Raw genomic sequence first — 115,343 nt, 5'->3', positions numbered from 1 at the left:
GGAAGAGGGGAAATCGTACGAGAGCTTTAAGTACCGGGCAAAAATCATCAGTGTATCGTACCAGATTGAGAAAAAAGGGGATTCGGAGCGTATCCGGCTGGCCGACGACTGGAAAATCATAAACGACTTCGATATAGCTGCCGCGTCCCCTTCTCTCCCACAACCGCTGGCTTTATCCAGTCTGGAGTATGATCCATACCGGGGTTGTTTCTGGCTATTAACATCCATGGAAGCAAACGGCCAATTGGATGCCTATCTCTGGACGATCTCCCCAGCCGATTTATACGCGGGTAAACCGTTTACGATAATACGCAATGCACAAGGTCAGCCGGTCCATACACCTGGCCATAAAGCCGAAGATCTGACGCCACTGGACAAAAACCGGCTCCTGCTCATCAGCGACGACGACCGCTCTCGCACGACCATCGGTACGCAGACTCGAAATGCCAATCAGGCCGCGTATTCAATAGTTACGGTTAACTAAGCTGATTACACTAAGACAAAGCTCCCCGAAAACGTGAAGCTTTCGGGGAGCTTTTGTGCTGGTCGGCGATTGCATCGCGGACCAGCAACGCCTACAACGTTTACTGAATCGAACTAAAGAATGAATACGTGCCGGTGATAAAGGGTATGATACCCGTTGCATGAGTTGCACCTGACATGGTGATCAGGTCTACATTGGTTGCCCCTCGTTTCTGCATGGCATCGTAGGCATTCTTTGAGTTCAGGTAAAAGACGATTTCGTCGGCATCGCCATGATACAGTTGAGTGCGGGTCCGAGGTTTCCAGTCGTGAATATCGTTATCCTGCACTGCTGCCAGAAACGCTTTATCGGTACCATCATTGACAGCCTGTTTAAAGCTATCCGTAAACGCCTGATTCAGGCTAACATTGATAGAGGCATTCTTTCCCTGGGCGGCCACCTGCGTTGCATACGGTTCTTTAAAGTAATAGCCCATCGGTCGGTTCAGACCATAAATTCGGTCGTAGGTAAGCAGCACCCAGATGTAGAGTCGATTTATACTGGCATCACCACCCGTTTTCTGGTTCAGAATATTGCTCATAAACGCAGGTTTATCATAAGCACCTGCGCCACAACTCGACGCAACCAGGTTGAATTCATTCCCGGATTCTTCCTCAATTTTCTTCTGCAAGGCCATCGTTGCATAGCCTCCCTCCGAATAGCCTGCCACAAACAGTCTATTATCCCATTTAACAGGCTGGCTCGCCAGAAACTCACGAGCGGCCCGAAGCATATCAAGGGAAGCGGTTGCCAGTCCATTGCGATGTTCATACGTATGGGGAAGATCTTTTGAAGCTCCATAGCCAATGTAATCAGGGGCAGCTATGATGTAGCCCTGGGAGGCAAAAACTGACCCGAATGAGTAGGCTTCGCTGCTGGAGCCGAAATTTGAAGGAGCGTCAGATTCGCTGGTAATTGTCCCATGCTGCATACTTAGCAAAGGCACAGCCGTCGTTGTCGTCGGAATTAATAAAGCCCCTGAGGCTTTTACAGACTTACCATCCGTATTCGTGGTTGTGTATTCGAGCCGGTAGGCTTTAATACCATAGCGGATAAATGCCTGCAACAACACGTTTACCCCCGTGAACCGACCCTTAAGTTGATCAGCAGAATACTCGCCAATCAGGGTGCTGCGGACTAACGTTTGCGGCTGTTTGGGTGTTACGGGGTTGTTACTATCTGCCGTATTACAGGCCGTTGGGGCGAAAAGTAGTACGCTCCCTAAAAAAAGAGCTAAAAATGTTTTGCTAAATAACATGGAGTAAAAGCCTATTGAGAGGGTACTTATTCAACGTTTTTTTGGCTGTTTTCGTTTACTGGAAGCCCGCAAACTATTTCTACCAAATACCTTATTATCAACCAATTAAAAGTTACACCTGCCTACATTTTCCGTATCTCCATAAAATATATCCATATTAGCAAATACCAGCCCTGGCCTCACCCGTCACGTTTTTTGACAGTTTTGTAGAATCCGTTCCACAACTATATGCATCTTGCTTCCCGGTTACTCTATCAAACTACTTCGTTAAATATGGTTTTATAAATAATTTTTACTATGTCTAATTTAAATCAATTCACTAATAATCAGAAACTTACCAATTAATATACTTACAGACTTCAATTTTCGGCTTAAACTGGTATAGCGTTTGGACATCTATAGGCAATACCAATATTCACAACGCTATGAATTCACACATGAAATCTGTTGCCACTAAAGCCCTTGCGATTCCACTAGCAGTCTCCCTGCTGGCCGGAAACGTTGCCTGTGCCCAGCAGAAAAAACTAAACAAGACGCAAAAGGGCGCTATAGTAGGAGCCAGTGGCGGTGCCGTTATCGGCGGTATGATTGGCAAGAGTAAAGGAAAAACAGCTATGGGAGCCATTTTGGGCGCAACCGTTGGTGGCGCAGCCGGTGCTGTTATTGGCCGACGGATGGATAAGCGGGCCGAAGAAATACAACGTCAGATGCCCGACGCTCAGGTAGATCGGGTAGGTGAAGGTATCAAGGTTTCACTTGGTTCTGATATTTTATTCGATGTCGATTCCTATGCTTTAAAGTCGGCGACAAAACAACAGCTTATTCAGTTCGCTCAAACGCTTAATAAGGAAGAAGAAACGGATATTTTAGTGGAAGGACATGCCGATGCTACTGGCTCGGCAGAACATAACCTTGCGTTATCGAAACAACGGGCCGATGCTGTCGCTAATTTCCTGGAGACTCAGGGAGTGAAAACATCACGTGTTGACGAGAAAGGTTATGGGGAATCACAACCCGTTGCCGATAATGCAACCGCAGCAGGGCGTCAGAAAAACCGTCGCGTCGATATTGCCATTTTTGCCAACAAAAAAATGCAGCGTGACGCCAAAAACGGTAAGCTTGGCGACTAAAAATTATCAGATGGTTAGGAAGTACTCCTAACCATCTGCCTTTTAAACTTAACATTTTAGCCGATGGATACGCCCAGGAGAGGAGATAAAGTGAGTTGGAACTACGGGAAAGGGAAAGCCGAAGGAACTATTGTAGAGGTTCATACAGATGATGTCAAACGCAAGGTTCAGGGAGCTACCGTCAAGCGAAAAGGATCGGCCGACGAACCGGCTTTAGTCATCAAACAGGACCGTAAGCGAATTATTAAATCGGCTAGTGAAGTAACTAAACAATAAAACGGGTTATGGTAGCAACGCTCGATGAACAGGAAAAGAAAGAGATTCGGCAGTCGTTTGATACGTTGGTCAATATGTCGCCCTCAGAATTAAAAAAATGGCTAAAAACCGAAGAATCCCGGTCAGTTGGTCAAACAAAAGAGGGTAACAAAGAGTCTATAGGACATCAGTCGGGCGGCCAGATCATCGCTATTTTAGATAAGAATATCAATGAACTGACGGAAGCCGATTATGAGCATATGCAGAAGGTGATTGGTTATGTGAAGCGACATAGTGCTCAGCGCCCCGAACACATAGCCGGTTCCAACTGGGCTTATTCTCTGAAAAACTGGGGGCATGACCCCGAAAAGTAAACGCTGCTTATCGGACAGCTCAACTTTCTGATTTACTCAACAAGAAACGTTACGAAAACTATTTTTCTGATCAGTCCAACCTACACAACGTTATGAATGTGAAAGTAACCCGGGGTGAAATCCTCGATCAGCTTAATCGACTTCTAACCCTCAACCATGATGCTGAAAAAGGCTATCAGGAAGCGGCCGAACATGTCGACGATCAAGAGTTAAGATCATTACTCCTTGCTCAATCGCGCCAGCGGGCTGAATTTGCCCTCGAACTAGACCGCGAAATACGAACACTGGGCGGTGAGCCTGACGACAGCACAAGCCTGGCTGCCGATTTGCACCGCGCCTGGATCAATATTAAATCAGCATTTGCCACCAATGATGATAAAGCCGTTGTACAGGAATGCCACCGGGGTGACCAGGAAGCCCTAAACAATTATAATTCTGTACTTCAGGAAACTGACTTAGTAGCCAGTACTCGGGAGTTGCTGCTTCGCCAGAAACAGAGTATCGAATCGGCCAATTCTACAATGGCCCGTCTGGCCTTGGTAGTGTAGTGAATGGTGGGATTGGAAAGCCTGCTCCCTTTGGGGGTAGGCTTTTTTGTGTCTATATACCACTCAAACAATCCCCTTTCGCATACAGTTAAGCAATAAAACCATTATTCTCTACGCAAAAACGTTATGAGTAAACCCGCTAATGCAAACTCAAAAACCCCTTCTTTAACCTCAAAACCGGGTAAAGCGTATCCCCTAGGAGCCACTTACGATGGCGAAGGCGTCAACTTTGCCTTATTTAGTGAGAACGCGACCGCCGTGTCACTCTGTCTGTACGATCCGGCCAACCCCAGTGAGGAAACGGCTCGCATTCCAATTTTTGAACGAACAGATCTGGTTTGGCATATTTATCTGGAGGGCCTAAAGCCAGGACAGTTATATGGATTTCGGGTCGATGGTCCCTATGACCCGGCTTCGGGACATTATTTCAACCCGGCCAAACTGCTACTCGACCCCTACGCACGTGCTATTCATGCACCCGTCAATCACGATGATTCCTGGCTAGGGTATGATTATGGCGAGTTAGCTACTGATCCTATCGGCGTTGACGCCCATCAAACTACGTTTATCCGAAGCGAAAAAGATAGTGGTCCATCGATGCCCAAAAGCATTGTCATTGACCCAGCATTTGACTGGCAGGATGACACAGCGCCTGCTATCCCGCTTCATCGGTCTGTGCTTTATGAAGTACATGTAAAGGGATTCACCCATTCGCACCCAACTCTGCCCGAATCCATCCGGGGAACTTATGCCGGACTCGGCTCACCCGAAAGTATCGACTACCTTACCAAATTGGGCATTACAGCAGTCGAATTGTTGCCGGTACACCAGTTTACTGACGAAAGTTATTGGGGGTATAACAGCATCGGCTTTTTCGCACCGCAAAATACTTATTCATCGTCGGGTATGATGGGGCAGCAGGTCGCCGAGTTTAAGCAGATGGTTAAAAACCTGCACAAAGCGGGTATTGAAGTCATACTGGACGTGGTATACAACCACACCGCCGAAGGCAATCAGCTAGGTCCCACCCTGTCGTTTAAAGGTATCGACAATCGGGTTTACTATCATCAGGTTGGCGAAAACCCCGAGTATTACATGGATTATACCGGCACAGGCAACACCTTCAACCTGAGCCACCCTCGGGTGTTACAACTCGTGATGGACAGCCTGCGTTATTGGGTCACCGACATGCACGTCGACGGGTTCCGATTCGATTTAGCCTCAGCCCTGATCCGTACCGACGAAGAGTTTGGTAGTGTGTCGGCTTTTCTGGATACGGTAGCTCAGGACCCGATTCTAGCTCAGGTGAAACTCATTGCCGAACCCTGGGATATTCATTCATATCATGTGGGTGGCTTTCCGGTACGCTGGTCGGAGTGGAACGGCAAATTCCGCGATACGCTCCGGGCGTTCTGGAAAGCCGATCCGGGCAAAGCTGCTGAAACGGCTACCCGGCTCCTTGGAAGTCCAGATTTGTATGCCAACGATGGCCGCTCCCCTGCCAATAGCATCAACCTGATCACCGCTCACGATGGATTTACGCTCAACGATCTGGTGAGTTACAATGATAAACATAACGAAGCGAATGGCGAGGAAAACCGTGACGGCTCGAACGATAATTTGAGTTGGAACTGTGGCGCCGAAGGTCCAACCGACGATCCAGCCATCAACGAACTCCGGGAACGCCAAAAACGCAATTTCCTGACGACGATGTTACTAAGTCAGGGTACTCCCATGATTGTAATGGGCGATGAATGCGGACGCACGCAACAGGGCAACAATAATGGTTACAATCAGGACAGTGCTATTAGCTGGATGGATTGGCACTGGAATGAGAAGCAACAGGCTCTTTATGAGTTTACAAGCCAACTGACAGCCCTGCGTCAGGCCACTCCATTGCTGAGCAGACGTCGTTTTTTCGGTACCGAACAGGTGGCTTATATACGGCCCGACGGCCTGGAAATGACGGGCGATGATTTCAACAACCCGAATACCCACTGTATAGCCTTATTTATCGATGGCCTTCGGGTAACCGAACAAACCGAAGATGGGCAGGACATTGGCGACGAACAACTGCTTTGGATCCTGAATGCTTATTGGGAGGATATTCCGTTCAAACTTCCGAAAATAGATCGAAAACGTGCATTGTGGGAAGTCCTTGTCGATACCACTGCCGGTCAGATTCACCCAAACGGCGAACCAGTTAAAGGCGGTAATACCATAACCGTGGGCGCCCGCTCATCTATGCTACTGAGGTTAGCATAAAAAAGGAGAAAAGGGAAGAAAGGGAGCATAGGTTTAACCGTTTACTCCCTTTCTTCCCTTTTCTTCCCTTTTCTCCCCTTCCTCCTTTTTTCCTTCCTCAATTATACACCTTCTTATTTTCGCCCATGTCGGGGGGAGTACCGGTAACCAGGGCGGCCGCCTGCTGGAATAACCGAACCATCTGGCTATCGCTGGCGCTCCAGTATTCAGCCATATCGATATGTACCTTTAACAAAATGAGGTTCGGGTCATCTTTTCCCTTTGGAAACCAGGCCTTAGCCTGTGGATTCCAAAGTTCATCGACTTTGGCCCGGTCGTCCAGTTCTTCGGCATGACCCGATACCGACACATAATCGGCGTCACCAACATCGGCAAATGACAGGTTCACCCGACTTTGGTTATGATCGGTCTGATCTACTTTTGGGGAGGTTCGATTTGTAAAAAACCAGATAGTCCCTTCCTCATCGACCTGTAAGGCAGCCATTGGCCGACTCACCAGATTACCTTCCTGATCGACGGTCGTCATCATGGCGATCCGAATGTCCTCGATCATGTCGCGAACTTTCTCTAACTGCTTGTTGATTTGTGGTTTTGTTTCCATAACGTTAAAGAAAAGTCGTTAATCGATAGCCATCAGTCGATAATGCCAGTTGACCTTATCTTTGACTGCTGACTATCGACTAACGACTAGAGTCTATTGAGTTAATTAATTATAAAGTGTTTGACGCAGGTCGATACCGTAAAACAAGGATTCTGGTGTAGCGGCTGGATGTTGAGCTTCCAGATCGGTTTGATACCCCATATCTATAATGTTAACACAGCAACAGATCGTTTGCTGGCATACTGTATAAATCTGATTGGCCCGTTCTGTATTGATCTGGCTAACTTCCTGCGCGCATTTTTCGCAGACTTCAATGCATGCTTTTGCCAGAAGGCGAGCATTCTCAGAGCCCCGCACATACATGATGGCCAGATTTCGGCACATATCGGCACAATCAAGATTAAGGAATATACTCCGATACCAATTCTCAATATCGTCGGCATTAGAGCATTCGGTCGCAAACTGATTGCAGAGAGTTGCGCAGCTAATTAGTGAGTCGTAAATGGTCTTTTTCCAGATCATAGCCTGTGTTATGGGATTTAGTTGAGTAAATAATCAGGCATATAGCTGATCGTTTTTCATGGGCCATTCCTGACTAGAACGCTCAAGGCGAGCCCACCTACGGGCTTCATCAACGCTGACCATAACAATATGATGCTGATCTAGCTGCCCTTGCTCCTGTAGTTGATTAGCAATCTCAATCGCTTTTGCCCGAGTCTTGGGGCTTAGTGACCGCATAGCCGCCGGAAAGTGAGTAATGGACCACATAGTTTTAGTTAGTAGGTTATCTATCAAATAGCTTTTATTGTGCCATATATATCAGCAGTTAAACATATCTAAATCGACGCCAAGGTATAGATTTGATTATCAGCAACTTAATACCTTTTTCCTGCTTTAATTTCTTAAAAAAAACTCTGTAAATGCTAGGTTAACCAAAAACTTAACTGGGGAAGTGTGTATATTTTTACTCAGTCGATTCCACAAAAAAGCCAGCTCTCTGTAGAAAGCTGGCTATAAAGTAATTATCGGAATTGAGCAATACCGATTTATGTATTATCTCGGGAAATACAGTCGAAATGTTGTGCCCTTCCCTTCCTGACTCTCCACTTCGATCGATCCTTTATGACTATTGATAATATTCTGAGTAGCTGTTAGTCCCAGCCCCATTCCACCCGACTTTCCGGTAAAGAATGGATCGAACAATCGCTGTCGAACCGATTCACTGATACCCTCTCCATTATCGTTTACCTCTACGTAAACCCGATTATTGTCGGCACACCCCGTTCGAACTGTCAATATGCCTTTACCTTCTTCCATAGCCTCTACCGCATTGACCAGAATATTCAGCAGGGCGGTTTTGACCTGATCGCGGTCAAGTAGCGCACTGCAGTCATCGGTCGAGAAAGTGGTTTCGAGCCGCATTCGTTTGAGCTTGATCCGGTCACTGATGAGCTGGATAGTTTCCCGAACAACGGGGTTGAAATCCTGCTTTTTCCGGTCCAGATCGCGTGGTTTCGACGAATTGAGCATTTCAGTGATCAACTGCCCAATCCGGTCTACGTTGCGCTCGATAATATCGGTAAACATTGTAATGAACTCACTGTCTGTATCCAGCTCATCTTTGAGTTGCTCCAGCGCCAGGCTCAGGTTTGTCAGCGGATTTCTAACTTCGTGAGCAATACTTCGGGCTATTTTGCCGGTCATGCTCAGCTTTTCAGCCAGAATCAGATCCTGTTGGGCTCGTTTCTGATCAGTGATATCCCGTACAATTCCCTGATACCACTCGGGATGCCCAATAACATCCTCAACCGCCCAAACCGAAATTTGACAGATTCGTTTGCGGCCATTTCGATGAATCAACGTTGTCTCGAAATCTTTGATCTGCCCATGTTCGCGTACGTTAAAGCGTAAGTTGCGAAGTTGATTCAGATCGGCAAAAAGGCGGGCAGGGTTTAAATGGCGAAGCTCATCGCGGCTATAGCCCAACAATCGTTCAACCGATGAATTGGCATCCTGAAAACGCATTTCGTCATTAGCCACAAAAATAGCGTCGATTGATCGCTCAAACAGCGTGCGGTACTTATTCTCTTTCTGAGCTAGTTCGGCCAGCACACTAGCCTGCCGAAGTGCATACCGAATACTACGTCCTAATAACTGGGCATCGATGCGTCCTTTTACCAGATAATCGGCCGCCCCCAGTTCCAGCGCCGACTGATCGACGGTCAGATCGTCCTGGCCGGTCAGTAGAATCATGGGAGCCCGGCACCCCATCTGAAACGCTTCCTGAATCAGGTCGATACCTGTGTAATGCCCCAACCGATAGTCGACAAGATATACATCGTGCTGGTTCCTGTCGATAGCTGCCAGAGCACGATCATAACTATCCACCCACTCAAGTTTGATGGATGCATTTTCTTTGACCGAAACTAAAGCTTTGGTAAGCAGGTAATCATCCTCGTCATCTTCGATTAGAAGAACCCGAATGATTTCTTTTTTTTCATTAACATTGAGTGCAATTGGCGCAGGTATCATAAACAGGAAATTGTTAGCTGCAAACAATTGGTGGCGGATATACTAATGTACTCCACCAACTGTTTATGGCAATTTAACGGTATCCATCCAATACGTTTTCAAAGCCCCTACCATTTCAACTAATCGATTAAAATTGAACGGCTTTGTCACAAACGAATTCACCCCTAAATTATACGTTTTCAACACATCTTCATCGGCGGTAGACGTTGTCATAACCACAACGGGCAGCCGACGAAGTTTCGGGTCATCTTTTATTTCGCTTAGGGCCTGAAATCCATTTTTTCGGGGCATATTCAGATCCAGAATAAGCAAGTTTGGCCATGGAGCATTCATTTCGTTATAACGTCCTTCCCGGCGTAAATACTCCATCAGCTCTTCTCCATCTTCAACAAACTGGATATTGTGCGCATATCCACTCTGTCGAAGAGCTTTATCCATAAACAAGCGGTCATCTGTATCGTCGTCGGCAATCAGAATCGTTGTGGAAGTAGGTTTCCGATGCATACAAGTCATGTAAAGTTACGGCTATCAATACGGGTCGTTTGGAATGTATAGTTAAAACGACCAGCAGTCACTCTGTTATTTCCAGAAAATGACCTTTCCTTCAAAATTACTCAAAATCATCAATTTTTTTAGCTAGCTAAGTCTATTAAATCGAATATACTTATTTTACTTATCGCTAAATCTGGTAAAAAATCTACTGCATTTTATTTCATAACTCTTCGCCGGTCTATTCTTATTGCGGAATTATAAGAATGATTGACGAACTCTACAAATTGGGGAGAGAATTCCCCATCTATTCTGCCTGAGTAATTATACCAGCTATTCATACTATTGGGTATAAACGTATCAGACTGAGTGCAATAGCATTATTTGGAGCAGCCATAGCTTTTCTGGCACGAATTTGCTGCTTCAGGTAGGACAGAATGGGTAGTATCAACCCCTATTCTTAACTCAATAATCGTTATGAAAAAGTCAGTAAAACTCCTACTTGCCACTGCCGCTCTGACGGTCAGTGCGATCATGCTCAACTCGACGAGTGTATCTGCACAAGGTATTACGCGGGTTGGTCTGAAGGGCGGTTTAAATGCCAGTTCACTATTTTACGACAGTCAGGGTGTCAGCGATAAAAATGAGCGTATCGGCTTCCATGTCGGTGTATTCGCACAGGCACCAATTGGTGAATTTTTTGCGATCCAGCCAGAGTTGCTGTATATGACCAAAGGGGCTTCGGCTACCTATAATGTCCTTGGTTTTACGGGTAAAAACACATTCAAACTGAACTATGCCGAATTGCCCGTGCTGGCGACATTCAAATTAGGACAGGCTGTTGAATTACAGGCAGGACCCTATGTATCGTATCTGCTGAACTCTAATATCAACTCAAACGGTGATTTTGGCTCTGGGTCAGGCGCTATCAACCGCGACAATTTTAATAAAGTCGATTACGGTATTGCGGGCGGCCTCAACCTGTACTTTGGCAAAGCTTTCATTGGCGCCCGTTATGAGCAGGGGCTTCAGCAAATTGCCAACACTGGTGCTGCCAAAACCGTATTAGGCAATGCCAAAAACGGCGTGGGTTTACTTTCGATTGGGTTTAGCGTAAATTAGTTTTGTTGAGTGATTGAGCGGTTGTGTGATTGAGTGAATGTTGGCTTACGTCAATGATTCACTCAATCACACAACCGCTCAATCACTCAATATATGGTATCTTGCCGCGTTTTTACTATTTACTATCGGACATGATACAGATTCGGCAAGTAACGTCTTACCTCGAATCCTTTGCCCCCCTGGCTTATCAGGAATCATATGACAACGCAGGCCTTATTGTAGGCGATCCTACTACCGAAATTACTGGCGTTCTGGTAACTCTGGATGCCACGGAGGCTGTTGTCGATGAAGCCATTGCCAAAGGTTGTAATCTGATTGTTGCTCATCATCCTATTGTATTTAAAGGGATTAAGAAACTCAATGGTAAAACGTATGTCGAGCGAACGGTTATAAAAGCCATCAAAAACGACATTGCCATTTACGCAGCCCATACGAATCTGGATAATGTGGCAGGTGGGGTAAATTTCAAAATCGCCGAGAAACTTCAACTGCAAAACGTTCGGATTCTAGCTCCCAAAACGCAGATACTTAGTAAACTGGTAACGTTTGTACCCGTATCGGATACCCAGCGAGTGTTGGAAGCGCTCTATGCCGCCGGGGCGGGTCAAATTGGTGACTATAAAAATTGTAGTTTTCGAGCTGAAGGAACCGGCACCTATCAGCCTGGTGAAGGCGCTACTCCCGCCATTGGCGAAGTGGGTGAATACCACGAAGAAACCGAAAATCGAATCGAGGTCCTTATACCCACCCATCAGCAGGGACAGGTATTAGCCGCCCTTCGCCAAGCACATCCGTACGAAGAAGTCGCCTACTATCTTACTAGTTTAGACAATCAGAATCAGGAAGTCGGTTCTGGGGCGGTGGGCGAGTTGCCCGAACCATTGTTGGGCGAATTATGGCTTTCGTATTTAAAGGAGCATATGCAGCTCAACCTCATCCGGTACACTCCCCTGCCCGACCGACCCATCCGACGAATCGCGGTTTGTGGGGGCGTAGGCAGCTTTTTACTGCCCGATGCGATACGTGCCGGAGCCGATATTTTTGTAACGGCCGATTATAAGTATCATGAGTTTTTCGACGCCGATAACCGCATTGGTATCTGCGATATTAGCCATTATGAAAGCGAGGTTTTCACGAAAGAATTGATTAGCGGGCATTTGGCAAAAAAATTCACTACTTTTGCGGTAATTTTATCTGAAACGGACACCAATCCGGTTAGATACTTCATATAGCACTAACTACTTTCCGAATGGAACTGACGATTGCGCAAAAATTAGACGCTCTCCTTAAACTACAATCTCTTGATTCTCAATTAGATGAACTGATTAAAATTCGGGGAGGGCTTCCCGAAGAGGTTCGTGACCTGGAAGATGACATCGCTGGCTTTGAAACCCGTATTGGCAAGTTTCAGGGAGAGATCAAGACATTGGAAGAAGATATTGAGCGCAATCGCGTTGCAAAGAAAGATGCCGAAAAGCTGATCACCAAGTATAAAGATCAGCAAATGAACGTCCGAAACAACCGCGAATTCGACGCCATTTCAAAAGAAATCGAACTCCAGTCGCTGGAAATCGAATTAGTTGAAAAACGTGCCAATGAAGCTCAGTTTCGGGTGCGTGGCAAAGAAGAGGAAATCAAAACAACTCAGGCAGCCCTCGATGAGCGCCGGGAAGATTTGAAAGCCAAAAAGCAGGAACTGGACCAGATCACCTCCGAAAGCCAGGAGGAAGAAAAGGAAATCATCAAGCAACGCGAATTGCAGGCAACCACGATTGAGCCCCGTCTGCTGAACTCGTATAATAAAATTCGTGGCAATGCCCTGAATGGTCTGGCCGTGGTGGTTGTGAAACGGGGAGCCTGTGGTGGCTGCTTTAACGTAGTTCCACCCCAGCGGCAGGCCGACATCAAAGACAAAAAGAAAATTATTGTCTGCGAACACTGTGGTCGTATTCTGGCCGATGTCGAAGGCGTTCCCGAACCAGCCCCTGTTGGCCGTGGCCGGTAATCGTCTGCCTAAAAACACTGGGTATCAATCCGGCGTATTGGCTTATTTTATATCAGAAGCACCGGGTTTAGGCCCGGTGTTTTTGTTTTTATTTATCGGCCTGCCCACCCTTCTTGCCGCCCAGGATTTCACCTGGACACCCGGCCTGCAGCGGTCATACGCTGATCTACAAAAGTTAAAAGTTCAGGCGGCTCAACAAACCCTGACCCGAGAATCGCCCCATAATGGCATCCGCATCTTTCTGGACGATTATGCTGATATGATTCAGCTCGTCACCACCGACGATGACAAGGCATTCGCTCGGCTGAGCTTTCGGGAAGATGACCGGCTCGATGCATTAAACGACCTGGATAAAAACTCCCCCTGGCAGCGGGTAGCACTGGCCGAAGTGCGGCTGCACTGGGCATTTATTAAACTCAAATTTGGCAAGGAACTCAGTGCCAGTTGGGATGTGATCAAAGCCTATAAGCTCCTGTTCGAAAACCAGAAGTTGTTCCCCGACTTTTTGCCTACCTACAAATCGTTGGGCACGTTACATATTATGGTTGGCTCCGTACCAGACAATTATACCTGGGTGGCCCGTTTGCTGGGACTACGAGGTACGATCAAACAAGGTCAGCAGGAATTGGTACGGGCGCAGCAAGACCCTCTTTTTCGACTGGAGACACGCCTAATCGATCTGATGGTGCGGGCCTATGTTTTGAAATTTACGGATATCGACAGCCAGACATTACAGCAGTTAGTAGCCGAGAATGCCGATAATCTGCTGCTACACTTCTTCGGGGCTACTATTGAGCAAAAGGCAGGGCATAGTGAACAGGCTCTCTCCTATTTAACCAAACGACCTACCGGTTCAGTCTATCAACCTTTGCCAATCATCGAAAATATCCTCGGCGATATTTACTTACAAAAAGGCGAATATGCTTTAGCATCCGCTCATTTTCAGCGGTTTTTGAACAACTACAAAGGGCAAAACTTCCTGAAAGACTCGTATTATAAGTTGTTTCTGTGCCACTGGCTGGCAAACGAACCTGACTCCGAAAGCCGACCTTTACTCCAAAAAGTAGTAAGTACAGGGCGCACTACGGTTGAGTCGGACAAAGCCGCTCAGAAGTTTGCAGAAGCTTATTTAAAAAAAGGGGCTTCGGCGAATCAGAAGGTGTTGATGCGGGCCCGACTGGCTTCCGATGGCGGGTTTACCGATAGTGCGTTGGCCTATCTTCGTCCGTATACTGAAGCCCAATTTCTTGTTACAGCCGAAAAAGCTGAATATAATTATCGGATGGGTCGTATCTATCAGCGTCGAAATGACCCCAATTCGGCGATTCCGTATCTTAACCGAGCGTTAAGTATCAGCGAGCCTGAGGGCTTATCATTTGGGGCTACGTCGGCTTTACAACTAGGCTATATTTATCAGCAAAAGGCCGATCAGGCCCGAGCGCGTTTTTTCTTTCAAAAAGCGCTAAGCTTTAAGCATCATGAGTATAAAAACAGTATCGATAACAAGGCAAGAGCGGGTTTAAATCAGTTATAAATGCTAGATATAATAGAATCTATTCAACAAAAAATGGGCTTCCACAAATATTTATGGATAATTCTCAAATAGAAAATGACCATTTTCTATTTGAGCGTCATATGGTTGCTTAAACATTATCGATTATGTGTTCCCCGCTTCTTTCGGAATGGGTACACTCTAGCTGTTTACCACCAATATGAAACAACTGTGTACGATTGCCTTATCTTTTTTTGCCGTTAGTTCGTTCGGTCAGATTGCCGAAAACTTCGATAAACCAAATCTTTCGTCGGGTTCATTAGCCTGCTGGTCCACAGAGAACTTACAAGCCATTTCTTGCGTCAGAGCTTCTAAACCAACGGCATCAACCCCTTTATCAAGTGACCCCAGGCTATCGCTAAATACGACCACACCAATTACGGGCTCAGGAAGCATCCATATTGAAGATTCTGCTGTGCCCATACCAGGATGTTCAGTAACTAATGAACAACATCTGTATAGTGTGGCAAACGGGCAGGATGGGAACATGGTTTCGTTCGATCTTCGTATCAATAGTCTGGTCGTACCTAATCCGGCAAATCTCCTGACTGTTTTTATTCTTTGTGGGAATTTTTCTCAGATAATGACCTACTCACTGGCAAATGTAGGAAGCACGTTTTCTCTCTCGGCACTCATTGCGGGTAGCAACGGGGGGGGCGTTATAACCATAATAGCGAGTATTGGGGCCGACGATGGACAGATACCGACTTCGTCCTATTCTATAGATATCGACAATTTTACGACCAACGCGGCTCCAGATCCAGCCAATAGCTGTTATCAGGCATTGCCAGTCAGGCTTATTAGTTTCACGGCTCAGCAGGCCGGGCAACAGATTAAACTGGCCTGGGCAACAGCTACCGAACAAAATAGCAAAGGTTTCGAAATTCAGCGTGGTGCCGATGCCCGTCAGTGGCAACCTGTTGGTTTTGTTAACAGTGAAAAGCCCAGCAGCAACACCTCTATCAAGTACAGTTGGTATGATGAAGTACCCCTGACTGGTATCAATTATTATCGACTCCGGCAGACGGATTTGGATGGCAGTTCGCAATACAGCAAAATCCAGGCTGTTGCCTTCAGTGCGGAAGGGCCAATCCTCATTGTACCCAATCCAACCACTGAACGTGTGATGATCCGAAATGTAACCGCTGAAACGTTCTCAACAATTCGTGTGCTGGATTCTAACGGGCGCGTTCTGTACACTAGCGCCAGTCTGCCAACTGATGGCATCGATGTCAAGCAGTTATTGCCAGGCGTTTATTATGTACATATAGTCACAACGTATGGCCAAACCCAGATTCAGAAATTGGTCAAACAGTAATATTGCACTGCTAAAACAGCGAAAGCCTGAATGTTATATTCAGGCTTTCGCTGTTTTAGGATCAAACGATGGCAGTTCTCTACTCCAGAGCCGCTACACCGGGCAGGGTTTTACCTTCCATGTATTCAAGTAAGGCACCACCACCTGTGGACACATAACTAACCCGATCGCCATAACCCGCCTGGTTAATAGCCGATGCCGAATCGCCACCACCAATCAGGGAGAAGGCCCCGTTCTCTTCGGTCGCTTTAACTACGGCTTCCGCAATAGCGTTGGTTCCTTTGGCAAAATTTTCAAATTCAAAAACACCCATTGGGCCATTCCAGAGAATCGTTTTTGACGCTGACACCACCTTTTTGAACAAGTCAATCGTTTCCGGACCAATGTCAAGTCCTTCCCAGCCATCGGGAATCTGGCCTGTAGCCACTACCTGCCGATTGGCATCATTTGAAAAGCTATCGGCACACAGGTTATCGAGCGGCATATATAATTTTACACCTTTGGCTTCGGCTTTTTTCAGCAATTCGAGCGCCAGTTCCTGCTTGTCAGCTTCGAGCAGCGATTTCCCGATTTGACCACCCTGTGCTTTGGTAAAGGTGTACGTCATACCCCCACCAATGATGAGGTTATCGACCTTATCCAGCAGTTTCTCAATGATCAGGATTTTGTCCGAGATCTTAGCCCCGCCCATGATGGCTGTAAAGGGCCGTTCGGCATTTCCGAGTACTTTTTTGGCGTTATCCAACTCAGCCTGCATCACATAACCGGCTACACGATCGGTAAAGAATTGCCCCATCACAGCCGTACTAGCATGGGCCCGGTGAGCCGTTCCGAAGGCGTCATTTACCCAAACATCGCCCAGTTTGGCAAGTTTCTCAGCAAAAGCAGCATCCCCTTTTTCTTCTTCCTTGTAGAAACGCAGATTTTCGAGCAGGAGAATCTCACCGGGTTGCAGGCTGGCAGCCAGATCAGTAGCCGACTGACCGATGCAATCATCGGCAAACTTCACCTCGCGACCAAACGCTTTGTTCAGCGCAGGTAGTATGTGTTTTAGGGAGTATTTCTCTTCTGGCCCACCCTTCGGCCGACCCAGGTGCGACATCAGAATGGCAGAGCCACCATCGTTTACAATTTTCATCACCGTCGGGATCGTCGCTTTGATGCGTGTATCGTCGGTAACATTAAAATCTTTGTCGAGGGGCACATTGAAGTCAACCCGAACCAGGGCTTTCTTCCCGGCAAAATTGTAGGAATCTACGGTTTTCATGCGACTGCGTATGGTCGTTGGTTTGCGGGGCCAAACTTAGCAGTTTTTCAGCAGACGCGAACAGGAAGTTTGTTCTTATGTTTGGAAGATTGGAAGAGAGCTTACACAAAAATGGCCTAATCAATACTTACCCTCACTCCCACCGCCACCGAAATCCCCACCGCCAAAACGAAGATCATTTCTGGGATTATGTTGCGCTGTGCCTGCTGCCTGTACAGCCGCTGCGGTCGCTGCGTTTAGGAAAAACTCATCGGGCGAATCATCATCCGGCGCGTCGGTAAAGCCATAGTTAGGGGTACTCAAATAACGAATAAAGCCAACAGCAATACCGATCAAAAGCAACCCACCGATGGTCAGTGCAACATTGAGTGGCACCAATGCTGTATACTCATGCAGGGTCATGACAGCGGCAATCAACCCAAGTACGCCTAGAATAATCAACATTCGGTTCCGCTTCACTAAGCCCTGTCCCACATAAATGCCTGGAATCAGAAATGTCAATAGCCAAAATAACCACGCCAGCGCGATTTGAGGGGCTTCAGGCGACCGGATATCAAGCGGGCTAGCTTTAAGCAGCAATCCATTCAGCTCCCGGACAACGAAGTAGTTTCCACTGGCAACTAGCATAATGAGCGAAATCCACTGTGCCAGATTCAGCGGATCTGTATAGTAAACCTCCTTTGGGTTTCGTAAAATGACCTGTCGAACAGCCAGATAGATCAGTAATGAAACGATCATCAGCACAAAGGGCAATGCATCTTTACCCCAGCTGTAGTTGAGCAACCCGTCAAAAATGCCCGTATAAAATGTCCCGAGTGTAAACAGCGCCATCAGCGTATCGCCATAGTACCCCAGAATGAGCAGTAACAAGGGCAATGTCAGAAAACAATGCTCAGCCGTCGATAGCCCATTGGGAAGTAGTTGATTAAAGCCAAATGCCAGAAAACCCGCCGTAGTTACCACAAACGCATTGTCGATGCCATTCCGATACAGCAACTTCCGATTAATGAGCAGTTGACCTATTACGCCGATACCAATTCCTGAGATGATATTGAAAATGGCGTAGGTCGTCGATACGGAAAAGATTGAAAACATACTAGCCGGAAGCAGGTAACCAGCCAGAATAGCTACCGTTGTAAACAAAAACAGCCCGATTTCGAGAAAGCCGTTTGTTTGGCGAAATTCAACCGGATAAGCTTTCCGAATCGCTTCTATCTGACTCTCCGACAGCAGTTGCTTCCGGTACCATCGTTCGGCTTGCTCGAGAATCTCCCGGTTATAAATCCACTGTTCGTTATAGGCCTTGATCATTTCGAATTGCGTTTAGGTAACTGGCTCATCAGATAATAAACTAAGGCAATACCCGTCAGAATAAAATACCAGTAGTAGGCTTCATCGTCCAGATTTAAATAATGGAAAAATAAATAGGTAGCGCCAATGTAGCCATAGACCACACTCATCAACAGAAACAGGAACGACTGCTCCCGTCGGGCAAACCGGTCAAGTACCACACAGGCCACAGCCAGCCCAATGGCAAATACAATTCGTAATTCGTCAAAGTTGAACAAGCCACCCAGCAAAGCCACCATCAGTAGGTTACCGGCCATGGTTAGATAGGTGTAGGTAAAATGGGCTTTTACCTTACGTTGTTGCAGGAGTAGCGCTGCTGTAATCAACACCAGCGACAGGCCGATAGCCCAAAAGACGGTAGGCCGATCAAAAAAGTTGGTTTTAAAATAAAGCTCAAGTGGCCGAACCGTAACGCCCACCCACGAAATCAGCGCGGTCAGGGCCATACCGAGAACACCCCGATGATCGAACCGATAGGCTATCGGTAAAAACAATAAAGCAGGCAGGAGCGTCACCAGCCCATAACGCTCTCCGAAAACGTTGTAGGCATATTGAGCATATCCTTCGAGCGTCAGAAACAGCAAACACGCCAGAATCAAGGCATAATCGCCAAACGTAGATCGACTTTTGGTTTCGCTGAGCGTCCAGTCGGGTCGGTATCGCCACGCAAAGAAAAAGCTTCCAACGCAGGCGGCTGCAATGGCTGCCAGCAATGCTCCGTGTCCAATCTGATCGAAGTTATCATACACCAGCAATCCCAGGCCCGAACTTAACAGCAGAATACCAATGTATAGCATGGACCGAAGTTCCCAGTGTACAGAAAATGGCTTTTTCTGTTCGATATCGGCAATTTTCGTCTGTTGGTCCGACGACAAAATACCTTGTTTATTCAGCTCAGTAAGAATGTCGGCTGGGGACATAAATGGTTATTTTTTTGTTGTAATTATAGCCTGTATGGCTACTTGACAGCATGGTTGGACGACAAAAAGTTTTGCTCACCCCTCGGTATTACCTCGACAATTTCCAGTATGTACTGGACTTTGTCAAACGGCTCTATGGTGGTTTATTAAACGAAGCTGAATGGGATTTTGTGCGTCGGTTCGAGGCTCTCAGCCTGGATGCGCAGTGTCTGTATGTACGATTCAGCAATCGCAAAGGACTCTTTTTTCGCGTTAACAAACTACACTATGCCGAAATAACTGACCTACCGGCAGCGGCCAATGAACTGCTCAACGCAGGTTTTATAGACCAATTGTCGACCAGTCAAACTCATCTGGGCGAAGACGCACTAAGCGTTTTTACCAAACCGGAACTTCTGGAGCTTTTGCCGCTCGAACCGGAAGAAATCAAGCCGTTAGCCAAAGAAAAAAAGGAAGGTGTAGTCCGGTATGCCCTGCAGGAACTGGATTTTGGCGAAATTGTTACGAGCCTGACAACCCATGAGGTGGTTGTCAAGATGAATTTCGAAGCTGAAGGGATGATGATCAAATACCTCTTTTTCGGCAATCGAAGTGGCAGCATGACCGAGTTTGTCGTGCGCGATCTGGGCATGGTCAACTTTGAGCGATATGACGAAAGTAAACTAACGGCCCGCTTCCGAACCCGTAAAGAAGTGGAAGACAAACTGCTTATTTCGCTCACTAACGAAGAGTTTTATGACCTGAAAGAATCCGAAACACCCCCCGACGATATTTACAACTGGTTCCTGAACTGGAACGAAACCCGGCCTGAACTGACAGAAATTGCCATACCAGGCTATCAGAAACTAGTGTGCCGGGTAGGTGCTTATCTGGAACGGCAAAAATTACCGGAACAGGCGCTGTCGGTTTATGAACTTTCCGACCGTGTTCCAGCCCGCGAACGGCGCGTCCGACTGCTATTCCGAAACGGCTCTGTAGAAGAAGCCCTGGCCCTTTGCGACGAAATTGCGCTGAATCCGTTAAACGCCGAAGAACGGTATTTTGCCAATGATTTTCGAGACAAAATCCTGAGTGCTGGCGAGAAAAAACGGCCGCGCAAAGCCACAACCCGTTTCCTGCTCGATGCTGAGAGTGTCAATATTCCGGTCGCTTACCGGCATCATGTCGAAGCAGGCGTCATGAATTATTATCTGGAGCAGGAATTCGATGCTGCCTTTACTGAAAATTACCCCTGGCGCGGACTGTTCGGGCTGGTGTTCTGGGACATCATTTACGATGCAAATGTGTCGGCCATTCATCACCCACTCCAACGGGCTCCGTCCGATTTTTACCTACCCGACTTTTACCTGAAACGAGAAGATTTATTAAAAAAACGTCTCGCCGAACTAACGACTCAAGACGATTGGCGACGACATACAGGCCGGATGTTCAACGCGAAATATGGTATTACCAACGTGCTGGTCGATTGGTCAGACGAACTGTTGACACTAGTCCAGCGCATCATCGATCTATTGTCAGTTGACCAACTCCGGCTCATTCTGCTTGAAATGGCCCGTAATGTTCGCGAGCATACGCGCGGCTTCCCCGATTTGCTGATCTGGAATGAACAGGGTACGTACGAATTTGTCGAGGTCAAATCCCCAACTGACCATCTAGGTCCCCAACAGCTTCACTGGCTGGAATTTTTCCAAACCATTGGTGTCAATGGAAAAGTAGTGCGTGTGATCTGGGAAGTGTAAATAATAAAAGCAATTTTATAGATTTGTCACCTGTACAATTGCTTTTGTTAGTTTACCGATGAAGCTTATCCCGCTCGTTTTCATAGTCTTTTTATTTGCTCTACCTCAATGCATTGCCCAAATAGATACTGTCTATTCTGACAGCAAAAAAATAGCCTGCCTCGTTCGCGAAGTAACGACAAATACAGTACGATTCTATTACCCCAACGAAGAGGTATTGACGAGTATCCTTAAAAAGACTGTACAGAAAATAGTTTATATGTCTGGAGAAATTCAGGCATTTTCTGTGCCTATTACCTACAACACTGTAGTTAGTCCCGACGATTGGGAAAAGGTTCTGATTTGCAGAGTGAAGTCAACTACGTACAACTACATTATAAATTTCTAAAGTCCATCAATAAACCCGCTTTAAAAGAAAGACATATAACTCACGTTCGAAATCTATACGTTGATCAACTGTCCACTCCTCACTGAAATCCAACAATTGTGAATTTAACTATACGTCTATGTGCATGGGTGCTGGCGGCTCTGTTCAGCTATTCTGTAACAGCGCAGGCACAGGTTACAATCAACGCTGTTACGCCTAATTTGCTTTGTGCAGGTTCACTACTTACTGTTTCGTATACTAACACCGGCAGTGGACAGGCAACGCTTTCTGTGTATTTGTATGATACAAACACAACTGACTCTCTCTATTTAGCGCAAACGGTCAACTATGGCGGAACCAGTTCAATAAACGCCTATATTCCTACAAATCAACCTACTGGCGTGTACAAGGTTGGTATTAAACGAGTCACCTCTCAAGAAACATCCATCAGTTCAAAAAGCAGTAGTTTCACCATTAATGCTATTCCTTCCTCTCCCACTGTTTCCAATGTGAGTTACTGCCAATATACCTCGCCTGGTTCTTTATCGGCCTCAGGAACGAACCTGAAATGGTATACCGTACAAGTTGGTGGAACTTCGAGTTCAGTGGCTCCAACTCCATCGACATTCACACCCGGCAATACTACATACTATGTTAGTCAGAGTATCAACGGTTGCGAAAGTCCACGTACAGGTTTAAATGTAACAATTAGCGCTATGCCATCGGCTCCTGTAGTTGTTAGTCCATTACTGTACTGTCAGGGTGTCCCTTCATCTCCACTTGTTGCCATTGCCAGCATTGGAGGTACTTTAAATTGGTATGGTACTAATGCTGCTGGTGGAATACCTTCATCTGCTTCTCTATTTCCACAAACATCAATTGCAGGTATCACTAATTACTATGTCAGCCAAACTGTTACTGGTTGTGAAGGCCCTCGAGCAGCTATCTCGGTCACGGTTAAACCTATTCCCAGTTCCCCAGTGACTAACTCAGTCACGTACTGCCAGGGGAGTTCAGCCAGCATGTTAACAGCCACCAAAAGCCCAGGAGGTAATCTCTTATGGTATACGTCTCAAACGGGAGGAACTGGAAGCTCAACTGCTTTCACTCCCCAAACTACCACGCCGGGCACCTTCACCTTTTATGTCAGTCAGACGATAAATGGTTGTGAGAGTCCACGAGCCTCTTTGAACGTAACGGTCAATCCTGTACCATCTGTCACGATTACTCCAGAAGATCCAGTATTAAGCCCAACTCAGACTAGCCTTACGCTAACGGCGGCAGCTTCTGCGTCGGCCTTAATCTGGTCTACCAGCGAAACAACTACCAGCATTTTAGTCAGTACAGCCGGAACCTATTCTGTAACGGCCACAGCTAGTAATGGATGTATGGCGATGGCTAGTATCAATGTTATCCAGATAGCTGTCGGTGAGATTTATACCCTAAAGACTGGAGACTGGAACGACCCCACTGTATGGTCCTCCAATCAAATTCCTGGTCATACCAATACCGTACGCATACGACATTCGATAAACTTACCAACAAACACTCAAATTCAGGTTGGCAGCCTCAATTATACGTCAGGAGGACAATTGGTCATGCAGAATAATATCGGTTTACAAATAGGGCTTTGAACCGCCTGAATTTATCTGATCCCATAAATCAAACCCGCCCAACGCGTAGAAAGATTGGGAATCGAACCTCTCGTTCATCCTCTCCCCATATCCCTTTCAACTGCTTCCCTAAATCGGTGACCGGGTCCGTTTCATTTTCGTGGATATATTGCCGAACAGCCGACCATGTTCGTAGATAATTCAGAAAGCGCTCCAGCGACCAGACACGGCTGGCCGTAAACCGTTCGCGTTTGGCATCCGCAAAAGGGAACGGCAGGCTCTTATAGGCATGGTCGATATGTTTACGCTGCGGGTCCCAGTAAGGGCCAATCCTGTTCCGATAGAAATCAACCAGAATCGGGTCCAACTCAGCGCCAAGCTGTACGAGTCCATAACCCCATTCGGCGATGGCGGCACCGGGTTTGGCCACTCGCCGTACTTCCTGATGAAATGCATCAATGTCGAACCAATGAATCGCCTGGGCAACGGTAATCAAGTCGAAGGTGTGGTCGGCAAATGGCGTGTGTTCAGCCGTTGAAAGCTGATAATGAATGTTCGATTTCTGAACCGCTTCGGCTAGTTGTTTTTCGCTGATGTCAGTGGCTTCTACCTGTGTAAACAGGTCTGCCAACGCTCCGGCTACCTGCCCATTACCAGTAGCGCAATCCCAGGCTACATAGCGCTCATCGACATACGTTAGTATAAACTCGTACAAGTCAGCGGGGTAATCGATACGGTATTGGGCGTACAGGTCGGCGTGGCCGGAGAAACGATCGAGCGGTTGCATAGATTTTATTTTGGCAAATATTAAACGTTTTGCCAGAATAATGATCTAAGAATTAGTTTATAGGAAAAACCGTAGCCAAAATTGGGTTATCAGCCGAAACCATCTATTTTTGCGCGACTGACCTTGTAACGTATTATATTCGTTTTTTCCATTTATCGCTTACCGATTCTTATGAAAAAATTCTTTGGCCTTCTTATCGCTTCGGCTTCGCTGGCCGTAGCCTCTTTCGACGCTAACGCTCAGGCACCAGCCGACATTCCGGCAGATATGAATGCCCTGATGACCAAATACACCTGTATTGCCTGCCACCGTCCTAATCAAAAACTGGTCGGTCCAGCCTATGCCGATGTAGCAAAGAAAAACTACTCGAACGAAGAGATTGTAAAGCTGATTTATACTCCTGTCCCATCACACTGGCCGGGTTATCCCCCAATGGCTCCGATGACGCAGGTTCCGAAAGAAGATGCCATGAAACTGGCGGTCTGGATCAACTCACTCGATGGTGGCTCTAAAGCGACTACAAAGAAAACGACAACCAAGAAGACAACGAAAAAGTCTTAAGTGGACTCATCGCCGAAGTCTGTCTTTATAAAAAAAGCGCTCCTAGTTCATTGGAGCGCTTTTTTATTGCGTCGTGAAGACGTACGACCCTGTTATTCTTTTGACACCATCTTTGTCTCCGTCGATCGGTCAACAATATTCTGGATGGGAACATCCATCATGGCGATGTTGGTACGAAAGGGCGACTCAATGGAAAGTGATTGAGCAAAATGCTCCTCTTGTTTACTTAGCTCTACAATGTAATTACCTTGTGGTAATTCTGACAAATCGAAACGTCGACGGTAAAGTGGAGTTTTTTCAAATTCGTCGTAGAAAATTCGCCCCTTATCATTTTTGATAACTACCCGAACAGAACCTCCTGTCCGATTATTGTAAACAACCTTAATAGCCGATGGATACGACGACACAGGATAAATAGCAGCCTCCAAATGAGGGGAATTGACCAGTTTAGCTCCTCCATCAAACGTCTGCGCCTGAAGCGACAGGGCAGAAAACAAACAAACACTCAGCACAGCAAGTGAAAACCGATACGGAAATAAGCGGAAATCTTTCATAGTAGTAATGATTAAAATGTGGATATAGTAATTTGTAAGTGTGCCTGACTAATTGAGTAGCCATCCCTGAACCTTACATACCATTTAGTCGGTACAAAGCCGGGTACAGGTAACACGGAGTAAAATTTTATTGATAAACTTTGAGTGGATTACCCATTATAAAAACAAAGCGCACCAGCTTTACCCAGTGCGCTTCTCTGATGTATAATAGGAATTGTCACTCCAAACTCGCCAGGAGCTGAGTCAATATAAAAATGGTAAATTACAATACAACTTGCACTCGTTGCCAGCCGAGCGCAATCAACTAATAAAAATATTATGACGCATCAGGCCAAACTCAAAGAGGAAATCGCTTTAGCGTGTAAACTTACGGATCAACAACAGGTTCGGCGGATGAACGAACTACACCAAACTTTATTCCCGAAAATCGTGAAGGTAGTCGAACGTAAAACCAGTTATATACTTGTCTTTCAACAAGCCGATGATCATTTACTATCCAAACTGATTGAGTTTATCCAATTTGAACGCCTTTGCTGTCCCTGGCTGAAGTTTACGCTAACATTCCCTCCTGCCCAAGGCTTAATTTCGCTCCAAATGGGCAATTCAGCCGAAACGAAGGAAATGGTAAAACTAGTAATGGAATTGGACAAGCTACACCTGTAAACTCCGTTGGCGCACAGCTTCATAGAGGACCACACCGGTTGCTACCGAAACATTCAGTGACCCAACCGATCCCAGAAGCGGAATTTTCACATGGTTATCGGCCATTCGAAGAAGCTCAGGCGAAATCCCATCCTCTTCCGAACCCATAACAATGGCAATCGGTCCAGTTAGGTCAGTATTGCGCTCATACAGGTCACGGCTGGATTTTTCGGTACACGCTACTACCGTAATGCCAGACTCCTGAAGGTATTTTATCGTTTCGGTCAGCTCAGGTTCCCGGCATACCGAAATATGGTTCAAAGCGCCTGACGATGTTTTCATAGCGTCGGAATTGATCGCAGCGGCCCCGCGTCCGGGGATCACGATACATTGCACCCCCGTACATTCAGCCGTCCGGGCAATAGCTCCGAAATTTCGCACATCGGTAATCCGGTCTAACAGTAAAATGAACGGCTGCTCTCCTCGTTCGTACACATCCGCGATTACATTTGATAGCTTAACGTACTGAACCTGAGCCACCAGGCAAATCACTCCCTGATGATTTTTGCGGGTCAGGCGATCCAGTTTCTCGACCGGTACACGCTGGATGGTCACCCGATTCTGGAACGCCAGATTCTGGATGTCGGGGTTGCTGAGCCCCTTTTCCATATATAGTTTGTCGATCTGCTGATCAGAGCGGAGTGTTTCGATAACCGATTGAATACCAAACACCATTTCGTCGGGTTGTGGACGAAATTGAGGACGAGGGCGAAAGTTACGCTTAAATTGCTGGGGCATTTATTTGTCATTAATAGTCATTTATAGTCATTGCTAGTCATTAGGCAATCATTGAGAATTTTACAACCAATGACTATCTAATGACTAGCAATGACCATTAATGACGAACTATTAATCGCGGATGGTGCCGGTTCGCCACGCTTCCACTATGGGGTACCAGATTGGCTGATACTCAATGTAGCGCACCAGTTCGTAATGATCTTCTACAAACTGGTTCGGTTTCTTGGTAAAGGTAAAATTCACCTCCGAAACATTGGCCCGGCGATTATAAACCCATACTTCGCGCTCCCGGTTCCGTTGTACCCGATCGGGAGGGCCCAGCACGATGTAAATCATGCCTTTATCGGTCTTCCATCCCTCTTTATAGGTTGTAAACAGGCGATTGGCTTCTTCAACACGATCGAAATAGGCTTTCAAGGTCCGTTTGGCAACCTCTTCATTCCCGGCCATCAGGCTTAGCCAGTATTTATCGAATGCTTTTTTGGTATCCTGCGCCTGATTTAGCTCGCTGATTTCGGTACTTGTACTCATATACAACACCGGTTTGATCAGTTTTTCGGGACGAGTCAGTTTAGGAAAGCGCTTATCGGCAACCACCAGCCCTATACCTGCGGCATCCGTCGTATCTTCTACGAAATAGTACAACCCTTCATGCGGAAGAACAAACGGCTGGTTGGTCGTAATCGTTAAGGTCGAATCGATGGTCAATGATTTTGCAGTCGGTTTAGCCGATGTATTCATGGGCGAGGAAGCCGCATCAAAATCATGCCGGTATCGAATCCCATAAAGTGGCTTATTGGTTCCGCTTACATCCCGAAGAATAATAGTATCGCCCACATTGGCAAAATTGCGCAACTGCGGTTGATTGCCTATTTTATTGAACAACGTAACCCGATCGCTTAATTTAGTACCGGTGAACCGTAACGACAGATCATTACGGGCTTTAGTACCATTCATTGTTTCGGTGACCTCCGTCAGCAACACCGCATTAGCCACTCCCTTGGGTCTTTTTACGTCAAAGGTTAGGGTCAGATGGTCGGTACCGCTGCCTACATTCTGCGTCGACAAAGGAACGGTTGAATAGCCCAGCCTGTCACGGTTATTGTAGTCGGGGTACATAACGTAGGCGATCTGAAAATGCTCAATAAAATCGCTGGGTTTCAGAACGGCTTCACCCGCTGGCGTTTTGGCCGTCAGGTCCATATACACACGAACGGTCGACGAATCCATGACCAGAAACTTACCTTTAATGGAGGTAACTACCCACTCCCCGCCTTTCATCGACATAGTGGGACCTGTACCGATAGCCGGGCCATCGGCAACCTTCACCGGAGCCGGGGTTTGAGCTGTTGCCGGACGCGAATCGGCAGGCAGAGCCGTTCCATCCGTACGTTGTGGATCGCCAAGGCGAACCGTTGGTCGGCTGGGTTGATTCCGTTGTGCTTCGGTGCGTGCATCGTAAGCTGCATTGATACGTGCCTGCTCCTTTTTTTTGTTGCTGGCGCAGCCGGACAACAGAGCAAGTAAAAGTAAAAAAGACAGAATTCGCATAAACAAACGTATATGTCAGACGAGTAAGTCAGACGAATTTTGGCAATGTTTTAATCCGCAAATGCGTTCCAGATGTGTAGCTGGCACTATAAGTTTATTGATAACGAAAAAACAGGGTTGTTCGACTTATATACTGCTTCATTTTTCTTTCGGTTTACAAAAGAGTAATTTTGTCGATTCAATTGCAATAGCCGCTGGGTTACTGGTTCGTACCTGCGTCTCCCCAACTCTTATGTACAAAACTACAGAAATAACCTCCGCCGAAATAGCATCCGACAATCCCGTCCATCAGCGCCTGCTGTTTCCTTATGTCGAAGCAGCTCAGATGGTCAGCGGCAATGTACTCGAAATCGGTTGCGGTTGGGGCCGGGGACTCGAATTATTAACCAAAGCGGCCGATCACTATACGGGCATCGATAAGAATCAGGACTTAATCAACGCCCTGCAAGCCGAATACCCCCAGTCGACATTTATTTCAGCAAACATACCTCCCTTACGCACCCTTGCTGACAATACGTTTGATTTTATTGTAACGTTTCAGGTAATTGAACATATCGAGAATGACGATTTGTTTGTGAAAGAAGCCTACCGGGTGCTAAAACCGGGTGGTAAACTACTGCTCACAACAGTCAACAAAAGTTTTTCGCTTACCCGAAACCCCTGGCACGTCCGGGAATACTATGCCGACAGTCTGAAAGCTTTAATCACCAACTATTTCCCAAAGATTGAGACGAAGGGAATACATGGCAATGACAAAGTGATGACGTATTATGAGCAAAATAAAGAATCGGTCAAAAAGCTTACCCGCTTCGATATTTTCAATCTGCAATACCGACTCCCCCGCCGACTGCTGCAAGTGCCCTACGACCTGATGAATCGTCTGAACCGAAACCGTCTTCTCCAGGCCGACGGGTTAGCCGCTCAAATCAACTACACCGATTACCTGGTCAGTAACGACCCGGCTGGAAGCCTCGATTTCTTTTACATCGCAACGAAGTGACGGGTTTAATCCCGCCACCCTTCCGGCTTGAAAGGGGTTTGATTATCCGTCAACATACAGGGAGCTAAAGGGGGGCGATCGGCATTGGGCCAAAGCCTGACTTTGGCCTTATCGCGCTCTTTCAAATACGGCGGTGATGGCTCAGGATTAGGCTGACGACCGTTAATTGCGTAGAATAGGCCATCGCCAGTCGGCGTATACGCTCCTGGGCGTCGGGTAGTATCGAAGGGCGCGGTAGCCCCATAAGCCAGAGCTCCCTGCGTATCTTTCTTATCCAGCCAGTAATGCACGAGCGAAACCGCCGAAGCTGAGAAATAGCCAATCGCTCCTGTCTGTGGATGCCCAACCTGACGCACATTGCCAACCAGGGCCGTTGGGGGCGTATCGGCCAGTCCACCCGTATGTTGGGTCTGATCCTGAAAGCGTTTGTAATACTGATACGCATCAGAGGTCAATGAAAACTGGCGAATATCGACCAGACCCGGAGCATAATCATAAAAAGGCACCTGGGCCACCCGCTGTTGGCTGATCAGGGCACCGTTACTGTATTTATCATCGAGCACAACGATGTCATAGCCATAGATGATTTGCCAGCAGGGTGTTCGGCAGCCGTAATCGTACACCCAATCTACATTCGGCACTTCGGGCGCTTCCTCACCGGCTTTACCAGATCGAGGGCTAAAACAGTCTTCATACAACTCGGTGCCCGTTACAAAATAGTCTCGATCTTTATAAACGCCTGGTAACACGTTATACATGGCATAAACCCCCTGCCGACAGCTATGACACCAGTTTTGCCGCTCCCACAGCTTCCATTCCCAACGATAATAGTTGTGTTCATTGGCGGGGTCCTGCGTGTCGATATACATGTCATGGGCTGCTGTATATCCCTTTAACTGCTCTGCCGATAAACTGGCCGGATTAAATGCCACATGCACATTGGCAATGGACGGAACTGCCGCCATCACCTGTTGAGTAGATGCATACTGGCTACCATCAGCAAGGGCAAATCGGAGTTGGTAGGCATGGCCAAGCTGTCCCTTGAAATCGCTGGGAAGCTGATAGCTGCCATCTAGCGTTTCATGACATTCGATGGTTTGAGCTGAATCGACGACCACCGAAACCGTGGCATCGGTCACCGGAACGGTGCTGTATTGACCGGTCAATCGATCGGCCTGGGCTCGTTTAAGTTTGATGACCTGCGGTTCGGCCCGGTTGGTTATCGTTCCTTCTACAATCAGAATGGACTTGGTACCATATTGGGTTAGTTCTTCCGGGTAAATACAGGCGAAGGGCAAAACCAGGGCCATTCCATAAGCCAGTAAACATCGAATCGTTGAGCGCATAGGTGGATATAAATCAATCCTAAAACCACGCTCAACGATTATTCTACTTTCGCAATCAGTCCAATATGTTCACCCTTTCATAATATCTTAGGATTTTCGCCTGGAACCGTGCTACGGTTTATGTAATCGCATCAGGTAATCGTGGCACGATTCCAGGCGAAAATCCTAAGATCTACCAAACGCCTTGTCGATCAAAAAGGCAGTTTACCCAAATCGACGTTGCCGCCCGTAATGATAATCCCGATTTTTTGCCCGGAAAACTGATCTTTATGCTTTAGAACAGCAGCTAATGGCACGGCGCTCGATGGCTCGATCACAATTTTCATTCGTTCCCAAACCAGGCGCATGGCGGCAATGATTTCAGTGTCCGAAACCGTCAGAATATCGGCTACGTTGGCCCGGATTATCGCCAATGTACGCTCACTTAAGGTGGTCATCAGCCCATCGGCAATGGTATTGATATACGGAGCTTTTTCTACCTGTCCACTTTTGAACGACAAGACGGCATCGGCTGCACCTTCGGGCTCTCCGGCCATCACGCGCGTACCCGGCGACAGAAAATGAGTCGTTAAGGCTGTGCCACTCAGAAGCCCTCCCCCACCTACAGGCGCCAGAATAGTATCAAACGGTCCAATCCGGCGTCCCGAATCAATGCTGTATTTTTCCATACCAGCATCTTCTATCAGTTCTTTGGTAGCCGTGGCCTGTCCGGCAATGACCCGATCATCATCGAAGGGATGTACCAATACGGCTCCTGTTCGCTCCATTACCTCACGTACACCTGCTTCGCGGGCGTCGAGCGTAGGTTCGCATTCAATCACTTCGGCCCCATAGCCCAGCACAGCCTCTTTCTTAACTTTGGGAGCCGTTCGGGGCATGACGATATAGGCTGGCAGCCCAACCTGTCGGGCTGCAAATGCAACAGCCTGGGCGTGGTTGCCCGATGAGTGCGTCGTAATCGCTTTGCCTTCTTTGTGCTGAACCACCTGCAATATGGCATTCAGCCCGCCACGTGCTTTAAAAGCGCCTATCTTCTGAAAGTTCTCACACTTAAAAAACAGGCTGGCTCCTGCCTGCTCGTCAATGGTTTGGTTGGTCAGGACAGCCGTCCGATGGATATAAGGGCGAATGCGATCGTGAGCCTCACGAATTGTATCGTATGAAATCATGGGAAATAGCAACTGCTAAAACGCCCAAATTACGAAGAAATTCGGATTACGGTTGTGCCATTGCTCCCGCGTCAACCCACCGTAAACCGAGTACATAAACTAATCAGCCCAATAGGTGTATTGCACCTCGCCTACTCCATTTTTTTCTTTCATTTTACTAGGTAATCCCTCCGAGTTATAGGTGTACGTATATTCTGACACAGCCGGTCCGTTGGTAATTTTTATCACATTGTTTCGACTGAAACGTCGTATCTCGCCAATATCTGGGGCTACTTTACCAAAGTACGGGTTTATTTTATCATCGTATTCATATAACGTTATAGTGGTCATCGTACCCGTTGTAGATGTTACTCGTACAATATTATCACCTGCATACGTGTACGTATCTACCCGATTGGGATTTCCGTATATAGTAAGCGAAATCAAATGACCATTCTGATCGAGTTGGTAGTTGGCCGATCGCAATGTATTGAGCGTTATCCCATTTTTAACATGGGTCGTGTTGACCGTGAATTCATTGGCATTGTACGTAAACTGAGTCACTTCTCCTTCTGACTCGTCCGTCATCTGATAATAATACGTAAGTTGTGTGGGTCGATTCTGTCCGTCGTATACAAACACACCTCTGGTATTCATCGACGTAACAAACGAACCAACCTGACCATCCGACGTATAGTTGTACGTGGTACTAAAGGGAAAACCACCATAGTTGATGTTATTTGTGGTTCTCAACCGGCTCTGAGGCTTCGAATCAGGCCCTGTAGGAGTCAGCGGATTGATCTCAACGCATGACCAACACCCTATCCCAATGAATAGAAAAAGAACCTGGAGATAGCTACATGATTTCATAATTCACCGTCTTTACTACAATTTTCGTCCTTAAATATATACAAATTATCTATTCTATAGAGTGCAACATGTAAATAAGATAGTAAACAAAGTAAGTAATTTATACAGATTATAAATCAGTTATATTTAGAGCAGATGTTTGCGAAAGCTCTACAAACATATTTATACTTATTACTTTATTAACCTACTGACTAATAATATTTTAACTAAATTTACATTTAAGCTATAGGCTATATTTTATTCTGATCAAACCGTATTCATTATAAAAACTATAGTCAATCTTTCCCTAAAAAATTAGTATAAATACTCAAATACCGCTGAGTAAATGGCATAATACTTGATGTTTCTAAAATAGGAAAACTAATATATGTTATTTATTACCCAATGGCATTGAACCTGTTTAAACTTTTCGTTTTGTAGAAAATGTAAGGCTATTTTTTTGTCATTCCGACGAAAGAGGAATCTCAAAGTCGCTCATTAGTCAAGCTTAAGATTCCTCCTTCGTCGGAATGACAAAAAATCGATCCAATTATACCGTAAATAAGAAGGTTTAAACAGGTTTATTAGTAGGTTATTAAGTAACAAAGCAAAATTTCCACCGTAACTAGTTAAGTATTCAGCATGTGGTTGTTTAGGGCAGTTGCCGTTCAACGTCACAATCCTAACCCTGTTGATTACCTATTTCAAACTATAACTTGTACTTTTTAAAAATGAATGCATTTCCGGCCCAACCGGTGATTGACAGGCAACCCCTGCCTGACCCCTCCCTGCAATGCCTAGAAACATTGTATACCCAATTTTACCGAAAAGTCTACCAGCGCTGTCTATCAATGACAAAAAATGCCCAGCAGGCAGAGGATTTTACCCATGATATTTTTCTAAAGGCTCATGCCAATCTGAGTTCCTTTCAGCATCGATCGACCTACTCTACCTGGCTTTGGTCCATCACACACAATTATTGTGCTGATCAATTTAGAGCCACCCGTCGCAAGGCACACATTTCGCTCACCGATGGGGTAGAGCAGCATCTCGCTGACTTGTCTGACAATAATCGGGAGACTGACCAGGCCACTTTTATTCAGCAATCTATTCAGGCAATGAGTGATCAGGACCAGTTGCTGATACACATGCGGTATGAAGAGGGCGTTGATCTAATAACGATTGCGCAACACCTAAACTTAAGTTTAAGTGCTGTTAAGATGCGCCTGTTGCGAATTCGACGAAAAATCTATCTCGCCTATCAATCAGCGGAGTTATAAATTTATGTTTATATTTTTATAGAATGTGACTTTTATAGCTCCCGTTCGTCTTATCACCGAAAAAATTAGGAGTTTTTTTAAGAGAACATCAATCTGAATTTTTACTACGCTTTATCTCACTTAAGCCGAAAAGCCTCTTATACAGAGGCTTTTCGGCTTAAATGGTATTATTCTTTCGGCCGAACACGTGCGTATTGGCTACCAATTCCGCTAGTTATTCCCTTCGCCCCCTTTCTTATCGTCGTTGCTGATCCGTTTTTTCTGGCGTTGGCTACCAGACATTTTCCCGAATTCATATTTCAGGTTCAGTCGCCAGCCACGCCGATACATAGCCACATCCTGCGTTTGTACAAAGTTCGGTCCTACGAAATCATTCCGCCAACTGATGGTTTCGCTGAACGGGTTATCATACCCAAAGCCAATCGTACCTTTTTTCTTCAGGACTTCTTTTTGCACCACTACATTGTAGAACCCGAAACCGCCGTATGATCCCTGAAGGTTTACCCGTGCCGAATTGTAAAATCCGAAGAATTGTGCCTTGACTCCCTTGCCAAAATCAACAGACGAGTTCAGATTGATCCGATACATCCAGTCTTCATTGCGCGTTTTCAGTTCAGCGCTTTCCAGTACATTGTAGAATACGTTGAGCGATCCATTCACCGACCATTGCTTGGTAATTTTCGTATTCGCGCTCAGGTTAAACCCATAAGCCGAGTTTTGAGCAACGTTTTGAAAAATCTGCTTTAAAACACCCTGATTATCAACGGTATTGATACTCTCAATAGCATTGTTGGTCTGCCGCAGAAAAGCCGACAGATTGAAGCTCGTCTGCTTAATGGAAATGCTATAGTTAGCCTCAACAGAATGTGTCAATTCAGGCTTGAGGTATGGATTCCCCCCGTACAGATTTTTCGAGTCTGACTGATTGACATAAGGATTCAGATAATAAAACTGCGGCCGCTGAATCCGTTGCGAATAATTGAACCGAATCTGCTGCTCTTTTTTCAACGAGCGCGACAGGCTGACGCTTGGGATGAAATTGCCGTATGTGCTGGAGAACGGAGAAGTACCGTTCAGAAAATTGGCCTGAATAAACGTATGCTCGTAACGGGCACCAATGTTTATACCCCAGTTCTTCTTGGGTGTGCGGCTGTATACTGCATAGGCCGCAGCCACCTGTTGGGCATAATCGAATACATTGGCCAGAGAAGGCTGATCCGAAAAGTTGGTCGATCCGTCAACGGCATTGGCTATACGATAGTCGCTGAGGATCTGCCGAAAAATGGTTTTGGTTCCGAGTTCGAGCTTACTGATGCTGTCCAGCGGGTTCGTAAAATCGAGCTGAATGGTCCCCTCTTTATTATTATTGATGTTGTAGCTTTTTTCGCGGTAATAAATGGTTCGCTCCCGGTTCAGTAGATTCGACCAGTAGTCGCTGTCTTCGCCTTCAAACGAGTACATCATCAGGAAATTGAGCTCCTTTTTGGGCTTTTTAAACAACCGGGTATAATCCAGATTCAGGGTGGCACCCGCCCAGTCGTAGGTGCGGCTCATGTCCCGGTGAAAATACTGACTGATAGCGCCCCGGATACTTTCTTCAAAGTTTATATCGAACCCGTTGGTATTATCCCCATTGTAGTAATTGATACCTGCCCCCATTCGGTTGAGTGAATCTATATCCCAGTCAGCATTGAAATTGGCATACACGTTTCTACCATTACCATTTATCCACTGGGTCTGGTTCTGATTCGTTGTTACGCCTTCGGTGGTGAACGAGCGTAACAGTTGCATATATCGCTTGTTTTTCCAGTCGCTGTACCCGCCATTGGCCGATAGACTGAGATTCTTCATCCGGTGGTTGATAGTGGCATTCTGCCAATTGTTCCACTGACTGAAATTGGGGCTGATAGAGCCATTGGTGCCCTGTAAGCTGTTTTTCTTGGTAATGATGTTAATGATACCGGCTGTCCCTTCGGCATCGTACTTGGCTGAAGGAGACGTAATTACTTCGACCTGCTTGATAATATCGGCCGGAATCTGTTTTAGTGCATCCGATATACTGCGGGCTACGATACTCGACGGTTTGTTGTTGATCAGGACTTTGATGTTGGAGCTACCCCGTAGTTGTACGTTCCCTTCAATATCAACAGCTATCGACGGAATTTTCTTCAGTACGTCGGTCGCATCGCCCCCTTTTATACTGATGTCTTTTTCAGCATTGTATACCATCCGATCCGATTTTTCCTCGAACAGGTTCTTCTGTTCAGTCACCGTCACTTCGGCCAGTTTCTGAACCGCCTGACTCAGTTTGATGACACCTACTTCCATATCCTGACCACCTACCACCTTCAGCTTTTGAATGGTTTTGGGGCTGTAGCCGACAAATGAGACCTGAAGACCATATTCACCAGGCGACGCCTTGGTAAACACAAACTTTCCGTTGGCGTCGGCCGTAACGCCTTCCACGATTTTTCCCTCTTTCAACAAAGCGACCGTAGCAAATTCAACGGGCTTATTCGCCGTTGAATCGAGCAGCGAACCCGAAATTTTCGTTTGTTGAGCCAATATGATTCCTGCACTCGACGCAAGCGCGAGTAGCGTAAGTAAAAAAGCTTTCATAGGATTTACCGGGTAATGTCGGTAGCTGTTGTGTAAGGAGTGTTGAGAGGATTACGTTGTATTAAAGTCACATTAAAGACGATTGACGAGGCAAAACGTTGCAGTTGTTATTATATTTTTTCTAAAACAGAAAAGCCGCCAGCTACCTGGCGGCCTGAAAAAAGTGCCAAAACGACTAAACCAATTGGATGTCCATACGTTTGATCAGTCCCTCGTCGAACTGATAAACATGCTGTATCTGTTGATCGATGAGCGTTTGTCCGGCAGGATCACTGACAACCTGATGCACATCGACAATAACTCGCCCTTCGTCATCGGTAGTACAGCGAAGTGGCTCCACATGCGGGTCAATTTCGTTCCATTGCTGCGTCCAGTAGGCGCGGACTGCTTCATGGCCAATAACTCGCCCACCTTTCCATCCATTGGGCCAATCGACGTCGGGGTGCATAGTAGCCAGCGCAGCATCGATGGCGCGCGCGTTAAAAGCTGCATAGGCAGCAACCAGAACCACGCGATGGTCAAAATCAGCCATATAAGAAGCGTTTAGTTTACTTGGTAAAGGTCGTAAGCCGCCCTACAAATGCCTGTCGGTACGTGTTGAGATTTTCTCGGAAATAGTATAGATCTCCTTCATGTACCAGCAGCCAGATGAAGGACCTCTGCACTAACTGGTAATCAAAACACCTATATTTACTCGTGATCCACAGAAGAATAAGAATCCCATGAAGACTATTCCGATCCGACAAATTGTTGAATCTCAACCTGATAAACGTAATGCAGGTCAGTTTAAAATTCGAAATCTGACGGAAGTGCATGCTGGAACAAACTTAGTCCATGCCCTTCATAAACACGATTTTTACTTTATTCTGGCGATCGAAGACGGTCAGGGCCTTCATGAGATTGACTTTGTTCCCTATGCCGTTCACCCGTATGCTATATTCATACTTCGGCCCGGCCAAGTTCATCAGCTACAGCTAACAGCCGATTCCAGGGGATATTTAGTGGAATTTGATCCATCATTCTATCAACCCAGGAACGCGATTGCGGAACAGCGCTGGCACAAAGCTACCAGCAAAAACTATTGTCCTCTCGAAGAAGCCCGGTTTAATAAGTTGCTTACCTACCTGGCCAATTGTTTCGAGGAATACACCACCAAGATGGATGGTCATAGGGAGGCTATCAAAGCCAATATCGATCTGTTCTTTATCGAATTTGTGCGCCAAAGCCGTAATCCGAATCAGGTCTCTACTCCAGCAACTACCTACACCCAGGAACGGTTTGAAGAACTGCTCCGCCTATTAGAAGCTAATATTACTCAGGTTAAGAGCGTTGGGCAATATGCAACACTACTTAATCTCTCGGTCTATCAGTTAAATGCCATCACCAAGGCATCGGTTGGCAAAACCACCGCCGATCTGATTAACGAGCAAATTATTCTGGAGGCCAAGCGCTATTTACTGGCGACCTCCAATCAAATTAAGGACATCGCCTGGCATTTGGGCTACGAGGACACCTCCTACTTCATTCGGTTCTTCAGGAATCATACCGGCCTTACCCCGGAAGCTTTTCGTAAAAACTTTACATAACTCCTATTTTACTTCAGAATCGTCCTACCTGCTCCTTTACCGCTCAGTCTACTTTTGTGAACATAAACATACGGTCAAAAACGTAAAGAAGATGAATGCAAAAGCCAGAGTAGTAGCCGCCCTGAAAGTCTGGGTCGTCATTTACCCATCCATAACCCTGTTTCTAGCGCTTTTTGGTGAGGGGCTATCGAAGTTCCCGCTCTACCAACGAACCTTTCTTCTCACCATCTCCCTGGTTCCCTGGATGATGTTTGTAGGCGTCCCATTTGTTGACTTTCTCATCCGCCAGTTTTCTCCGAAGCCAGATGCCCACTAAGCCCAAACGGTTCATTTACAAGAGCCCCAATAACAAAATCAATCAGTCAACTGACATTCCATTCAGTTTAGAGTATGAAGACCAACTATGATGTGATCATTGTGGGCGGCAGCTATAGCGGCCTGGCAGCCGGTCTGGCGTTGGGAAGGGCCCTGAGAAACGTGCTGATTATCGATAATGGACAGCCTTGTAACCGGCAAACGCCACATTCCCACAATTTTCTAACCCAGGACGGCAGTCCCCCAACGGAAATTTCCAGCCTGGCCCGACATCAGGTTGCGGCCTATAAATCGGTTACCTTCCTGGAAGCTACCGTAACGACCGCTCAACAGACCGACAGTGGCTTCCAGGTACAGCTCCAAACCGGTGAGCACTATACTGCCCGAAAACTCGTATTGGCAACGGGGATCCGGGACCTCATGCCGGATATAGATGGGTTTGCCGAATGCTGGGGTATTAGTGTCCTGCATTGTCCATATTGCCATGGCTATGAAGTGCGCCAGCAAAAAACAGGCATCCTGGCCAATGGTGAAACGGGATTTGAGTTGGCCACACTAATTTCAAACTGGACCTCTGCGTTAACCCTCTATACAAACGGTCAGGCCACGTTTTCCAGCCACCAGCTAAGAAAGCTGCAAACGCATCAGATTAACCTGGTTGAAGCTAAAATCCAGCGGCTGGAACACCAACGGGGCTATATCGAGCGTATCGTTTTCAGCGATGGATCAAAAGAAGAGGTTACAGCTTTGTATACCCGACTCCCCTTTGCTCAATCCTCATCGATTCCAGCTTCGTTAGGTATTGAGATGACGAACGATGGATACATTAAAGTTGATACGATCCAACGAACGTCGATTCCGGGTCTATATGCCTGTGGGGATACTACGACCCGGCTGCGAACCGTCGCCAATGCTATCTCTATGGGCACCACCACCGGGATGATGATCAACAAAGAGTTAATCGAGGAAGATTTTTAGCGTAGAAAATAGTAACCTCCGTCTAACAAACTACCCTTTCTCTTGCTAAGCGTTATCCTATCGACCAAAGGGCTTTTGCCTAGTCCTGCCAGAGGAAAATGACGCGCAGTTCGAGAAAACCTAGCCTGATGACCAAATTTCCCTGGTCATCAGGCACAAACCACCGCCTAATTCAGCCTGAAAGTCAATCGATTATCGGACATAATTTAACAAAAGTACTATTCAACTAACGTGTTGTCCTACCTGGCAGGTTTCTACCTGACCTACCTTTGTACAACGAAATAAACATTATCTGAAAAGTCCCTAAACAACCCCAACTTATCCTGTCAAGCAATGAAAAATAAAGCAAAACCTTCCCGTTTGGAAGGCAGGACGAACCTTGTCTTCTCTGGCCCAAAACCCAGCGCCATCAATACCATTTTAACGGTTCGTTTTTTTATCACCGCCGGGGTTTCTGCCCTGATCGGGTTAACGGTGTACAACCCGTTGTCAAACAGCACTGGTTACTGGAATCTAGGAGCAGACTACTGATATCCAATCCTGGTCGGAATGGGTTCTGAACTATTTTTAGCCCTTGCCGACTGTGTCGCTGTCCTCCTGCTTTATCCTTATTTGAGAGTATCTGTTGAACAACTAGCGTTAAGTTATTTCTGTTTACGTATAGTTTATACCGTTAGTTTAGGATTAGGCATCGCGTGTGTTGTTTTTCTCCTTTCTCTTGGTCACTCCTATTTAATGGCCGGGCCAGCAGAGAACAACCTTTTTGACGTCATTTCCACCAGGACAAACGCATTGGCGGCCTGGTCATTTATTCCAGAACCTACATCCATGATCCACCCAGACATTTTGCGTTAAGTAGACCATCTGGCGGGCTCACCCCCTGACAACTAAGATTATATAGGTACCACAAGGTGTATAACCAACGGTAATCTAATTCATGTTGACTCGCATTTTCAACGCTTACTGTCACTAACCAATACCTGTTTCTTCAAATTCAATTAAACCAATAAAACAAAAATTGTCATGCTTTCAAACACCAAATCAATTACCACAGTCGTCGCTGTTGCCTTATTTATGGCCGCTTCCTTGTCTTCCTTCGCTCAGACCAGCCGGTTCAGTATTACGTTCAATTCATTGACGACTAACTTTAATTACGGCAGGCTGAATAAGGATCTACAACCCTATAAGAAAAATTTTACTGGTTTGCAGCTCGGCACGTCCTATCAAATCGGAATCAGTCCGATGGTTTCCCTGGTTCCAGAACTAAATTTAGCGATGAAGGGCGGAGTCCTCACCGAGAACAATCCTCTAACGATCCATCAATCAACTGTTCGTCTTTATTCGGTCGAGTTGCCTTTTCTGGCTCGGTTGCATGTTCATCGGTTTTACCTCAACGCTGGTCCTTATGGTTCCTATCTAGTAGGAGGACGCCTGAAACAGGAAGGCACCGACGGAACGCCTTCCTCAACAACAAAGATGACTTTCGGCAACGCTCCGGGCGATTTTACGCATTGGGATGTTGGCTGGCTAGCTGGAGTTGGGTATAACTTCAACCTCAAACGAACCAACTTGATGCTGGATGCCCGCTATGGCTATGGCTTCATTAACCTCTCCAATAGTGTAGAGCGCTATAATCGAATGCTCAACATCAGTCTGGTCGTATCCAAACCATCCAGGAATAAGACCCAAAATTAGGCGTAAGGGTCAGTTTATGTCTATTCGGATAAGGGTTTACCTGATCATCTGCAAGTACTAAAGCAAATTGGGAATGCAGTCTGTCATTTTATTCAATTCTTTCTCACTAATTTTTTACAATCGAATGAAACTAGTAATTGTCGGAGCTTCCGGCACCATGGGAAGCTATTTATCCAACGTTTTTGACAAAGACCATGACGTTATCCGGGTTGACCACCGTAAAGGCGACTTTCAGGTTGATATTACCTCAACGGAGTCCATTAAGAACATGTATCAAAAAATAGGCGCTTTCGATGCGCTGATCTGTACAGCCGGTCCAACTTATGTCGGCCCCTGGAGAACGTTAACGGATGAGCAGTTTCGGCAAGGAGTGGAAGGCAAGATGATGGGACAAATCAACCTGGTACTGATTGGTCAGCATTTTATCAATCCCAGGGGTTCTTTCACCCTGATTACGGGGGAGTTGACGCAACACCCTCAGAAGAACTTTGCGAATGCTTCTGCGGCCAATGCAGCGGTGGAAGGCTTCGTCCGGGCAGCCGCTATTGAGCTGGAAAACGGGGTCCGAATTAATGCCGTGAGCCCCTCCGTAATCGAAAATTCACCCCACTATTTTCCGTATTTCCCAGGTGAGATGCCCACAACGATGAAGCAGTTAGCATATGCATTCACCAAGAGTGTATTGGGAAGTAGTACTGGTCAAGTGATTAGACCCTGAATGCCCTGATTAATCTGATTTACGATCCAATCAATTGACCAGGGCAACAGCTTCCCATGTAGTTCGTATGCCCTGGTCGATTAGCGCTTAGGCCCAAACTGATTTATTTCTAAATAAACCCGGCTCATTGATTTCAGGTATTATATATGAACTTGTTCACTACCAGCGTTATGAAATCAGCCAAAACCGCTTTCGGTAGTAAGTAATCCCGCCTATATGCATGTCCAGCGTTTACGTAAAATAATCCTATTTACTGTTACCTACGTTCTTCTGAGCCTTCATCTGGTCGATGCTCAGGCTGTCCGGCAACCAAGTCCGATTGCCATTCATGATAATCTGGTCTATTTACAGGTACGTGTAAATGGCCGTGGCCCCTTCAACTTTATGTTCAATTCGGGATTGTCGGGGCTGGGACGTATTGATCAGCGTCTGGCGAAAGAATTGAATCTCAACATTGTCGGTTTTCAGGAACGCCGGGAAGGCACACAGATCAAGCGCGAGTTTCTGGTAGCGATTGACAAACTTAATGTGGGTCAGGTCACTCATGCCAATCTAAAACTAACCGTTAGCAATTTTAACGAGGTTCCTCATCAGCTCCCTATCGATGGCGTTATCGGCCGTGATTTTTTCAATCATTATCTCGTTACAATCGATGGCCCGCACCGTCAGTTGATTGTATCGCCGGATACCTTAGCGAGTAAGAGTAAAGGGGTAGTTCGGTATACCAATCCGTTTATGGTACTCGGAAAGCTGGGACCCAGAGACGTGCTGTTCAATCTGGATATAGGGTCTACGCTCCCGCTCCTATTTCCGAAGGCAATCCTGATGGGTATTCACTATACCGATACAACCAATCAGCGAACGGTTACCCAGGCCAACACAACGTTTACACTACAGGAAGCTGTAGTTCATGATGAACTCATACTGGGCGGAATCTTACTGAAGGATCAGACAATCTATTACTCCGACAAAGCGCATCAGATCAATGTGGGTGTCGACTTTTTAAAAGACCATACGTTTTCATTCGATCAGCGCAAAAAGTTGATTCGTCTTGAATAGCGAGTCTGCAAAGATTCATTTCCGAACTGAATCTGATTTCGTAAGCTGTTCTTTACGAGTAGCAGGTAAGGCTACTGGCTGCATATACGCATGTCTGATCGCTGGAAATTGCTGTTGAATTGATGCATGCACCCGCACTATAGCTTCATTAATATCGTCGGTTGTAAGTTCCGACTGGAAAGCTACGCCCTGCACCAATGTAATTTCTTCGGGGCCCAGGTAAATAGTAGCAATTTTTACGACTTTCTGTACAGCCGTATCGGCTTCAGTCAACGCAATCAGCTGTCGGTTCGTATCGGCATCGACTCCTTCGCCCAGCAATAGACTCTTGCTCTCGCGGGCCAGTACACCAGCTACCATTACCAATAGTAGGCCAATCAGGATCGATGCTGTTCCATCCAGATACGGATTTTGAAAGGTATGCCCCAAAAACACCCCCAAAAATGCGATTATCAGGCCCAGCACATCGGATACATCTTCGAACAACACCGTAAACGTAGCTGAATCCTTGCTGTCTTTTACGGCCGCCCAAAATGGTTGCGAACCACGTTGCGCATTAAATGCCCGTAAGGCCGTTATCATTGAAAAACCATCCAGCGCAAAGGCCACGCCCAACACAATATAGTTCCAAAATGGGTCACGAATGAGTTCAGGATGTTGCAAATGGGTAACCCCCTCATAGAGCGAAACGCCCCCACCAACCGCGAAAATGAGTAGGGCCACGACATACGACCAGAAGTATTGCTCCCGGCCATAGCCAAACGGACGTTTCTGATCGGGTGGACGCTGACTTCGATTGAGTCCCAGCAGCAACAGCAACTCATTGAACGTATCGACCAGGGAGTGAATACCTTCCGAAATCATGGCCGAGCTACCCGTTACGCCAGCCGCTACAAATTTGGTTGCGGCAATACCCAGATTAGCCGCCAGTGCGGTATAGAGTGGGGTTTTCGATGAAGCCATGCGATTAAAACTACTGTTTCAAACGGATGTTCAACAGTACTCGCCTTATTATTCCCACCTTACGGAAAAGATCAGCAAAAAGACCCTGTCGCAACCAAATCGAATTCGGTCGTTACAGGGCCAGTTAGTGAATAGTGAGTGATAATACTTAGCCTAGTAAATGCCAAAGTTCTCTGACGCAAATGCCAATCAAAGTAGCAGCGATAACCAGAGCAGGCAATAAAGAGATATGTATGGAATCCTGTTTCATAACCAGAGTCGTTAAACATGTATAGTCTAGACGCTGAAAACGAAAGAAGTCACGTTGCAAACGAGTAATTCTACCTGACTACTCGAATAAATAAATTATACGGACAGTCTAGTTAACCACTGACGAATTTCTAACGACAAATTCATGAAACAGGAATGCTCCTGCGTTCGCATCATTTAGGCTTTTCTTCTTTTGCCTGAAGACTCCCCCGCACAATGGGCTCGGGCTTGGATTTGGGGGTTGTATAGCGGACTAAGGTAGCCGTGGGATACGATGATCGGGGTGGCCGCCGGATAACCAATTGATACGACCGAGTGCCAATCACCAGATTAGAGTAAGCCATCTCGCCCGATTCCTGCATCAGGCTCCAGTTGGCAATAGGCTCTTTGCTTAGCAAGGTTTCGTCTTCATCCGATAAACTGGCAAACACCGTGTCGGGCACGAAGTGCTTACCGGAAACACTTTCAATCACAGAAACAATCGAAGGCGGTGCTGTAGCTGTCGATTTGTTTTGTGCACTAGCCGATGGCATCTCCAGTAGCCACAGACCTATTATTCCATATATTACGTTAACTAGCTGTGTCATACGTATTGCTGTTGTTGTTCTTTATTAAAACTAAACTGGGAGCAGTTGGTTAATTGGCCCACCACTATCGCTCTGAAATACAGATAGATGCGATATAAATTTACCACGCAGACCCTTTTAAGTAAACATTACCACACAGGATTTGATACTTATACACAGATTGGTTCGTCTAATGCTGGTTCGCCAGTTTTAGTATGTCTCATCTGTTTGTATACTCACTCTTTGGGCTTCTGAGTTGTCTGACCTTTCCTGTAAAGGCGCAGGTTATCGATCCCGATCCTACCCAATGGATTTCGTACGCCCAGACATACTATAAAATTCCAATTGCCGAACAAGGCATTTATCGCATCACAACTTCGGAATTAACCAAAGCGGGTGTACCTGTAAATCAGATCGATCCGGTTACCCTACAGCTTTTCCACCGGGGTATTGAGCAGGCTATTTTCGTGGAAGGGGAAACCGACCATCGGCTAGACGACACCGACTATATAGAGTTCTATGGACAGAAAAACGACGGCCAGCCAGATTCACTTTTGTATCGCCCCTACACGGCTCAACCGCATCGCTATTACAGTTTATTCAACGACACGACTGCTTACTTTCTGACCTGGCGACTTGATGGTAAGCCCGGTAAGCGGATGACAACGCAGGCCGATACCACCGCTGCTGGGCTGATACCAGAAACGTATCACTGGGCGGAAGAACTACGACTGTTCACCTCTGATTATCCCGGTTGGGCGGCCGGACTACCCGGAAAAACGGAGACTAGTTATTACGAAGCCGGAGAAGGGTACACGGGACCTATACAATCGAAAAATCAGCCTTACCCTAATCTATTCCAACTCATTGCTCCTGCCCAATTGGGGCCCAACCCGCAGGTTGACGTTCTGCTCGTTGGCCGGGAAGTATCAAACCACCGTGTCGATTGCCTGATCGGTTCAGCAAACGATCATCTGCAACGCCAGGATAGTGTACGTTTTGTGGGCTATTCGAATGCGAAACTACGGTTTGACCTGGATTGGCAGGCCATTAGTTCCGATGGTCGGGTAATAGTTTCGACCGTTTCAAGTAATGAATCCACGGCTACTGATGCGTATTCGGTATCGTACATCCGGCTCAGGTATCCACAGCAGCTAACGGCTAATGCACAATCGGTTAAGGTGTTTCAGCTCAATCCAAATTCCAGTGGGCGATCTTTACTGACTATCACCGACCTTCTGCCGAATGCAGACTTCTGGGATATTACCGACTCAAATTCACCTATTCGTTTAGAGGCGGTGAGACTTTCGCCAACCTCAGTCCGACTGATTATTTCGGGTACTGTTATTAGCCGAAGCCTGTTGAGCAGCGTCGATCGAAAACCAATACCTGGCCTACATCGGGTCAACTTTACTAACTGGTCTACGCGAAAGCCCTCTTTTCTGATTGTCAGCCACGAATCGCTGATGAAACTGGCTGTCAGTACGGCTGGAGATACCACATCGAATGCTGTTCGGGCCTATGCATCCTACCGAGCCTCAGAAGCGGGTGGCGGCTTCGACACGCTGATGGTCACTATGCACCAACTCTTCGATCAGTACAGCTACGGAGAGAGACACCCATTGGCTATTCGGCGTTTTATCCGGCAGTTTCTCAATCAGACTGACACCAGACCTTATCTACTGTTGATCGGCCGGGGTCGTAGTACGCCCGGCATTCGGCATGATCCACAACAAGCCAACCTCGACCTGGTTATGACGGCAGGTTATCCTGGCTCCGATAATTGGTTTAGTGCTGGGTTGCTGGCGAATGAACCGGATGTACCGGCCTTGCCCACCGGCCGAATCAATGCGTCGACTCCTCAGGAAGTGATGAACTACCTGGCGAAAGTAAAGGAATACGAATACCCTTCTGGTGAGCAGCTCTGGCGCAAAAATTTGCTGCATCTGAGTGGTGGCCTATCGCCAAATGAACTAAGTCTGTTCCGTGAGCTTGTCGATATCTATCGTATACAGGCGACTGCGCCCTCGCTGGGCGCTCATGTGACAACGGTTTCTAAAACAGCCAATCAGCCCGTTGAACTACCTGGCCTGGCTAAAACCATAAATGAAGGCGTTGGGCTGATAACTTTTTTTGGCCATTCGGGACTGGATGTCACTGACCTGGACATTGGCTTTTGCTCGAACGAAGCCCTTGGCTATCGCAACAAAGGCAAGTATCCGCTCCTACTTGTCAACGGTTGTGCCATCGGCAACTTTTTCTTTGGCCGACCAACGCTGGCAACGGACTGGGTTCTTACCCCCAACCGGGGTGCTATTGCGGCTATCGCCCACAGTCACCTTGGCACGGTCGATAGGCTCCACCAGTATTCGTCAACGTTGTATAGTCTCCTGACGGACAGTATACAATCGGGAAAATCCATTGGCCTGCTCCAACAGGAAACCATTCGCCGGATATTGGCCAAAACACCCGATGAGCAGGCACTGGCTACCTGTCAGCAAATGGTTTTGCAGGGCGATCCAGCCATTCGCTTGTTTCCGTTTCAAACACCCGACTATAGCCTAAAAGCCAGCACGTTAACCATACAAGCTACCACGAATCAGCCGCTTACCTTATGGAGCGATTCCGTTAAAATACAGATGATTGTTGAAAACAGTGGGTTATATCGACCAGGATTCCTTCCTATCCAAGTCAGTAGACTGGCCAATAGGCGGGAAATAGGCACTTACCATCTGACCATTCCAACAGCGATTGCTTATCGGGATACACTAACAGTGACCATTCCGAATGAGCAGACGGCCGAAGGTGAAAATCTCTTTGATGTAACCATCAATCCGACGGGTTTGCCAGCCACACAACAGGAAAGCGACCACACCAATAATCAGGCTAGTATTGAACTTACACTGCTTAGCCCAAAGCCCGTATTGATTTATCCACCCCAAGACGCTTTACTTACAACACTCACAGTCCGGCTAACGGCTCAATATCTTGACAACGGCCCACATCATTTCGAACTGGAACTGGACAGCACCGCTCGTTTCGATAGTCCTTTCCGCACCGCCCAACGACTGACAGCTACCCAATTCGTCAGCTATCTTATCAACCTCCCCAACCGACCAAATGTAACGTATTTCTGGCGGATACGATTGGCAGATCAATCGACGACACCCTCCGACTCAGCAAACTGGTCCGTTGGTTCGTTTACTTATGCGCCAACCAGTATTCCGACAGGTTTACCAGAAGGACAGATTCAGGCAACAGCGCGTATACCCGACGACATTCAACAGGGTGACACCGTTTCAATTCCTATCCAGCTAACGAATCTGAGTCCGTATCCATTTGCTGATTCGTTGGTAGTGCTACAAACCATTTATGCAACCGCTCTATCGAATCCTAAATCCTTGCGATGGCGTGTAAAACCGCCTACAGCGACCGATACCATTCGATTTTCGCTCAACATCCCGACCGAGCACTTACCAGGCAGAAACCGGGTACGGGTAACGGTAAATCCGCATCTGCAGCCCGAATATTCATTCCTGAACAATACACTCGATTTTCAACTGATTGTCCAGCCCGATGTATTGGGGCCACTTCTTGAAGTAGCCTTCGACGGAGCCCGCATTGCTGATGGTGCGGTCGTGTCGGCTCAACCCATACTGGATATTCTGCTGGCAGATGACAATCGCTCTCTCATTCGACAGGATACCTCTGGGATGGATATATACCTGCAAAAAGCCGGAAAGAATGCCACTTTTGACCGCCTTAGCTGGCGAAAAGCCATTGGTCAGTCGTTCCAAAAAGACAATGTTTTTCGGCTACGGTATCCATTACCGAAGCTGGCAGAAGGGGTGTATCATCTTACCGTCACAGCCCGCGATATGGTGGGAAATTCGGCAGTACCTTATCAGGTCAGCTTCAAAGTCGTATCGAAAAAGTCACTGAATCAATTCTCGGTATCGCCCAACCCATTCCAAAATCAGGCAGTATTCAATTTTGAACTACAAGGTGAACAGGCTCCTGGTATGCTCACGCTTACTATCACCGAACTAAATGGGCGCCTTGTTCGGTCGCTTTCTCCCCCTGCCCGCATCGGCCTGAATCAACTGGTCTGGGATGGTCGGGATATGACCGGAAAGCAACTTCCAGCCGGTGTTTATATGTATCAGCTTACTGTGCTGGATGCTACCGGCGAAGCCTGGCCAATACCTGACAAAGAGCAAACGCGTTTGAGAGGTCGAATTTTGCTCATGCGCTAATGTATAAATCAGCACCAGACCAGCGTATTTACCAAACCAGCCGTAACTTGCCGGCCTTAACTGGATTACGAGCCATAGCGGCTTCCCTGGTGTTTTTCCACCATCATAACCCAGCTTCAGCCAACACCTTCGCCTATCGACTGATCGATCAGGGATATACGGGCGTCACATTATTTTTTGTACTCAGTGGCTTTCTGATCTACCACCGCTATGCCGATAGCTATTTTTCTGGCAAAAACTGGTCATGGCATAGTTATTTATGGAATCGCTTCGCCCGAATTTTCCCACTTTACAGTCTGGTATTGTTACTGACCATTGGCGTATATAGGCTCAAAGAACATCTTATAAGCTGGCAACTTATAGCCTTAAATTTCAGCCTATTAAAAGGCTTTTTCGATACGTATAAATTTACGGGAATTGCCCAAAGCTGGAGCCTGACGGTTGAACTTTGCTTTTACTTATCAGCACCCCTACTATTTATTGCGCTGAAACGACTGGGACCTAGTTGGCTTACATTAAGTCTGGTCAGTATCGGATTGATTCTCTGGCAAACGCTGGGAAAATGGACATTCCTGAGCGCACCAGCGTCTGGGCTGTTTGGCAGCCTTCCATTTGTGATGTTTTATACCTTCTTTGGCCGTGGATTTGAGTTTATCGTAGGAATGTGGCTGGCTCAGCGATGGCACCAGAATCGATTACCGCAAATCCGCTATGCTCTATTTTGGAGTGTATTCATCATAGCCTGCTGTATGCTCTGGCAAGCTTTCCTCCCTACCTGTACCAAACAGGCCGACAGTGTGTTCTGGAGTGAAGTTCTCGTTTATAATTATTTCCTTCCAATCGGTGTCAGTCTATTTTTCACAGGCTTGCTAATTCAACCATCCGTCGTTCAAAAACTCCTTTCCCATCCATTCATTCAGCTGTTAGGCCGAAGTTCGTACGCATTCTTCCTGATTCACAATGGAGTTATAGCTAATAGCCTTCAAAAATTCGGCATCACTAATGTCTGGCTACTCTTCCTGCTGCTTATCGGAATTAGTTGTGGACTGTATAGGTTTGTGGAAAAGCCGCTAGCTAGGTTATTAAAGAGCGAAAGCGTGAATGAGTGATTGAGCGAATCATCCGGCAGGTTTTCGCACAATCACTCATTCGCTCAATCACTCAATTAATTAGTCCCAGCATTCCATAATCAGCAGATCACCGGTTTTGGCTTCGATGCGGACAAAGCCGTCCTGGGCGGCTTCGTTGCTGCTGCTGGTGAAGTAACCGAGTTTGAGCGTCGCATCCTGTAAGTTGTATTTTAACCCTTCTGAAGTAAACCCGGCTACCGTTCCGACCGGAATGAGCGAGATAATGGTTCCAGCTTCATACCATTTTTCGAACCGTCCGACAAGGGGAAAAATTTTAGAATAGTCATCGAGCATCGTTATCCGAATCTGCTCTTTGTACCGAACAATACTCGTCATGTTGACTAAGCTATGATCGGCCCGACGACCCGTTGCCCAGATGATATTCACGGCCGGGTAGCCGCGTTCAATCAGAAACTCAATGCCTTTGTCGAGATCCGTTTTATTTTGATCGGGGGTATGAACAATTTCCAAAGGATACTGCTGCGCCATGATTGCTTCCAGATCTAGCTCACGGTCAAAGTCGCCCAGTAAAACGTCAACCTTGATACCTAGTTCAAACACGCGCCAGATAGCCCGGTCGAGCACGACTACCGTTGGGCTCCATTCTAAAAGCTGACCAATCAGTTCAGGCTGGCAGGCTTCGCCATTGGCAATCAATAGAGCAGGCTCCTGTTTTTCGCGAACGATATGATGTGATGACAATATAGATTGACGTTTAATGTTTCAAGTTTAATGTTTGAGGCTAGTCAATACATTCCTTAACATCAAACTTGAAACTTTAAACTTTAAACTACAAACCACTTATCCTGTTTAATTTTACAGACCGTAAACAGTTCTGATGTTGCAACGCGTTTTTAATTTCCTGACCTTGCCCCGTTTGATGGGGTTATTTATCCTTTTGTTTTGTCTGGTAGGGCTTCAAAACTACCTGCTTGGGTACGGCAATTATAACAATTACCTGATGTTTGCCCGACCGTTCGACAATTTGCTCAAAGACAAGAGCATCTACGGCCTGCATCCGCATCTCTACTTCGACAACTACAAATACAGCCCGACGTTTGCCTGGCTGATGGGGCCATTTTATTATTTGCCCGATCTGCTCGGCATTATCCTCTGGAATCTGCTCAATACGGTTGTGCTGCTGGCCGGGGTTTGGTTTTATTTAGCGGACGAAAAAGATCCAGATCGGCAGCGTCGTTCGGCTCTGCTGATTATTCTTCTCGAAGCGCTAATTACCGCCCAGAACCTACAAAGCAACAACCTGATTGTCGGAGCCATTTTACTGGGTCTCTATCACTTACGGAACGAACGCGTTTGGCAGGCTGCCTTTTTCTTTGTGCTGTGCGGATTCATCAAGTTTTACGGCGCTGCGGCTGCGGGTTTCTTCCTGTTCTATCCAAAAAAACCGCAGTTCATCCTGGCCATGATCGGCTGGACACTCCTGTTTGCCATTGCTCCTGCAACAATGATTCCGTTGGATCACCTTATCGCCGAATATCGGGAATGGTTTAGTGTGATTGTTGTCAGTAAGTTGGGGCTACAGGTATCGGTCATGGGCATCGCTGAAGCTTGGTTTGGGATGGCAAAAACGGACGGCAACTACCGCATTATCGAACTGATTGGTGCTACGCTGTTTCTCCTGCCCTTCCTGCGGTTCGGCCTCTGGTCGGATCGGTTGTTTCAGCGCCGAATGGTGGCCTACTTTCTGCTGTTTATGATTGTGTTCAACAAAATGGCCGAGTCGCCCACCTACGTCATGGCCGTAACGGGTGTGGCCCTTTGGTGGGTAACGCTTGACGAGCCTACTCAACTGGACAAAATCCTGCTGGCGCTGGTGATTGTGTTCACCTCGCTTTCGCCAACGGATATTTTCCCACAGGTGATCCAAAAGCAGTTTTTTCAGCCCTACAACATCAAAGCTGTACCTTGTCTACTGATATGGGCACGGATTCAGTACCAGATCTGGACGCAACCCAACTCAACTCATCAATCGTTACAAACTGCCTAGGATTTTCTCAATATCGGCCGGACTATCGACGCTGGGCGTTTGATACGTTGTCGCTACCAATTTGATTCGGTAACCGGCTTCCAGCCACCGTAGCTGTTCCAGCGATTCGGCCTGTTCGAGGGGTGAGGGTGGTAGTTGGGTCAGCCTGGCCAATACATCCGCCCGATACGCATACAGGCCAACATGTCGGTGATAGTTGTGATGCAAATGCCACTGATCAGGTTCAATACCCCACAGGTATGGAATGGGCGATCGACTGAAGTAGAGGACTTCGTTCTGCGCATTAACGACAATTTTTGCTTCTTTGGGGTCATGGAGTATAGCGGCTGAATCGACCGTCGCCATTTGGGTAGCCAACTCAACCGTTCCATCCAGAATAGCCGCCAATTCGTCAATCTGTGCCGGGTCGATAAACGGCTCATCCCCTTGAATATTGATGATATAATCCGTTGCACTTGACTCAATCCCTTCGGCAACCAACCGATCGTAGGCTTCCCAGCAACGGTCGGTTCCGCTGGGGTGGTCGGTTCGGGTCATGACAGCTTCTTCACCCAACCGACGAACCGCTTCAGCAATCCGTTCATCGTCCGTTGCTACGACTACTTTCGAGAGCGATGTTGCTTTACTGGCCTGTTCCAGCACGCGCTGAATCATGGATTTTCCACCAATATCGGCCAGTGGTTTGCCAGGAAACCGTGTAGAAGCGTACCGGGCGGGGATAATACCGATAATCATATTTTTAGAATTTGTTACACAGAGAAACACGGAGACTCACAGAGAAATAATCATTTAAAACTCTGTGAATCTCCGTGTTTCTTTGTGCATCTCTGTGTTATAATTATTTAGGTTCTGGGCCATTCGGCCCTACCATCCAATAAGTCGACTCGATAGCTTGTCGTTGCTGGTAATACGCATCATAAACAGGCTTGTAGCGAAGTCGCTCGTCCATCACGGTTTCAAATTGACCTAATAAACCCAGCAATAATTCGCTGCTTTCGCGAACGGCAAACTGGCCACTTTGGCAACCCGTGACATAGTCGGTAAGTCCGTTTCGGATGACATAGTCCATAAACAATGGATTAGCGTCCCGGCGAATCATGACCCGCACACCTACCACTTCAGCGACCGACAGATCGAGCACATCATCGAAGAAAAAAGCAACTTCCGAAGGCTTGAGCTGATGTTGCTCCAGCAAGTGATTCAAGATGTCGATCTTATGCTTGGCCTGGGCATAGTACGCATGAAAATGCTCACGCTTCACGAGGGTTTCGGCCAGGTCATTCGTAACGCCTGTGATGACGGCGGCAATGGGCTGTTGCTGGTTGTGTTGCAGCCAAAGCCCGAATCGGAGCAGGTTAGTCCCCATCGAATCGACTTCGCTGAACGAACTACTACCCGATGCAGTCTTTATCCCGTTGTTGAATACACCATCCCAGTCGAACACAATGGCCTTTACCGACTGAAGCTTCTCGGCGATCTGACCAGGCGGTGTAACAAACTTTCCACCAAGGGCGGTAAACGTATTTTCAATGGTCATTCGATTGTCATTATTGTCAGTAGCAGTCATTCATTGCTTGTAATTCAGGTAACAATGCATGACTACCAATGACAACGAATGACTACTAAATGACTTTCTAGGCCAGTTCTGGCAAGGTGTTTCGGTATTTTACTTCAACGGCGTGGAGTTCGAGCAGGGGCTTCAGGAACTCTTCCAGATAACGAATGTCCAGCTGACTAGCCGCATCACAAAGGGCTTCGGATGGACAGGTGTGCGTTTCCACAAACAAGCCGTCGACACCCGCAGCGACACCCGCGCGAGCCAGTACGGGCAGGTACTCACGAGCACCGCCTTTGGCATCGGCCGATGGAATACCGTACTTCCGAATGGCGTGAGTTACGTCGAATACGACAGGATAATTAGTACGCGCCATGTGGTAGAAACTACGTGGATCGACCACCAGATCATTGTAGCCAAAGGTGTAACCGCGCTCGGTCAGGATGATCTGATCGTTGCCCGAATCTTCAACTTTTTTGACCGGGTGCTTCATGTTCTCCGGTGCCAGAAACTGCCCGTGCTTGATGTTGACAACCCGTCCGGTTTTGGCAGCGGCCGTCACCAGCATAGTTTGCATACAGAGGTAGGCGGGAATCTGAATCACATCGACTACTTCGGCAACCGGAGCGCACTGGTCAGGGTAATGTACGTCGGTCAGGAGTGGGAAACCGAATTGCTCCTTTACCTTCGCCAGCACCTGAATGCCTTTTTCCAGACCAGGGCCGTTGTAATAGTTCAGACTGGAGCGGTTGTCCTTCTGGAAGGATGATTTATAAATAATTTTGATACCGACACGCTCCTGAATTTCGCGGAGTTGCTCGGCTACGGTCATCATGATTTTTTCGTCTTCGATAACACAGGGGCCACTGATAAGGAATAAATCATCAGTTCCGCACTCGATATCGCCAACGCGAACGATTTTTTGTGACATTTCTCTGTCGTTTTAAGTAAACTGGCTCGTATCCTTCTTCAGAAAGGAATTCAGCAAAATAAATCCGGTACCTACCATGACCGATACATCAGCCATATTGAAGATGCCGGTTTGAAAGGGCCCCAAACGCATATGTAAAAAATCCGTTACGGAACCATAAGCCGCCCGGTCGATCAGGTTGCCAATGCCACCTCCAATAATAAAGCAGGCTCCCAGGACAAATAACCGGGAAACTTTCTTTGATAAAAGCAGATAAGCTAACCCACCCAGAAGTGCCAATATGGGTAGTACCAGTAGCAATGTGTTTTTGACCAGCGGAGGCCAGGCATCACCTAAGCTCAAAAACGCACCCGAATTCTCAACTTTGGTCAGGGTTACATGGCGGTTCAGCAACGGAATGCTTTCGCCATAATTGACCTTGCCACGTACGATGGTTTTCGATACCTGATCGCAGCCGATATTTATCGAAACCGTAAGGACAATGAGGAAGATTCTGATTGCGTTTTTCATGGGTAGCGAACAACCTGAACACGTTTAATTACAACCGGCGGAACAAATCTTTCAACAGATCGATGGTAATGACTTCCTGCCAATTGTCGCCAATAGCGTGCAGCCACATATGAGGCAGATTGTACGACACATGGGCCATCTTCGTAATGGTTTCATCGTCCCAGTCTTTCGACAATCCCTGTGGTAGGTCGATCTGGTGGTATTCTACCATCTGTTTAAACTCGGCCACGCCTTCTGGATAATAGTCTTCCAGGTGATTCATGATCAGGCAGTTGGCATAACAATGGCGAGTTCCCAGAATTTTCGACAGGCCATAGCTTAACGCATGGCAAACACCCACTTCCGAATAGGTCAGGCTTAAACCTCCCATCAGCGAAGCCACCATCAACTTATCGTCGTTTTCGGGTGTCTGACCAGAATTTTCGCCCAGATACACCTCCCGGCAAAGTTTCATGGCCTGCTCGGCGTAGGCATGCGAATACGCGTTATTCATCCGACCGTTCTCCGACTCCACGCAGTGGATGTAGGTATCCATACCGGTGTAAAACCACCAGTTGCGTGGCACAGTGGCGATCAGTTCGGGATCAAGAACAGCCTGATTAAACACCGTCCATTCGCATTTGAGACCAAGTTTCTTTACAGGGCCAGTCAGTACGGCTGTCATCGACACTTCAGCACCTGTACCGGAAATGGTTGGTACACCAACATGGTAAATACCCGGCTTTTTGATCAGGTTCAGTCCCTGGTACAGCGTAGACGAACCTTCATTGGTGAGCATCAGCGACAGGGCTTTGGCAATGTCCATGATGCTACCGCCCCCAATACCCACCACCCCCGAAGGAAGACCCTTTTTTGCTAGAATTTCATCCCGAAGCTGATCGATCTGATCAGTTGTTGGCTCATGCTCTTCAACACTGATGTAATATGTCAGGTCTTCGGGATGAGCTGGCACTCGTTCCTCCAGCGGCTTGCCTTTGAAATACTTATCGACCAGAAAAACGAAATACTGTTCGTTTTCGGCCCGGTGAGGAGCCAGGATGTCATCGAGCTGGGAAAAGCTTCCCCGACCAAAAACGGTCTTTTCGATGCCTTTGAAATTTTTATGCGTGGTTTGTGTCTGTGCAGTTACCATGTGTTATCAGAACGGGCAGTTATTCAGCCCGTTGGACAAGAGGGTACAAAACGTTTTTTATACCAATAATTTCGTCGATATCATCCCAAAAAATATGATATGCCGAATACGAAAAATGTTGCCGTTGTTCAGGAGTCGCTTTAGCCAAAACTGACGACCACGCAAATGGCCACGCAATGGATCGACCATATTCAAGGTCCAGATGTACCCGAGTATCATCCACCCAAACATTCGTAATTACCGGCAGGTCAGCAATAGGAACTGCTTCAGCTACTCTGTTTGGTTTTGTAGTTGACAGCAAGGCGGTTGGTTGTGCAATAGTTGCCATAAGCTTCCTGAATTAAAGCCATTGAGAGACTAACGTCGCTTCAATATCGTTCAGTTCGCGCTGTTTAAATCCTTTTGAGTCAGCAAGCTCAATTGTACCATCGGCAAAAATCCAATATTTACAGAGCTTACGCCCACCATCACCTATATGAATATGGAAAGGTTCATTTATCAGATCGAACATAACAAAGAAGAAGCGAAGACCAGCGTTAATAAATAACGTGGGCATTACGCTTCTACCAGGGTCGCTTTCCGAACAGCAGTTTCGATCGCGGTAGCCAGTTTATCTACTTCTTCTGCCGTCCAGGAAGCCCGAATGCCGAACGAAATCAACCGGCCGATCACAGCCTGCGCACGCGGAATATCGAGGTTTTTATAGTCCTGTGGCGCTCCGAACTTCTCAACCGCCAATGCCGATGCTGTCCGCATTTCCTTGATATGATCCCACTGGTTGATGAAGTGATACATGTTGACAAACCAGTAGTTGAACCCGCCGACACCCGCTGCGTTCAACTCGGCAACCGTACGCTGAGCCGACTGGGTATCTTCCAGGAACAGGTTGAGGAAAGTGGCCGAGTCACCATCGGCATCAGGAATTTGAGCAAACGATACCCCCGGTACAGTCGCCAGAAGCTCCATCAGCCGCTTTTTGTGAACGTTATTTTTCTGGATAATTTCGGGAACCCGGCGAGTTTGCACCAGTCCTACTGCCGCATGTAGCTCGCTGATCCGGTAGTTGAAGCCCAGGATTGGGTGCTGTTCCATACCGCGATTGGAGCCAATGTGGTCGTGACCATGGTCGGAGTAGGAATCAGCGTGTTTGTAAGCGGTTTCATCGTTGGTGACCATGATCCCCCCTTCACCCGCCGTTGCGATTTTGAAGAAGTCGAACGAATAGGCACCGGTTTTGCCCCATAGCCCCGTCGAAACACCTTTGAAGGAAGCCCCCATTGCCTGACCGGCATCTTCAACCAGTACCAGATTGTGCTCGTTGATAACGGCCATGATCGCATCCATATCGGCCATTTGACCACACATATGTACCAGGCAAACGGCTTTGGTATTGGGCGTAATGGCTTTCCGAATTCCTTCAGCACTTAAGCAAAGTGTTTCGTCGATGTCGGCAAAAACAGGTAAGGCACCAATCATCAGAACCGCTTCGACCGTAGCGATGTAGGTAAATGGCGGTACAATCACCTCATCACCAGCACCGATACCGGCCGCAGCCAGCGCACACAATACAGCTGTTGAGCCGCTCGATACCGCATGGGCATATTTCGCCCCTACCACGTTGGCTACTTCAGCCTCAAATTCGCGGGCTTTATAGATATTGTTCCGCTGCGCTTCGTGATTATACCGAAACAGGATACCGGTCTCGAGCACATCGTTGATTTCCTTGCGCTCAGCCGCTCCAAAAAATTCCATTCCTGGCATGACGTAAACTATTTTTTTACAAAAGTACGGTTTTCTACCGAGTAGTCATTAGGTGGTCATTTGATTGTCATTAATGGTCAATAATTGATATTCCAGGGTGAGTAATAAACGAAAAATGACAAATAATGACCACCTAATGACAATCAATACGGTATTCGCTTATCCAACGCTACCCACTCCCGAAATACCTGCTCGGCTTCGTCGCGCAGCAACTGCTGCATGGGAATATGGCGCTCTTCGTGTTTTTTTTCCAGTTCCTTGTAAATAAATGAATCATCGAAACCGGCATTAGCAGCATCGGCGTGCATAGCCGCATAAACAATCCGGCTAGGTCGGGCCCAGTAAATGGCCCCTAAGCACATAGGACATGGTTCACACGAAGCGTAGAGCGTACACCCATCCAGTTGGAAAGTTCCCAGATGATGGCAGGCATCGCGGATTGCTACTACTTCGGCATGGGCCGTCGGATCGTTGGTTGAGGTAACCCGGTTGCAGCCTTTCCCAACAATTTTGCCATTTTGAACAATCACACAGCCAAAAGGCCCGCCCTGATTACTGTTCATACCTTCGCGGGCCAGTTGGATAGCCTCGCGCAAAAAGAGTTCGTCCTGATTCATCATAGAATTTATTGTCAAGAGTTGTCAGACGTAGTCAAGGATGGTCAGGTATGGTCAAGTGTTGTATAAGCTTTCATTCGTTGACAACACTTGACCATACCTGACCATCCTTGACTACGTCTGACAATTTTAAAGGGCTGCAAGATATTTGGTAACCGCTAACTGAGCGGCATTATTTTTACGGAATGTGTCGGGAGCCAGCGTATCCCGCAACGATTCGTACAGGTACATTACTTCCCACAAACTGCTCAATAGCGTCATTCGGTCAGGCATCGAAACAGTCTTACGCAATCGGGTTAGTTCGTCGGTGCCAAACGTTGTTTCGGCCCGGCGAACACCCCTTGGCAAACTCGCATTGTTCAGATGAAGCATGGGCCCGATGACCGCATTACGCACAAAAGCCAGGAAATCTATAGCCTCAAAGAATTCACCACGACCTACTTTCAGGGCGGCATAATGCGCCCAGATCCAGAAACGATCTTCGACCCACTGAAAATCGAACGGAGGGTACTGAGCTGTAGTTTGCTGGATAATTGAGGTCAGGATGCCGTCTCGCTCCCAGAGAATCGTTGGATTTTCGACACGGTGATGAAATTCTCCTGGTGTTACGAATTTAATATCGACATGCAATAACGCCGACTCGTAAAGGGCAATTAACAAACGGGGTTCGCCAACATGATCGCCCCGGAACGACGCCAGTATTGATCCGAATTTAGCCGCGTAAGCCTGCATGTTTGCCACGTCTGGAGCTATCTGCTGATTGCTGACCAGGACCAGATCGAGATCGGAATAGGCGTCCATATCGCCCGATGCCCAGGAACCACCGACGGCTAATCCGACGGCTTCGGGGTCTTGCTGAACTACAGTAATGGCGTTTGTAATAAATGACTGAAAGGGTTGTAATGGGGCTGGCATTGGCTCATTGCGACTAGTAAATTATCGCAGAACGACGAGGTAAATAGATTAGTTCAGGAGACGGTTCGCTTTCTTCGTATTCTCAGATTCTTATCGAACAACCCATCTGATGCCCAGACCATCAGGACCCACCGCGAGTAGCCTACGTTCCTGCTTATCCCCTCTCTTTTTGAAGATGATGTAATTGACCAGATCGAAAGCCAGCAGAAAGCCTCCTTGTACCATTATAGATTTTCCATACCCTCGAAGTTGGTCGGCCTGGTCAGGATGTGTTTCCGCACGCTCACGCAGATAAGCTCCTCCAATCACATACGCCACATCAAGCCCGGTATTGAGCAGTAAGATTTGCTTCATGGTTTCGTGTTTCCGAATTGCCTCGCTTACTGTTTCATTACCTGCCTGTTGCTTACGGGAGCCCAGCAAACCCACTCCGGCAATACCCAGGTTGACCAGATTCCAATACACATTCATTCGGTGAAAATACTTCGTTTCGCCTACCGTTTGTCCAGCCGCAATACTGCCAACGGCTATGTTCGCCAGCGCGTAACCGCCTAGCGTAAGACCAAGCACGTTCTGATGATGAATGCGCTGATCGGTAAATTCCCTTAAATCGGTTGTTATTGGCTGGGCAGTAGTTGGGCGTCCCAGCAGCATTGAGCCAGCAGCCAGGAGAAAATGACGAAATACGCTCATAACGGATTGGTTTAATTACCTGTTTCCCAGGCAAACCAATTGTTTATAGTCCAAGTTTTTCGCGCTCGTCGGGATCATTAATATTAGTCAACTCCTGTGCATCAGGTACCGTCAGCAGATGAATATCATTTTGTTGTAGAATCTGACGGGGTGAATAGGCTCCCTTCTCAACGGCCTCATGCAGAACAGGGCCGAAAGCGGGTTCATAGATACCCAGTAATGGTTCGGGCAACTGGCCGTCCGAGTCATAAAAAACGGTTGCCAGTTTAGCTGGATCACGCCCTTTGACCAGCGCATCGATCGATTTGACGCTTATCAAGGGCATGTCGCAGGCAACCACAAACCAGGCCGCATTTGGATCATAGGCAAAGGCTGACAGAATACCGTTGATCGGGCCGGGCAAATCGTACCGATCAACGATCCGAAGCTGAAGAGCTCCGGCCATTTCCAGTTCGGTTTCCTGCGTGGTATTCACCGACCAGAATACCACACTACAATAGGGTCGGAGCAGTTCGGTTAAATGATCGCGTTGGGTTTTACCATGATAGATCAACTGCGATTTATCCGTACCCATACGCGTACTACGCCCGCCCGTCAGGATAAGTCCATTCAGTTTACTCACGTCGAAAGTCCCGTTTACCGCCCGTTTTTTCCATGAGCTTGGTTTCCTTGATCACAATGTCGTGCGAAAAAGCTTTGCACATATCATAGATCGTCAAAGCCGCTACCGATGCGCCAACCAGCGCTTCCATCTCCACGCCAGTTTTTCCCTCGGTCGATACCAGGCAGTCCACAATCGCATCAGTCCCTTCAGTGATTATCGTGATCTGGCAGTTATCGAGCCCCAGCGAATGGCAAAGTGGAATCAGTTCATCGGTCCGTTTGGCCGCCATCGTTCCGGCAATGATGGCCGTTTGAAAGACAGGACCTTTTTTCGTGGTAATCTCGGTACCTGCCGAACCTGATGGAGCCAGATGCTGCATAATGTCGGGGCCAAGCGTCACAATACTACGGGCGCGGGCCGTTCGGCGTGATACGGTTTTGCCGCCAACATCAACCATGGCGGGATTTCCTTCGGCGTTAAGGTGCGAAAACATAATTGAATGAATAATGGATAATGTACAATGTACAATGAAAAATCGAATACGGTTCGTCCCTTTGTACCTTTACATTATCCATTATTCATTATCCATTACTCATATGCTTTCTGTTGCCGACGCTTTTGCCATAACTCAACAACACCTACTTACCCTACCTACCGAGACTATCCCACTGATGGATTCGCTGGGCAGAGTCCTACGTGAACCGATCTTTGCCGACCGTGATTTTCCGCCTTTTAACCGCGTGTCGATGGATGGGATTGGGATAGCCTTTTCGGCTTATGCATCCGGGCAACGGACGTTCGGGATTAGTGGGCAGCAATTTGCCGGACAACCTCAACAAACCCTCGCCGATGCAACAGCCTGCCTGGAAGTGATGACGGGAGCCATGCTGCCAGTAGGAATCGATACGGTTGTTCGCTATGAAGACATCAGCGTTTCCAACGGTCAGGCGACAATTACTATTGATGATATAACGGTAGGCCAAAACATTCACCTCCAGGCTGTTGACCGGCGGGCTGGCGATGAACTGCTGCCTGTAGGCACTTTGTTGAGTCCATCGGCCATTGCCGTAGCGGCTTCCGTCGGCAAATCAACCGTTGTGGTTTCTAGCCTTCCGCGTGTGGCACTCATTTCTACGGGCGACGAACTGGTGGATGTGGGTGATACGCCCCTCCCCCACCAGATTCGCCGATCGAATACGTACATGCTGCGGGCGGCACTTACCTCGCTGGGCATTACAGCTACACTGCATCATATTGTCGACGATGAACAAGTCTTACAAGCAGAAATACAGAATTTGTTGGCAACTAACGATGTGCTGATTCTGAGTGGGGGTGTATCGGCCGGGAAAGCTGATTTTGTGCCCGATGTATTGACGCGACTGGGTATCCAGAAGCATTTTCATAAGATCGAGCAACGGCCCGGCAAACCGCTCTGGTTTGGTACCTCGTCAACCGACACGGCTTATCCAAATCGAACGGTTTTCGCGCTTCCGGGCAATCCCGTTTCGACCGTTTTGTGCGCCTATCGCTATGTTATTCCCTATTTGCGGACCTCACTTGGGTTAGCTCCAGCCCCAGCACTATACGCTCAATTAGCCCAGTCGGTCGTTTTTAAGCCTAACCTCACTTACTTCCTGCCTGTTCGGCTCACCGCTGCCCCCGACGGCCGAACGATGGCCCATCCCCTGCCCGGTTCCGGCTCTGCCGATTTTGCCAACCTACTTGCCGCCGATGGCTTTATGGAACTACCTACCGAACAGTCGGCCTTCGGAATTGGTGAAGCCTTTCGGGTATGGCCAACGTCTGTTTAACACAGGCATGACCTTGTAAAGGCACTTTTCGAGTAAATAAATACCAGTTTTAACTTCCCGAAAGCCTGGAGTTTTCGGGAAGTTCTGTTCTGCGCCGATAACTTTCCGATTAGTTTAATTACGTGTCGCAACAGCCAATCTTCAATCCGTCCAATTTTCCCCACCAGTTATTCGGCCAATACTACCAGTTGTTGATTGAAGCTGGCAAGCTGCTCTGCCATGCCCTTACCTTTGTTGTGTTCAATCAAAACAGTGGATTAACCACCATTCACAATTCTATTTCAAACACAACAAATACAATGAACTCCCCTTTTAAGATTACCCTGTTTGCAGTAAGTTTTGTACTAGGTACCGGTTTAGTTTCGTGCCAAAAAGATGTCCTGCCTACCCCTGTAAGCCCTGAAGTGACCAATACCAATGCCGGCAGCGATGTGGCTGTTCAGAGCGATATTCTGGTAGCGACCAAAAAATATACGCTGGTTAAGGAAGGGCCTTATGAGTTATCGTATAACGCGGATGGCAAGCTGATAAAAGTAAAACGCGGCAACCTTTACACTGAGTATGAATACGGTGTGAGCCCCTCTTATGTAAAAGCAACCAGTTATTCCAGCAACAGTGGCGTACCGGTAAAATACAAAGTCAATGTGATCAGTCTGAATCAGGATTACACAGCCAATTTGGGCTGGGTTCGGTTTTACGACAGCAACGGTGTCGTTACGAAAGAGTACTACGTTGGGTATAAGTTCGTCAACAAACACCTGGTTGAGTTTCACATAGAAGGCGGTGGCCATACATCAACCGAGTTCACTTACAATGCCGACGGCGAACTGTCGATGGTAACGCAGAAGTACGACTCAACCATTGAGTATCAGAACCTGTACAGCTACACAGGTTACGGCCCGATGCAAACGGACTATCACCCACAAAACCCGCTGTACACCGTTTTCGACAGTAACATGATGGACCAGGGAACCGAGCTTCTGTTTCTACCCATTTTCGGCAAGTTCCACAAGCACCTTGTTCAGAGTATCAGCCGGATAAAAAGCAGCCCTTACCAGGTTCTGTTTAACTATCGGTACAAATACACGCTGAATGCTGATGGCCGGGTTACCGAGCGTGAGCGCTGGGACCAAACTATCAATCAGAAGTTAGCCACCGATTCGTACCAATACATTGTCGAAATGCTGGCGGGCCGGATGTAATTGGTTGCCGAAATAAACCATCTTTTGCGATGTCAACTTCCCGAAAGTTCTGAACTTTCGGGAAGTTCTGTATCTGCCCCTTACTTTTTAATCAGGAAAACAATCAGGAAGGCCAGAATGGAAATGATAAAGCCAAACATGAATATGTTGTAGGCTACCCGCAGCAGCTTGTATTTTTTTGCCAGTACCAGACCCAGGTAATAGATGTCGCGGGCCATCGAGTTATAGAGGTAGGTACTGTCGTTCATCAGTTGCTGAATCCCCCATTCATACTCACCCAGGCTCATCTGGTAAAAATTCCCAAAAAACAGCAAATTCCCCTTGCCCTGCTCGATGTCGCTGTGACTAAAGGTACCATGACTGACGTTGGGTCGGGTGGTCAGGATGGCAAACACGATGGTTAAGACCGACGTAATCAGGAATAGCGTGGTGGGGACCATCAGATATGGGTTTTCTTCGATCCGACGGGGCAGTACCGATACAACCACCGAGACCATGATCGAATTGACCGAAATCATGATATTGGCTTTACTATCAGCGATTTCGCTCAAGCGCATGTGGTTGGTTGACGTGGTTCGGAACATGGTTTCGACGCCCCGATCTGAGCGCTTATCCTTCTCTTTGTCTTTCTTCTTTTCCTTTGGTTCTTTCCAGATCAATGGCTCGGGAATTTCTATTGCGTCGGCAACCGGGGCAGGTTCAATTATGGTACCAGGATTTTTTTTATCAGTTTGCTCCAACTTGACTTCCTTTTTTTCGGCCTTAGCCTCTTTTTCGGCGGATTTCTCAGCCTGCTTTTCTAGCAATCGTCGGAGATTTTCAGCCTGCCCGGCCGCTAACCGCTCTTGTGCATAGTCGGTAAAGTAGCGATGACTTTCGAGGAGAGCAATGTTTTGCTGCCGCCAGGATTTCCCCGAAATCTCCATGCCTGACCGATGTTCCTGTTCTTTCCGAAGTCGTTTCTGGTAATCGGGATAATCTTCACTACCCAGATGGAACAGGTCAGCATCACACAGGATTTCCTCCAGTCGATTGTTGGGCGATTGGGGCATTTTGGTGGCCCGAATGCAAGTTTGCACCTGTTCTATTAACTCCATCGATGCGCCCATTTTCTGTAAAAACCCAGCAGCAAGTACTGCGCCCCGGTCTTCATGTCCCTCCGATAGTCCGGTCAGATTACCCAGATCATGAAACCAGGCCGCTACCATAACCGTCAGATAATCCGATTCGGATAGCGTATAAAACCGAGCTATCTGATCGACAGCCTGTACAACTTCCTGTGTATGCGCCTGATTGTGGTAGGTAAAATCGGGCGTAAGATGGTCGGTAAAGAACTGGGTAACGTAGGTTTCGGTCTGAGTTAAGAGGTCAGGAGTCATAAGGTATTGGAGTTTCGGAGCAATCAGAATCGGAAACCGAGCGACACGTAAGGTAAGGTTGATTCGTCGGAAAAACCAACCGATGCCGTAACAGTTAGTAATTGAGCAGGACTCATATAAAGCCCGGCTCCATAGCCGTCGTGCCAGCGATGAGACGATTCGCCATTGAGCCACACGCGGCCCACATCGTTGAACGCCAATAGGCCCACACTAGCCGGAAATAGAAATGACCTAAAGCTGAAGAGTTTCAGCCGCGCTTCGATGTTATGGTAAATCATGTGATTACCCGCAAACCGGTACGTTCGGAATCCCCGCAGGTTGTCGTGCCCACCCAGGTATAACAACTGAAAAAACGCTGGACTACCATAGGTTAGTCCGCCACCGATTCGATTGGTAATCACAAAGCGGGCGGCTGGGCTAAAGCTGGTGTAAATGCTCAGATCCGTACGAAACTGGAGCAGGTTGTTGCTGTGCTCATCGAATCCCTGTAGCGCCAGCACCGTCGTATTCCAGTGAAGACCGCGTGAGGGCTGGACCGGGTTGTTTCGGTTGTTGATCAGCAATCCAGCCTGTAAACCTACGTAACTTTCCTGCCGTAGAAAACGCTCCTGCGGGGGCAGATCGGCCAGATACTTTTCTATAAAACGCCCGTTGTTATCATCCCTGTTCAGGCTGAAATGCTGAAAAACAGGACCAATCGACACCTCCATATGATTGCCCGTTTCGGGTTTTAGCAAAGCCGCGACGTTAATCAGATCATAACGGGTACGATAGTAGCGAATCGAACGGCTCTGATCATATATGGTTTCGTTGCCAGGACCGAAAAAGTTGGTTACATTGTCGGGCGCTTTTGAAAATGCACTGAGCCACAGATCATTTTTACTGATCAGGTCGGTGAAAATACCGTCGTACTTGATCGACATGGCTTCGGTAGCCAGCGAACGGGTAATCATCAGGCGGTTCATGGCCGCATAAGGTGCTTTCCGAAAGCCCTGTTTGATCCATTGTACACCTGCCCCCAAAATCAGGCCATCATCGGGGTTAAACCCAATAGTTGCCAATGGAGCCAGCCGATCGTACTTGAAGGCATGCGGGTCATACTGGTTAACTGCTTTGCTCGTTGAACGGCGATCAATAAAGCCGGACGCTTCAGGAAGCACGTTGGCCTCAGTCCGCATATCATATACCATGGGTTTTCCAGGTTGCCCCTCTACCGAGAACACATCGTCACCTTTACCCCCAATCAGCCGCACGCGAATGTGTGCGGGTTGGTTTCCAACTACCTCAAATCGGTCGTCACCTTTTCGACCAAATAGCCGGATTTCCTGCGTTTCGTGTCCATCAAATTCCCGACTGAACAATGGCGAATCGTCTACCCCTTTTCGGGTTATTTTGAATATGGAAACGGTCAGTCTATTATCGGGCTGGTGCTCAATACGAAACAATTCGTCCTTATCCGATCCGGGAATATCGACTGCTTTGGCTAAAAAGTGATAATAAGTCAATCCCTCTTTCAAGAGCCACTCCCGACGAGACTTAAGCGTTTCCAGTAGTTTCTGTCCGGTTTTTTTTCGGGACGCTTCCGGCAACTGACGAATGGCCTGTTCCAGCACCTCGTCCGTCAATGCATCGTGCAGTTTCTTAAGTTCCACTATCCAATCCTGTTCGGTCAGACCATGCAAGAACAGTCGGTCGAAATAGCGGCCGTTGAACATAAACCCGTTTACGTTCGGCAATTTAGTCGTGAATCCCTGAAATTTAGGCTGTATCCAGGGTAAGGAACCGATCGTTGGTAACAGTCCGTTTGCCCGGAAGAATACCTGGTCACGGTCGCGGGGGATGGGGTAATATAATCTCCCTTTGTCCTGTTTTCGACTTCCCCAACGCCACTGATCCTCGTGACGATCCCAATCGCCAATGAACAAATCGAGCATCCGCGCCCGCAGTACAGCCTTTTCATCGACTCGATTGTCGTTATCATTTTCTAACGCATCCAGCACTTTGGGCGTACTGATCGACTTGCTATCACCGGGGCTGCGTTCTTCAAATAAAAAGACACCATTCGCAAAATCGGCCTGATAAATGCCTAGCGCCGGATCGTCGGGAATATACACGACGCGAGGGTTGGCATGAGGAACACCAGCCGCTTTCGCCAGCGTGGGTACGGCTAAGGGGGCAAACGGGTAACCCGCCGATATTTCGTCCTGCAAGACATCTTTGGCAATGGTTTGTTGCAATATCCGTGGCAGTGCTTTAGCCGGGTCTTTCTGGATGCTTCGCAATACCCATTCGCGCCCGCTGGAGTCTTCTATTCGCAGCGATTTGGTTTGAAAACCTCCCCCCCGCTGTAAAATTTTGAACCCGCCCATCGTCCGCATAATGTCGAAAACGGGCAATGTAACGGTCGACGCCCATTCACTTCGGTAATTATTCCCCAACAGCCAGCGATGGACTCGCCCTACACTGTCGTATTCAGGCGCAATGGCCACTTGTACACTATCAGGCCAGTTTGGGCGCTGCCGGTTTGTCGTTACCGAATCAGCTACGGGAGGAACCGTAAAAATCGTTGCCGTATGCGCTTCGGTCGCCTTCGCCTGTTCATCGACCGTATAAAAAGTAGCGTTCAGCTTGCCATTGGCCAGTAAGTCCAGTACAACATAGCCCCACTCACTGCTGACAAACTGAGCCATTTTACCCTGTTTTACCCGTTCCCGGTTAATACCCGATCCACTTACGATATAGTTTCGCGACCCATCCACTATATGCTGTATGGCATGATCATGCCCGGCCACGAAGACCACGTTCGGCGCGGGGGCCATGGCACGTTCGAATGCCTTCACCATCAGTTGGTAGCTGGGATTGGGCAGGTCCTGAATATTACCAAATACCCCCCGGACCAATGGATAGATAGAGCCAATGACGGGCAATGGAATGTACAGACCCGAAGAGAATTCCGTTAACGGAAAAATATGCTGTTTCAGGGTATAATAGCCACCATGAATACCGTAGCTACGCATGGGATGGTGCGTTGCCAGAATAATTCCCTTGCCTTTGTTGCGGTAAGCAATATCCGACAAACGAGCCAATACTTCATCTTCGCTCTTACAGGCACAGTCCGATTCAACGCCCGGTTTTGCATAGGGGTGCAGCCACCACTGAGTATCCACAATCACCAATATCAGATTATTCCCTAAGGGTATTTCCTCCGGTCCGGAACAACCGCCCGCTGGCACCATCTGAATGTTGGGTACTTGTAGGCTATCAAGCCATTCCCCCTGCCGTTTGATACGTTCCCAACCATCCAGCCGCCCTTTCGACCAGTCATGATTGCCCGGAATAAAGAGCACCTTTCCAGCCTTACCAACTCCAGGCCGCGCTTGATACGCCAGTACAGCCGCCAGCGAATCGTAATCGGGACTACCTTTTTCGGGGAGGCCGTAGGTATACACATTATCGCCCAGGTAGACCAGGGTTGTACGGGTGTCATTCAGGTTGTAGCGGCTGGACACCGCATCCACAACAGGATTTTTACCGTGCCGCAACCGTCCGGCATCCCCGATCAGAATCACCCGCTGGCGGATCGAATCGCTGGCAACTGCAGAGGCTGTCGGCCCCTGTCCATACGAAAAAATATGACTAAAAAGGCATAGCAAACCAACCAGCCCATAACCTGCTTTTTGTACTCGTTTCATGGTTCCGGACTGTGGTTACGCCTTGTAATTAATGCCCACCCGAAGCGCTTTCAGGTTAAATACGCCCTGCATTGGCTCCAGATTAAGGAATTCGATCTCAGGTTTTAAATCGCCACTTGCCTGTAGGTGTTCAATTTGTGTGATATAGTCCCCAATTTCGGAGATGTGGCTGTAGACCAAAGCTATAGTGTCGGGCTGGGTCAGGCGCTGGCCATTTCCTTCGACCAGGGCTTTGTCGATCCGTTTTTTAACGACCTCATACCGGATGCTGTACGAGCCTTCTACATCAAACCGACGCTCGTCGTGCCGAAACCCAATATCGACGGGGTTCGCATGCGCCAGAATAAGCTGCGTCGTTTTCAGGGGTAAGGGCAATTCAGGCAGCAGTTTATGCGTCAGACGGGCGGTTTTCACCATCGACGACAACTGCCACTCGATCAGTTGCCGATGAATCGGCCGGGCAAAGGGTTTATCAGGGGCGATGGACTGCCCAATGTAGATCGTATACTCCGTGCCGTCGGTACGATACCGTTCAAAGTAGTGCGGGTAGATCGTTTGTAACTGCTTTTCCTCCTGATTGATGTATTCGTTTACCGTTGCATTCAGCTTGTCCATGGTCAGCTCATGCCGCTTCAGCGCCCGGTTGAACAAGCCGGTACCAGGATCAATCTGTGCAAAATAAGCCTCTAGTTCGGACAAAGGTGCGTGATGATCCTGCACAAGCTGACGGAGATACGGATTGATCGTATTGGCCAGAAACAGCCCAATCTCCTGCTCGTCCTCGGCGGCCATACTCTCTTTCAGTTTGATTTGACAGGCATAATTCTCAAGCCGAAGTTGCTCAGGCCGCTCCTGCTGTGGAGGAAAATTGGCGTGCATAAAAATGGACTCAACTGCCACCAATTGATCGATCAAATCCTGCCGAACGGCCTTGTGTCGCTCAACCGATGAGTTGCGAATATCCACTGCTCCATAGAGCGGATACACCTGCTCGAACCGTACGGGTGTCAGTTGTTCCGTCGAATCGCCCGAATGAATACGCCGTAGCTCTTCCCAGGCCTCTTTATAAAATCGCCACTCGACGGCAGGCTGTAACAACGTAAACTTGGTCCGAACCAGTTGTTCGATTTCGGCCTTAAACTGGTTCAGTTGATACCGAAGCAGTTCCTGCACCAGCGGCTTAATGCGTTCAATGGTTCTCAGTACGCTATCATCAAAGGCATCGGGCTGTGAACTGGCCATTTCCAGAATGCCAAACTCCTCGTTGGCCATCACGATCGGATACACCAGCAAACTCCGAATACCCCGCTCCTCCAACGCTTTAGCTTCCTTCTCGGGCAAACCACGCAGACCAGCAAATACATGTGGGGTAGGGTTATTCATCAATTTTGTCGCCAGCGCCTGCGTTTCCGGATTGTTGTACTCGTCCATTGGATTGACCGCATGCCGCATAAAAATGCTGCGCTTTTTCCCTTCCGGATGGTGTACAAAATGCCCGTTGATCTGTGGCATCGGCATCAGACTAATCTGCAAATCCGGCCGACCGCACAGATTCCGCATGGCCGTTTCGAACCGGCGGTAAATCATGGGTTCCGTATCCGACTGAAGATGCACAAACACATCTTCCAATTGCCGAATAGTTTCGGTTTCGGTGATGTCTTCGATCTGGAAAAAGGAAAAGCCTTCGAATGTAAACCGTTCCAATGGTAGGGCATCATCACCTTCCGGCAAAGGACCTACTCCATTGGCAAAATCGACCCAGGCTGATTTTAGGGGCGGCAACTCCCCTTCCATTCGCGGTTCGAAAAACGATGCATCGACCTCCATCCGATAATAACGCATCAGGCCATCCTGCTCCTTTTCAAAACGCATGGTTGGCCCACAGGTCTCAGTGGTTGCGATACCATAACACCGGTCCAGAATCAGCTGATAGAGGTAAAATTTCTTTTTCTCCCACTGGATTTGATCAGGTCCTTTTTGCAGAAACTCAGGTACCTGCTGGATCAAGGTTTTAAAAGCCGAAGAATAATGATAAAATGTCAGAGGAAGAGGCAGCCCAAACGCAAAGGGAATTGGCCGAGTCTGCGAAAGCGGGAGCATGGCTATACTCACCAACTGAAATAGCTCGGTTACCTGCGTCTCGCTCAGGCGAAGCTCTGGAGAATCGGTCAGCGCATCCATCGACGTAAACCTGTCGATCAGATACCCATATAGCCGGGACAACTCGGTAGCGGAGGAAAATTTTTGTTGCTGAGCTTTCAGAAAGGCCACAAACGGCCGAAATGAAAGCCGAAAATCAACCGGCAGATCAACAACCGGCGGTACAGTAAAAAGTGCTTCCATAGAGGATGTATGGTTACGAACCAGTCGGCTAAACGCATCAGAATGGTTCGGTTAATTGACTGAATTGTCGTTAAACACGGCGGGCAATCGCTGGCCTACGTTCGATTACATATACACCTAAGGCAGGCATCGGGATGTTTTTATCAGAGAAGAACTTCGTACTCTGACGGTACGTGCAACAGTATTCAACAGCGGATAGTCATAGAAACTGGTGTATTAACTAGTAAAAATCAGACGCTTTCAAATGTGAATAAATAGTTGGTAATCATATCGACAACCATGTCTTTGTGCCGGTTGGCAAATACATCAAAATCAGCCTCACTCATGTGCCAAAGTCGCATTTGCATGGCCTTACTGACAAACAGGAACTGAATATTGGCAACGATCATCACCATCAGGTGCATCGCTTCAATAGGTCGTATATTACCCATGGCAACTTCCCGCTGAAGCTGCTCATCAAAAACGGATTGCTGAAATTGCTTCCTGGCCTCCACGGCATTCGCCATACGTTCGGGATTCCGATGAATCTCGTTCATGACGAATATGGAAAGGCTCGGGTTGCTCTTCATCAGTTGAAAATCATGCTCAACCAGTTCAGCTATTTTCTCGCGCAACCCAATCGGTTTGTTCAGGATGCAGATCATCCCTCCAAATAACAACTGGATCAGCTCATCGAAAATGCTGATAAACAACTTTTCCTTGCTCCGGAAATAGTAATTGGTCAGGGCGATGTTGATCCCAGCTGCATCTGCAATATCGCGCGAGGTAGTGCCGTCAAATCCTTTCTCCAGAAAGACCCGGCGGGCTGCTTCCCGAATTCGCTCTTCCGTACTTTTTGAGGGACTACAGTGCATAAACGTAATGGTTAAGCGATCAATCTACAGGTTTAGGCAGCGCTTTAACGCTTGTTTTAAACAAACGTTTAAATTTTCGGGAAAGGTTCATTTACGAGTTCTGATAATGGATTGGTGGTCGATTTTACCCGTTGAGCGGCCTATTGAACGCCCGATAAATTATTCCTACAGCTTATTTGTAGCCAATCAGTATAAACTCCCCGGTACACTGTCAGGGTATTCCGGCAAAGCATAACCCACGAAAAGCTGTATCTTTGCAGTTGATTGATTGACTATGAACGCCACGTTTGCAAACGACATTTTTCGCCAGAGTATTCAGGACTATCACCTGACCGATCAGGTCGATACGCCTATCAATAACCCTTATTCATCCAACGGCGTCGCCTATCTTCTTTATCAGAAAAACTGGATCGATACGGTCCAATGGCACCTGGAAGATATTATCCGCAGTCCAACGATAAGTCCCAGCGAGCTAGTAGCGGTCAAACGCCGGATCGATCAGTCGAATCAGGATCGCACCGATACAGTGGAGTTAATTGACAGTTGGTTTTCAGACCTTTTTGCCGGAGCCACACCCAAACCGACGGCGCGTATGAATTCCGAAACGCCAGCCTGGCTCCTCGACCGCATGTCGATTCTACAGTTGAAGCTGTATCACTTCCGCGAACAGGTCGACCGCCCGGACGTATCGGACGAACACCGCCAGAAAGCCCAGCAAAAACTGGTCGTCCTGCTTGAACAGGAAGCCGATCTGGCTCGCTGTTTCGATGAATTGGTGGAGGACATTCAGAATGGAGATCGGTACATGAAGGTTTATCGGCAAATGAAAATGTACAACGACCCAACGCTGAATCCCATTCTTTACGGACAGTCGTAGGTTATGTATGATATAGGATGTAGGATGTATGCCTTTTCCTACTACATCATACACCCTACATCTTATAGCATACAGTGAAAAAGAGTCTTCTTCTGCTTCGATTTTCGGCGATGGGTGACGTGGCCTTGCTGGCTCCTGTCCTACAGGCGTTCACATTACGCTACCCGAATGTTGACATCACCCTGGTGACCAGGCAAAAATTTGCTGTTTTTTTTGCTCAGTTCCCAAATGTACGTGTAGTTGGCGCCGATTTCGAGGGGCGACATAAAGGGCTAAAGGGGCTCGTTCAGCTATTCAATGAACTCCGTGCACTTGGGCCGTTTGACGTTCTTGTCGATGTGCATCAGAATTTGCGTTCTGGTGTACTGAAAAGTCTTTTTCGGGTTGTAGGCACCCCATCGGTGACGATTGATAAAGGTCGGGCAGCGAAAAAAGAACTGACTCGAAAAGAGGCTAAAATACGACGTCGATTACCGCATACGGTTGAACGCTATGCACAGGTTTTCGATAAGGCGGGATTCACTCTACAACCGGCTCAACCGTTTCAATTTCAACCAATCGCATCTGCCAACGAAGAGCTAACCGCTTTTTTATCTCAACAGTCGATTCCTGCTGGCACCCGCTGGTTGGGAATTGCCCCCTTTGCCCAACACGAGCAAAAAATGTGGCCATTCGAACGGGTAGCCCCTTTACTTGGCCAATTATATACCAGTACACCGATTACCATTTTTCTATTCGGTGGTGGCTCGCAGGAGATTACTCAACTGAATACGGTACAGCAGCAGTTTCCACAGGCCGTTCTGGTGGCGGGTAAACTCAGCTTAGCGGCTGAACTGCTGCTCATCCAGCGGTTGAACGGAATGCTATGTATGGATTCGGGGAATATGCATCTGGCGGCATTAAGTGGTGTGCCTGTCCTGTCGATTTGGGGGGCTACCCATCCCGATGCAGGTTTTGGCCCCTGGGGCCAGGGCAATGAAGCCATTTTACAAGTCTCTACCGATGTGCTTACCTGTCGTCCGTGTTCTGTTTTTGGCAATAAACCCTGTTGGCGTGGCGATTTAGCCTGCTTACAAATGATTACCGTAGAGGCTGTCGCTGATCGAGTACAGCAGATGCTTCGCTTAAGCGTTTAATGAAGTCTCAGTTTTTAATTAATCAATATCATTAAAGGAGCTTCTCGTGTAAAATTTGTAGAATCAAATCCTGCCCGGATTTTAGTTCGTCAAATTTGGCCCTTAAATCATCAAATTGATGCTGAGTAGTTACGGTAAGATTAGCTACAGCACGGGCGGTACTCTCACCAGATATTTTAACGCTCTCTACTTTTTCATCGAGCCGATTTACCGTTTGTTTTATTTCGCTTACTTCTCCATCAAGCCGAGTAACGGTTTGTTTTATTGACCCCACTTCTCTATCAAGACGGGTAACAGTCTGTTTTATTTCACCCACTTCCCCATCAAGGCGGGTGACAGTTTCATCAAGCCGAGTAACGGTTTGTTTTATTTCGCCTACCTCTCCGTCAAGACGAGTAACGGTTTGTTTTATTGACCCCACTTCTCCATCGAGCCGATTAACCGTTTGTTTTATTTCGCCCACTTCTCCCCCTAGTCGATTGACAGTTTGCTGAACTTCATTAACCGTCACTTTGGTGTCAGTGAGTTCAGCTTGGGTGTCAACCACTACCTCGATGATTTTCCCATTCGACTCGATTAATCGGTCAACTTTTTGAATTACTTCAGCCAATTCAGGCTCAATTTGGTTAAGGCGCTTCTCAGGGGTCATATGGATGAATGGCAGATTGATATTGGAGCATACTATGATACTCACACCCCAAATATAAGCAATTTTATTACATTCGTTTACTAAACAACGACTAATACCCTTCTTCAGAGTCCTCTCACTCAAAAATTTTTCTTTATCCGCAGTTCTTTTACCTCAAAATCGAACGAGAGATTGTTCATGCACTTGAAGTGCTTCATGGGGCAATTGCCTGACCCGCCCGTTGTGCAGGGGCGACACCCCAGGCCGAGGGTTTCGAGCCGGACGTGAGGAGTTTTGTAGGGATAAAACCCAAATTGAGGAGTCGTGCTGCCCCAGATCGAATATACTTTTTTACGGTACGCAGCGGCTATGTGCATTAGCCCCGTATCATGGCTGAATACAACTCGCGCCCGCTGAATAAGCGATGCCGACTGGTTCAGGTTGTAATGGCCACAAGCGTTATAAATCTGCCGTTCACCAATAGCTTTGACAATTTGCTCACCGATTTTACGATCGGCTTTATCGCCAAGCAGAACGATAGGATAGTTGATTTTCAGGCACAACTCAATCATCCGTAGTACCGGAAGTCGACAGGTTGGGCTCTGTCCGCCGATAGCGTAGGCCACAAAATCGTGCTGGTGCGTTTCAGGGAGCCAGTTAAGTTCAACCTCATCCTTGTAGGGGATAAAGTAGTCCAACCCCCGACCATCATTCTCAACACCCAGTGGTTGAATGGTTGCCATAAACCGATCGACGATGTGCTGCTCGGTCATAGCATTGATCTTCCACCGAACATATAACCACTGCCGAAACGTCTGCTTTTCAACGCTGTAGGAACGGCAACCAACAGCCGCTTTGATGAGGCTGGTTACGAATGTGTTCTGAAGGTCAATGATATAATCGAATTGCTCCGTCCGAAGCTCACGAATCAGCGCGTACAGATTGCCATCAAGGTAGTGTTGGCCGGTAAGATATGGGTTATAATCGATGATAGACTGATAGGCCAGTTTAGTACAATAGTGCAGTTCAGTAGTAGGAAGCTGCCGCTTCAGGCAACGCAAAACTGGGCTCGTCAACACAACATCGCCGATCGAGGAAAACTGCAAAATCAATATTTTAATCGGGCGAGTCATGCTACCATCATTTCTACAAAAATATCTGATTTATACTAAGTCACAAAACCGCTTACTAAGTCAAATGTTGAATTAAAATTGCCACCAGCGCGGCTGATTAGGGGTTCTGTATAAACTATTCTGACAAACTACACAGTTCGATGGAATAGGAATATTGACCGGAGGATCGGCATCGGGGGGGCCTTGTCCATTGCTTCTGTCAACATTGATATACTGCTCTGAAAGCCCGGTTGCACCAAAATAGCCATATACTGTGGCTGCCGGGTCGCTTACACAACGCAGGTTACCGGGAGCCGACGCAGGAGCCGCATCAAACAAGCCGCCTGTATTATTCACTAATCCACGAACACTCTTCCAGAAATCATAGGCTCCTTTGCTTAACGACTGTTGCTGTATCTCCAGGTAATACTTACTTTTTGATTTGTACGGCACCCGCATAATAAACTGCCGACTGATGGACTGCCCATTAATATTGGCATCTGACGTAACATTGATACAATTATAGCACCGGTTAATATCCCAGCAATTTGAGCAGCAACCCAGCCCCGTTAGGGTATTCGTATTGGGCACTTCTCGCTTAAAACAGACGGCCGTGAATTCATAGTTTGCCCAGTCCCAGCGGTAAAAGTTGCCCGACGCTTCTGGATCTTTCGTATCCAGATACACATTCCATCCCTGTCGTTTGGCCAAACTGGAGCTTCCAGGCTCAACCGTATACTCGTAATATACTTTCTGAATAGGTGGGGCGGCCACTAACACTTCGGGATCAGATTCGTATTTTTTTCCTGCTTTCGTTTGAATGGTGAGCTTATAACTACGCCCTGCTACCCCCTTAATACCAGTTGCTGAGGTCATATAAATTCCGCCCGAAGCCTGTTCTTTCAGAACTTCCTGATTACCCTGATTATCCGAAATAGTTACCGTAGCTCCCGTTTCGAGTAAATTCAAACTTTTATATGAATAGTCGGCCGTTCGGGTCAACTTAACCATATAGGGTCCCGGCTGATCGGTAATCTGCCCTTCCACAACAAGCGAAACAGGAATACTGACCGCATCGGGCTGGAACTCGGTTACGCACGAAGCGACGAATATAAGCCAAAAGAAAGAGCGAAAGAGTGAAAGAGTGAAAGAGCGAATGTCATCCGGCAGGCCTTTCACTCGCTTACTCATTCGCTCCGGTCGGCGTACCGATTTCAATCTTTGAATATATCGTTTCATTAGAATTTAAAATTGTAGGTCAAAGATGGAAAGGCCGTACCAAAAATGGATAGCTTGTAAGCATCACTTGCCGAAGCCGGGCTTAACTTATAAAAAATGGAGTAAGCGTTTTTGTGAGCATACACATTGTAAACCGAGAACACCCAGCTACTCTGATTCCGCTTTTTCTTTTCCGGATTCGGCTCAAACGTCATCGAGAAATCCAGCCGGTGGTAATCGGGTACACGCTGTTGATTTCGATCCAGATAGATTGGCACCTGTGCACCACCCACCCGAGCAATAGCGGCTGGCTGCGTAGTCGGTCGGCCCGTACTGTAGGTAAAATTGAGCGACATACTGAACCAGGTTGTGGGGCGATGGGTAGCCAGAATATTGATCGTATGGGGTTTGTCGTAATTGGCAGGATAGGGATTGCCGTTATTGACCCGCTCGCTGGCAAACTGGCTATTCATGGTCAGAAATGTACGGGCAAAGGTGTAACTCACAAAACCTGTCCAGCGCCCTTTATTTTTCCGCATCAATCCCTCCAATCCATATGCCTGGCCGCTGCCCTGCACAATCTGCGTTTCGACAACCGGCGCCAGTTGAAGTTCGGCACCATCGCGATAATCAATAGCATTGGTCAGCGTTTTGTAATATACCTCGCCCGACACTTCGAAAGCATTGTCGGGCGTATTTCGGAAATAGCCTAGCGACCATTGATCGGCAATGACAGGCTTGGTATAAAGATCGCTCAAATGCCAGCGCGAGGTGGGCAGGGCCGCTGTGGTATTGGTCACCTGCTGAATATACTGCCGCAACCGACTATATCCTACTTTAACAGACTTGCCCTCTCCTACCGACCACCGCAATGCCAGCCGGGGTTCGAGCCCACCCATTGTATTGTAAATTTTACCGGCATCATACGTCTTTGTCGACGTCACGGTTTCGTCCTGGCGCGGGCCATTTTCCTGATACGTTCGTACCGTAGCCGGTCCCCTATTCAGCAGGGCCGAATAGCGTAGCCCGGCAATGAGCGATACATCAGGATTCACTTTCCACTCGTCCTGAATATACGCGGCCAGTTCATACGCCTGCTCGCGAGCAATATCTATTGGCAGTATATTGGAGTGCGGCCCAGGAATACGGGTATTCGGCTGAATGGAGTAGTCGATGGCGCTAATCCCGGCCTGCCATTGATGCGTTTCATTGGGCGTATAGGTCAGATCCGACTTGAGTTGCCGGTGCCAAACCCCCGATTTCAGGTTGAACGCATTGGCCGAATCCGGCGCGGACAGATCGGCCTGATAGCGGCTCAAAATAACCGATGTGGCCAGATTCAACTGCTTGCTCATAAAGTAGTTCCAGCGAACCGATCCAGTCAATGTCTGGTAATTGAACTTTGTCGAGGAAGCATTGATTTCCTGACCCGACAACGAATCGGACGCCAGTTTGAATACATCGGTACTGACATAGCCCGTAAACGTAATCGTATTCTTTTCGCTGGGCTGGTATTTGAGCTTTGTCGTTATATCGTAAAAATTGGCCGTGGTACCGCGCAGATTGGGTGGAGCCAGCTTAAACAGAAAGTCGTTGAACGAAGCCCGTACGGCTGCCAAAAACGACAGCTTATTTTTGACAATGGGTCCCTCTACCCCCAATCGACTCGAAATCAGGCCAATCCCCCCGTTAATTCCCCATTTTTGGGCATCGGGTTCTTTGATTTTCACATCCAGCACCGACGATGCGCGTCCGCCATAAGCAGCCGCTACCCCGCCCCGATTCAGGGTCACGTCGCGTACCACGTCGGGATTAAACACCGAAAAGAATCCCATCAGGTGCCCTGAATTGAAAACCGGCGCATCATCGAACAGAATCAGATTCTGATCGGTACTTCCCCCCCGAACGTTGAAACCGGGAGCCCCTTCGCCCACTGTCGTTACGCCCGGCAGCAACAGCAGACTCCGCACCACATCGACCTCACCCATCAGTGGTGGAATCCGCCGTATGCTTCGAATGGTCAGTTGCGAAACCCCCATTTCTACCTTGCGCACGTTTCGGTCGGGGGCTTCGCTGGTAACGACGACTTCCTCCAGGTCTTTGGAATCGTCTTCCATCGTCACTTCACGAAAGAGTGTATTGTTCAGCGCAATCGTATCCTGGCGAGTTCGGTAGCCTACATGCGAAAACCGCAGCACATACTTACCGGGAGGCAGTTGCACCGTATAGAACCCATCTTTGGCCGTTACATAACCTTTCGATACATTCAGCACGACAATGTTTACGCCCTGAATGGGTTTACCAGTTTTGGCATCCTTCACATAACCTGTAGCCGAAAAGGTAGCTGAAGCGGTATTGGCGTTCGGCTTTTGCTGGGCAAAAGCTCCGTTGAGTACACAATTAAAAACTAACAGTACAAGTAATAACCGCATAGAGCCGGGTTTAGAATGCGCAGGAAGTTCGGAAACAGGATTAAATAGGTAATTATGAATGAAACCTCGTAGATATAAGGTGCTAATTCGCTGAATTTACCCTATTTAGGCTCCCATTAACTGATAATTAATCTCCTACCCACCTCTGTATTTCTCCTACTTACGCATCCGCTCCCGACGTTGTTGCAGATAATCGGTCATTGCCTGGAGGGTCAGCGCATTAAAGGTCATCGCCTTTGTCAACCCTCCTTTTCGACCAACGGCCACGCCATAATGCATATCCAGGAGACCGGCCAGGTCATGTGCGTCGGGGTTGATACTTAACATAACGCCCTGTTGCATGGCGTAGTCGATCCAGCGCCAGTCGATGTCGAGTCTGTAGGGGCTGGCGTTGATTTCAATAACAACATTATGCTCCGCACAAGCATCGATAATGGCACGGTGGTCGATGGGATACCCTTCGCGGGCAAGCAGCAGACGGCCCGTCGGATGACCTAGAATCGTTGTGTATGGATTTTCAATGGCCTTCAGCAGTCGGGCGGTGGCTTTTTCGAGCGACATGGTCAGGGTCTGGTGCACCGAAGCGACGACATAGTCGAATGTGGCCAGGGTAGCGTCATCGTAATCCAGTGATCCATCGCCCAAAATATCGGATTCGATGCCTTTGAAGATGCGGAAATCAGGACCAAAATCGGCATTTAATTGGTCAATTTCAGCCTGTTGTTGGCGAACCCGATCCATATCAAGGCCATTGGCATATGAAGCGGTTTTGGAATGGTCAGCGATCCCAAAATAGGTCAAACCCAGTTTGCGACAGTACGCGACCATATCGGCTACCGACTGCTTTCCATCAGACCAGGTACTGTGATTATGAAGGGTTCCGCGCAGATCATCCCAAGTTACCAGTTCATCGGCCTGATGTCTGCTGGCCCAGCGAAAGGCAAACCCATCCTCCCGCATTTCAGGGACGATATACGGCAATCCGGCACGGGCGTAAATGGCTTGTTCGATCTCCTCTGTTCCCCCCGTTGCCACTTCCGACAATACGCTGGTATAGGCTACCTGCAACAGCGACGCCCCTCCTATTCCGACCTGCTGCAAATGCGACTCAGTTGCCGTTTGAATAAACAACTGTCGGTTCATCTGCTCAGCCGGGTACAGCCATAGCTCAACCTGTACGTCAAAACCATCTAGCTTGCCCCGCCAGACAAACGGCGACGATTCCTGCTCATTCTGTTCCAGATTAGGGATGCTTTTTAGCGTCAGCATGGCCGTAAGCGGGTCATTGGTTTGCACAAGCAGTTGGATGGCATCCACTTCCTGCGCTTTCCGGCGTACCTGACCGCTGATTTCTACCCGCTCAAAATGATTCGATAGCTGGTCGTGTACTAGTTTGGCAATCAGGGCTGCTTTGTCCATGCGAACCTTTCCCTGCTGCTCCTGTAAGAACTCTAGAGCCGCCAGAATTTTCTCCTGTGTGCTAGCTCCGAACCCTTTGATTTTGGCAATCTCGCCGTTCTCGCCCGCTCGTTGTAGGTCGCGGAGGTTGTCGATCCCTAACTCCCGCCAGAGTGTTCGTACTTTTTTTACCCCCAGCCCCTTGATCCGAAACATATCCAGCACCCCTGCCGGTGTTTGCGCCAGCAATTCATCCAACTCGGTCAGCCGCCCCGTTTCGGCAATTTCCCGGATTTTCTGAGCAACCGATTTGCCAACACCCTGCAATTTGACCAGTTCTTCAACGGGTAAATTGGCCAGGTCGGCGGTGGACTTATCAAGATTGAACGCGGCTGTCTGATACGACCGGGTTTTAAAGGCATCACGGTCATGGAGTTCCATCAACCGGCCCGTCAGTTCGAGCAGATCAACGATTTCGGAATTAGTCATACAAAAAGGGCAATTTACTCCGCAAGTTAGGCAATCGGTCAGATTTCAGCAGCGCTTCGATCTCGGCTAATCTACCTTTACCACATCAAAACCAATCAACTGATTCAACCTTAAGCCACTACAAATCATGGAATCGACTCAACCGAACGCCGAATATGATCCTTACCTCTGGAAACAAGCCAAAGCCCGCGCTGGTTTTCAGATGCACCTCCGCTCGTACTTAATCATCAATGCCGGTTTATGGAGTATCTGGATCTTCAGCAGCTTTGCCATCCATTCGTTTACGCGCTTTGGCTATTTATTTCCCTGGCCAATTTTCCCGATGCTAGGCTGGGGCATTGGGCTGGTGTCTCACTATTTTCACGTGTACCATGGTGGCAGTGAGCGCTCAATGATTGAAAAGGAATACCAGAAACTGGTACGGCAGCAAGGGTATTAGCCAGTACTAGGTCATGTATAAGTGAGGGCAGGTTTAAGAACCTGCCCCGTGAGGTTTCTCAAAACCGAACGAATCGTATAATTCGGTTTTGAGAAACCTCACAGAAGTCAGATTTAAGAACCTGACTCCACTTTATTATAGGAATCGTGTATGTTGCTCATTTATTAATCACCAGATCGTACTTTTTCAGGAGGCCGGGCAGGTTCTGCAAGGAAAATCGGGCCTTTTTCAGTTTGTTTTCTTCGGGATTGATAATCAGATGGTATGAACTGGAAAAATCGGCCTGTGTTAAGTCGTTTCCGTCAAACTTGGTCAACTCCAGATTACAGTTTGTAAAACTCGTTCCAACCAGTTCACAATTCAGGAAAAAGGCTTCGCGTATCGAACAGTCGATAAACGAAGCCTTTTTCAGCTTCCGGTTCAGGAACGTGGTGTAATCGAGCTGACATCCCTGAAAATTGACATGGAAACCGAATGGGTCGCAATGTCCGAAGTCGACATGGGGAAGCTGGCAATGTATAAACCGAACCTCGTACAGCTTTGTATTTTTCAACTGGGCCCGCGTCAGGTTGCAGTTTTCAAACCGACAATCGACAAAGCTGGCACTATTGAGTACAGCTTGGGTTAAATCCAGTTTTTTGAATGTACACTGTTCAAACTCATGCCCCGACCACCGATCAATGTCAATCGTCAGCGGCTCAAAAATCTGATCGTAATATTCCATTAACTCATGCTAAACGGCTACCGGAGCCTTGATTGCCGGGTAAGGATTGTAGTTTTCGAGCGTAAAGTCTTCGTATTTGAAATCAAAAATCGACTTCACATCGGGGTTCAAACGCATCGTCGGCAATGAGCGCGGCTCACGGGAAAGCTGCGTTTCGACCTGCTCCAGGTGGTTCAGGTACAGATGCGTATCGCCACCCGTCCAGATGAATTCATGCGCTGTATATCCACACTCCTGTGCGATCATCATGGTCAGCAGAGCGTAACTGGCAATGTTGAACGGTACCCCCAGAAATACGTCGGCACTCCGCTGATAAAGCTGGCACGAGAGCTTTCCGTCGGCTACATAAAACTGCATCAGCAGGTGGCAGGGCGGTAGAGCCATACTCGGTACGTCGGCGGGATTCCAGGCTGAAATAATCATCCGACGGGAATCGGGAGAGTTCTTCAGTTGCTTCAGCACATCCTGCAACTGATCGATTACTCGTCCATCGGGAGCGGCCCAGCTTCGCCACTGTTTACCGTATACAGGCCCTAAATCACCGTTTTCGTCTGCCCATTCATCCCAAATTGACACGCCGTTGTCTTTCAGGTATTTGATATTCGTATCGCCCTTGATAAACCACAGCAGCTCATGAATAATAGACTTGGTATGGACTTTCTTGGTGGTCAGCAATGGAAAGCCCTCTTCCAGATTGAAACGCATCTGATAACCAAATACACTAATGGTGCCGGTGCCGGTACGGTCGGTCTTGCGAGTGCCTTGCTGAAGAATGTGGCGAAGGAGGTCGTGGTACTGTTGCATAATCAAAAGTCGGAAGACGAACGGGATAAGTCAACCTTTCGCCAAAAATAAACCCCTCACCAGCTAAGGCGAGGGGTTTATTTTTGGTCATTGATTGTCATTGACTGCGCGTCATTAGCCATTACGCCTTTCCTGACAGTCAGTTACTTTCACGCTTGTGCTTTCTTCATGCAACAAGCATGGCTGCCTTTCTCGCACGATTTTTCGCAGTTTTCAGCTTTCGCTTTTTTGGCTTTTTTCTCTTTACGGATTTCTCCAGCAAATGAAACGGTAGTCAGAGTGGTCAGCAGGGCTAGACCGAGCAGGGCTTTTTTCATGGTAGATGCAGTTTAGCAGATTTTATGCGATATCGCACATTTTCCAATTTTATGCAAAAACTACGCCATTTGCTGTAACGCGGACTTCCAGTCCGCAAAGTGTTTTTATATTAACTATGCGGACTTCCAGTCCGCGTTACGCCTGAATTTCAAACGAATAGGTAATATCGGTAGATGGCCGGAACTGGGCTGTGGCTGAGCAATACTTATCCATCGACAGGTCAATGGCCCGCTTCACTTTATCCGTATCCAGTTTTCCTTTAAGTAGGTAAGTAATGTGTATTTTGCGGAATGGAGCCGGATGGGCATCTTTTTCCCGCATCCCATCCACCTTCAGCCGAAAATCGTCGATCACATACTTCTGTTTTTGCAGAATCAAAATCACGTCGATAGCGGTGCAGCCAGCCAATCCCATTAGGAGCATTTCCATGGGTCGTGCTCCGGCATTGTGGCCTCCGATGTCGGTAGCAGCATCCATATGTTGAGCGACTCCCGATTTACCGATGGCTTCAAAATGAAAGGCATCATCGACACGGACCAGCTCAATCTGCATTGTATTAAATTCTTTGGTGGTAGTAACGGGTTGTGAATCAAGCATTGTCTTTTTTGCGTTTATTGGCTAAACTGTTTATATTCACCAGTTCAAAGTAAATAAAACCATGTCCGAAAAATTCACCGACGATCTTTTCGATCTCAAAAACGACCGACGGTTAAGTGTCTACTTATACCGGGCTGGATTCGGCGCCTGGTTGCTCTACATTGTTTCGGGAGCACGATTTATGCAGTCGGTGAGTATGTATCGAACAGATTTCGGGGTGTTCTCGTTCTTTTTGATGGTCCTGGGTTTATCGGCCTCCATGATTTACGATTACCATCACCACCGGACGGAGTTCGACCAGAAGAAAAAATGGCTAGCCATCAGCTATTTAGTACTCGGTGCTTTGGTGTACTTTTTCATTTTACACAACGAACCTGTCAATCTGGAACACCTGTTCGGAAAAGGGCTTTTCTAGAATCAGAAAAAATAGAACGCAGATGATTATGATTGATATGATCTACACAGATCTTAATGAATCATAATAATCCGTGTTCTATACTCCTCGGCTATGAAGTCTGAAGAGCGGCCTGCCACCCGGCATAAGCTTCGTCAATGGCCGTCCGTTCTGGATTGGGCATGATCGAGACCTTGCCAGCGTTCAGTTCCTGCAAATGGCCGAGGTTTTTGTAGAGACCGGTTTTGAGTCCGGCGAGGTAAGCCGCGCCCAGGGCCGATACGTCGGGCATGGCCCGGTTCACGACGGCCTTGCCCAGCAGGTCGGCCAGAAACTGAACCACAAACTGATTGGCGCTGATACCGCCGTTTACCATCAGTTCTTCCAGCGGAATACCCGTATCCTGTTCCATCGCCACAATAACGTCCTTAATCTGGTACGGAATGGATTCCAGGGCCGCCCGAACAAGGTGATTCTTGGTTGAACCGAACGTCAGCCCCGAAATGGATGCTTTGCGTGCCATCTGCCAGTGAGGAGCGCCCAGTCCGCTAAAAGCGGGTACGATGTATACACCGCCATTGTCGGGAACGGCCGTTGCTATTGTTTCTGTTTCGCGACTTTCGGCAAAAAGGCCCAGGCTGTTTTTCAGCCATTCGATGGTGGCGCCACAGGTAACGATAACGCCCTCCAGCGCATAGTCCACCCGGCTCTCCGTACTCCAGCAAATAGTTGTGACCATGCCATGCTGTGACGTAGTGAGCGTTTCGCCAATGTTCATGATGATGGAACAACCCGTACCAAGGGTCGCTTTGGCCGTACCGGGTGAAAAACAACCTTCGCCAAACGCAGCCGCGTGCGAATCGCCGATCAGGCTGGTAATGGGCAGAATATGGTCGAATAAACCGTTGAAATCAGACTCACCAAAAAAGGCTGAAGAGGGTTTTGGCTCAGGCAGATTAAGCTTCGACAACCCAAAGGCCGTTAGCAGTTCCTGATCCCAGCTCAGGCTTTGAAGATTGAAAAACAAGGTTCGCGACGCGTTCGTATAATCGGTCAGGTAGCGTTGGCCGTTGGTTAGTCTATACAGCAGCCACGTATCGACGGTGCCGAAGTACGCGTTCCCGGCGTCAATGGCCTGCCGGATGCGGTCATTGTTTTCATACAGCCAGATGAGCTTGGTTCCCGAAAAATAAGGGTCAATGAACAGGCCGGTTTTCTGCTGAATGGTTTCCGCTAAACCATCCGATTTTAATCGCTCGCAGACCTGGATGGAGCGTTTGCATTGCCAGACGATAGCGTTGTGCAGGGGCACACCGGCCTCATCCCAGACGACAAATGTTTCGCGCTGATTGGAGATGCCACAGGCACTTATCGCTTTCAGATTACCACCCTCGGCGGCAAACGCACCGATGCATTTCCCTACCGATGTCAGTACGTTGCGGAAAATTTCATCCGGGTCCTGTTCAACGTAGCCGTCGCCAAAATAATGGGTTGTCAGCGGTTCCGATGCGCGGGCAGCAACACGCCCTTCACCATCGAACAAAAGGGTTTTCGTACTGCTGGTGCCTTGGTCAATGGCAAGTATGTAGGAAGTGTTCATTGGTATAATGGAAAAAGGAGACTGGAAAAAGGGGGATGAATGATGAGTTGTTCGGCTTAATCATTACGCATTCTCCTTTATTCCTTATCAGTCCGTTTATCAATAATTACGGCCAGCAGAATGACGAATCCTTTTACGACCTGCTGCCAGAAGGGGGATACGTTCAGAAGCACCAGCCCGTTGTTTAGCACGCCGATGATGATGGCCCCCTGCACGGTTCCCAGAATACTGCCCCGCCCGCCGGAAAGCGACGTACCGCCGATGACCACAGCCGCAATGGAGTCCAGCTCGTAGCTTGTACCCGCGTTGGGTTGAGCCGAATCCAGCCGCGACGTAACGAGCAGTCCGCCAACGGCCGCCAGACCACCGGCAATGGTGTAGACCGCCATTTTGATCCGGTTGATATTCACACCCGACAACCGGGCCGCACTTTCGCTGCCACCAATGGCGTAGATGTACCGGCCCAGCCGGGTTTTGTTGGTGATCAGCACCGCTATGGCCACAATGATACCTGACAGCCAGACCGGTAGCGGAATACCCAGAAACCAGCCCGTTCCCAGAAACGTAAACGAATCGCCGAGTCCGGTAATCGGAAACCCTTCCGTCCAGAGCATCGTCAGGCCCCGCGCAATGGTCAGCATGGCGAGCGTAGCCACAAAGGGTGGAAGCTTAAACCGGGTGATGGCCCACCCGTTGAACCAGCCCAGCCCAGACCCCGTAATTAAGCCGGCGAGGGTAGCCCCAAGCAACGTAAACCCAACGTACAGATTGGCCGAGGGAAACTGAATGCCGTTACGTAACAAACCGGCTGTGATGGCTCCTGACAAGGCCAGTACGGAGCCAACGGATAAATCAATGCCCGCCGTCAATACCACAAGCGTCATGCCGGTAGAGATGCAGATGTTGACCGAAATCTGCCGCAGTACGTTCCAGAAATTGGCCACGGTCAGAAATTTATCGGACATCAGACTAATGCCCAGACAAAGAATGAACAGCGCAATCAGCGATTGGAATTTCGTCAGAAAAGGTCGATAAGTAGTTGCAGTCAGTTGCATGGTTGTAATGAGTGAAAGAGCGAAAGAGTGAAAGAGTGATTGAGTGAAACCATCCGGTAGGCTTTCGCTCATTCACTCATTCACTCTTTCGCTCATTGATTTTGGTATCGCTGCTTTTAGGATCGAATCTTCCGACGCGTCCTGAATGGCCATTTCGGCGGTCAATAGGCCTTCGCTCATGACCAGCACCCGGTCTGAAATTGCCAGAATTTCGGGCAGTTCCGACGAGACGACGAGAATGCCCATGCCTTCATCGGCCAGTTGCAAAATGAGCTTATAAATTTCGTTCTTCGCGTTTACGTCGATGCCGCGCGTCGGTTCATCCAGCATAAGCAGCTTCGGGTGGGTCGCCAGCCATTTTGACAGCACAATTTTCTGCTGATTGCCGCCACTCAGATTTTTGGCCACCTGCTTTTCCGACGGGGTTTTGATCCGCAAATCGGCGATGTATTTTCTGGCTAGGGTCGTTTCTTTACCCTGATTTAAAAACCCCACCTTTTCAATATTCTCCAATGCCGTCAGGCTGATGTTCGTCTGCACATCCATGCCCAGCACCAGCCCGTCTTTCTTCCGGTCTTCGGGCACCAGTGCCAGACCTGACCGGATGGCTTCGGTGGGCGATTTCAACAAAACAGGCTGGTTGTCAAGGTTAACCGTGCCGGTACAGCGTTTCGGATGGAGACCAAAAAGTGTTTCCAGTAACTCGGTTCGGCCCGCGCCCATCAGCCCGAACAGTCCCACAATTTCGCCACGCCCAATGCTGAACGAGATGTTTTTGAGCTGATTTTCCTGCACGCGAATGGGGTGTTTCAGGCACAGATTTTCGACTGATAGGAGTGGGGTATGTTCCCGCCCGTTCAATTTCCGACGGATGCTGGTGATATCCCGCCCCACCATTTTGCGAATGAGCGTATCATGGTCGATACCGAGCATTGTGCCGGATTCGATCGACTTTCCGTCGCGCAAAACAACGTAGCGGTCGGCAATGGTGAACAGCTCATCCAGCTTATGGGAGATGTAAACGATGGCTTTGTTCTCGCGCCGTAAGTCGTTGATAATCGCGAACAAAACCGCTACTTCGCTCTCCGTTATGGCCGATGTTGGTTCATCCATAATGATCACGTGTGAATCCACCAGCAGCGCCTTTGCAATCTCCACGACCTGTTGCTGACCTACTTTCAGTTCGACCACCAACGTATCGGGATCGATAGATAGTTTGAGTTTCTGGAGAAGTTCACGGGTTTTGCTGCGCATCGCTTTCCGGTCGAGCGTACCCCAGCGCGTGGTGATCTCACGACCCAGAAAGATGTTTTCCGTGATGCTCAGGTACGGAATCAGGTTCAGTTCCTGGTGGATAATAGCGATGCCGCATGCCTGTGCGTCGCGGATGGAGTTGAACCGGACGGTCTCACCATTAAACCGGATTTGCCCTTCATAATCGGGGTACACACCCGACAGGATTTTCATTAATGTCGACTTTCCGGCACCGTTTTCGCCGATCACCGCCGTAACCTGACCCGCCAGAAACTCCAGGCAAACCCCGTCCAGCGCCGTTACGCCCGAAAATCGTTTGGTTATATTTTCTGCTACTAACATGGGTGGGTGGGCAGGGAGCAAGGTGCGTGGGGCGTAGAGCCGTGAGCGTGGAGTGCGGGGCAGGGAGCAGGCTGCAGGGAGCTTGGGGCTTGGAGCAGGGGATGTGTGCTCATAGACAGGGACTTTGCTCCCGGCACCTTGCTCCCTGCCCTTTGCCCCATGCCCTCTGCCCCATGCCTCACCACAATCGGAATTACGTCTAACTCATTGAGGTGCAAATGCGCTTTGTTTAGCTCAAGAGCTCCAACAAAGTTTATCGCCCTGCCTGGTTTCGCATTTGTTTTTAAAGACGGCACAACCTGGTTTCGGATAATCGTGTTCAGCTCAGCCGATACGTTATTGAGGTCCATCGTGTTGTCAAACTCCGTGATCTTAATCAACCCCGACGCATCACGGGCGGCATTGCCAAAAATGTATTCAGTTGCCAGCTTCACCGACTCGCCCGAGGGAAGTAATACCGTTACGTCGTTGTCGCCCACGGCCGTTACCTTGCCTGTACCCTTTACCAGAAAATAGCGGATGTTGCCGATACCCAGTGCGTGCGAATACGTAGCAAACGCGTTCTCTTTGTTTGTTTTCAACAACGTAACGAGCGTGCTCAAATCGGCGGCCTTCGGTGTGGCAGGTAGTAGTTTGGTAGTCCAGAACATACTGGCGTAGGAAGCCGCGTCGAATTTCTGGCCGGCATTGAGGCCTGCTGATGCCTTTACCTCATCCAGCCGTTTGAAATAGACCGAGTTATAGGCAACAACCGCCAGCAGAACGAGCAGAATGGTGTATTTCAGTGCGTTTTTCGGCATCGTTCGTCAGGATTTTTTAGTGGCCGGATAATCGTTGATATTCGCCTGATCGACCAGCTCGACCGCTACCGGTATCTTTTTGGCAAAATCACGCTTGCCCTTAAAGTACTCATCCGCAAACTGAGCGGCTGTTTTGGCCATTGTCTGGGGCGACTGCAAGCCAGTTGCCTTTATCTTCCCCTCGCGGATGGAGTTCATCACATCGTCGGCCCCGTCGAAACCAAATACGCCTACGTCTTTCGCTTTCCCAGCGGCCACCAGCGCCTGATAAGCACCCATAGCCATCGCGTCGTTTCCGCAGAAAACAGCGTTGATGTCGGGATGGGCCTGAAGAATGGACTCAAGTACTTCCATGGCCTTATTACGGTCGAAGTCAGCACTTTGCTGAGCCACCATTTTAAAATTGGTGTACTGATCGACCACGCTATGAAACCCTTTCGAGCGGTTCCAGGTGTTGTTGTCGCCAACCAGCCCCAGAATTTCAACGTACTTGATTGGCGTATCCGTTGCTGTACTGCGAAGGGATTGAACAAAATATTTCCCGATGGACACACAGCCCGAATAATTGTCGGATAGAATCTGGCACGTAGCGGCCTGGGGTGAGTTCACTTCGCGGTCCATGCAGAACACCGGAATGCCTGCATCAATGGCCTTTCGGGCATTCACGATGGAGCCGTCAGAATCGGTCGGATTGAGCAGTATGGCGTTGAAGCCCGACACAATGGCGTTCTCAAAGTGGTCGCTTTCAAGAGCCGTGTTGTTCTGGGAATCGAAGATTTTGGTTTCATAACCCAACGCTTTGGCCTGTGCGGCTGCTGTTTCGGCCAGCACCACAAACCACGGATTGTTCAGCGTCGACACAATCACAGCCACTTTCTTCGGGCTATTGGAGCCGATTTTGCTGGTGCAACTTCCGGCCAACAAAAGGGCCAAAAGCCATAAAAAAATGAATCGTTGATTGTTCATGGACATTTTTTTTGTCATCCCGACGCAGGAGGGATCTTAAGACGTACTCTTACCGAAGATCCCTCCTGCGTCGGGATGACAAATGTTTGGAAGACAAAAAATCACGGCATTACCGTGACAATGACGCGCTGATACCGAGTCAATGATGGTGTTCCTGTATCGGTTATGGCCAGAATGACGTGAAACGTTTCGGGCTTCGTTACGGTCGGTGCCACCACAAAGGCGTTCTTTTTCAGTTTATCCTGAATTTCCAGCGCCCGACTGCTTTCGAACGTACCGGGTTCGCGGTAATAAATCCATTCATAATTCAGTGTGTTGCCATCCGGATCGGTCGACCCTTCGGCACTCAGCATCACTTTCTCTCCGCTTTTAGCCCGCACCTGATTCGGGTGTCCTAACTTAGCCACGGGTGGATGGTTGGCTTCTTTATACGGTTTGACGGTCCAGTCGATTCGGGCGGCAAAATCGTGCTGATACGCTTTGCGCCACCGCCATATCGTTGCTTTGTTGCTGGTGTACCAGCCGCTGTCGACTCCCATCACTTCATCCTCCGCATCGGACCAGAACGGCCGCGTTTCGGGTTCGTAGAACCACTTGCGCATACGAGGAGTATAAAACTCATAGCGCCCTCCCCAACTACCATAATTCGGATGCTCTGGATCACTTAAGCCGTTGTCGATCAGAAAGAGAAACGTTGGCGTATCGCCCTCCATCAGAAATTTCGTGAACGGATGCTCAGCGCCCAGGGGCCCGTGATTCTTGCGGATATTTTCGTCCAGCCAGGGGTTATCGACCAGGCTGAAATCGGCCCCCTGAAACCGTCCGTGAAATTTATCGCCACTGATGCCGCTCCAGGTTGCCTGATGATAGGCACCGCCCGCATGAAAGCCGGGACTGGCAATATAAAACAGGTTCGGAAAGGTTTTCCGTAGCCACGGCCCCGAATCGTCCTGATCCGAAATGGTGTACACCCGAAGTTTGGCCACGAACTTGTCAACGTCTTCGGGCGTGCGGGTCTGCCGGACTTTCCAGAGCGCCTGCGCCAGACAGTTGGCCCCTCCCCAAACCGGAACCCAGACGGGCCGATCATCTTTTTTGTCGACCACCGAAATAATCCATTCTGACCCCTCCGAATCTTTGCCCGGTCCAACGGCTCCCATTCCGAAATTGGGATAGCTCGGTTTGATGATACTAATCAGATAGTCGGTTTCGGGATAGCCTTTTTCGTGAAGCAGCAAGTTCGATCTGACTTTTCCGTAGGCCGTTACAATCTGTTTGATACGTTCTGGCGCCACCCGATCTTTCTGGTGAACCGAGGTCGTTGCAATCAGCCCTTCTACGTCCCATTGATTCGAATACGTCAGGAACCGCACCATTGACTGCGCGTCATCGGGTTCGTTTTCAATGTCGGTCAGCACTAGCACCCGCAGCTTTTTAGCAGGCTGTTGCGCCAGACTCCGAGCCGATGACAGTCCTATCAAAAACAGAAGCAATACTAGATAAGCAGGTTTCATAGGGTTTAGCAATGCTGGTTTAATCCTACGGAACAACGGTAACAATCACCCGTTTGTAGCGCGTCAGGGCGGGTGTTCCTTTGTCGGTTACTTTCAAAATGAAATGAATCGTTTGAGGGCTTGTCACCTTTGGCGCAATCGGACGCGCTTCGTAGATGTTCGAGACAAAATTTTCGTACAAAATAATACCCTGGTACGTACCCGCTTCAGGATATTGCATCCAGCGGAAACTCATCGAATCCCCATCGGGGTCGGTCGAGTCGGAGGCCCGCAAATAAAACATCTCTCCCGATTTGACGGTCAGATTTTCGGGATGCGACAAACGCGGAACGGGTGGATGATTGGCTTCCTTATAGGATTTGGTACACCAATCCATCCGGGCCGCAAAATCGTTCTGAAACTCGGTACGCCACCGCCAGATGGTAGCCATTGTACTTTTTCCCGGCTTGGGTCCATTTGCTTGAGAAGCAGCCATAAAGGTTCTTGGAGTTAAGACCGAATCGGCTGCATTGGTCCAGATAGGTCGCGTTTCGGGCTCTTCGGCGGGTGCGCTGGCTGGCTTATTCCGGCTGGGCACCAGCTTAGGCTGTTGCAGAACGTACCGGCCACCCCAACCACCCCAGTCAGGGTGTTCCGGTGCATTCAGACCGTTGGGAATTAAACCCAGAAAAGAAGGCGTATCGCCTTCCATCCCAAAGGCTACGTCAGGGTACATCGCGCCAAGTGGCCCATGCCCCTGCTGAATATTTTCGGCAATCCAGGCGTCACTGGCATATTCCGGGCGAGTACCCGGTTCATTGGTATTGATACCGCGCCAGGTAGCGAATTCATAGCCATAACCGGGACTGACGACATAAAACACACTCGGAAAGGTTTTCCGAATCCAGGGACCGCTATCGTCCTGGTCGGAAATGGTATACACACGGAGTTTGCGGTAGAGACGTTCGGCCTGCTCTGGTGTTCGGCTCTTTTGAATGGTCCATAGAGCCTGAGCCAGTGTATTGACGCCCCCCCAGGCTGACACCCATAGCGGTCGGTCGTCGGACTTTTCCAATTGCCGGATAATCCAGGCCGATCCTTCGGACTCTTTACCAGCGCCCACACCACCCATGCCATAAATGGGCACGCCTTTCTTGATAAGTGTTTTCAGCACCTGCGCAGTTGGATAGCCCGGTTCGTGTTTTAGCAGATTGGGTTGCACCTTTCCGTAGGCATCCACAATCCGGTGAATGGTTTCGGGCGCCACCCGTTTTTGCAGGTGAATGGAGGTTGTCGCCACCAGCCCTTCAATGTCCAGTTGATTGGCATAGGTAAGCAGGCGAACCAGCGATTCCGAATCATCCGGTTCATTCTCAATGTCTGTTAAAATCAGTACGCGCGTTTTCTTTGCCGGTGGCTGGGCATAACTGGGTGGAGGAAAGCTCGCCAGGAGTATTAGAGTGATTAAGAAATGAATGTGTTTCATGTATGGTTTAGGAAAATTTTTTACCCCTAAATCCCCTAAAGGGGACTTGGCTCATTCACAGGCAAAGTCCCCTTTAGGGGATTTAGGGGTTTTTGATCAACGCCAATGCTTCTTTCGCAATACCGGCTTCGGACAGACCGTAGTGGTTGAAAATCTCATTCTGTGAACCCGTAACGGTGTATTCGTCGGGGATGCCCATGATTCTGAATTGGTTATGAAAACTGTTCTGGATCAGGAACGACGCGCAGGCTTCGCCCAACCCACCGAACACACTATGCTCTTCAACGGTCAGAATTGGACAACCTTTGGTTGCTACGTATGCCAGCAAGTCATAATCCAGTGGTTTGATGGTGTGCATGCTAATCACTGTTGCCTTAATCCCGTGCAGAGATTCCAGCTTACGGGCGGCCAGTAGAGCCGGATAAACCGTTTCGCCCGTTGCGACCAATACCAGATCGTCGCCTTCGCAGATGATCCGCCCTTTTCCGAATTCAAATGTCCGATTCTCTTCCGATAGCAACGGCATGGGCTTTTTGCCAAACCGGATATAAATCGGGTGGTCGAGTTCGGCGGCCAGACGGATAGCCTGTTCGGCTTCGAAATTATCGGCGGGGGCCACCACGATCAGGTTATGAACAGCCCGCAAGGCAGCGAAATCGTGTAGACTATGGTGCGTAGAACCCAGTGCGCCATAACTTACCCCAGCGCTAATGCCAATGAGTTTTACCGGATTATCGGAATAAGCCACATCGGTTTTGATCTGCTCGAACGACCGCGCCGTTAGGAAGCAGGCGGGCGAAACGGCAAACACTTTCTTACCCGTTGACGCCAATCCAGCCGCCACACCCACCAGATTCTGTTCCGCAATGCCGATTTCAATATGTTGTGCGGGGTATTTCTGGCCAAACGGGACCAGTTTGCCCGACCCCCGCGAATCGCTGGTAACCACCAGAATCTGCCGGTCGGCGCTGGCCAGTTCCTGAAGCGTACTCGAAAACACATCCAGATTGGCGAGTGCTTTCTTGTCGACGGCTGTAATTACTTCTCCCATGGTTGTATTGTCAATTGATGGTCGTCTTGGTGGTGTCGGGTTTGAGAACCTGACACCACATTTAAGGATTCGTCAGTTCCAGTTTAGCGAAAAAATCAGCGAACATCAGGTTCGTATCCAGTTGGGTATATATCCGTATCGGTCTGCCTGTATGGTTGTGGGCATAGGTTCCGGCCGGATTGATACGGGGTGCCTGCCGAACGACGTACTGACTCGACGAAGGATCAGGCTCAAAGGAGGACTGTAGGGCCGTAAGCAACACCAGCGGACTATCGCCCAGTATATAGGTTTCGCCAATGTTGATAAACTTTTGAATACGACTCATTAAGGTTTCCAGCGTTCCGCCCAGATACGCCCCAACCTTGCCTCGTGGCTTCACTTTGGTTAAGAGTTGGGCATACGACAGCAGACATTGCCGGTAGACGTTTCGGGGAATCTGCCATAAGCGTAAAGCCGACCGATTGAAGACCGCCCGGGCAGCCGCCTGGTCAATGTTCAGGTTGTACTCTACTTCCGAATAGCCGGGTGGCGGAAGCGCCAGATCGCTGTATTCAGGACCACCAATCCAGATGAGCGTTAGTTTGTCAGCAATTTGCGGGTTGGTCAGTGCCGCCGACGCAATTTCCGTAAGGCCAGCCCCACACACTACGTAAAGGGGTGTTTTGGTATCGGCACGTAAGGCTTCCTGAATAATGAAATTGACGGCCTCATTTTTTACGGGCGTACTGTCGTTGACCATTGCCGTATTCGACCCGGCCATGACCGGAATGGATTTCGTTACGTTCATCGCTTGTAGCACTTCCCGCGCTTTTTTGGCCGCGTTGTCGGCCTGTGTTGTCGACCGGTCAAAGCCATCATTCACATTCAGATGTGAGCCGATTATGGCCCGAATCTCCACCGAGGGCGACATCAACAAGTGCGCAAGTTGGAACAGTCCGTCCGGATCGCCACTGAAATCATTATCCACGATAACGCGCATACGGGGTTCTACACCCGACAATCCCTTCGACTGCCCGAAGGACGAGAATGACAGCGTCAGGCTGAGAACCAGACTAAGCCAAAAGGTATATAGCCAGAAATGTTTAGACTCAATCATGTTTATATCGGGTTCAGAAGTTTTTTTGTCATGCTGACGAAGGAAGCATCTTCGGAGGCAGCTATTGGCTCAATTAGCGAAGATGCTTCCTTCGTCAGCATGACAAAAAGTAGAGTCAGGCGATTAGCTTTATCAAGCATTTATCACCAATTCAACCAACGCTTGCTCATACTGCTCCTTGTTGGGAACGCCGTGGTGCCACTTTAGCTGGTTTTCCATGTAGCTGATCCCCTTACCTTTTACTGTATTGGCGATGATCAGACTGGGTTTGCCGGGCTCGAACGGCAGCGCATTGAACGCGTCCATTAACTGGCCGAAATCATGCCCGTCGGCCTGCCGAACAGCCCAACCAAACGCTTCAAATTTCTTGTCGAGTGGGTCGGTGCTGCACACATCGGCAGTGGGAGCCGTAATTTGAAGGCCGTTTTTGTCCACGATAGCGCAGAGGTTATCCAGCTTATACTGAGCCGCCAGCAACGCAGCTTCCCAGTTTGAACCTTCGGGCAACTCGCCATCGCCCAGCAGCGTAAACACGCGAAACGGTTTCTCATCCAGTTTGGCCGAAATAGCCGTTCCGACGCTCAGCGACAGCCCGTGTCCCAGCGATCCCGTATTCTGTTCGACACCCGCAATTTTCTTCGTTGGATGACCGATGTAGTGCGACTTGTAGCGGCACAGCGTTTCCAGATCCGATTCCGGAAAAAAACCTTTGTCGGCCAGCACCACATAGAGCGCTTCAACCGTATGCCCTTTACTCTGAATGTACCGGTCGCGGTCGGGCGATTTGGCGGTATCGGGGCTAACGTTCAAAACGTTGTTGTAGAGCACATTCAGAATGTCGATGCACGACAAACTGCCGCCCGTATGCCCGGCATTCGCCCCTACAATGTATTTGAGAATATTACGGCGGTATTGTACCGATTTCTGCGCTAATTCGTTGACAGTCATACCTATATAAAACTCACTGATTTCTTACCGTACTACTGGTCTGTTGATACCTGGTGAGCGCGGGTAGTTTATGGGGTTACCTGAAAAGTTTCGGTGCTAATTCCGTTAGATACAATCGCCAGTTCACCCAGGTGTGCCCGCCTTCGCTCTCGCGATAGGTGTATGGCAAACCAACCTGATCGTACAAAGCCTTTAGTTTCGTGACGCTGTCATACAGAAAATCGTCTTTTCCGCAGGCAATCCAGTAGAGTTTGGGTTTAGCCTGTTTCAGGGCGTTAAGCTGTTTGATGTGTTCTTCCCTGTTATAGTTTCGGGCGTTCGGGCCGTCGAAAAGGCCCATGCTCATCACACCAATATAGCTGAAGGTGGTCGGGTTGGCATTAGTAATCTGCTGCGTATGATATCCACCCATCGACAGGCCGGAAATGGCCCGGTGTGCCGGATCGGCAATAACCCGGTAATTGGCTTCAACGAACGGGATAACATCCTTGATCAGACTGGCCTCGAATTTCCCCGTTGTCATGGCCTGAATGCCTGCTGGGCCATTGGTTGCGGCTTTCACAAAAGCGGGTCGCTCACCCGGAGCAGCCGCTACACTCGGAACGCCATTGGTCATCACCACAATCATGGGCTGGGCTTTACCAGCCGCGATCAGGTTATCCATAATGTAATTGGTTCGTCCTCGGCTGATCCAGCCTTCTTCGTCGCCACCACCACCGTGAAACAGATACAGCACCGGATATTTTTTACCACTTTTTTCGTAGCCGGGTGGGGTATAAATCTCCATACGCCGGTCCATGCCAATCGTCGGCGAGGGATACCACACAGCAGCCAATACCCCATGCGGAACCGACTGTACATCATAGAGTTGGGTTTGCGCCCCCGGCAGGATCAGGCGGTTCTCGTAAATTGACCCATCGCGGGTAACCACGTTGTTGGATGGGTCAAGGGTGGGAATACCGTCGACAATAAAGCGGTACTCGTACATATCAGCCAGGAGTGGCCCTACTTTGGTTTCAAATACACTCGAGTCTTTGGGCGTCAGTTCGATGGTATTCCGTAAATCCTTCAGCCAGGTTCCTATCAGGCGGACCGACTTGGCATTAGGCGCTTTAATGCGGAAAATCACTGAATTGTCGGGTAGTATCTCGGGCGATACCACCGGATTCGGTCGTTGCTGCGCTGTCGAAGCAATCAACCCGATGTACAGCAGGCAAATCAGGGTAGTAAGAATTTGGCTGGGCTTCATGTTACAGTGGTTTAGGGCTAAATCAATGCTTATATACGTCCCAGCCCATGTAATTGCTCATGGCTTCTTCCAGTATACCGGCGGTTTTAGAGGCATTCATGACCACATGGTGCTCGAAACCATTCCGGCAGACGTACTGCATCAGTCCCTGAAGATTATCGATCTGCGCCACAGCCCGGTTGCCAAACGTATTTAGTGCATCATCCGTCAGAACCCCCTCGCCAATGTAGGCTTTCATAATGCCTTTCGGATCGTCGGTGCTGATGCGTCCGAATGTCAGCGGATTCGCGGGGGTACGACCGGCCAAGGCTCCGTAGGTATTTTCTTCGCCCACGGTTGTTCCCAGAATCGGGGCCGTACTGATTTCAATATCTGGCAGGAACGACTTGGCCCAGTTGCCGCAGTGGAACAAGACGCACTTGTTTTCGTCGTCGGCGTAGTTGTTGTTCCAGTCGACCAGCGCACTGGGCGAGCCCGATGCCAATTGCATGGCGTACATGCTGAGCGTTCCCGTTACGTCCACTTCGCAGGCGCTGGGGAGCATATTCTCGCTCATGATGCTCATGCTCGTGCAGACGTTGCAGCCGTAGTTCTGTTGCAACGAAGTCCAGCACTGAATAGCCGTTGCGTCCAGCGCGTGTTCCTGCATGAATTCGTTCAGGACAACATCCAGCTTGGCAATCTGAACCAGTTTATCGTCGGGTGTACGGCCCGTGGGCGTATACGCCTTAATCGCATCGAGCCGGTCTTTTACCGACTGATCGGCGGCCGTCAGTTTATTGGCATTCCCCAGAATATGCGACAAATCGATGGTTACGACCGAAATGCCGTTGCGCTGGAGGATTTTTTCACTGTACCGAACCGTATTGAACGCGCCCGGACGCGCCCCAACGGCCCCAATGCGAACATTACGCAGCCCTCTGACAACCCGGCAGACGGCCATGAAATTCTTCAGATCGGCTTCAAAACTAGGGTCGGAGGGGTGTACAACGTGCTTGGTGGTGAGCGAGTACTTAATGCCGAACTGGTAGAGATTGTTGCAAACGGAAATCTTGCCGCACCAGGCATCCCGCCGACGCGCTACGTCCATCCGATTCAGATCGTCGGGGTAGGCCTGAATCAGTACCGGCACATCCAGCCGGGCGAGTTTCAGCGTTTCGGCAACGCCTTTTTCATCGCCGAAGTTGGGAAGAACGACGAGTACTCCCATAATTTCATCGGCATGTTTGCGAAACAGTTCGGCACATTTCTGGGCTTCCTGAAAGGTTTCGACCCCACCTAATTTGGTCGCTGATTCAGGCAGCATGATGGGATTAACACCAATTTTTTGAAAAACGGCCAGTAGATCGGAACGGCATTCGCCAACGAGCTTGTCGGGGAAGAAATCCCGGTTACCAATGATAACGCCTAACGTAATGGGAGTACCTGTTTTTATTGTCATGAGCAAAGTTGGGTCAATTCGGTAATCGCTGGTTATGATCCGTGCATTACCGCCGTCGAACAAAGATAAAAGAAAATAAAAGAAATAAAAAGAAAGTCTATACTAAGAAAATAGAGTTGGAGGCCTTTAAAACGCGGGTATACTGAAGCCTGAAATTGACCAATTAGGTTTGGAACTAATCCACAGATTATGATTATAGAAAGTGAAGACGTCACTAAACGTAGAAAAATTTTACTTTCTATCGTGCATGAATAGATAAAGTACCAATAGTTTCGTTTACTTTCTAAATGGTTTCTATTTTTACCCTTCAATCGCTTACTTCTTTCCAACGGATGAAAAAAGGCCTTTCACTTCTCTTTCTACTTTTATCGTTCCTCACATCGGGTTTTGCCCAAAGCCCGGCTACCTGGATCTGGTATCCGGGTGATTTTGACATCTGGTTAGGCAACAACATGCAGAATCGACGTACCGAACGAACTACGTTTCTGCCCCCTTTCTGGAAACTGGACAGCCATTATAATCTGATCGATTTTCACAAAGATTTCGACCTGACGCAGTCGGAAGAGGTTGAGTTATTTGTGGAAGGGAAATACAACGTGAAGCTAGATGGAAAAGCATTTCCGGGCTATCCAAAACGGATTACCGTACCGGCGGGCAAGCATAAAGTGAGTTTGAAGGTATTCTGTCAGGACCGGGTGCCGGCCATTTATGTACGCGGTAAAAACGTAGTGTCGGATGCTAGCTGGCTGGTCACGTTTGAGGATAAGGAATGGATTGATGAAACGGGGAAAGCCTCCGATCAGTCGGGCACTACCTGGCTGAAAGCGGGTTCGTGGAATTTCAACGACCCACAACTGCCACCCTCCCAATTCCGCCTGAACACTAAGGCCATGTCGGCTCTAAAAGTGGACAAACAAAAGCAGTCATTCCTGCTGGACTTTGGCCGGGAGACGTTCGGATTCATCAAACTGCATGGACTGACCGGCAAAGGAAACGTCAATATTTACTATGGCGAATCGCAGGAGGAAGCGCTGGCAACGGCTACCGCTGAAACTACGGATTTTCTGCAAATTGACCAGACGCAGAAGCGCGATTCCATCATGGAACTGACCAAAGCCTTTCGGTACGTGAATGTGCAATTCGATGGCAGCGTGGCGATGGATTCGGTGTCGATGTTGTACGAATACCTGCCCGTTGCCGACCGGGGAAGCTTTCGGTGTAATGATGAGCAGATCAACCAGATTTATGACGTAGCGACCTATACACTACATTTAAACACCCGCGAGTTTTTCATCGACGGGATCAAACGCGACCGCTGGATCTGGTCGGGCGATGCTGCACAGAGTTACTTGATGAACTACTACCTCCTGTTCGACTCGCCCACGGTGACGCGCACAATGCTGGCCTTACGGGGTAAAGAGCCGGTGACGAGCCATATCAACACCATTATGGATTATACCTTTTACTGGTTCATCAGCATTTACGACTATTACCAGTACACGGGCGACAAAGCGTTTATCCAACAGTTTTATCCGCGTATGCAAAGCCTGATGGACTACTGCCTCAGCCGACGTAACAAAAATGGGCTGCTGGAAGGACTAGCTGGCGACTGGGTATTTATCGACTGGGCCGAGGGCCTCAGCAAGAAAGGCGAAGTGAGTTTTGAGCAGTTGCTGTTTGCCCGCAGCCTGGAAACGATGGCCCTCTGCGCCACTACCGTAAACGATACGAATAACGCACAGAAATACAGTCAGCTGGCTGCCGATGTGAAGTCAAAACTGTTCAGCTCGTACTGGAACGACAGCAAACATGCACTGGTACATAGTAGGGTAAATGGGGTACCGACGGAGAACGTAACGCGCTACGCCAACATGTTCGCCATCTTTTTCAACTACCTCGATGAGGCAAAGAAGCAGGCCGTGAAGCAGTATGTACTGCTGAATCCGGAAGTGCCGAAAATTACGACGCCGTACATGCGTTTCTATGAACTCGAAGCCCTATGTGCGCTGGGCGAGCAGAGTTACGTAACAAAAGAGATGAAGGATTACTGGGGCGGCATGCTGAATCTCGGCGCTACGTCGTTCTGGGAAGAATATAACCCAGCCAAAAAAGGCGCTGAGCATTACGCCATGTATGGGCGTCCGTTTGGAAAGAGCCTGTGTCATGCCTGGGGAGCGAGCCCGATCTATCTGCTGGGCAAGTATTACCTGGGCGTCAGACCAACCTCACCCGCCTACGCTACGTATGTGATTGAGCCACAACTCGGTGGTTTACAATGGATCGACGGCAAAGTGCCAACCCCCGATGGCGATGTAAGTGTGTATTGCAGCGCGAAAGAAATCAAGGTTAGCGGAGCCGCCGGTACCGGAACCCTACGTTTCAAAAGCAAAACCAAACCCGTCTGCAAACAAGCCGAAATTCGCTCCACGGCCAACGGCGTCTATGAACTGACGGTCGAGAAAGGGAAGAGTTACGTAGTGAGCTATAAGCTGTAAGGGAAGAATTTCAGCTACCTTCTCGGGTTTTGAACCTGTTCAATCTTTCGTTTTAGGAAAGTTGAACAGGTTTTCTATTGTAAAGTAACAATATAGTGATTTTTGTCTATTTACGATACTTTTGCCACATGGATTTGTATAATGATAACGAGCGCTTTATTTCAATTCTTTCTGATTACGGTTTTAAGGTGACTTTCGGTAATGAATCTGATACACGCTTTCTCAAAAAGGCATTGCAGGTGCTTATCAACTCGCCACTTACAATCGAGCAGGTTACCTTCATCAAGAATGAAATTCCCGGCCTTACCAAAGACAGTCGTAGCGGAATTTATGACATGACCTGCACCGATGAGGAAGGCAACACATTTATTGTTGAAATGCAATTGAGCGAATATCCGGAATTTATCCAGCGTATGAAATTTTACGCTTTGTATCGTCTTAATACGCTAATACGGAAAGGAAAGTACGAGTTTGATTCACTTCCCAAAATTTACTGCATTGGCATATTGGCTAAAAATATCTTCCCTAACATTACTGACTATCACAATATTGCCACTCTACGAAACAAAAAAGGCGAACTCATCGACGATCAAACATCGTTTATCACAGTAGAATTAGCTAAATTCAAAAAGAAATTACCTGCTGTTCAAACCGATTTAGATAAACTGCTTTATACGATGAAGACCTTGCATAAAGTCAAAAAACCTAAGCAGTTTCCGCCTTTTTGGACGGAGGAATGGCTGGAAGCGGCCATTAAAGAGTTAGATACGCGTGCCATGACACCAGAACAGCGGTTGGCTTATGAGATGACTATCTCTGCAAATACGCTGGCTGTCAAAAACGAGCGAAAGAAAATAGAGGCAGCCGAATTAGAAGTGAAAACTTCGATGGTTCAGAAAGCCTTGGAAAAAGGCTTAGACATAGATTTAATAGCTGATATTACAGGCTTATCTGTTGAATTTGTACGTAACGTACAGGAGAAGTTAAAATAAATAAGATAGTAACTTGTTTTCATTTGCGCCCCAATCTGATTGAACCCCAACTGGGCGGACTGCAATGGATCGACGGCAAAGTGCCAACCCCCGATGGCGACGTTAGCGTGTATTGCAGCGCGGACGAGCATCGAGCGGCTAGCGCATTAGCCCCTCGTCAATCCGGCTACAAAATCGACCAACCCGCCTACGTTTTCCATCTGCGTTGTTTCAAACTTTGCCGAAACAACAGACAAGATGGAAAATCTCCTTCAAAACAAAGTAGTGGCTATCACGGGAGCCAGCAGCGGGATTGGCAAAAGCATAGCGATTGAGCTAGCGCGCAAAGGAGCAAAAGTTGTTCTTGGGGCGCGTCGGGAAGCGGAACTGTCAACGATTGCCGCTGAAATAAACGCAGACGGTGGCGAAGCCGTTTACGCTGTTGTCGATGTCAGCAAGCCGTCGGATGTACAGACGCTGGTCGATCTGGCAGTTACGACGTTCGGGCGTTTGGATGTGATGATCAATAATGCGGGTGTCAGCGAGCTGAGTCGCATCGATGCACTCGGTCTGGCCGGTTGGGACAAAATGATCGACATCAACCTGAAGGGTGTGTTGCATGGCATGGCGGCCGCTATTCCTGTCTTTCAGCAACAGCAACAGGGCCATATCGTGAACATTATCTCGACATCGGGGTTGAAAATTGTGCCAGCACAAGGTGTTTATGCGGCCACTAAAAATGCGGTTAGGACATTGTCGGAAGCGTTTCGTCAGGAATCCGATGGACATATACGAATCACTGGTATTTCACCCGGTTTCGTAAAAACCGAACTGGCCAATGCCATGCAGGATGAAACGATGAAGTCGACGATTTTAGAAACGATGGAAACAATGGCCTTAAAGCCCGAAGCCATCGCCCATGCGGTCATCTATGCCATTAGCCAGCCCAGCGACGTAGAGGTAGGCGAAATAGTGATTCGTCCCGCAGCTCAGCAGTGATCAATTTTAGCGACTGGCCCAATCAGACCCATGAAGCAGCAACAGGATACCTATCACTTCAGTAGCCTTTCAGCACTGTTCCGGTTTTTCGAATTACCCGCTCCTTCGCATCCAATGATTGCCCTGGTCGACTATAGCCAGACCACATTGAAGGAATTTGACGAGGATGTAAGGATACTGCTGGACGTGTACAAAATTTCCTTCAAGGATACGTTCAGCGGCTCGATCCGATACGGGCAGGGGCATTACGATTTTGAAGAAGGCGGATTGGCCTTTTTACAACCTAATCAGTTGGTGACCCATTCGAAAGGTAATCACAGCCAGGAAGGCTATGCGCTCTATGTTCATCCCGACTTTATCCGAAATTATCCATTAGGAACATCCATCAATGACTATGGCTTTTTTTCCTATGCCGTTTCGGAAGCGCTGTATTTGTCGCTTGAGGAAAAGATCATTGTCAGGACCATCTTCCAATTCCTGGCCGGGGAGCTTAACCGTTCCATCGACGCGTACAGTCAGGATGTACTGGTGAATCAGCTCCAGTTGTTGTTGACATACAGCAACCGGTTTTATTACCGCCAGTTCATTACCCGCAAGACTGTTCATCATGAGCTAATCGTTTCTCTGGATCAGTTGCTGAAAGCGTATTTCGACAATGAATCCGGCCTACAGACTGGTTTGCCTTCCGTGCAATACATCAGTCAGCAACTTAATTGTTCGCAACGGTATCTGAGCGATATGCTGCGTTCGCTGACCGGTATGAACACGCAGCAATATATCCAGAATAAACTCATCGAGAAGGCCAAAGAAAAACTGTCAACTACCCATTTATCCGTCTCTGAAATTGCTTACCAACTGGGCTTCGAACATCCGCAATCGTTCAGTAAGCTATTCAAAATCAGGACTAAACAAAGCCCTTTGGCGTTTCGTCAGCGATTTAATTAGCAAAAGCTGTTTTGTTTTTAAGTAGCTGTTTTGCCGAGAGGAACGCAGAATAGTCTTTTTTGCCAAATGACAAATGCCCGTCGAATACTCATGTCTAACTTTGGTACATGGAAAATTTTATTGACTATGTATTGCAGTTTGACAATTTGAACCAACAACAAATTGACCTTATCAAGCGCAAAGCGACCGAAACAGAACTTTGCAAAGACGACTTGTATTGGGAAGCCGGTAAACTAGTAAAGCAGATTGGCTTTCTTATCGACGGCGTTATCCGCGTTTATTATTACAACAACAAAGGCGAGGAGATTACCCGCTACTTTATTGACGAAAACCATTTGATTCTGGCGGGATCAAGCCCTGGCGAACCATTTTTTCCTTCCGAATACCTATCAGCCGTCACAGATTGTAAGCTTATTATTTTCTCAAAACGCGATTGGCAGGAAATTTCCGAAACGATAATTGGCTGGGATACTCTCCTCCAAAAAATATCCGCGAAATACCATAACGAAAAAATGACCAGAAGAAGCGAGTTGGTTTCGCAGGATGCCACTACGCGTTACCTTGATTTTATGGGACAATTCCCGACCCTGATAAACCGTGTGCCTTTATCCTATATCGCTTCCTATCTGGGCGTTACACAATCTTCTTTGAGCCGAATACGACGAACCATCCGCTAAAAGCGCTTTTTGTCAAATGGCAAATGATTCCATTTTCTGTTGAGCAACCTTTGCACTATCAACTTTCACAAACCAGAAAAATGGAATCAAGAAAATTAGGAAACAGTGGATTAAACGTATCTGCGCTGGGTTTTGGCGCTATGGGACTAAGCTTTCCAAACGCGCCAACCAAAAAGGAAAGCATACAATTATTGCGTTCGGCAGTTGAACACGGCATTACTTTTTTCGACACGGCACAAAGCTACGGCGACAATGAACTGCTCGTCGGCGAAGCACTTGAACCCTTGCGAAATGACGTAGTCATTGCTACCAAATTCGGCTTTAAAGAAGGGAAAATGATGCTGGGATTAGACAGTCGGCCGGAAACGATAAAAGCAGTTGCCGAAGCGTCGTTGAAGCGATTAAAAACGGATATGATTGATTTGTTTTATCAGCATAGGGTTGACCCGAATGTTCCCATTGAAGAGGTTGCCGGAACCGTAAAAGAGCTGGTTCAGCAAGGTAAAGTCAAGTACTTCGGCCTGTCGGAAGCAAACGCCGATACGATCTGTAAGGCCCATGCGGTTTTTCCGGTTACCGCATTACAGAGCGAATACTCGATGTTTTACCGTGAACCTGAACATGACATCATTCCCACATTGGAAAAATTAGGTATCGGCTTTGTGGCTTTCAGCCCGTTGGGGAAGGGATTTCTTACCGGAACGATAAATGCGGATACAGAATTTGACAAAACTGACGGTAGAAGTATGGCACCGCGTTTCAGTAAAGAAAACAGAGAGGCTAATCAGGTATTAATCGATTTAGTTGCTTCTATCGCTAAGGGCAAAAATTTGACACCAGCACAAATTGCCCTGGCCTGGCTGCTGGCTCAGAAACCCTGGATTGTGCCAATTCCGGGGACTTCAAAATTGCAACGCTTACGAGAAAATAGTAAGGCCACTAATATCTCATTGACCAAGGATGAGTTAAGCAACATACAGGCAGCTCTGGCAGCCATTAAAATCGTAGGTGAACGATATCCTGCTCAAATACAGGCAGCAACGGGAAGAAGATAGTATAGCCTGGCCTGTTGAAATGACTTTATTTAAACCAGCTTACTGTATTTTAAGTGTGATGACCGAGCCTTATTTCTGGCATTACCATCCTAATTCGGACGAGACGTTTATGACGGTGGAGGGCATTTTGGTAATCGAGTTTGAAACCGAAACGGATCTTTTTTTTTCGGTTACAACAACCTGCGTTTCGGCTACGCATACTAGCCGGCATCGACTGACCTTTGCCGTACAAAAAAGCAAAGAACAGGACCATGAACGTATTCGTAACAGGCGCAACCGGATTTATTGGATCGGCCGTCGTGAAAGAATTGATTGCTGCCGGGCATTCGGTAACGGGACTTGCCCGCTCGGAAGCAGCAGCCCAGAAACTCGTATCGCTCGGTGTGAACCCCCACCTCGGCGATTTAACCGACCTGGACAGCCTGAAAGCCGGTGCAACGGCGGCAGATGGTGTTATCCACCTGGGGTTCATCCACGACTTTACGCGCTTTGCGGAAGTATGCGCCATTGATAAAACAGCTATCGAAACCATGGGACAGGCCCTGTTAGGCAGTGGTAAGCCGTTTGTGGTCACCTCTGGCACAGCCGTAATCAATGGTAATGAGTTTTTGACCGAGGATATGCGCTTGCAGGGTCCCACACAGAATCCGCGTACGGCTACCGAACTGGCGGTAGATGCAGTGGCAGCTCAGGGCGTTCGCGTATCGGTGGTACGGCTATCGCCCTCAGTGCATGGTGATGGTGATGCATATGGCTTCGTCCCTATCCTGATTAACCTGGCCCGGCAACATGGGAAAGTAGCCGTTATCAACGGAGGGGCTAATGTATGGCCAGCCGTACACCGGCTTGACGCTGCAAGACTTTACCGGCTGGCCCTGGAAAAAGCAGCACCCAGCGGCACCCGATACCATGCAGTGGCCGATCAGGGGGTATCGACGCGCCAGATCGGGGAGGCCATTGCCACAAAGCTAAACTTGCCGCTGGTGTCGCTGACGCCCGAAGAAGCCCCGGCTTATTTTACCTGGTTCCAGCATTTCGCGTCCTTCAACAATCCTTCGTCCAGTGACGTCACCCAGGCGATGCTAAACTGGCACCCCACCCATCCGAGCCTGATGGAAGATTTGCAGGGCAACGTATATTTTCCGGCGCAATAGAACAAGTTTTCATTAGCTGCATTTTCTGTCATACCAATAGTCCAGTCCTGCCGTTGGTATGACAGAAAATACGGCAATTATGCGTTTACTAATCAATTACATCTACGTGAATCACGTTATCTTTAGGCTATGAACAGTATAGGGCCCCATCGGATTAAGACCATTACCGAATTTCACCAGTTACGGGGTTTGCCGAAACCGAAGCATCCGCTTATCAGCGTGGTTCAGTTTGACGTGTTCCAAAAACGGCAGGGAAAGGGTACGGACCATCTGCTGTTTGACTTTTATGCCATCTCGCTGAAGCGGGGCATGAACCATACGTACAGATACGGTCAGCAGACGTACCAGTACGATTTTAACGATGGCGTGATGTTTTTCATGGCACCGAATCAGGTGTTTAGTGTTCAGTTTGACGAAGATACACGAGGTCCTTCTGGCTGGATGCTCCTGATCCATCCCGATTTTCTGTGGAACTCTTCGCTGGCATCAACCATTAAAAAGTATACCTTTTTCGACTATACGGTCAACGAAGCTCTGTTCCTGTCGGAAACCGAAGAGCAGAAAATGGCCCAGATCATCCGTATCATCGACGACGAATACCAGGAGCGGATTGATGGATTTAGCCAGGCCATTATTGTATCGCAACTGGAAACATTGCTGCACTACTCCGACCGCTTTTACCAGCGGCAATTTATCACCCGCCAAAAGGTAAACCACGAAATTCTGGAGCGTTTGGAAATCATCCTGAACGAGTACATCAACAGCGAAACGCTTATGCTGCAAGGGCTACCATCGGTCCAGTATATCGCGGAGAATCTGCATGTTTCGCCCGGCTATCTGCGTAGCCTGCTGAAACAACTAACGGGCCAGTCGACCCAGCAACTGATCCACGAAAAGCTGATTGAAAAAGCTAAAGAAAAACTCTCCACAACCCAACTGTCTGTTTCCGAAATTGCATATGAACTGGGGTTCGAACAGCCGCAATCCTTCAGCCGCTTATTCAAAAGCAAGACCCACCAAAGCCCGCTGGCATTTCGGGAACGTTTTAACTAAGATCGGCGGTAGTTATAAAAAGAAACAACCCTTCAGGATGGGTCAGCAGAAAACGTACCTCCATTGGCATATGGCTGAACCAGTATTCCCATTATGTATGTCCTATACTATGGGGCATTAAATTCATCAATTTCACTTTTGACTACAGCAAAAGTCGCTTTGGCTACGTCTGTTTTTGGGCGTGTGCAGACCTTTGTCTCACCAACCAACACAGAAGTAGATGAACTTAACAAACAGCACCGTCCTCATTACGGGCGGCACCAGCGGTATCGGTCTGGAACTGGTGAAACAGCTTACCGACCAAGGCGCAACCCTCATCGTTACGGGGCGGAATCTCGACGCATTAATCACAACAAAGGCTCAGTTTTCCAACGTACACACCGTTCAGAGCGATGTCAGTAAACCCCAAGACATTGAACGCTTGTACAATGAGGTGACCAATCAATTTCCGGCCCTCAACATTATCGTCAACAACGCCGGAGCCATGCGGCTGATTGACCTGCGGGATCGGTCGATGGACCTGGAAACTATAACCCGCGAAATCGACACCAACTTATCTGGAACGATCCAGATGGTGCATCAATTTCTACCCCATTTGCTGAAACAAAAGTCAGCTGCTATCGTCAATGTGTCGTCGGGGATTGCCTTTATGCCCTATTCGTCTGCTCCCGTTTACAGTGCGACCAAAGCCGGTGTTCGGGCCTATACGCAAGCCCTGCGATTGCAATTAGAAGATACGAATGTAAAGGTGTTTGAAATGATTCCACCAGGAGTGAACACCAACTTACAGAACGACTGGGCAGTACAGCCTAATCCCGCTATGATGATGGAAGTAGATAAGATGGTGAACGTTGTGGTGAAAGCGCTGAAAAACGATACCTTAGAGATTAAGCCGGTTTTAATCAATGTAATCAAGGCAATGAGCCGGATTGCGCCCGGCCTGATGCTGAAATTCGGGCACCGGGAATTTATAAAGCTTAAAACACAAACCAACGGATCGTCATGGTAAAAAATGTCATTTCCTTAGTCTTACTGGCTGTGTCGGTCGTACTGGCATTCAAACACGGTTGGGATACGTTCAATTACCGGAGTCACCCCGAATCGTTGAAAATGATGAACGAACTGGGCATCAGAGAATCGGTAGTTCCAATCTTTGGTGGGTTGACGATTCTGATAGGTGTGTTACTGCTCATTCCGCAAACGTTTTTCCTGGGCAATGTTTTGAATGCCCTATCGATTGTCGTCATCATGGCCCTGGCGATACGAGCGGGTCATTTTAGCATGGCCCTGATAGAAATTCCGTTTCTAATCATGCCATTGGTCATGATCTGGCTGCGCTATCCGTTTGTCAAAAACGCCTGATACGATATGACACCTCTGAAGATAAAAACCATTACCGAAGCACATCGTACATTGGGCTTACCCGCTCCCGAACATCCGCTCATCAGTCTGTTAAACTATGCCGATTTAAAGATGCCCGACGTTACCGGCGAGCTGAGTGCGCTATTCGATTTCTATTATATTTCATTGAAAAAGGGGTTCACAAACAAGCTTTTTTACGGGCAGCAGACCTACGATTTCGATGAAGGTATGCTCTACTTTGTAGCACCCAATCAGATTCTGCGCGGTGCCGGTCCCGAACCGGACGACGATCTTTCGGGTTGGGTGCTGCTCATTCATCCCGACTTTTTGTGGGGAACTTCCTTGGCGAAGACCATCAGGAGCTATGAGTTTTTTAGCTATACCGTACACGAAGCGTTGTTCCTGTCCGACAAGGAAAAAGCCATCGTGAATGGCATTGTCGAAACTATTCAAACGGAGTATCGGAACAACATCGACGCGTTTAGCCAGACCATCATCATCTCGCATCTTGAAACCCTGCTCAACTATGCCGAGCGCTTTTATCAGCGGCAATTTCTGACCCGAAAAAAGACAAATCATCAGGTACTCGACCGGCTGGAGCAACTGATGGCCGAGTACTTCAAAAACGAAGCATTACGTTCCAGCGGGTTGCCTACGGTGCAGTATATTTCCGACAACCTGAACATATCGCAAAGTTATCTGAGAGGCTTGCTGAAAACATTAACCGGGCTGAGTACGCAGCAATACATACACGAAAAGCTCATCGAAAAAGCGAAAGAACAACTCTCCACAAGCACTTTATCGGTGTCGGAAATTGCGTACCAGCTAGGCTTTGAGCATCCCCAATCGTTCAGTAAGCTATTCAAGGAGAAGACCAGCCAAACTCCGCTGGAATTTCGGGAACGGTTTAATTAGCAGGTAAAAGCTGTTGAATTACCTTTACTCCAGCATAATTACTTTCTATAGAGCATCTTAATGAAGGCTACCCCTCTTATCCGACTAGATCTTGGTGAACGAATTCGTGAGGTGACGAATGACTATGCGAATTTTCCGGTAGCCGAGGTAAACGACCATGTCGTCAGGCTGAGTGTGATGACGGAACCTTATTTCTGGCATTATCACCCCAACTCAGACGAAACGTTTATGACTCTGGAAGGCATTTTAGTAATAGAGCTGGAAACGGAAACAATTGAGTTGAGCCCCGGTCAGCTCGTTACGATTCCTAAAAACATCATTCACCGAACCTGGCCTAAAGGAGAGCGTTCCGTCAACATTACGTTCGAACATAGCCAGCTTGAAACGATTCGGATCGACCGATAAACACCTAGCCTCAAATCGACTACAACGAACCGCATTTAGACTACGTCCCCCGACCAGCGCCTGCTGACCTTTGTACCGCAGTTCATTTAATTGAAAATAATCATGGTACAACAACAGGAAAATGCCGTTAAAAGCGGCAATGGCGCAGAAAAAGTATGGTTCATTACAGGCTCTTCCCGCGGGTTCGGGCGGGTGTGGACCGAAGCGGCACTCCAACGGGGCGATAAGGTAGCGGCCACTGCCCGCAACGTAGAGAGCCTGGCCGATCTAAACGATAAATACGGTGATCGTGTGTTAACACTTGCCCTGGACGTAACAAATCCAGAGCAGGTAAAATCAGTTGTGGAATCGGCCCATGCCCATTTTGGCCGACTGGACATTGTCTTCAATAATGCGGGATATTCGCTGATCGGAACCATTGAAGAAGCTTCTGCCGACAACATCCGGGCGTTGTACGATACCAATGTGTTGGGGCCAGTTTCGGTAATTCAGGCCGTATTACCACTGCTGCGCAAACAAGGGAAGGGGCACATTTTGGGTACATCCAGTTCGTTGGGGCATGTTACGTATCCGGTCATCGGGTATTACTGTTCTTCCAAATGGGCGTTCGAAGCGATTCACGAAAGTCTGGCGGCCGAGGTCAGTCAATTTGGCATCGATGTGACCATTATTGAACCCGGAGCTTATGCTACGGAGTTTGGTAGTCAGGAATCGCTGAAATTTGCCAATAGCCTGCCGGTTTACGATGAGTTTAAAGCTGCTTTTGTCGGAAACCTTCGGACGATTGAGCGCGGTAACCCTGAAGCCACGCCGGAAGCGATCTTCAGCGTAGTGGATGCGCCGAATCCGCCTTTGCGGCTATTTCTGGGAAGCCATACGTTGCCGGAAGTTCGTAAAGCGTATGCACAACGCCTGAAAACCTGGGAGGAGTGGGAAGCAGTTTCCAATGCAGCACAAGGGTAACCCGGTTAAATAGCTTTTCTGTCATCCCGAGGAACGAGGGATCTTCGGGTGAGGCTGAAAAAACAACTGTTACCGAAGATCCCTCGTTCCTCGGGATGACAGAAAAGCCCAGTTGAGCGCTCAACCAAGAACCTATGAAAAAAGCCGAAAACGCTCCTATACGATTTGATTCCCTGGCCGAAGCGTCGAAAGCCACCGGGCTTCCGGCTCCGCTCCATCCCTTGATTACGCTGTTCAACGGTGTAGACAAGCCAATGGATGGCCCCATACCGCTGTCCAGACACGTACTGAGCTTTTACAAAATATCGTTCAGGCCCTATCTGGGCGGCACCTTGCGGTATGGACAAACCCATTTTGATTACAACGAAGGCGGGTTATTCTTTGCGGCTCCGAACCAGCTCATTGGCGGCAGCGACGAAGAAAACAACAATGGGGAGAATCGGTGTGCCAATCAGCAAATTTCGTTGCTGATCCATCCCGATTTTTTACTGAATTACCCGCTGGCGCAAAAGATCAGGCAGTACACTTATTTTTCGTATTCGGTTCAGGAAGCTCTCCACCTGTCGGATAAGGAAAAAGAAGTTATTCTGGCACTTTTCAGAAATCTGGAAGAGGAGCTAAGCAATCGTATCGATGAATTCAGTCAGGACGTCATCATCTCCCAGATTGAGTTATTGCTGAGCTATGCGCATCGATTCTATAACCGCCAGTTCATCACCCGAAAGCCCATCAACCATACGGTGCTGCAACATCTGGAAACGATTCTGAACATCTATTTTGACGGCTCCGACTCACTAGACAAAGGCATACCAACGGTACAATACCTCGCCGACCAATTGCATCTCTCTCCAGGTTATTTAAGTGATCTGCTACGTTCCTCAACGGGTCTGAACACCCAGCAGTTGATCCACGAAAAGTTGATTGAAAAAGCCAAAGAACGGCTTACAACTACCAACTTATCCGTCAGCGAAATTGCGTATGCATTGGGTTTCGAACATCCACAATCATTCAGTAAGCTATTCAAGGAAAAAACCCGACAAACACCACTCGAATTTCGGGAACGGTTTAATTGATTGTTTTGGTATCGTCTGCGATCATCAGAAGCCGTAAAATTATTTTATTAGCCAAAGCATCTAGTAATTTGTGAAGCTGTTTAAACTTTAAAGGAAATTCAAAAATGCGTGTTTTTGTCATGCTGACGCAGGAAGCATCTTCGATAGCTAAAGAATGCTGCTATCGAAGATGCTTCCTGCGTCAGCATGACAAAAAAGCTACCCGGTTTTAATGAAATTTAAAAAGTTTAAACAGCTTCTGTGTCATCAATACCCACAGGCGTATTGTGTGTTTATAATTTTTAACGATAAATTTTGGTCAATTTATTTACTTAAGCTATAGATCTACTATGTCGGCTTTAATGAATGCAGTTAATAAAAATAATCTTTTGCTGGTTCAGCAACTCATTCAGGATGGAGTTGATGTGAATGAGCTGGACGCAAATCAGGATGCCCCACTGGTGATGGCGGCCTACAAGGGTTATAGCTCAATTGTCAAAGCCTTATTAGAAGCAGGAGCCGACGTGCGAGCCGTTGATCCGGGCATGAAAGCCACAGCGTTACATGCCGCTGCCTACGCGGGCCGAACCGAAGCGGCTCAACTCCTGATCGACCATCATATTGATATTAACAAGCAAGGGCCTTACAATGGGTACACGGCCCTGCATGATGCGATATGGCAAAATAATATTGAGGTAGTCAAAGCCCTTCTGAATGCCCATGCAGACCTAAGTCTTCGTTCGCATGATGGCCAGTCGCCACTGGATTTTGCCAAAGCCAAAAACCGAAAAGAGATTGTGGCCTTAATTCAAAGCAAATTGGGGAAATAGGCATCACCTGTCGAGGGATTCTAGTGTGTTTTATTACCGGTCAACTAGCCTCGGAACAGGCATGAGTATAGTCTGACTCACTCAAAAATACCAGCCAAATCCACACTCACCTCCAATACCGCTACGGTAACTAGAAGCTCGTCTTTGTGCCCCCAGCGTTAGTCAATGCATTTCTTGTAACGTCATAGACGCATCAATTCGCTAGTCTACTAAGGGCGAATAGTATCTGTATATAAATCTTATTATCTTTGCAACTAAGATATTTAGACAATAAGATTATTGATGAATAATGACTCCGTTAAATCCATAAGAAAACTCAGCCAGCTTTATACGTACACCTCTATTCAGATGCATGAAGCCGTTGCCCGAAAAGCCGGGCTTTCAGGAACTGATCATAAATACCTGGGTTTCCTGATCGAAAAAGGGCAAATGACAGCGGGCGAACTTGCTGCGTTGACGGGTCTGACCACAGGGGCCGTTACGGGCTTAATCGACCGGTTTGAAAAGAAGGGATTAGTCAAACGCCAGTTTGCAGCAGCAGACCGACGGAAGGTTTTTATTGTGCCAAATACCGAAACGATCATGTCTCTTCTCGAACCCCTTTATCGGGAATTCCGCAGCCAGTCGGAACAGCTCCATGCTTCCTTATCAGTCGAAGAGCGCAAGATTATCGAATCCTATTTCACAAAAGCTGTTGCCTTGATGAATAATACCATTGATAAACTCAACAAAGACTAATGCATATATAGAACACAGATTTTTATGATCGTTATGATCAATTATGATTTTAAATTTTCTGGAATCGTAATAAATCATAACGATCATAAAAATCTGTGTTCTATTGACTAGCGAAGCAATATGAACACCTACATACTGGATTTTCAGAATATAGATAAAACAAAGCTCAACGTTGCCGGCGGGAAAGGTGCTAATCTGGGAGAGTTGTCGCGTATAGCGGGAGTACACGTACCCGAAGGCTTTTGCGTAACGACCGAAGCCTATGTGGAGCTCATTGAGCAAAACGAAACGGTTAATTCGCTACTCGACCAATTGGCTGTTCTAGCCCTGGAGGACCGGAAGGAAATTCGTGAAATCAGCGACAGAATCCGTACGACTATCGAAAGCCTATCCATTCCGAACAATATAGCCGAAGCGATTGCGGAGTATCTCACGAAATTTGGTGAACAGGATGCCTATGCCGTACGGTCCAGCGCCACAGCCGAAGATTTGCCCAC

The 115,343-nt window shown here is 48.1% G+C and carries 111 protein-coding genes (2 of these 111 cut by a window edge); 52 read left to right on the top strand and 59 right to left on the bottom strand.

All coding sequences use genetic code 11. From position 1 onward, the window contains the following. Nucleotides 1–484, top strand: the 3' end of a protein-coding gene (locus tag ACYVFD_RS01840; RefSeq protein ID WP_461087945.1) for a hypothetical protein. 629 nt of this gene lie to the left of the window's left edge; only the last 484 of its 1,113 coding nucleotides appear in the window; its start codon lies beyond the left edge, outside the window; its stop codon occupies nucleotides 482–484. Between the two features lie 100 nt (nucleotides 485–584). Here ACYVFD_RS01840 and ACYVFD_RS01835 read toward each other — a convergent pair whose 3' ends face one another. Continuing rightward, nucleotides 585–1,781, bottom strand: coding sequence for an alpha/beta hydrolase family protein (locus tag ACYVFD_RS01835; protein ID WP_461087943.1), 1,197 nt, complete (start codon nucleotides 1,779–1,781; stop codon nucleotides 585–587). Nucleotides 1,782–2,206: 425 nt separating this feature from the next. Here ACYVFD_RS01835 and ACYVFD_RS01830 point away from each other — a divergent pair, with 425 nt between their 5' ends. The 5 genes from ACYVFD_RS01830 to glgX all read left to right on the top strand — a co-directional run bounded on the left by ACYVFD_RS01830 (nucleotide 2,207) and on the right by glgX (nucleotide 6,353). Next, nucleotides 2,207–2,911, top strand: coding sequence for an OmpA family protein (locus ACYVFD_RS01830; protein WP_461087941.1), 705 nt, complete (start codon nucleotides 2,207–2,209; stop codon nucleotides 2,909–2,911). Nucleotides 2,912–2,974: 63 nt separating this feature from the next. Continuing rightward, on the top strand, nucleotides 2,975–3,187 hold the full coding sequence (locus tag ACYVFD_RS01825) for a hypervirulence associated TUDOR domain-containing protein (RefSeq protein WP_461087939.1): 213 nt from the start codon (nucleotides 2,975–2,977) through the stop codon (nucleotides 3,185–3,187). Between the two features lie 8 nt (nucleotides 3,188–3,195). Beyond that, a complete protein-coding gene (locus tag ACYVFD_RS01820; RefSeq protein ID WP_461087937.1) occupies nucleotides 3,196–3,540 on the top strand; it encodes a DUF3140 domain-containing protein in 345 nt (114 codons plus the stop codon). A gap of 92 nt (nucleotides 3,541–3,632) precedes the next feature. After that, nucleotides 3,633–4,088 (top strand): ferritin-like domain-containing protein, encoded by a 456-nt coding sequence (locus ACYVFD_RS01815; protein ID WP_461087935.1) that lies wholly within the window; start codon nucleotides 3,633–3,635, stop codon nucleotides 4,086–4,088. Between the two features lie 126 nt (nucleotides 4,089–4,214). Further along, nucleotides 4,215–6,353 (top strand): glycogen debranching protein GlgX, encoded by a 2,139-nt coding sequence (glgX, locus tag ACYVFD_RS01810; protein WP_461087933.1) that lies wholly within the window; start codon nucleotides 4,215–4,217, stop codon nucleotides 6,351–6,353. A gap of 97 nt (nucleotides 6,354–6,450) precedes the next feature. Here glgX and ACYVFD_RS01805 read toward each other — a convergent pair whose 3' ends face one another. The 5 genes from ACYVFD_RS01805 to ACYVFD_RS01785 all read right to left on the bottom strand — a co-directional run bounded on the left by ACYVFD_RS01805 (nucleotide 6,451) and on the right by ACYVFD_RS01785 (nucleotide 9,990). Further along, nucleotides 6,451–6,954, bottom strand: coding sequence for a pyridoxamine 5'-phosphate oxidase family protein (locus ACYVFD_RS01805; protein WP_461087931.1), 504 nt, complete (start codon nucleotides 6,952–6,954; stop codon nucleotides 6,451–6,453). A 105-nt stretch (nucleotides 6,955–7,059) separates the two neighbouring features. Further along, the gene (locus ACYVFD_RS01800) at nucleotides 7,060–7,476 is read right to left on the bottom strand and encodes a four-helix bundle copper-binding protein (protein ID WP_461087929.1); all 417 of its coding nucleotides are present in this window, start codon (nucleotides 7,474–7,476) and stop codon (nucleotides 7,060–7,062) included. A 33-nt stretch (nucleotides 7,477–7,509) separates the two neighbouring features. Beyond that, a complete protein-coding gene (locus tag ACYVFD_RS01795) occupies nucleotides 7,510–7,722 on the bottom strand; it encodes a DUF2188 domain-containing protein (RefSeq protein WP_461087927.1) in 213 nt (70 codons plus the stop codon). A gap of 285 nt (nucleotides 7,723–8,007) precedes the next feature. Then, a complete protein-coding gene (locus tag ACYVFD_RS01790) occupies nucleotides 8,008–9,486 on the bottom strand; it encodes a two-component system sensor histidine kinase NtrB (protein WP_461087925.1) in 1,479 nt (492 codons plus the stop codon). 63 nt (nucleotides 9,487–9,549) lie between these two features. Continuing rightward, nucleotides 9,550–9,990 carry a response regulator gene (locus ACYVFD_RS01785; protein ID WP_461087923.1) on the bottom strand — a complete coding sequence of 147 codons (441 nt, stop codon included), beginning with the start codon at nucleotides 9,988–9,990 and terminating at the stop codon, nucleotides 9,550–9,552. Between the two features lie 462 nt (nucleotides 9,991–10,452). Between ACYVFD_RS01785 and ACYVFD_RS01780 the strand changes: the two genes are divergently transcribed. The 5 genes from ACYVFD_RS01780 (at nucleotide 10,453) to ACYVFD_RS01760 (ending at nucleotide 15,972) form a co-directional block, all read left to right on the top strand. Continuing rightward, a complete protein-coding gene (locus ACYVFD_RS01780) occupies nucleotides 10,453–11,097 on the top strand; it encodes a porin family protein (RefSeq protein WP_461087921.1) in 645 nt (214 codons plus the stop codon). Nucleotides 11,098–11,228: 131 nt separating this feature from the next. Further along, entirely contained in the window at nucleotides 11,229–12,329 is a 1,101-nt protein-coding gene (locus ACYVFD_RS01775; protein WP_461087919.1) for a Nif3-like dinuclear metal center hexameric protein, read from the top strand. A 17-nt stretch (nucleotides 12,330–12,346) separates the two neighbouring features. After that, complete coding sequence (locus ACYVFD_RS01770) at nucleotides 12,347–13,102, top strand: zinc ribbon domain-containing protein (protein ID WP_461087917.1); 756 nt, start codon at nucleotides 12,347–12,349, stop codon at nucleotides 13,100–13,102. After that, nucleotides 13,056–14,636: a tetratricopeptide repeat protein gene (locus tag ACYVFD_RS01765; RefSeq protein WP_461088603.1), complete on the top strand. Its 1,581-nt coding sequence runs from the start codon at nucleotides 13,056–13,058 to the stop codon at nucleotides 14,634–14,636. The genes ACYVFD_RS01770 and ACYVFD_RS01765 overlap by 47 nt, the downstream gene beginning before the upstream one ends. 178 nt (nucleotides 14,637–14,814) lie before the next feature. Beyond that, on the top strand, nucleotides 14,815–15,972 hold the full coding sequence (locus ACYVFD_RS01760; protein ID WP_461087915.1) for a T9SS type A sorting domain-containing protein: 1,158 nt from the start codon (nucleotides 14,815–14,817) through the stop codon (nucleotides 15,970–15,972). Nucleotides 15,973–16,051: 79 nt separating this feature from the next. On the opposite strand, the gene ACYVFD_RS01755 is transcribed toward ACYVFD_RS01760, so the two are convergent. From ACYVFD_RS01755 to ACYVFD_RS01745, 3 genes are all read right to left on the bottom strand, one after another. Next, nucleotides 16,052–17,239: a phosphoglycerate kinase gene (locus ACYVFD_RS01755; RefSeq protein ID WP_461087913.1), complete on the bottom strand. Its 1,188-nt coding sequence runs from the start codon at nucleotides 17,237–17,239 to the stop codon at nucleotides 16,052–16,054. 120 nt (nucleotides 17,240–17,359) lie between these two features. Continuing rightward, nucleotides 17,360–18,550 carry a hypothetical protein gene (locus tag ACYVFD_RS01750; protein ID WP_461087911.1) on the bottom strand — a complete coding sequence of 397 codons (1,191 nt, stop codon included), beginning with the start codon at nucleotides 18,548–18,550 and terminating at the stop codon, nucleotides 17,360–17,362. Next, on the bottom strand, nucleotides 18,547–19,509 hold the full coding sequence (locus tag ACYVFD_RS01745; protein WP_461087909.1) for a DUF2157 domain-containing protein: 963 nt from the start codon (nucleotides 19,507–19,509) through the stop codon (nucleotides 18,547–18,549). The genes ACYVFD_RS01750 and ACYVFD_RS01745 overlap by 4 nt, the downstream gene beginning before the upstream one ends. A gap of 50 nt (nucleotides 19,510–19,559) precedes the next feature. On the opposite strand from ACYVFD_RS01745, the gene ACYVFD_RS01740 reads away from it, so the two are divergent. Together ACYVFD_RS01740 and ACYVFD_RS01735 are read left to right on the top strand one after the other, a co-directional pair. Further along, nucleotides 19,560–21,248 (top strand): VRR-NUC domain-containing protein, encoded by a 1,689-nt coding sequence (locus ACYVFD_RS01740; protein WP_461087907.1) that lies wholly within the window; start codon nucleotides 19,560–19,562, stop codon nucleotides 21,246–21,248. Between the two features lie 486 nt (nucleotides 21,249–21,734). After that, entirely contained in the window at nucleotides 21,735–23,249 is a 1,515-nt protein-coding gene (locus ACYVFD_RS01735) for an Ig-like domain-containing protein (RefSeq protein ID WP_461087905.1), read from the top strand. 28 nt (nucleotides 23,250–23,277) lie between these two features. Here ACYVFD_RS01735 and ACYVFD_RS01730 read toward each other — a convergent pair whose 3' ends face one another. Then, a complete protein-coding gene (locus ACYVFD_RS01730; protein WP_461087904.1) occupies nucleotides 23,278–24,015 on the bottom strand; it encodes a class I SAM-dependent methyltransferase in 738 nt (245 codons plus the stop codon). Between the two features lie 171 nt (nucleotides 24,016–24,186). On the opposite strand from ACYVFD_RS01730, the gene ACYVFD_RS01725 reads away from it, so the two are divergent. Next, nucleotides 24,187–24,576 (top strand): c-type cytochrome, encoded by a 390-nt coding sequence (locus tag ACYVFD_RS01725; RefSeq protein WP_461087902.1) that lies wholly within the window; start codon nucleotides 24,187–24,189, stop codon nucleotides 24,574–24,576. 92 nt (nucleotides 24,577–24,668) lie between these two features. Here ACYVFD_RS01725 and ACYVFD_RS01720 read toward each other — a convergent pair whose 3' ends face one another. Continuing rightward, a complete protein-coding gene (locus ACYVFD_RS01720) occupies nucleotides 24,669–25,130 on the bottom strand; it encodes a hypothetical protein (RefSeq protein ID WP_461087900.1) in 462 nt (153 codons plus the stop codon). Nucleotides 25,131–25,448: 318 nt separating this feature from the next. On the opposite strand from ACYVFD_RS01720, the gene ACYVFD_RS01715 reads away from it, so the two are divergent. Beyond that, nucleotides 25,449–25,793, top strand: a complete 345-nt coding sequence (locus ACYVFD_RS01715) for a hypothetical protein (protein WP_461087898.1) — start codon at nucleotides 25,449–25,451, stop codon at nucleotides 25,791–25,793. Here ACYVFD_RS01715 and rlmB read toward each other — a convergent pair. Further along, nucleotides 25,782–26,570 (bottom strand): 23S rRNA (guanosine(2251)-2'-O)-methyltransferase RlmB, encoded by a 789-nt coding sequence (gene rlmB, locus ACYVFD_RS01710; RefSeq protein ID WP_461087896.1) that lies wholly within the window; start codon nucleotides 26,568–26,570, stop codon nucleotides 25,782–25,784. The two genes, ACYVFD_RS01715 and rlmB, sit on opposite strands and share 12 nt — an antisense overlap. Before the next feature lie 111 nt (nucleotides 26,571–26,681). After that, complete coding sequence (locus tag ACYVFD_RS01705; protein WP_461087894.1) at nucleotides 26,682–28,121, bottom strand: GWxTD domain-containing protein; 1,440 nt, start codon at nucleotides 28,119–28,121, stop codon at nucleotides 26,682–26,684. A gap of 232 nt (nucleotides 28,122–28,353) precedes the next feature. Between ACYVFD_RS01705 and ACYVFD_RS01700 the strand changes: the two genes are divergently transcribed. Then, complete coding sequence (locus ACYVFD_RS01700) at nucleotides 28,354–29,121, top strand: class I SAM-dependent methyltransferase (RefSeq protein ID WP_461087892.1); 768 nt, start codon at nucleotides 28,354–28,356, stop codon at nucleotides 29,119–29,121. A 5-nt stretch (nucleotides 29,122–29,126) separates the two neighbouring features. Here ACYVFD_RS01700 and ACYVFD_RS01695 read toward each other — a convergent pair whose 3' ends face one another. The 3 genes from ACYVFD_RS01695 to ACYVFD_RS01685 all read right to left on the bottom strand — a co-directional run bounded on the left by ACYVFD_RS01695 (nucleotide 29,127) and on the right by ACYVFD_RS01685 (nucleotide 32,368). Further along, nucleotides 29,127–30,467: a DUF4249 domain-containing protein gene (locus tag ACYVFD_RS01695; protein WP_461087890.1), complete on the bottom strand. Its 1,341-nt coding sequence runs from the start codon at nucleotides 30,465–30,467 to the stop codon at nucleotides 29,127–29,129. Between the two features lie 191 nt (nucleotides 30,468–30,658). Next, nucleotides 30,659–31,636: a threonine ammonia-lyase gene (locus ACYVFD_RS01690; RefSeq protein ID WP_461087888.1), complete on the bottom strand. Its 978-nt coding sequence runs from the start codon at nucleotides 31,634–31,636 to the stop codon at nucleotides 30,659–30,661. Between the two features lie 99 nt (nucleotides 31,637–31,735). Then, nucleotides 31,736–32,368 (bottom strand): hypothetical protein, encoded by a 633-nt coding sequence (locus tag ACYVFD_RS01685; RefSeq protein ID WP_461087886.1) that lies wholly within the window; start codon nucleotides 32,366–32,368, stop codon nucleotides 31,736–31,738. An 827-nt stretch (nucleotides 32,369–33,195) separates the two neighbouring features. On the opposite strand from ACYVFD_RS01685, the gene ACYVFD_RS01680 reads away from it, so the two are divergent. Then, complete coding sequence (locus ACYVFD_RS01680) at nucleotides 33,196–33,744, top strand: RNA polymerase sigma factor (RefSeq protein WP_461087884.1); 549 nt, start codon at nucleotides 33,196–33,198, stop codon at nucleotides 33,742–33,744. Nucleotides 33,745–33,954: 210 nt separating this feature from the next. Here the strand turns inward: ACYVFD_RS01680 and ACYVFD_RS01675 are convergent, their stop codons facing one another. Both ACYVFD_RS01675 and ACYVFD_RS01670 read right to left on the bottom strand, forming a co-directional pair. Beyond that, nucleotides 33,955–36,363, bottom strand: a complete 2,409-nt coding sequence (locus tag ACYVFD_RS01675) for a TonB-dependent receptor (RefSeq protein WP_461087882.1) — start codon at nucleotides 36,361–36,363, stop codon at nucleotides 33,955–33,957. A 175-nt stretch (nucleotides 36,364–36,538) separates the two neighbouring features. Next, on the bottom strand, nucleotides 36,539–36,895 hold the full coding sequence (locus ACYVFD_RS01670) for a nuclear transport factor 2 family protein (protein ID WP_461087880.1): 357 nt from the start codon (nucleotides 36,893–36,895) through the stop codon (nucleotides 36,539–36,541). Nucleotides 36,896–37,085: 190 nt separating this feature from the next. On the opposite strand from ACYVFD_RS01670, the gene ACYVFD_RS01665 reads away from it, so the two are divergent. The 8 genes from ACYVFD_RS01665 to ACYVFD_RS01630 all read left to right on the top strand — a co-directional run bounded on the left by ACYVFD_RS01665 (nucleotide 37,086) and on the right by ACYVFD_RS01630 (nucleotide 42,714). Further along, on the top strand, nucleotides 37,086–37,949 hold the full coding sequence (locus ACYVFD_RS01665) for an AraC family transcriptional regulator (RefSeq protein ID WP_461087878.1): 864 nt from the start codon (nucleotides 37,086–37,088) through the stop codon (nucleotides 37,947–37,949). Between the two features lie 91 nt (nucleotides 37,950–38,040). Continuing rightward, on the top strand, nucleotides 38,041–38,265 hold the full coding sequence (locus tag ACYVFD_RS01660) for a hypothetical protein (protein ID WP_461087876.1): 225 nt from the start codon (nucleotides 38,041–38,043) through the stop codon (nucleotides 38,263–38,265). 74 nt (nucleotides 38,266–38,339) lie between these two features. Further along, a complete protein-coding gene (locus ACYVFD_RS01655) occupies nucleotides 38,340–39,242 on the top strand; it encodes an NAD(P)/FAD-dependent oxidoreductase (RefSeq protein WP_461087874.1) in 903 nt (300 codons plus the stop codon). A 333-nt stretch (nucleotides 39,243–39,575) separates the two neighbouring features. Next, on the top strand, nucleotides 39,576–39,773 hold the full coding sequence (locus tag ACYVFD_RS01650) for a hypothetical protein (protein ID WP_461087872.1): 198 nt from the start codon (nucleotides 39,576–39,578) through the stop codon (nucleotides 39,771–39,773). 18 nt (nucleotides 39,774–39,791) lie between these two features. Further along, nucleotides 39,792–40,097 (top strand): DUF4386 family protein, encoded by a 306-nt coding sequence (locus tag ACYVFD_RS01645; protein WP_461087871.1) that lies wholly within the window; start codon nucleotides 39,792–39,794, stop codon nucleotides 40,095–40,097. A 168-nt stretch (nucleotides 40,098–40,265) separates the two neighbouring features. Continuing rightward, on the top strand, nucleotides 40,266–40,937 hold the full coding sequence (locus ACYVFD_RS01640) for a porin family protein (RefSeq protein ID WP_461087869.1): 672 nt from the start codon (nucleotides 40,266–40,268) through the stop codon (nucleotides 40,935–40,937). A 124-nt stretch (nucleotides 40,938–41,061) separates the two neighbouring features. Next, nucleotides 41,062–41,655, top strand: coding sequence for a short chain dehydrogenase (locus ACYVFD_RS01635; RefSeq protein WP_461087867.1), 594 nt, complete (start codon nucleotides 41,062–41,064; stop codon nucleotides 41,653–41,655). Nucleotides 41,656–41,871: 216 nt separating this feature from the next. After that, a complete protein-coding gene (locus tag ACYVFD_RS01630; RefSeq protein ID WP_461087865.1) occupies nucleotides 41,872–42,714 on the top strand; it encodes an aspartyl protease family protein in 843 nt (280 codons plus the stop codon). Nucleotides 42,715–42,729: 15 nt separating this feature from the next. Here the strand turns inward: ACYVFD_RS01630 and ACYVFD_RS01625 are convergent, their stop codons facing one another. Beyond that, nucleotides 42,730–43,677 carry a cation diffusion facilitator family transporter gene (locus ACYVFD_RS01625; RefSeq protein WP_461087863.1) on the bottom strand — a complete coding sequence of 316 codons (948 nt, stop codon included), beginning with the start codon at nucleotides 43,675–43,677 and terminating at the stop codon, nucleotides 42,730–42,732. A gap of 422 nt (nucleotides 43,678–44,099) precedes the next feature. Further along, nucleotides 44,100–44,513, bottom strand: a complete 414-nt coding sequence (locus ACYVFD_RS01620) for a hypothetical protein (RefSeq protein WP_461087861.1) — start codon at nucleotides 44,511–44,513, stop codon at nucleotides 44,100–44,102. Nucleotides 44,514–44,707: 194 nt separating this feature from the next. On the opposite strand from ACYVFD_RS01620, the gene porU2 reads away from it, so the two are divergent. Next, complete coding sequence (gene porU2, locus ACYVFD_RS01615) at nucleotides 44,708–48,748, top strand: putative type IX secretion system sortase PorU2 (RefSeq protein WP_461087859.1); 4,041 nt, start codon at nucleotides 44,708–44,710, stop codon at nucleotides 48,746–48,748. Then, entirely contained in the window at nucleotides 48,748–49,857 is a 1,110-nt protein-coding gene (locus tag ACYVFD_RS01610) for an acyltransferase family protein (protein WP_461087857.1), read from the top strand. Before porU2 ends, ACYVFD_RS01610 begins: the two co-directional genes overlap by 1 nt. A gap of 60 nt (nucleotides 49,858–49,917) precedes the next feature. Here the strand turns inward: ACYVFD_RS01610 and ACYVFD_RS01605 are convergent, their stop codons facing one another. Continuing rightward, on the bottom strand, nucleotides 49,918–50,580 hold the full coding sequence (locus tag ACYVFD_RS01605) for a thiamine diphosphokinase (RefSeq protein WP_461087855.1): 663 nt from the start codon (nucleotides 50,578–50,580) through the stop codon (nucleotides 49,918–49,920). Nucleotides 50,581–50,716: 136 nt separating this feature from the next. On the opposite strand from ACYVFD_RS01605, the gene ACYVFD_RS01600 reads away from it, so the two are divergent. Continuing rightward, nucleotides 50,717–51,886 (top strand): glycosyltransferase family 87 protein, encoded by a 1,170-nt coding sequence (locus tag ACYVFD_RS01600; protein WP_461087853.1) that lies wholly within the window; start codon nucleotides 50,717–50,719, stop codon nucleotides 51,884–51,886. Here ACYVFD_RS01600 and kdsB read toward each other — a convergent pair. From kdsB to moaC, 13 genes are all read right to left on the bottom strand, one after another. Beyond that, on the bottom strand, nucleotides 51,872–52,621 hold the full coding sequence (gene kdsB, locus ACYVFD_RS01595; protein WP_461087851.1) for a 3-deoxy-manno-octulosonate cytidylyltransferase: 750 nt from the start codon (nucleotides 52,619–52,621) through the stop codon (nucleotides 51,872–51,874). The genes ACYVFD_RS01600 and kdsB overlap by 15 nt on opposite strands. A gap of 103 nt (nucleotides 52,622–52,724) precedes the next feature. Continuing rightward, on the bottom strand, nucleotides 52,725–53,453 hold the full coding sequence (locus ACYVFD_RS01590) for a phosphatase (RefSeq protein WP_461087849.1): 729 nt from the start codon (nucleotides 53,451–53,453) through the stop codon (nucleotides 52,725–52,727). A 67-nt stretch (nucleotides 53,454–53,520) separates the two neighbouring features. Then, nucleotides 53,521–54,372, bottom strand: coding sequence for a 3-deoxy-8-phosphooctulonate synthase (gene kdsA / locus ACYVFD_RS01585; protein WP_461087847.1), 852 nt, complete (start codon nucleotides 54,370–54,372; stop codon nucleotides 53,521–53,523). Nucleotides 54,373–54,384: 12 nt separating this feature from the next. Then, nucleotides 54,385–54,882: a signal peptidase II gene (gene lspA / locus ACYVFD_RS01580; RefSeq protein ID WP_461087845.1), complete on the bottom strand. Its 498-nt coding sequence runs from the start codon at nucleotides 54,880–54,882 to the stop codon at nucleotides 54,385–54,387. A 28-nt stretch (nucleotides 54,883–54,910) separates the two neighbouring features. Beyond that, nucleotides 54,911–56,014: an iron-containing alcohol dehydrogenase family protein gene (locus ACYVFD_RS01575; RefSeq protein WP_461087843.1), complete on the bottom strand. Its 1,104-nt coding sequence runs from the start codon at nucleotides 56,012–56,014 to the stop codon at nucleotides 54,911–54,913. 19 nt (nucleotides 56,015–56,033) lie between these two features. Next, nucleotides 56,034–56,342, bottom strand: coding sequence for a DUF2442 domain-containing protein (locus tag ACYVFD_RS01570; RefSeq protein WP_461087841.1), 309 nt, complete (start codon nucleotides 56,340–56,342; stop codon nucleotides 56,034–56,036). Between the two features lie 12 nt (nucleotides 56,343–56,354). Further along, nucleotides 56,355–56,570: a DUF4160 domain-containing protein gene (locus ACYVFD_RS01565; protein ID WP_461087839.1), complete on the bottom strand. Its 216-nt coding sequence runs from the start codon at nucleotides 56,568–56,570 to the stop codon at nucleotides 56,355–56,357. Next, nucleotides 56,570–57,775, bottom strand: coding sequence for a DegT/DnrJ/EryC1/StrS family aminotransferase (locus ACYVFD_RS01560; RefSeq protein WP_461087837.1), 1,206 nt, complete (start codon nucleotides 57,773–57,775; stop codon nucleotides 56,570–56,572). The genes ACYVFD_RS01565 and ACYVFD_RS01560 overlap by 1 nt, the downstream gene beginning before the upstream one ends. A 143-nt stretch (nucleotides 57,776–57,918) precedes the next feature. Beyond that, the gene (locus ACYVFD_RS01555) at nucleotides 57,919–58,392 is read right to left on the bottom strand and encodes a nucleoside deaminase (RefSeq protein WP_461088602.1); all 474 of its coding nucleotides are present in this window, start codon (nucleotides 58,390–58,392) and stop codon (nucleotides 57,919–57,921) included. Between the two features lie 129 nt (nucleotides 58,393–58,521). Continuing rightward, nucleotides 58,522–59,307 carry a nucleotidyltransferase domain-containing protein gene (locus ACYVFD_RS01550; RefSeq protein WP_461087835.1) on the bottom strand — a complete coding sequence of 262 codons (786 nt, stop codon included), beginning with the start codon at nucleotides 59,305–59,307 and terminating at the stop codon, nucleotides 58,522–58,524. A 90-nt stretch (nucleotides 59,308–59,397) separates the two neighbouring features. Beyond that, entirely contained in the window at nucleotides 59,398–60,000 is a 603-nt protein-coding gene (locus tag ACYVFD_RS01545) for a DUF6992 family protein (RefSeq protein ID WP_461087834.1), read from the bottom strand. Nucleotides 60,001–60,043: 43 nt separating this feature from the next. Continuing rightward, the gene (locus ACYVFD_RS01540; protein WP_461087832.1) at nucleotides 60,044–60,622 is read right to left on the bottom strand and encodes an NTP transferase domain-containing protein; all 579 of its coding nucleotides are present in this window, start codon (nucleotides 60,620–60,622) and stop codon (nucleotides 60,044–60,046) included. Continuing rightward, nucleotides 60,615–61,097: a cyclic pyranopterin monophosphate synthase MoaC gene (gene moaC / locus ACYVFD_RS01535; RefSeq protein WP_461087830.1), complete on the bottom strand. Its 483-nt coding sequence runs from the start codon at nucleotides 61,095–61,097 to the stop codon at nucleotides 60,615–60,617. Before moaC ends, ACYVFD_RS01540 begins: the two co-directional genes overlap by 8 nt. Before the next feature lie 103 nt (nucleotides 61,098–61,200). Here moaC and ACYVFD_RS01530 point away from each other — a divergent pair, with 103 nt between their 5' ends. Both ACYVFD_RS01530 and ACYVFD_RS01525 read left to right on the top strand, forming a co-directional pair. After that, a complete protein-coding gene (locus ACYVFD_RS01530; protein ID WP_461087828.1) occupies nucleotides 61,201–62,415 on the top strand; it encodes a molybdopterin molybdotransferase MoeA in 1,215 nt (404 codons plus the stop codon). 299 nt (nucleotides 62,416–62,714) lie between these two features. Beyond that, the gene (locus tag ACYVFD_RS01525) at nucleotides 62,715–63,617 is read left to right on the top strand and encodes a hypothetical protein (RefSeq protein ID WP_461087826.1); all 903 of its coding nucleotides are present in this window, start codon (nucleotides 62,715–62,717) and stop codon (nucleotides 63,615–63,617) included. 80 nt (nucleotides 63,618–63,697) lie between these two features. On the opposite strand, the gene ACYVFD_RS01520 is transcribed toward ACYVFD_RS01525, so the two are convergent. The 4 genes from ACYVFD_RS01520 to ACYVFD_RS01505 all read right to left on the bottom strand — a co-directional run bounded on the left by ACYVFD_RS01520 (nucleotide 63,698) and on the right by ACYVFD_RS01505 (nucleotide 71,885). After that, nucleotides 63,698–64,996 (bottom strand): Pycsar system effector family protein, encoded by a 1,299-nt coding sequence (locus ACYVFD_RS01520; protein WP_461087824.1) that lies wholly within the window; start codon nucleotides 64,994–64,996, stop codon nucleotides 63,698–63,700. A 23-nt stretch (nucleotides 64,997–65,019) separates the two neighbouring features. Continuing rightward, nucleotides 65,020–68,688 (bottom strand): BamA/TamA family outer membrane protein, encoded by a 3,669-nt coding sequence (locus ACYVFD_RS01515; protein WP_461087822.1) that lies wholly within the window; start codon nucleotides 68,686–68,688, stop codon nucleotides 65,020–65,022. 15 nt (nucleotides 68,689–68,703) lie between these two features. Beyond that, nucleotides 68,704–71,031 (bottom strand): hypothetical protein, encoded by a 2,328-nt coding sequence (locus ACYVFD_RS01510; protein WP_461087820.1) that lies wholly within the window; start codon nucleotides 71,029–71,031, stop codon nucleotides 68,704–68,706. A 230-nt stretch (nucleotides 71,032–71,261) separates the two neighbouring features. Then, entirely contained in the window at nucleotides 71,262–71,885 is a 624-nt protein-coding gene (locus ACYVFD_RS01505; RefSeq protein ID WP_461087818.1) for a TetR/AcrR family transcriptional regulator, read from the bottom strand. 274 nt (nucleotides 71,886–72,159) lie between these two features. On the opposite strand from ACYVFD_RS01505, the gene ACYVFD_RS01500 reads away from it, so the two are divergent. Then, nucleotides 72,160–72,762 carry a DUF4254 domain-containing protein gene (locus ACYVFD_RS01500; RefSeq protein WP_461087816.1) on the top strand — a complete coding sequence of 201 codons (603 nt, stop codon included), beginning with the start codon at nucleotides 72,160–72,162 and terminating at the stop codon, nucleotides 72,760–72,762. 74 nt (nucleotides 72,763–72,836) lie between these two features. Further along, on the top strand, nucleotides 72,837–73,898 hold the full coding sequence (locus ACYVFD_RS01495; protein ID WP_461087814.1) for a glycosyltransferase family 9 protein: 1,062 nt from the start codon (nucleotides 72,837–72,839) through the stop codon (nucleotides 73,896–73,898). A gap of 31 nt (nucleotides 73,899–73,929) precedes the next feature. Here the strand turns inward: ACYVFD_RS01495 and ACYVFD_RS01490 are convergent, their stop codons facing one another. The 5 genes from ACYVFD_RS01490 to ACYVFD_RS01470 form a co-directional block, all read right to left on the bottom strand. Further along, the gene (locus ACYVFD_RS01490) at nucleotides 73,930–74,547 is read right to left on the bottom strand and encodes a hypothetical protein (RefSeq protein WP_461087812.1); all 618 of its coding nucleotides are present in this window, start codon (nucleotides 74,545–74,547) and stop codon (nucleotides 73,930–73,932) included. 119 nt (nucleotides 74,548–74,666) lie between these two features. Beyond that, nucleotides 74,667–75,659: a glycosyltransferase family 9 protein gene (locus tag ACYVFD_RS01485; protein ID WP_461087810.1), complete on the bottom strand. Its 993-nt coding sequence runs from the start codon at nucleotides 75,657–75,659 to the stop codon at nucleotides 74,667–74,669. Between the two features lie 72 nt (nucleotides 75,660–75,731). Beyond that, a complete protein-coding gene (locus ACYVFD_RS01480; RefSeq protein ID WP_461087808.1) occupies nucleotides 75,732–76,877 on the bottom strand; it encodes a DUF4249 domain-containing protein in 1,146 nt (381 codons plus the stop codon). Then, the gene (locus tag ACYVFD_RS01475; RefSeq protein ID WP_461087807.1) at nucleotides 76,877–79,288 is read right to left on the bottom strand and encodes a TonB-dependent receptor; all 2,412 of its coding nucleotides are present in this window, start codon (nucleotides 79,286–79,288) and stop codon (nucleotides 76,877–76,879) included. Before ACYVFD_RS01475 ends, ACYVFD_RS01480 begins: the two co-directional genes overlap by 1 nt. A gap of 156 nt (nucleotides 79,289–79,444) precedes the next feature. Beyond that, on the bottom strand, nucleotides 79,445–81,175 hold the full coding sequence (locus tag ACYVFD_RS01470) for a helix-hairpin-helix domain-containing protein (RefSeq protein WP_461087805.1): 1,731 nt from the start codon (nucleotides 81,173–81,175) through the stop codon (nucleotides 79,445–79,447). 127 nt (nucleotides 81,176–81,302) lie between these two features. Between ACYVFD_RS01470 and ACYVFD_RS01465 the strand changes: the two genes are divergently transcribed. Then, nucleotides 81,303–81,614: a 2TM domain-containing protein gene (locus ACYVFD_RS01465; RefSeq protein WP_461087803.1), complete on the top strand. Its 312-nt coding sequence runs from the start codon at nucleotides 81,303–81,305 to the stop codon at nucleotides 81,612–81,614. A 157-nt stretch (nucleotides 81,615–81,771) separates the two neighbouring features. Here ACYVFD_RS01465 and ACYVFD_RS01460 read toward each other — a convergent pair whose 3' ends face one another. The 4 genes from ACYVFD_RS01460 to ACYVFD_RS01445 all read right to left on the bottom strand — a co-directional run bounded on the left by ACYVFD_RS01460 (nucleotide 81,772) and on the right by ACYVFD_RS01445 (nucleotide 84,057). After that, a complete protein-coding gene (locus ACYVFD_RS01460) occupies nucleotides 81,772–82,338 on the bottom strand; it encodes a pentapeptide repeat-containing protein (protein ID WP_461087801.1) in 567 nt (188 codons plus the stop codon). 9 nt (nucleotides 82,339–82,347) lie between these two features. Beyond that, the gene (locus tag ACYVFD_RS01455; RefSeq protein WP_461087800.1) at nucleotides 82,348–83,142 is read right to left on the bottom strand and encodes a thymidylate synthase; all 795 of its coding nucleotides are present in this window, start codon (nucleotides 83,140–83,142) and stop codon (nucleotides 82,348–82,350) included. 149 nt (nucleotides 83,143–83,291) lie between these two features. Continuing rightward, nucleotides 83,292–83,459 carry a hypothetical protein gene (locus ACYVFD_RS01450; protein ID WP_461087798.1) on the bottom strand — a complete coding sequence of 56 codons (168 nt, stop codon included), beginning with the start codon at nucleotides 83,457–83,459 and terminating at the stop codon, nucleotides 83,292–83,294. Between the two features lie 136 nt (nucleotides 83,460–83,595). Further along, complete coding sequence (locus ACYVFD_RS01445; protein ID WP_461087796.1) at nucleotides 83,596–84,057, bottom strand: OsmC family protein; 462 nt, start codon at nucleotides 84,055–84,057, stop codon at nucleotides 83,596–83,598. Nucleotides 84,058–84,118: 61 nt separating this feature from the next. On the opposite strand from ACYVFD_RS01445, the gene ACYVFD_RS01440 reads away from it, so the two are divergent. Next, entirely contained in the window at nucleotides 84,119–84,472 is a 354-nt protein-coding gene (locus tag ACYVFD_RS01440) for a hypothetical protein (protein WP_461087794.1), read from the top strand. Between the two features lie 91 nt (nucleotides 84,473–84,563). Here the strand turns inward: ACYVFD_RS01440 and ACYVFD_RS01435 are convergent, their stop codons facing one another. The 12 genes from ACYVFD_RS01435 to ACYVFD_RS01380 form a co-directional block, all read right to left on the bottom strand. Next, nucleotides 84,564–86,051, bottom strand: a complete 1,488-nt coding sequence (locus tag ACYVFD_RS01435; RefSeq protein WP_461087792.1) for an FGGY family carbohydrate kinase — start codon at nucleotides 86,049–86,051, stop codon at nucleotides 84,564–84,566. A gap of 77 nt (nucleotides 86,052–86,128) precedes the next feature. Beyond that, complete coding sequence (locus tag ACYVFD_RS01430) at nucleotides 86,129–87,106, bottom strand: ABC transporter permease (protein WP_461087790.1); 978 nt, start codon at nucleotides 87,104–87,106, stop codon at nucleotides 86,129–86,131. Nucleotides 87,107–87,178: 72 nt separating this feature from the next. Then, on the bottom strand, nucleotides 87,179–88,702 hold the full coding sequence (locus ACYVFD_RS01425) for a sugar ABC transporter ATP-binding protein (protein ID WP_461087788.1): 1,524 nt from the start codon (nucleotides 88,700–88,702) through the stop codon (nucleotides 87,179–87,181). Next, entirely contained in the window at nucleotides 88,696–89,502 is an 807-nt protein-coding gene (locus ACYVFD_RS01420) for a DUF2291 domain-containing protein (RefSeq protein ID WP_461087786.1), read from the bottom strand. The genes ACYVFD_RS01425 and ACYVFD_RS01420 overlap by 7 nt, the downstream gene beginning before the upstream one ends. A gap of 6 nt (nucleotides 89,503–89,508) precedes the next feature. Next, nucleotides 89,509–90,468, bottom strand: coding sequence for a substrate-binding domain-containing protein (locus tag ACYVFD_RS01415; RefSeq protein ID WP_461087784.1), 960 nt, complete (start codon nucleotides 90,466–90,468; stop codon nucleotides 89,509–89,511). 101 nt (nucleotides 90,469–90,569) lie between these two features. Continuing rightward, a complete protein-coding gene (locus tag ACYVFD_RS01410; RefSeq protein ID WP_461087782.1) occupies nucleotides 90,570–91,982 on the bottom strand; it encodes a nucleoside hydrolase-like domain-containing protein in 1,413 nt (470 codons plus the stop codon). Nucleotides 91,983–92,007: 25 nt separating this feature from the next. Beyond that, nucleotides 92,008–93,447 (bottom strand): DUF1593 domain-containing protein, encoded by a 1,440-nt coding sequence (locus ACYVFD_RS01405; protein ID WP_461087780.1) that lies wholly within the window; start codon nucleotides 93,445–93,447, stop codon nucleotides 92,008–92,010. A gap of 82 nt (nucleotides 93,448–93,529) precedes the next feature. Then, nucleotides 93,530–94,498: a transketolase family protein gene (locus tag ACYVFD_RS01400; RefSeq protein ID WP_461087778.1), complete on the bottom strand. Its 969-nt coding sequence runs from the start codon at nucleotides 94,496–94,498 to the stop codon at nucleotides 93,530–93,532. Between the two features lie 61 nt (nucleotides 94,499–94,559). Next, nucleotides 94,560–95,594, bottom strand: a complete 1,035-nt coding sequence (locus tag ACYVFD_RS01395; protein WP_461087776.1) for a nucleoside hydrolase — start codon at nucleotides 95,592–95,594, stop codon at nucleotides 94,560–94,562. A 132-nt stretch (nucleotides 95,595–95,726) separates the two neighbouring features. Next, nucleotides 95,727–96,542: a transketolase gene (locus ACYVFD_RS01390; RefSeq protein ID WP_461087774.1), complete on the bottom strand. Its 816-nt coding sequence runs from the start codon at nucleotides 96,540–96,542 to the stop codon at nucleotides 95,727–95,729. A 76-nt stretch (nucleotides 96,543–96,618) separates the two neighbouring features. After that, nucleotides 96,619–97,791, bottom strand: a complete 1,173-nt coding sequence (locus ACYVFD_RS01385) for an esterase (RefSeq protein ID WP_461087772.1) — start codon at nucleotides 97,789–97,791, stop codon at nucleotides 96,619–96,621. A gap of 22 nt (nucleotides 97,792–97,813) precedes the next feature. Beyond that, nucleotides 97,814–99,232: an L-fucose/L-arabinose isomerase family protein gene (locus ACYVFD_RS01380; protein ID WP_461087770.1), complete on the bottom strand. Its 1,419-nt coding sequence runs from the start codon at nucleotides 99,230–99,232 to the stop codon at nucleotides 97,814–97,816. A 332-nt stretch (nucleotides 99,233–99,564) separates the two neighbouring features. On the opposite strand from ACYVFD_RS01380, the gene ACYVFD_RS01375 reads away from it, so the two are divergent. From ACYVFD_RS01375 to ppsA, 18 genes are all read left to right on the top strand, one after another. Next, entirely contained in the window at nucleotides 99,565–101,727 is a 2,163-nt protein-coding gene (locus tag ACYVFD_RS01375) for an alpha-L-rhamnosidase-related protein (protein ID WP_461087769.1), read from the top strand. A 128-nt stretch (nucleotides 101,728–101,855) separates the two neighbouring features. After that, entirely contained in the window at nucleotides 101,856–102,719 is an 864-nt protein-coding gene (locus tag ACYVFD_RS01370) for an Rpn family recombination-promoting nuclease/putative transposase (RefSeq protein ID WP_461087767.1), read from the top strand. A gap of 23 nt (nucleotides 102,720–102,742) precedes the next feature. Then, complete coding sequence (locus tag ACYVFD_RS01365; protein WP_461087765.1) at nucleotides 102,743–103,033, top strand: hypothetical protein; 291 nt, start codon at nucleotides 102,743–102,745, stop codon at nucleotides 103,031–103,033. Then, nucleotides 102,957–103,697 carry an SDR family oxidoreductase gene (locus tag ACYVFD_RS01360; protein ID WP_461087763.1) on the top strand — a complete coding sequence of 247 codons (741 nt, stop codon included), beginning with the start codon at nucleotides 102,957–102,959 and terminating at the stop codon, nucleotides 103,695–103,697. The genes ACYVFD_RS01365 and ACYVFD_RS01360 overlap by 77 nt, the downstream gene beginning before the upstream one ends. A gap of 30 nt (nucleotides 103,698–103,727) precedes the next feature. After that, the gene (locus ACYVFD_RS01355; RefSeq protein WP_461087761.1) at nucleotides 103,728–104,642 is read left to right on the top strand and encodes a helix-turn-helix domain-containing protein; all 915 of its coding nucleotides are present in this window, start codon (nucleotides 103,728–103,730) and stop codon (nucleotides 104,640–104,642) included. Between the two features lie 107 nt (nucleotides 104,643–104,749). Continuing rightward, entirely contained in the window at nucleotides 104,750–105,319 is a 570-nt protein-coding gene (locus tag ACYVFD_RS01350) for a Crp/Fnr family transcriptional regulator (protein ID WP_461087759.1), read from the top strand. Nucleotides 105,320–105,399: 80 nt separating this feature from the next. Beyond that, nucleotides 105,400–106,374, top strand: coding sequence for an aldo/keto reductase (locus ACYVFD_RS01345; protein ID WP_461088601.1), 975 nt, complete (start codon nucleotides 105,400–105,402; stop codon nucleotides 106,372–106,374). A 251-nt stretch (nucleotides 106,375–106,625) separates the two neighbouring features. Further along, on the top strand, nucleotides 106,626–107,528 hold the full coding sequence (locus ACYVFD_RS01340) for an SDR family oxidoreductase (RefSeq protein WP_461087757.1): 903 nt from the start codon (nucleotides 106,626–106,628) through the stop codon (nucleotides 107,526–107,528). A gap of 129 nt (nucleotides 107,529–107,657) precedes the next feature. Continuing rightward, nucleotides 107,658–108,581 carry a helix-turn-helix domain-containing protein gene (locus tag ACYVFD_RS01335; RefSeq protein ID WP_461087755.1) on the top strand — a complete coding sequence of 308 codons (924 nt, stop codon included), beginning with the start codon at nucleotides 107,658–107,660 and terminating at the stop codon, nucleotides 108,579–108,581. Nucleotides 108,582–108,801: 220 nt separating this feature from the next. After that, nucleotides 108,802–109,590 (top strand): SDR family oxidoreductase, encoded by a 789-nt coding sequence (locus tag ACYVFD_RS01330; protein WP_461087753.1) that lies wholly within the window; start codon nucleotides 108,802–108,804, stop codon nucleotides 109,588–109,590. Next, nucleotides 109,584–109,943 carry a hypothetical protein gene (locus ACYVFD_RS01325; RefSeq protein WP_461087751.1) on the top strand — a complete coding sequence of 120 codons (360 nt, stop codon included), beginning with the start codon at nucleotides 109,584–109,586 and terminating at the stop codon, nucleotides 109,941–109,943. Before ACYVFD_RS01330 ends, ACYVFD_RS01325 begins: the two co-directional genes overlap by 7 nt. A gap of 6 nt (nucleotides 109,944–109,949) precedes the next feature. Next, the gene (locus ACYVFD_RS01320) at nucleotides 109,950–110,858 is read left to right on the top strand and encodes a helix-turn-helix domain-containing protein (protein ID WP_461087749.1); all 909 of its coding nucleotides are present in this window, start codon (nucleotides 109,950–109,952) and stop codon (nucleotides 110,856–110,858) included. Between the two features lie 60 nt (nucleotides 110,859–110,918). Further along, nucleotides 110,919–111,263 (top strand): cupin domain-containing protein, encoded by a 345-nt coding sequence (locus ACYVFD_RS01315; RefSeq protein ID WP_461087747.1) that lies wholly within the window; start codon nucleotides 110,919–110,921, stop codon nucleotides 111,261–111,263. A 102-nt stretch (nucleotides 111,264–111,365) separates the two neighbouring features. After that, nucleotides 111,366–112,226: an SDR family NAD(P)-dependent oxidoreductase gene (locus tag ACYVFD_RS01310; protein WP_461087745.1), complete on the top strand. Its 861-nt coding sequence runs from the start codon at nucleotides 111,366–111,368 to the stop codon at nucleotides 112,224–112,226. A gap of 134 nt (nucleotides 112,227–112,360) precedes the next feature. Further along, entirely contained in the window at nucleotides 112,361–113,299 is a 939-nt protein-coding gene (locus ACYVFD_RS01305) for a helix-turn-helix domain-containing protein (protein WP_461087743.1), read from the top strand. Between the two features lie 329 nt (nucleotides 113,300–113,628). Further along, nucleotides 113,629–114,108, top strand: a complete 480-nt coding sequence (locus ACYVFD_RS01300; RefSeq protein WP_461087742.1) for an ankyrin repeat domain-containing protein — start codon at nucleotides 113,629–113,631, stop codon at nucleotides 114,106–114,108. Between the two features lie 282 nt (nucleotides 114,109–114,390). Next, nucleotides 114,391–114,846, top strand: coding sequence for a MarR family winged helix-turn-helix transcriptional regulator (locus ACYVFD_RS01295; RefSeq protein ID WP_461087740.1), 456 nt, complete (start codon nucleotides 114,391–114,393; stop codon nucleotides 114,844–114,846). Nucleotides 114,847–114,966: 120 nt separating this feature from the next. After that, nucleotides 114,967–115,343 carry the 5' portion of a phosphoenolpyruvate synthase gene (gene ppsA / locus ACYVFD_RS01290; protein WP_461087738.1) on the top strand. Its footprint extends 2,254 nt past the window's final position, so only the first 377 of its 2,631 coding nucleotides appear in the window; its start codon is at nucleotides 114,967–114,969; the stop codon falls past the right edge of the window.

This window comes from Spirosoma gilvum, assembly GCF_054776815.1.
The sequence above is the reverse complement of the archived record's forward strand: the minus strand, read 5'-3'. Positions and strand labels throughout refer to the sequence as shown.

Coding starts and splice junctions, on each gene's coding strand:
- ACYVFD_RS01410 (WP_461087782.1), bottom strand. CDS start 91,982: ATGAAACCTGCTTATCTAGTATTGCTTCTGTTTTTGATAGGACTGTCA.
- ACYVFD_RS01690 (WP_461087888.1), bottom strand. CDS start 31,636: ATGATTTCATACGATACAATTCGTGAGGCTCACGATCGCATTCGCCCT.
- ACYVFD_RS01310 (WP_461087745.1), top strand. CDS start 111,366: ATGGTACAACAACAGGAAAATGCCGTTAAAAGCGGCAATGGCGCAGAA.
- ACYVFD_RS01740 (WP_461087907.1), top strand. CDS start 19,560: ATGGTTGGACGACAAAAAGTTTTGCTCACCCCTCGGTATTACCTCGAC.
- ACYVFD_RS01375 (WP_461087769.1), top strand. CDS start 99,565: ATGAAAAAAGGCCTTTCACTTCTCTTTCTACTTTTATCGTTCCTCACA.
- ACYVFD_RS01815 (WP_461087935.1), top strand. CDS start 3,633: ATGAATGTGAAAGTAACCCGGGGTGAAATCCTCGATCAGCTTAATCGA.
- ACYVFD_RS01575 (WP_461087843.1), bottom strand. CDS start 56,014: ATGGTAACTGCACAGACACAAACCACGCATAAAAATTTCAAAGGCATC.
- ACYVFD_RS01330 (WP_461087753.1), top strand. CDS start 108,802: ATGAACTTAACAAACAGCACCGTCCTCATTACGGGCGGCACCAGCGGT.
- ACYVFD_RS01670 (WP_461087880.1), bottom strand. CDS start 36,895: ATGGCTGATTTTGACCATCGCGTGGTTCTGGTTGCTGCCTATGCAGCT.
- ACYVFD_RS01555 (WP_461088602.1), bottom strand. CDS start 58,392: ATGAATCAGGACGAACTCTTTTTGCGCGAGGCTATCCAACTGGCCCGC.
- ACYVFD_RS01750 (WP_461087911.1), bottom strand. CDS start 18,550: ATGATCAAGGCCTATAACGAACAGTGGATTTATAACCGGGAGATTCTC.
- ACYVFD_RS01505 (WP_461087818.1), bottom strand. CDS start 71,885: ATGCACTGTAGTCCCTCAAAAAGTACGGAAGAGCGAATTCGGGAAGCA.
- ACYVFD_RS01640 (WP_461087869.1), top strand. CDS start 40,266: ATGCTTTCAAACACCAAATCAATTACCACAGTCGTCGCTGTTGCCTTA.
- ACYVFD_RS01455 (WP_461087800.1), bottom strand. CDS start 83,142: ATGCAACAGTACCACGACCTCCTTCGCCACATTCTTCAGCAAGGCACT.
- ACYVFD_RS01445 (WP_461087796.1), bottom strand. CDS start 84,057: ATGCTTGATTCACAACCCGTTACTACCACCAAAGAATTTAATACAATG.
- ACYVFD_RS01835 (WP_461087943.1), bottom strand. CDS start 1,781: ATGTTATTTAGCAAAACATTTTTAGCTCTTTTTTTAGGGAGCGTACTA.
- ACYVFD_RS01650 (WP_461087872.1), top strand. CDS start 39,576: ATGAAAAATAAAGCAAAACCTTCCCGTTTGGAAGGCAGGACGAACCTT.
- ACYVFD_RS01440 (WP_461087794.1), top strand. CDS start 84,119: ATGTCCGAAAAATTCACCGACGATCTTTTCGATCTCAAAAACGACCGA.
- ACYVFD_RS01295 (WP_461087740.1), top strand. CDS start 114,391: ATGAATAATGACTCCGTTAAATCCATAAGAAAACTCAGCCAGCTTTAT.
- ACYVFD_RS01620 (WP_461087861.1), bottom strand. CDS start 44,513: ATGACACAGCTAGTTAACGTAATATATGGAATAATAGGTCTGTGGCTA.
- ACYVFD_RS01395 (WP_461087776.1), bottom strand. CDS start 95,594: ATGATTGAGTCTAAACATTTCTGGCTATATACCTTTTGGCTTAGTCTG.
- ACYVFD_RS01475 (WP_461087807.1), bottom strand. CDS start 79,288: ATGCGGTTATTACTTGTACTGTTAGTTTTTAATTGTGTACTCAACGGA.
- ACYVFD_RS01680 (WP_461087884.1), top strand. CDS start 33,196: ATGAATGCATTTCCGGCCCAACCGGTGATTGACAGGCAACCCCTGCCT.
- ACYVFD_RS01400 (WP_461087778.1), bottom strand. CDS start 94,498: ATGGGAGAAGTAATTACAGCCGTCGACAAGAAAGCACTCGCCAATCTG.
- ACYVFD_RS01545 (WP_461087834.1), bottom strand. CDS start 60,000: ATGAGCGTATTTCGTCATTTTCTCCTGGCTGCTGGCTCAATGCTGCTG.
- ACYVFD_RS01550 (WP_461087835.1), bottom strand. CDS start 59,307: ATGCCAGCCCCATTACAACCCTTTCAGTCATTTATTACAAACGCCATT.
- ACYVFD_RS01775 (WP_461087919.1), top strand. CDS start 11,229: ATGATACAGATTCGGCAAGTAACGTCTTACCTCGAATCCTTTGCCCCC.
- ACYVFD_RS01570 (WP_461087841.1), bottom strand. CDS start 56,342: ATGGCAACTATTGCACAACCAACCGCCTTGCTGTCAACTACAAAACCA.
- ACYVFD_RS01425 (WP_461087788.1), bottom strand. CDS start 88,702: ATGTTAGTAGCAGAAAATATAACCAAACGATTTTCGGGCGTAACGGCG.
- ACYVFD_RS01720 (WP_461087900.1), bottom strand. CDS start 25,130: ATGAAAGATTTCCGCTTATTTCCGTATCGGTTTTCACTTGCTGTGCTG.
- ACYVFD_RS01655 (WP_461087874.1), top strand. CDS start 38,340: ATGAAGACCAACTATGATGTGATCATTGTGGGCGGCAGCTATAGCGGC.
- glgX (WP_461087933.1), top strand. CDS start 4,215: ATGAGTAAACCCGCTAATGCAAACTCAAAAACCCCTTCTTTAACCTCA.
- ACYVFD_RS01610 (WP_461087857.1), top strand. CDS start 48,748: ATGTATAAATCAGCACCAGACCAGCGTATTTACCAAACCAGCCGTAAC.
- ACYVFD_RS01830 (WP_461087941.1), top strand. CDS start 2,207: ATGAATTCACACATGAAATCTGTTGCCACTAAAGCCCTTGCGATTCCA.
- moaC (WP_461087830.1), bottom strand. CDS start 61,097: ATGTTTTCGCACCTTAACGCCGAAGGAAATCCCGCCATGGTTGATGTT.
- ACYVFD_RS01315 (WP_461087747.1), top strand. CDS start 110,919: ATGAAGGCTACCCCTCTTATCCGACTAGATCTTGGTGAACGAATTCGT.
- ACYVFD_RS01530 (WP_461087828.1), top strand. CDS start 61,201: ATGCTTTCTGTTGCCGACGCTTTTGCCATAACTCAACAACACCTACTT.
- ACYVFD_RS01765 (WP_461088603.1), top strand. CDS start 13,056: ATGTCGAAGGCGTTCCCGAACCAGCCCCTGTTGGCCGTGGCCGGTAAT.
- ACYVFD_RS01435 (WP_461087792.1), bottom strand. CDS start 86,051: ATGAACACTTCCTACATACTTGCCATTGACCAAGGCACCAGCAGTACG.
- kdsA (WP_461087847.1), bottom strand. CDS start 54,372: ATGTCACAAAAAATCGTTCGCGTTGGCGATATCGAGTGCGGAACTGAT.
- lspA (WP_461087845.1), bottom strand. CDS start 54,882: ATGAAAAACGCAATCAGAATCTTCCTCATTGTCCTTACGGTTTCGATA.
- ACYVFD_RS01825 (WP_461087939.1), top strand. CDS start 2,975: ATGGATACGCCCAGGAGAGGAGATAAAGTGAGTTGGAACTACGGGAAA.
- ACYVFD_RS01820 (WP_461087937.1), top strand. CDS start 3,196: ATGGTAGCAACGCTCGATGAACAGGAAAAGAAAGAGATTCGGCAGTCG.
- ACYVFD_RS01560 (WP_461087837.1), bottom strand. CDS start 57,775: ATGCCAGGAATGGAATTTTTTGGAGCGGCTGAGCGCAAGGAAATCAAC.
- ACYVFD_RS01405 (WP_461087780.1), bottom strand. CDS start 93,447: ATGAAACACATTCATTTCTTAATCACTCTAATACTCCTGGCGAGCTTT.
- ACYVFD_RS01480 (WP_461087808.1), bottom strand. CDS start 76,877: ATGAAACGATATATTCAAAGATTGAAATCGGTACGCCGACCGGAGCGA.
- ACYVFD_RS01490 (WP_461087812.1), bottom strand. CDS start 74,547: ATGACCCCTGAGAAGCGCCTTAACCAAATTGAGCCTGAATTGGCTGAA.
- ACYVFD_RS01785 (WP_461087923.1), bottom strand. CDS start 9,990: ATGCATCGGAAACCTACTTCCACAACGATTCTGATTGCCGACGACGAT.
- ACYVFD_RS01665 (WP_461087878.1), top strand. CDS start 37,086: ATGAAGACTATTCCGATCCGACAAATTGTTGAATCTCAACCTGATAAA.
- ACYVFD_RS01725 (WP_461087902.1), top strand. CDS start 24,187: ATGAAAAAATTCTTTGGCCTTCTTATCGCTTCGGCTTCGCTGGCCGTA.
- ACYVFD_RS01515 (WP_461087822.1), bottom strand. CDS start 68,688: ATGAAACGAGTACAAAAAGCAGGTTATGGGCTGGTTGGTTTGCTATGC.
- ACYVFD_RS01380 (WP_461087770.1), bottom strand. CDS start 99,232: ATGACAATAAAAACAGGTACTCCCATTACGTTAGGCGTTATCATTGGT.
- ACYVFD_RS01625 (WP_461087863.1), bottom strand. CDS start 43,677: ATGGCTTCATCGAAAACCCCACTCTATACCGCACTGGCGGCTAATCTG.
- ACYVFD_RS01755 (WP_461087913.1), bottom strand. CDS start 17,239: ATGAAAACCGTAGATTCCTACAATTTTGCCGGGAAGAAAGCCCTGGTT.
- ACYVFD_RS01675 (WP_461087882.1), bottom strand. CDS start 36,363: ATGAAAGCTTTTTTACTTACGCTACTCGCGCTTGCGTCGAGTGCAGGA.
- ACYVFD_RS01590 (WP_461087849.1), bottom strand. CDS start 53,453: ATGACTGCTACTGACAATAATGACAATCGAATGACCATTGAAAATACG.
- ACYVFD_RS01320 (WP_461087749.1), top strand. CDS start 109,950: ATGACACCTCTGAAGATAAAAACCATTACCGAAGCACATCGTACATTG.
- ACYVFD_RS01565 (WP_461087839.1), bottom strand. CDS start 56,570: ATGCCCACGTTATTTATTAACGCTGGTCTTCGCTTCTTCTTTGTTATG.
- ACYVFD_RS01470 (WP_461087805.1), bottom strand. CDS start 81,175: ATGACTAATTCCGAAATCGTTGATCTGCTCGAACTGACGGGCCGGTTG.
- ACYVFD_RS01500 (WP_461087816.1), top strand. CDS start 72,160: ATGAACGCCACGTTTGCAAACGACATTTTTCGCCAGAGTATTCAGGAC.
- ACYVFD_RS01385 (WP_461087772.1), bottom strand. CDS start 97,791: ATGAAGCCCAGCCAAATTCTTACTACCCTGATTTGCCTGCTGTACATC.
- ACYVFD_RS01460 (WP_461087801.1), bottom strand. CDS start 82,338: ATGGAATATTACGATCAGATTTTTGAGCCGCTGACGATTGACATTGAT.
- ACYVFD_RS01660 (WP_461087876.1), top strand. CDS start 38,041: ATGAATGCAAAAGCCAGAGTAGTAGCCGCCCTGAAAGTCTGGGTCGTC.
- ACYVFD_RS01715 (WP_461087898.1), top strand. CDS start 25,449: ATGACGCATCAGGCCAAACTCAAAGAGGAAATCGCTTTAGCGTGTAAA.
- ACYVFD_RS01370 (WP_461087767.1), top strand. CDS start 101,856: ATGGATTTGTATAATGATAACGAGCGCTTTATTTCAATTCTTTCTGAT.
- ACYVFD_RS01730 (WP_461087904.1), bottom strand. CDS start 24,015: ATGCAACCGCTCGATCGTTTCTCCGGCCACGCCGACCTGTACGCCCAA.
- ACYVFD_RS01510 (WP_461087820.1), bottom strand. CDS start 71,031: ATGGAAGCACTTTTTACTGTACCGCCGGTTGTTGATCTGCCGGTTGAT.
- ACYVFD_RS01700 (WP_461087892.1), top strand. CDS start 28,354: ATGTACAAAACTACAGAAATAACCTCCGCCGAAATAGCATCCGACAAT.
- ACYVFD_RS01760 (WP_461087915.1), top strand. CDS start 14,815: ATGAAACAACTGTGTACGATTGCCTTATCTTTTTTTGCCGTTAGTTCG.
- ACYVFD_RS01420 (WP_461087786.1), bottom strand. CDS start 89,502: ATGCCGAAAAACGCACTGAAATACACCATTCTGCTCGTTCTGCTGGCG.
- kdsB (WP_461087851.1), bottom strand. CDS start 52,621: ATGATTATCGGTATTATCCCCGCCCGGTACGCTTCTACACGGTTTCCT.
- ACYVFD_RS01390 (WP_461087774.1), bottom strand. CDS start 96,542: ATGACTGTCAACGAATTAGCGCAGAAATCGGTACAATACCGCCGTAAT.
- ACYVFD_RS01415 (WP_461087784.1), bottom strand. CDS start 90,468: ATGAACAATCAACGATTCATTTTTTTATGGCTTTTGGCCCTTTTGTTG.
- porU2 (WP_461087859.1), top strand. CDS start 44,708: ATGTCTCATCTGTTTGTATACTCACTCTTTGGGCTTCTGAGTTGTCTG.
- ACYVFD_RS01795 (WP_461087927.1), bottom strand. CDS start 7,722: ATGTGGTCCATTACTCACTTTCCGGCGGCTATGCGGTCACTAAGCCCC.
- ACYVFD_RS01300 (WP_461087742.1), top strand. CDS start 113,629: ATGTCGGCTTTAATGAATGCAGTTAATAAAAATAATCTTTTGCTGGTT.
- ACYVFD_RS01600 (WP_461087853.1), top strand. CDS start 50,717: ATGTTGCAACGCGTTTTTAATTTCCTGACCTTGCCCCGTTTGATGGGG.
- ACYVFD_RS01335 (WP_461087755.1), top strand. CDS start 107,658: ATGAACAGTATAGGGCCCCATCGGATTAAGACCATTACCGAATTTCAC.
- ACYVFD_RS01645 (WP_461087871.1), top strand. CDS start 39,792: ATGGGTTCTGAACTATTTTTAGCCCTTGCCGACTGTGTCGCTGTCCTC.
- ACYVFD_RS01805 (WP_461087931.1), bottom strand. CDS start 6,954: ATGGAAACAAAACCACAAATCAACAAGCAGTTAGAGAAAGTTCGCGAC.
- ACYVFD_RS01430 (WP_461087790.1), bottom strand. CDS start 87,106: ATGCAACTGACTGCAACTACTTATCGACCTTTTCTGACGAAATTCCAA.
- ACYVFD_RS01360 (WP_461087763.1), top strand. CDS start 102,957: ATGGAAAATCTCCTTCAAAACAAAGTAGTGGCTATCACGGGAGCCAGC.
- ACYVFD_RS01705 (WP_461087894.1), bottom strand. CDS start 28,121: ATGCGAATTCTGTCTTTTTTACTTTTACTTGCTCTGTTGTCCGGCTGC.
- ACYVFD_RS01465 (WP_461087803.1), top strand. CDS start 81,303: ATGGAATCGACTCAACCGAACGCCGAATATGATCCTTACCTCTGGAAA.
- ACYVFD_RS01695 (WP_461087890.1), bottom strand. CDS start 30,467: ATGCGCTCAACGATTCGATGTTTACTGGCTTATGGAATGGCCCTGGTT.
- ACYVFD_RS01770 (WP_461087917.1), top strand. CDS start 12,347: ATGGAACTGACGATTGCGCAAAAATTAGACGCTCTCCTTAAACTACAA.
- ACYVFD_RS01520 (WP_461087824.1), bottom strand. CDS start 64,996: ATGACTCCTGACCTCTTAACTCAGACCGAAACCTACGTTACCCAGTTC.
- ACYVFD_RS01790 (WP_461087925.1), bottom strand. CDS start 9,486: ATGATACCTGCGCCAATTGCACTCAATGTTAATGAAAAAAAAGAAATC.
- ACYVFD_RS01485 (WP_461087810.1), bottom strand. CDS start 75,659: ATGACTCGCCCGATTAAAATATTGATTTTGCAGTTTTCCTCGATCGGC.
- ACYVFD_RS01325 (WP_461087751.1), top strand. CDS start 109,584: ATGGTAAAAAATGTCATTTCCTTAGTCTTACTGGCTGTGTCGGTCGTA.
- ACYVFD_RS01630 (WP_461087865.1), top strand. CDS start 41,872: ATGCATGTCCAGCGTTTACGTAAAATAATCCTATTTACTGTTACCTAC.
- ACYVFD_RS01450 (WP_461087798.1), bottom strand. CDS start 83,459: ATGAAAAAAGCCCTGCTCGGTCTAGCCCTGCTGACCACTCTGACTACC.
- ACYVFD_RS01525 (WP_461087826.1), top strand. CDS start 62,715: ATGAACTCCCCTTTTAAGATTACCCTGTTTGCAGTAAGTTTTGTACTA.
- ACYVFD_RS01355 (WP_461087761.1), top strand. CDS start 103,728: ATGAAGCAGCAACAGGATACCTATCACTTCAGTAGCCTTTCAGCACTG.
- ACYVFD_RS01635 (WP_461087867.1), top strand. CDS start 41,062: ATGAAACTAGTAATTGTCGGAGCTTCCGGCACCATGGGAAGCTATTTA.
- ACYVFD_RS01345 (WP_461088601.1), top strand. CDS start 105,400: ATGGAATCAAGAAAATTAGGAAACAGTGGATTAAACGTATCTGCGCTG.
- ACYVFD_RS01340 (WP_461087757.1), top strand. CDS start 106,626: ATGAACGTATTCGTAACAGGCGCAACCGGATTTATTGGATCGGCCGTC.
- ACYVFD_RS01745 (WP_461087909.1), bottom strand. CDS start 19,509: ATGTCCCCAGCCGACATTCTTACTGAGCTGAATAAACAAGGTATTTTG.
- ACYVFD_RS01350 (WP_461087759.1), top strand. CDS start 104,750: ATGGAAAATTTTATTGACTATGTATTGCAGTTTGACAATTTGAACCAA.
- ACYVFD_RS01780 (WP_461087921.1), top strand. CDS start 10,453: ATGAAAAAGTCAGTAAAACTCCTACTTGCCACTGCCGCTCTGACGGTC.
- ACYVFD_RS01800 (WP_461087929.1), bottom strand. CDS start 7,476: ATGATCTGGAAAAAGACCATTTACGACTCACTAATTAGCTGCGCAACT.
- ACYVFD_RS01305 (WP_461087743.1), top strand. CDS start 112,361: ATGAAAAAAGCCGAAAACGCTCCTATACGATTTGATTCCCTGGCCGAA.
- rlmB (WP_461087896.1), bottom strand. CDS start 26,570: ATGCCCCAGCAATTTAAGCGTAACTTTCGCCCTCGTCCTCAATTTCGT.